Origin of the sequence: Xylella taiwanensis, from assembly GCF_013177435.1 — a bacterium.
Taxonomy (GTDB): domain Bacteria; phylum Pseudomonadota; class Gammaproteobacteria; order Xanthomonadales; family Xanthomonadaceae; genus Xylella; species Xylella taiwanensis.
Genome location: NZ_CP053627.1, coordinates 482,966 through 598,308, shown reverse-complemented (window position 1 = coordinate 598,308; position 115,343 = coordinate 482,966). Strand labels below are relative to the sequence as shown.

Below are 115,343 nucleotides of genomic sequence, written 5' to 3'. Positions count from 1 at the left end.
GTCGCCATTTTTAAACTCGACATTCCCTTGCCTGGGATGCAACACAAAGATGAGCTTATTTATCACCGGAAGATGGCACTCGATGGAGCGCCGCTGCACTCAATACATGCGTGGCAAGGATTCAGCGTTTCCCTGTTTCTCGCTCTTAGTGGTCTCGATTCAGCAGTGCCATCCCACAACCTGCTAAAGACTTCCTGCAACTGAGACAAACACCCTGCATCCACCAATGGCCAGCAGCAGCCCACCCACACTCACTCTCTTGCTCAGTCATGAATACACCGAAAAACAAGCCCATATCGTCTACCCGTGATCGAATGCGAGTCATACACAATAGATCAGACAGATCAACCCCGCATTTCATCCCGAACGCACGCGCATAGACCACGGTACTCATCACAGGATTTGCAACAACACAAATACCAGTCGCCGCCTGCCCATCACTCAAAACGTCCTTCCTCCTGCTTGTTCAAACGGTCGCGCTCGGCCCGGGTCATCGTGCAAGCCCCATGTACCGCCGAAGCTGGCACTAACCACCAAGCACGGCGGTTTGATGAACCGACAAACACACTGATGCTACGGTCGATACAACTGAACATGGCAGCCTCCTCCACAAGCAACCAGCGCTTCTTCGGCCACTGCGCCTGCCAAGCAATACCACGGTCCAATTGCTGGTCACAAGGCACTACAAAACCAAAGGTCGCCACTGGACGGTCAGCCATCAACAGGTGCTGCTCCTTCCAAGCCACCAAACCAAGTTCGGCCTCCGGACCGATGCGCTTGCCCGCAGCCATCATCACTCCACGCGCGGAACTGGAATTATTTACGACCGGCATCAGCACCAGTCCGAAGACCAGCCACATGACCGTGAGCACTGAAGACACTGCAACAGACGGATGGCGTCGGCCGAACGCAAATAAGCTAAACACTCCCCATGACGCGACCGCTAAAATCGCCCACGCGCTTACTCGCACATCGTCCAAGGTCAACGTGGTCCCACTCATCACCCGGGCCTGCCAATCCGGCCGCATCAGTACTCCCGTCCCCAGCACTGCCAGTACCAATACCAGTACCACGCCAAACGCCAGCAGCAGCCGACGACACGCACGCTTACGCAGCAACCCGGGCAGCAACGGGGCCAGCGCCAAACACAACATTGGCAACGCAGGCAGGATATAGACATCCCGCTTGCCGCTGGAAATCGAAAAGAACACCAGTAGCAACAGCCACCAGACCAGAGGTAACAGGTAACGGGGATCACGTCGGCGTAATCTACGCCACCAGGCCGGCAACGCCCACGGCAACGCCAAAAGCGTCGGAATCCACATCGTGGGCATCACTTGAAGGAAGTACCACGGAGGCTGTGGGTGGTCCCAGGACTTTGTATAGCGTCCGACCGTCTGCCGTAAGAGAATATCGTTCAGATAAGCACGGTATTCAGGCTGCTGAGCGGACAACGCCACGATTACCATCGGCCCCAACCATAGAGAGACTGCAACCAAGAAACCCAGCGGTCCTAACCAAAAGCGCACATCACGCGCATGCACCTTGACACGAGGCCATCTTGCTAATGAAGCCACCGCCGCCGGCAACACGATCAACAGCGCAAGTGCACCCACACCCTTGGTGATCGTACCCAGACCAGCCGCAAACCAACCCAGCGTCCACCAACGCCAGTGACCACCAAACAACAGATGACGTAACAGACCGTAGTTGGCAAAGGTGATGAAAAACATCACTAACGCATCGATCTGGGCGCGCTTGGCTTGATAGGTGAAATGAAACGTAAAAAGCAATACATACGCCGCATACAATCCGATACGATGCGTCCACAATCTGCGTCCAAGATCATAGACACACGCCAGCGTACCCAGCGCCGCTAACAACGAAGGCAGCAGAAAGGCCACTTTCAAGTTGCCGAACACAGTATAGAAAGCAGCCTGCAACCACATCAGCATTGGCGGCTTATCTGAATACAACTCATTGCCACGATGGGGGAACAACCACTCCCCACTGTCGACCATTTGCTTAGCCACCAGGGCGAAACGCGGCTCATCGGCCGGGTGCGGATCACGCAAGCCCAGACCAGTACCTAACACCAGCAACGCTACTAGAAGCAGCAGCCAACAGTCATGTGAAGTACGCTGGGTCGTCATGAACCTGCAATGGTCACCGGGGTATTTCACGCTCATGTGCACTTGATCAACTTGCCATAAAAGAAACCATCACCGCCTTGCTCGCCTGGCAGGCGCTGCCGCCCCGGGCCGGCGGGCTGGCCGTAGGCATCCCCAGGGTCCTCGGCGCACGCATCGGCCGTCCTGGCCAGAAACGTTTCCAACTGTGTTTGGTTCTCGGCGCGCAGCACCGAACAGGTCACGTACACGAGTACCCCTCCGGGGCGCAAGGTACGCCAGCAAGCATCTAGCAGTCGGGCCTGAATTTTCAATAAAGGCGGCAGATCGTCGGCACGCCGATGGAGCAGCACATCCGGTTGGCGGCGTACCACCCCGGTCGCTGAGCATGGCGCATCCAGCAGCACTGCATCAAACGATTCTCCATCCCACCACGCTGCAAGATCAGTGGCATCAGCCACGCACAGCGTTGCCTTCACATTGATGCGGTCACACGTGTCGGCAACCCGGTGCAACCGGTGCATATCTACATCCAACGCAGTCAAGCGCAGTGTGGGCATACGCTCTAAGAGATGCACGGTTTTGCCACCCGGCGCAGCGCAAGCGTCAAGGACACGCGCTTGCGGCGCTGGTGACAACAGCGCCGCAACTTGTTGCGCCGACAGGTCTTGAACCGAAACTTCACCGGCCTCGAACCCGGGCAACCGCGCCACCGGCACAGAACAGTCCAAAGCCAGCGCTTCGGGTGCCAACATACTGGGCACAGCCTCCAAGCCCACTGCATGCAAGCGCTGCAGATAAGTTTGACGGTCACCGTAGTGCGGGTTAACCCGCAACCACATCGGAGCCGGCATCAGACTGGCATCAAAAATGGCTTCTGCCTGCGCACCCCAATCAACACGGATGCGCTCTGCTAACCAACACGGCCAAGCAGTCTCAGCCAACACGACCGGCAAGTGTTCACGCTGAGCACGGCGCAACACCGCATTGACTAAACCGGCCCGGTGGGGCCAACCCAGCGCGCGACAGGCATCAACCGTCGCTGACAAGGCAGCATACGGCGGCATCTTTAAGACATCGAGTTGCGCAAAACCAGCCATGAGCAAGCCGCGCAACTCCGCATCACCACGCCCCAAGGGACGCGCCAACCACTGCGTGAGCGCCGCTTCGTAAGCCGGCCGCCGTCGCAACACTGCAAAACACATTGCCTCGACCAGGGCACGGTCGCGCAGGTCCTCCAACATTGGTAACGCTGCGGTCAGCTCAGCCTTGAGGGAACGCCCCTGATCCAGCACAAGAGCCAGCACCCGCGCCGCAACCACGCGCGGTGCAACACCGTTGCTCACGCACGGACCTGCAAATCTCGGCGGGCATTGAGGTAATCAGCCGCAGAGATCATCTTCCCACCTTCCCTCTGTAAGGTGCACAGACGCAGCGCGCCCTGCGCACAGGCGACATCAATCCCTTCTTTACTCGCGGCCAGCACTGTGCCCGGCGGCTGCCTGTGATCCAGATTCAGGGCCAACGCATCATGGATGCGCACCCGCTCATCAATCAACACTGCCTCGGCCACCGGCCATGGCAAAAACGCCCGTACACGACACGCGAGTAATTCGGCTGGTTGCTCCCAATCAAGCCGTGCTTCAGCCTTGTCAAGTTTGTGCGCATACGTCACGCCAGCGGCTAACTGCGGTTGTGGCACAGGGCGTATCCCGGCGCGCAACAAGCCCAAGCCATCAGAGAGTATCTGTGCGCCCATCTCAGCGAGGCGGTCGTGTAACTGCCCACTGGTCTCATGCGCGACAATCGAGGTCTTCAGCGACATCAACACAGGCCCGGTGTCAAGACCAGCTTCCATCTGCATCAGACAAACGCCGGTCTCGGTATCGCCAGCCTCAATCGCGCGCTGAATTGGTGCAGCGCCACGCCAGCGCGGCAGCAGCGAGGCATGTACGTTCCAGCAACCGTAGCCCGGAATCGCTAACACCACCTTGGGGAGGATCACCCCGTAGGCAACCACAACGATCAGGTCTGGCCGCAGTGTACGTAGCTGCTCCAGGACCTCAGGCGAACGCAAGGCCTGGGGTTGGTACACCGGCAGACCACGCATGACCGCCTCCACCTTGACTGGCGAAGGAGTCAGTTCACGACCACGACCAGCCGGGCGATCTGGTTGCGTGTAGACAGCAACGACATCGGCACGCTGGGCCACCAAACGCAGTGATGGCACCGCAAAATCCGGGGTGCCGGCGAAAACAATTCTCATAAATGACAGGGATCCTGATGAGGAATATTAGGGCCTCTGGATTAGACGGAACCTAAAGCGTGACCGGCACAGTGCTCCAATACAGAATCCATCCGACCCTGGGCGTCAGGAAATACGCCGACGTTGCTTCTCAAGCTTTCTGCGCACCATTTCACGCTTGAGAGGTGAGAGATAATCAATGAACAGCTTGCCATCCAAATGGTCCATCTCATGCTGGATGCAGACCGCCAACAGCCCGTCAGCGGTGAGCTCTTGTTCGTCACCGTGGCGGTCGAGAAAGCGCACCGCAATGGTAAGAGCACGGGTCACGTCGACACGGACTCCAGGCACCGATAAACAGCCCTCCTGAAAAACTTGCTCGCCCTCCTTGGTGACAATTTCTGGATTGATAAAGACCATCGGCACCTTTTTTTCCTCGCCGACATCAATGACCATGAAGCGTTTATGCACATCCACTTGGGTCGCCGCCAAGCCAATACCGGGTGCGGCATACATGGTCTCGAACATGTCATCAAGCAGGCTCTGGAACGGCAGCGAAACCACCTCGGCAGCGCTCACACGCACTGCCTTAGTCCGCAAGCGAGGATCAGGGAATTCAAGAATCGGCAAAAAGGCCATAGCGGTATCTCGATTACTCTCCGTAGAGGCCAGAATATCCGGAAAACTCTTGGCAATTCTAGCGTAATACTTGCGCAGCTCATGAGAATCTGCACTATAGTGCGCCCACCTGTTTTGGGGAATCAGGAAGATATCGCCATGTTCAACCTCTTCCGTACAGCAGCTGTCGCTGCGCTACTGACCGTTACGACCTATGCCGTCGCCCTTGAAACGGGTGATAAACATTCGGATACCTATACCGTTCAAAAAGGCGACACACTTTGGAGCCTTGCTCAGCGTTTTCTCAAGAAGCCGTGGCTGTGGCCTGAAATCTGGCAGGCTAACCCACAGATCAGTAACCCGCACCTGATCTACCCCGGCGACATCATCAGCTTGGCGTACATGAATCACGCAGCCAACGGTGTGGCCCAGGCGGATCTACGCCAGGCAATACAGCCGGGTCCACGTCAGGACGCACCAATCAATGCAATCCCATTGGCACAGATTGAACCGTTTCTCAAAGATCTACACGTCATCGACAGTTTCGAACAACTGCCCTACGTGGTCGGCCTTGAAGAGGGACGCCTGCGTGGCACCTATGGTCAAGCCGCCTACGCTGTCGGCTTGATCGACGCACAACCAGGTCAACGTTATGCGGTGCTGCGCCCAACTGTAAGCTACTCCCTACCCAAGCCAACAGAAGATCTGATGATGGACAACCAACCCACCATCAACAGTGGCCTGCTCTGGAAAGAGTACGTAGCTCCAAGTAAACACCGAGAATTTTTAGGCTACGAACTGGCCCAAATCAATGTTGCTACCGTCACTCAAGTCGGTCATGCCCCCCAGGCAACTACTCTATCTCTGCAAAAGGGTGGGCGTGAGGTACGTGCTGGAGATCGCCTGGTCCCAGTGCAGGCACAGTCTTACGACCTTCAGTTTTTCCCCCACCCACCGGACGACGCCCTGCTGAAAGATGCAGATCTGCGTGTGCTGGCCGTGGCCGATGCCTTCATAGCTAGCGGTCAGCGCGATGTGATCACTATCTCTGGGGGCACCCGCAACGGCATAAACAATGGCACCGTATTCTCGATCTGGCGCCAGGGTCGCTACATTAACGACCGGATCGGACATCGTGCTGCGACATCACGTTTTGACGATAGCTTCAAGGGCGCTCAAGGCACCGTGCTCCAGCCCGACGAGTACGCTGCGCACGCGATGGTGTTCCGTACCTTTAATAATGTCAGCTATGCACTCGTAATGGACGCCGTTAAACCAGTCAAAGTGGGCTATACACTGAGGCACCCAGACGCCCAATAGGCCAGAGCATCTCTTAGCAAGGCTGGTTTCCGACAATGGTACGCGGTGATATCTGAAGACACCGCCATCCATGTTTGGCTCATCCTACAAACGCATGGCATCCTCACCCCTATCAGACTCCCAGGACGCACTGCTGCGACTGCTACTCGCCGGAGGCGGGAGCGCACCGCGGCGCCGGCTACTGGACTACCACGGCACACCAGACACAGCCCTGGCTGCAGGTCCAAGCGCTTGGCGCGCAAGCGGCTGTAACACAATGCAGTGTACACGCCTACTCGCTCCCGACCTCAAGGCAATCGCACGCATACAAGACTGGTTAGCAACACCAAGCCATCACCTGCTCGGCTGGCATGATCCGGACTACCCACCATTACTGCGCCATATACCTTCGCCACCATTGGCATTGTTCGTCGCAGGGGATCCAATATTGCTATGGCACGCCAGTATCGCCATCGTCGGCAGCCGCCAGCCCAGTGCCGGCGGCCTTAATCATTCATATGGCTTCGCACAGGCACTAGCCGCACGCGGCCTAGGCGTGGTCAGCGGAATGGCGGAAGGAATCGACGCTACTGCACACGAAGCCGCATTGGCCACAACGGGTGGGCGCACCATCGCGGTCCTTGGCACTGGCCCGGATGTAGCATACCCAGCAAAACACAAAAAACTGCATACGCGTATCACCACACACGGCGCGGTGATCAGCGAATATCCACCAGGAACCAAACCACGCGCGTGCCACTTTCCACAACGCAACAGGATTATTGCTGGCTTGGCGCTGGGCACACTGGTGATCGAAGCCGCAGAACGTTCCGGTGCACTGATCACAGCTCGATTGGCAGCCGAAGCCGGGCGTGCAGTGTTCGCAGTGCCAGGATCCCTACACAACCCTATGTCACGCGGCTGCCACCAACTGATCCGTCAAGGCGCGACCCTGGTTCAAGACGTAGAACAGGTATTGGAGGACGTCGCTCCACTAGCCGCACCGCTGGCACACTCTTTGCGTGACCGCCTCAATGCCCCCAGCTGGCCTGTGACGCCCTCTTTAAGCACGCCAAACAGCAACGATCCCAAGGATCACACACTGTGGGATGCCCTAGCATATGACCCAATGTCTATGGATTCATTAATTGACCGTACTGGATTGACGGCTGCTACTCTCTCCTCCATGCTTCTAGCCTTGGAGCTGGAAGGAAAGATTGTGGTAGAACACGGCCGTTATGCGCGTACCATGTAGTCTCCTCACCTCCACAGCGTCATACCGACGTAGACCCAAGAGGCAATGAAAGAAAGCATTCTGGCTGTCTTGCTTTACCTGTTCGAATATTACTTCAGCGAGAACGCGGACTTGATCCGTGACCGTGACTCGCTCCAGAATGGTTTGATTCAAGTGGGTTTCAGCCCATCCGAAATCAGCAAAGCATTCGAATGGCTTGATGCGTTAGCTGCCAATCGCCCGACTTTAGCGCATCCACGGGTAGATGGTCCTGTGCGTGTCTTTCACGGTCCCGAACTAGACAAATTGGACATGGAGAGCCGCGGCTTTCTCCTGTTTCTGGAGCAACAAGGCATACTTGATACCGATCAGCGTGAACTGGTCCTTGACCGAGCAATGGCGCTGGACCAAGAGGAACTGGACCTAGACGACCTAAAGTGGGTAGTACTCATGGTGCTATTCAACCAACCTGGGGCGGAAGCTGCGTACGCATGGATGGAGACTCAGATGTTCGGCAACGAACCAGAACCGCTGCATTGAAGCGCTCAACATATACAGGCCTACCTGCTGTATGCATTCCATTAAAAGTTAGTACGACACCAGCAACAATGTCCAACAACATGATGCACAGATCATCATCCTATACAGCGCCGAGCAGTACCCCTCCATTTCACAGCCTGATGTAATGCTTGGTCCAAATAGGAAATTAGGAAATTCTGTTTGAACGCGCCTCTGCACCAATCAACACGCAACTTAAACCTGCATGAGCACAGCACTCACCATAATCACTAGGGCAATGAGAAGCTTGAGCTTATCGAGTGACGTCATCGCCACAACGAGCAGGTTCAACTCCTGCACCTGAAGCACTAAGCAATCGCCCAAACGGCCGCATCCCACTCCATGGACGACAACTGCCAAAGCAATGGTCAAGAACCACTGCAGCAAGGAAGTAAAAGAGAAATGATCCCGATGGGGACATCACCTATTCCAAGGTCAGTCGGCAAATACAGCCTGTGCATCCCAGAGATGATTAAACCAAGCATCCACTGGTCTCTAAAACCCTGCTGTTTGGCATGTACCGACAAATACTTGTCGGCACATGTCCTGAAGGCATCACCACCACACCACACAAAATCCGCAACCGAATGACGCAATGATCCTAGTGAACACACGGCACGATCGACATAAACACGCCACGTCAGTACCACTAGTGTCCCCTGGCATGATGACACTAAACAATTTCGCCGTATGCCGTTCCAGTCAATTCAGCACCACTTGACGCTAGGCTGACCTTGATCCATGACAACAAAGCAGCCTACGCCAGATTCTATCGACGCGTGGCTACCTAGGGCTACTGGACATGGTCATCACCTTCTACGACTACAGGATGCTCCATGCATCCTCCACCCCAAGCACCTTAGGAAAGCTGGCAGTCTGCATCAAGATCGTGCAGAGCAACCGCAAGTACATCGCTCTGGCACAGACAGTAAACTGCTACTTCCCCTTCCTACTCAGCCACATTCCCTTAATCATCGGGCGACTGATCACGGCCTTTATACAAAACCAACCCACCCTGCACGATGTGATAAGCAATACCCCGGCGGTGGAAGATGGGATTTCACGGGTCAACTGCACACTCTCCGCAAGATCAGTTGGACAAGATGTGTAAAGTGCCCCGATGACATGTGTGATACTTTCGTCACTCCGTGATTTCCCTAGGCCTATTTGCCAGCATTTCTCGTATGTTCACTTAAAACTGAATGCGGTATTCCAGCTTAGCAATCCAACCACCGCCATGATTACTCTATAGAAATAACCCGGGAAACACCCAATGGGAGAGATTTTCCATCACCTCTACGCCTACAACACACGCGTTCTGCTTCCCTCTACAGGCTAATTAAGCCACGCTACCCGCCCCTAGGTCAGTCACTCCAACACGTTCAGCACCATGCCCAAACACCTTCTTATCGTCGAATCGCCCGCCAAGGCCAAGACGATCAACAAATACCTCGGCAAAGATTTCACCGTCTTAGCCTCTTACGGGCATGTACGCGACTTGGTACCTAAGGAAGGCGCAGTCGATCCAGAAAACGACTTTGCGATGCGCTACGACCTGATAGACAAGAACGAAAAGCACATCGAAGCAATCACCAAAGCGGCCAAAACAGCCGACGGCATCTATCTGGCAACCGACCCGGATCGTGAGGGCGAAGCGATCAGTTGGCACATCGCCGAGATCCTTAAAGAACGTGGATTATTGAAGGACAAACCGATGCAGCGCATCGTGTTCACCGAGATCACCCCACGCGCGATCAAGGAAGCAATTCAAAAGCCGCGTACGATTGCCAGCGATCTGGTAGACGCCCAGCAAGCACGTCGTGCATTGGACTACCTGGTTGGCTTCAATCTCTCACCAGTGCTGTGGCGCAAAGTACAACGCGGTTTATCAGCAGGCCGTGTGCAATCGCCAGCACTGCGCATGATTGTCGAGCGCGAAGAGGAAATCGAAGCCTTCATCACACGCGAATATTGGAGCATCCATGCCGAATGTGCGCATCCTACCCAACACTTCAGTGCCAAACTCATCAAATTGGATGGGCAAAAGTTCGAACAATTCACCATTACCAACGGCGACACTGCCGCAGCCGCACAACTAAGGATCCAACAAGCCGCACAAGGACGCCTGCACATCACCGACGTTGCCAGCAAAGAACGGAAACGACGCCCTGCGCCGCCCTTCATCACATCCACATTACAGCAGGAAGCCTCACGCAAACTCGGTTTCACCACACGTAAAACGATGCAGATTGCACAGAAACTTTACGAGGGCATCGCACTGGGTGAGGAGGGCAGCGTCGGTCTGATTACCTACATGCGCACCGACTCAGTTAACCTGTCGCAGGATGCTCTATCGGAAATTCGCGACATCATCGCACGCGATTACGGTACCAACACACTCCCAGACAAACCTAACGTCTACACCACCAAGTCCAAGAACGCGCAGGAAGCGCACGAAGCGGTACGCCCGACCTCAGCATTGCGCACGCCGACACAGGTTGCACCGTATCTTTCCAACGACGAACACCGGCTATACGAACTGGTGTGGAAACGCGCAGTGTCCTCCCAGATGATCCCGGCGACACTCAACACCATCAGCGTCGACCTGGCCGCTGGCAACGAACACGTATTTCGTGCCACCGGAACCACCGTAGTGGTACAAGGTTTCTTAGCCGTGTACGAAGAAGGCAAGGACAACAAGAACGCTGAAGACGATGACGAAGGCCGCAAACTCCCCACAATGAAAACCGGGGAAACTGTGCCGCTGGAACGTATCTTGACCGAACAGCACTTTACACAGGCACCACCACGTTACACCGAAGCCGCGTTGGTCAAAGCACTCGAGGAATACGGCATCGGTCGTCCATCGACTTACGCCTCGATCATCCAAACGCTGCTATTCCGCAAGTACGTAGACATGGAAGGCCGCAGTTTCCGCCCGACGGACATTGGCCGCGCCGTGTCCAAATTCCTCGCAAGCCACTTTACCCGGTACGTGGACTACGACTTCACCGCACGCCTGGAAGATGAATTAGATGCGATCTCGCGCGGCGAGGAAGAATGGGTCCCGCTGATGAAAAAATTTTGGACTCCATTCAAGGAACTGGTTGAAGATAAGAAAGATTCACTCGACAAAACCGACGCTGGCAGCGTACGCATGCTCGGCACCGACCCCGCCAGCGGAAAGGAAGTTAGCGCACGCATTGGCCGCTTCGGACCGATGGTGCAAATTGGCACCGTTGATGACGAAGAAAAGCCGAGGTTTGCTTCGTTACGCCCCAACCAAAGCATCTACTCCATCAGCCTCGAAGAGGCGATGGAACTATTCAAAATGCCGCGTGTGCTTGGGGAGGACAAAAGCCAGCAAGTCAGTGTCGGCATCGGCCGCTTCGGTCCGTTTGCCAAGCGCGGCAGCACTTATGTCTCGCTGAAGAATGAGGATGATCCTTACACCATCGACTTGGCACGCGCAATTATGCTCATCAACGAGAAGGAAGAAATCGCGCGCAATCGGATCATCAAAGACTTCGACAACAGCGAGATTCAGGTACTGAACGGGCGCTTCGGCCCCTACCTGAGCGATGGCAAACTCAACGGAAAAATCCCCAAGGATCGCGAACCAGCCTCACTGACTCTCGAAGAAGCACAGCAATTACTCACAGAAACCGGTAAACCGATACGAAAAAACTTCAGTACGAAGAAAACCACAACCAAGAACGAGACTCGCAAACAAGCAACCGGCAAGCACACCGCAACAGGAAAGGCAATCAAAAAAATGTCAGGCAAGACCGTAACGAAGCAAATGAAAAAACACCTTGCCTCCTAAGTTACAAAATAAAAGACATCCCAACACACCATGCGTACGCTGGCAAACTGAGCTCATACGATCCCTTCCACCATTCACCAGGGCACCCCGGCACCAACGAAAGATCATGTCGACTCAGTGCAGCTAAAAACACCATGGCAATAACACTCACCCTCACCGCAGCCGTCACCGCACTACAGCAAGGTGGCGTCATCGCCTATCCCACAGAGGCAGTCTGGGGACTGGGCTGCGATCCACGTCAGGAAGCGGCAGTGCATGCCCTGCTGCAAATCAAGCAACGTACATCCGAGAAGGGGTTGATCCTGGTCACTGCCGAACTGAATACACTGCAGGATTGGTTAGATCTGGACACACTACCACCAGAACGCCTGCGTGAGGTACAGACCAGTTGGCCTGGTCCACACACCTGGATCCTGCCAGCAAGCACACGTGCCCCCCATTGGATCACCGGACGCCACAACGGTCTCGCTGTTCGGGTCAGTGCGCACCCTTTGGTCACTGCACTCTGCCGTGTCTGGAACATGGCGCTAGTTTCCACCAGCGCCAACTTGGCCGGCCAGCCACCAGCACGTCGGCGCGAAGATTTGGATCCCGCACTGTTACCACACTTAGCGGGAATCGTAGATGGTCCGACCGGCGGCTTGGCTCAACCGACATCAATCCGTGACGCACGTAGTGGCCACGTACTGCGGCCATAACCAACCTGCATCGCTACACACATCGCCCTACCTTCCAACAGCAACAAGTCATCAAGACACTCAACACATATGCCAACTGAAACTGCGAACAACAGCGAAGTAATGCAATAGAGCATGTTCAAAATTTCAGTCACAGGAAACCGGGGACTCTTAATCCATATGTGCCGCAAACGAAGTGACCATTTAGCCACTGCATTCTTCAGCAATATCTCCAAGAACTCAGAAAGAACCATTAGATTGCGCACTATTTTTGCTTGCGCATTCCGGATCACCTGCCACCATCATTGATGGTTTACCTTGGTCACACCGTTCGCACATGCATTGCTGCTGTGGCTCCATCGGCACATTTAGGCAAAACGCCCTTCACGCCAAAGTGCTTGGCTTCAGCCTAAAGAACAGAAAGATTCGGTAGCCTACAATTGCAGCAACAACGCATCGACAATACTAAGCAGCCATAGTGCAATGATGACCAGGGAAGGCATTACCAACCCATCGATACCAACAGAGTCACCTTAAGCAATCAACCAAGTGAGCGTCACGCTGAGGTGATTAACGTCCGTCGCATCATCCCTTCCTCATACCGCTGTAAGTACAGCAGATTCATAGTGATACCAGACAAGCAGGTTCGCACTGCACCATTGGCAATATCAACATTCAACCGCGACTCATTCCGAAACCATGTCCGAGTCGAACGGATTGTAGGAAGTTGTGCCACGGGAAATATCGCAGATACTCATAACCATGTCGAACTCATCGTTTCGATTGCTGTCAACATCACGCTATAGAAAAATCAAAAACTAAACAAATAAAGGGGTTAGCGCCTTTTAACCCTACACAACTGCAAACAGACTCACCTGCTCAAGCGCTTCAGCAACTGGCACCCGATCTACAAGGACATTCTGGATCGAACCTTCAAGTCACACCAGCACACGCAGATCGTTCAAATCGAACTCCAAGCTATGTCGCTGGACAGTGCCCATGTGAAGATGTATCCGGACAACACTGACGCACCCCAAAAAACCGTCCACTGGCTATCGGCACATCACATGACGGGTAGAACACTAAGAATCACTTCCCCGTGGCACGCACGCTCATCACCTGTTCTCTATCGCCTAGATAAGCGCACGATACACCAGAAGATCGCGAGTGGGCTGTTGCTTAAACACGCAAGGATTACGGTTACACCCCGCTGAAAGGATGAGCCGAATGACTCAATACTCAACAGCCACCATAGCTAACTACTTCTTGCGCAGGGTCTCCTAGGAGGGGAGCGCACTCACGCCTATGCAGGTGCTTAAGCTGGTTTACATCGCTCATGGTTGGCACCTTGGATTTCGACAGGAACCTTTGCTCAATAAACGTGTAGAAGCATGGCGTCATGGCCCAGTCATTCGCTCGCTCTATGAGAAGGTTAAAAAGTATTGAAGCAGTGGCATGACCGAGTTACTCCCCATCAATCCATTTTATTCAGCCAACACCTCAAAGATCGATGGCAAGGTAGAAAAAGTTTTAGATGCCATCTAGGATGGTTACGGTTACTTTGGTGGGATCAAGTTGTCTGAGATGACTCAGATGCGGGGTTCGCCGTGGTGGCAAGTATGGAACACTTCAAGCCAAAGCAGCCCGACAACCTGACTATAGGCAACGGCGTTATCCAGGGATTCTATGAGCAGAAAAGAAGCCCGCATACGTCGCAGTACGAAAAAAGCACGGAAAGGTCATGACTCCGTGACCCCGCATCGTCTATTTCTCTGGTATGTTTTCTGGCTTCAAATGAGTGTAGCGTTTCAGTGTGGACCATGATTGGTGCAGCGTAAACTAAGCAACTTCATGGATGCTATCTCCGCATAACATTCCACGTCCATTGGTGAAGAAAGGGGGGTATGGGCAGGGGTATCAGAAACGGTTATTCGGCAACATCACACTCCTTTGATGCTATCGGTTGAAAGCATTGCTGACGATTGATCCACGGTAGATGTAACAACAGCAATAATGAATACACGCATCATGTTGGCCCGCATCATCTCCGTACTCGGCCATCCTGGTGTGCTGGTACCACTAGCAATCGCTACAGGGCTCAGCAATACACCAACCAGTGCGCACGTCAAAGCAATCGCAATCGGCACTACGCTGGTGCTGGCGGTGCTGGGATTGGCCTACAGTCTATGGCAAGTTCGGCGTGGACACTGGAGCCATGTTGATGCTCCCAATCCAGACGAACGCGCCCAACTCCTGCCAATACTGCTCCTGCTGCTTGGCATCGCCATACTCAGCCTATGGGCGCTGGACATGCCAGAACCAGTGATCGCCGGTCCAGTGGTTGGCATCGTCTTGGTATTGGCCGCACACAGTGTGCGGCACTGGATCAAACCATCGCTGCACGTCGGCTTCGGTATGCTGGCCGCTGGACTAAACAATAAGCTGCCAATGGTAGCTATCGGCCTACTCACAGCGACAGCACTGGTTGGTTGGTCCAGGCTAGCGCTGGGTCGCCATACCGGTCGCGAGGTCGCAGTCGGTGCAGTACTGGGGGCAGCTGCCGCGGCACTATTCCACATGATGACCGAGTAATCCAGCACAAGGCAGATCACACGCCTGCGTCGTATACACAGGATTTTTCAGGATTGGCATCATTAGGAAACAATGTAAAACAACTCAGCCACAGCAATAGCGTAACCAAGAAACATCATCGTCCATCAAGGAGTGAATGCAGTATCCCATCTGAAATCAGTTGAGCACCACATGGAACGCTGCATATCAACTTGGCCGCTATGCGTCTTCTCTGCTGAATGACAGCAGCAGCAAACTAGGGGGATCTGACTCACGTAAGGATGCTCACACAACTGGTTCCCACAGTAACTCCGATTCCGATTGTGCATATATTGCAGAACACCACCGCAAACACCGCTACGCAACATCACCGTGTGTTGGATCGCGGCCGCAAGACACCGGTTGCTCCCTGCACAACATTGTCTTTGGGTTGAGTCGGACACTCCAGGACACCTCAGCACAGTCAGTGGAGCCGTCAGCGGTGACGCAACAGCACTGATACTCAGCAGGAAGAATGAACATTAGCCAGAATGGCACTCATGATTCTCGGTCCTCATGGGTCGCCACTGTTCAAATCTGACCAAGCAACGCTCTGCTGCATAGACGCAAGTGACAACCTGCCACGTCATTCCAATTGGAAAGAACATCATGCTGATGTCGATCATCACGTACGCGTTACGCTGCTATCACATTAGATCAACCTTCTGCATCTCCGTTTCCACACATTCTTAGCCACACAGTAGATGAAACGTTGACAGAGCCTCTTTCAGATTCATATAGCATGGCGACAAGTCACTCCAACAGGCCCTTTGAGCACAACACCAGAAGCGCTGTACCAACAAAATGACAGCCATCCAAGGTAACTTGACCTGCGGATTGCTGCTCTCGCCCTGTCAAGGAAATATAAAGCATTCTCCATTGGACACGGCGCAGCACATATCAGCCGAGGCAAGATGGCTTAGAATGGTTATTCATCCTCAAAGCGCAAAAAACGAATGTCAATACAGTCTAAGATTTAAGAGTCGCTCCTTGGGTAGCGGCTTCACGCCAGCCTCCGCTTGCAAGCCAACGCCCGCTTGCCAATCCGGCCTTGCTCTGGAAGCAAAGCAACATCAACAGACTGACACAGCAACTCACCACTTGGAATCCGCTAGAAGCATTAATGAAGGTCCTCAGCAGACCAACACACCCCCTACACAAGAACTGCATCCTCACTCAATCTTGGCTGAGAAACGCAACAACACTGTCACCCACACACCGTGGCACAACAGCCGGGGCTCATACAACATCAAGCATCAGCCGATAATCCAAACACCTGACGCAAGTAACGCAGGTAACCTGGATCGTCACACATGCTCTTTCCCGGGGAATCACTGAGTTTAGCCACTGGCTGACCGTTGCAACGGACCATTTTGATCACGATCTGTAATGGTGTCGGCCCAAGATCATTGGTCAAACTCGTTCCCACACCAAACGCCAAGCGACAGCGACCCCGGAAGTGCTGGTACAACCGCATGACCTTATTCATATCAAGTCCATCGCTGAATACCAGCACCTTAGTACGTGGATCTATACGATGTGACTCCAGATGCATAATGATGCGCTCCCCCCATTGGAACGGGTCTCCGGAGTCATGGCGCATTCCGTCGAACAACTTGCAAAAGTACAAGTCAAAGTCACCCAAAAACGCATCCAACCCAACGACGTCCGACAACGCAATTCCTAAATCACCGCGGTACTCACGGGCCCAAGCTTCCAGCCCAGCCACCTGCGAGTCACGCAGGCGGGGTCCCAATGCCTGAAATGCCTGCAGGTATTCATGTGCCATCGTACCTAATGGGGTATAGCCATACCGCTTGGCGAAGTAAACGTTGCTGGTACCAACGAAATTAGAACCTAACCCTTCCGCCAACAGCGGCAGCAACTCGGCATGCCACTGCCGCGAGTAACGGCGGCGGGTGCCATAGTCAGCAATACTGCACTGTTCATAACCACTCTGGTCTTTAAGCAAACGTACCTTAGCGTGTAACCGCGCGCGGCCCACGTCGAAGTCCGGCACGCTTGTATTGCGGAACCAAACTTCATTGATAATCGCCAATAACGGCACCTCAAACAGAATCGTATGCAACCATGGGCCACAGATATCCAATTCGATCTCGCCCGGCACCTGGGTCGAAGCACGCAACTGCAGGTACTTGCGGTCCAGATGAAACAGTCCAAGAAAATCAACGAAGTCAGGCTTCAAGAAACGCAATCCGCGCAGGTAGTCCAGCTCCTCTTTACAAAAGCGCAGGGCACATAGTGCATCGATCTCATTGGAGATTTCGTTGATGACACGCGCCAAATCCACCCCAGGTGTACGGCATTTGAACCGGTATTCCACCTGCGCCCCCGGGTATTGATGCAACACCGCCTGCATCATCGTGAATTTATACAGGTCGGTGTCGAGCAATGACTTAATAATAATTTCCAGATGATTCATCCCAACATTCACTAACGTCAGCGTCTCCAGGCAAAGGTCGCAACATACTCCACACCGCGACATTACTTTCACTCCAACCGATGACACGTTGACGCTGTCCCCTGATTGAAAGCATAAAAAAAGCAATAATTTCTTATATGGCTAGCACGTTCAAGATTCAGAAAATGCACCTTCAGCGTTACCACTAAACCAACGAAACGCTTTCCAAAACACGAAAAAATCAACAAAATTTATTCAAACACACTCAGTAGAGGGTGTGATGCATTTTTATAAGGAGAATTACTGGGTTCATGAGCATCAGCAAAACCATTATTGCCGATACAGGTTAAGACACCGATGCCTTTGTACGGATGTTTCTGCTTGGATCCAGCACTGTCAAGGGGAGCATTACACCACACTCGAACATCAAGTCGGAACGCCGCAATCGTCAGGGGAATACCACCCACACAATGGGGTTGAACACTTGTTTAAGTTTAACCGTATCGAACATTTTCACCGAGTCTCCACGCATCACGACACATGCGCCAGCAGCTATCTTGTATTCGTCTCACTTGCCTTTGGACGATGTGTGAACATTCGGTCTCGCAAGGCTGCGACGACGGTAACAACACAAATACGGGGATATCGCTGGAGCATTAAAACAACCGGCCACCACGGAAGTAATCCACAGAAAGCACCTGACACTGATCCTCAAAGCAGCAGCATCCCGCTCATGTTTCCCGTTCTGCACCTGTTGCATCAACCTTACACCCGTCAGAGCGACTCAATGTACATACGTCGCTACAGGCTCAATACTCTCCACTATCCAACAAAGGCCCCCACATGACTGACATTCTGGTGCTCTACTACAGCCATGGCGGCTCAGTTGCACGACTTGCAAGACAAATCGCACGCGGCATCGGGGAAGTACCGGGGATGGCCGCGCGACTGCGTACAGTACCACCAGTCACTACAGTCACCCAGGGACTTGTGCCAACAGTACCGGAACATGGAGCCCCCTATGTCATACCCACAGACTTAGCCGAGTGCGCCGGTCTATTGCTCGGCAGCCCAACCCGCTTTGGCAACATGGCAGCACCCGTAAAGTATTTCCTTGACTCGCTGGGCACTGACTGGGCCAACGGCACACTGGTCGGTAAGCCGGCAGGTGTGTTCACCTCCACAGCATCCATGCATGGCGGTCAAGAAGCCACACTATTGTCAATGCACCTACCACTGCTGCACCACGGCTGCCTGATTGTCGGTCTCCCATTCACCGAACCAGCACTCAACCACACGCGCAGCGGCGGCACACCTTACGGTGCCAGCCACGTCGCAAACGCCGCAAACGACCCACAGCCAACCAACGAAGAAGCACAACTGGCACGCGCACTCGGTCGACGCGTTGCTGATCTCGCACAGCGACTGAGGCAACAACAATAGAGACAAACAATGCTTATCATTAACGCCTCTTTGACACATCACCGGGACACGCCGGCTCACAGAACCACAACATATGGAAGAACTCTTGATTGTCACCACAGGTGGCACGATCGACAAGATCTACTTCGACGAAAAATCAGACTATCAGGTTGGAGACCCACAAATTGCCCAGATCCTCGAAGAACTCGGCATCGCCTTTCGCTTCAATGTAATTCCAATCATGCGCAAGGACTCGCTGCACATGGTTGAAGCCGACCGCGAGTTAATCCACAGCACGATCGCCAAACAAGCCTGCCAGCACGTGCTGATTACCCACGGCACCGATTCAATGGTAGAAACCGGCAAGCGGCTGCAATCGATCCCAAACAAAACCATCGTGATCACAGGCGCGCTAAACCCAGCGCGTTTTCACGGCTCGGATGCCCAGTTCAACATCGGTTGCGCAATCGGTGCCTTACAGTCGCTATCGTCAGGCGTGTATATCGCGATGAACGGAAGAATCTGGCATCCGGATAAGGTCCGCAAGAACGTCGTCAAAAACTGTTTCGAAACACTCTGAGTGACGTCAGAAGTCACACGCAGCAAACACGTTCATGATCGTCTATCAACCACACTCCTACGAAATACGCCGCCGCAATACCAAAAGCAACGCTCTAAATGCAACATCCAAGACGGGGGAGGCAAGGGATAGCGCTCGTTCGACGTGAACACATCCTGATTCTGGCGAAGACCTAGCCTTCACCAAGCACGTCGAAACCTCCTGTGTAGCGGGAATCAATCAAGATGGCGTGATGCACCGCTTGTATCCGGTGCCATTCCGGATGATTGAACAGGATCAGCAGTTCAAGAAATGGCAGTGGATTGAGGTCGGCGTCGAAAAGGCAGCAGTGGATCACCGCCCCGAAAGCCACAAGGTGGACATCGGCATGCTAGAGGTAAAAGAGACAGTCACGACCTCGAACGCCGGGAGTGGATAGACAAGATACCCACCTTCAGCAGCTACGACGAAATGGATCTGACCCGCAAGGATAAAGGAGTGTCAATTGCCTCGTTACGTCCGAAGAAAGTCCTTGGCATTGAGATCTGAGATCAAGGACGCGCGTAACAAGGATTGGACGGACGAAGAGAAAGAAAAGCTGATGCGCGCCCAGATGCAGGGCAACTTATTTTCCGAAGTGCAGGCCAAGCAGCAGGTGACGGAACTACGCAAGGTACCGTTCGACTTCTACTACTCCTACGTGTGCGACATGCCGGACCTCCAGAAGGAGCACAAGCATAAGATCGTCGATTGGGAGGCGGGCGTCCTGTTCTGGAATATGTACCGTAAGCACTGCACAACAGGTTGGAAAGACAAGTTCCGCGCCAAGCTGGAAAGTGACCTCATTAACAAGGATTTGATGTTTCTGATGGGCAATCAACACCGGTTTCAAGACAAGTGGCTGATCATCAGTTTGTTCTACCCGCCTAAGAGAAAGCGAGCTGAAGACCGGCAAATGTCGTTGCTTTGACCGGGATGTGCTCGACTGCCACACCACACTGCTTACGGACGGCATCAGCCACCATTGAGCGGTGGCAGAAATTGAAATCGGCCGCATAGCACAGCAACGCACAGGTTGAGGACTGCACCAAATTGACCAGATCGACGATAGCGTCTTTCTGCGTTTTCAGATACCTGAGAAAACTCGTCGTGTACCGCTTCCAATCGCCATCGGCACGATAGTCGTCACGCAGCGACCTCGGGCAGCCCAGTTCGACTATGTGGACGTACTCAATGCCGGAGAGGTTGAGCACATTGGCCAACGCTTTCTTCGAGAAGCCAAGCTTGCGGGACAGGGGCATCTGGCAGATGTCCACGACGGTTTCGATGCCGTGCTCAGAAAGCAGTGACATGAAATCACATGTCCAGTCCTTCCTAGCAGATGGTGAAAACCGTCATTAGTTGTCTGCCCCTATTTTCAAAGAATCAATTTTACTGGAAGCATCCCTGGAAGGCTGCCTTCCCGACCTAAAATCGTTCAGGCACAAAAAATCAGGACGGACTGATGGATGCCAATGCAATCATCAGAGGCTGTCATGCTCCTTACAGCCGATTTATGTACAGATGGATTAAAGTAGTTGCACACAGTGTGCAGAATGATTCTTTAAATATGCAAAATAGCTGTCTAAAAAATAAAACTCACATCAATAATAGTGCGGGCTTCCAAACATATATCACACTTATTTTTAGACGGAATCCATAAATTTTATTAAATTCAATAAAATGGTTGATCCATTAAAGGTACTGATGCAAAACCACTTCAAACCGATCGAATGAAGTCGCCCGAACCCATGTATGGAACATCGAAATTCATGAGATCCCTATCCAGCTATTAAATACTGCGGAACACTGGGATACAGCCCGCCATGCAATCTGTAGCAGCGATAGTGGAGCAAATCACTCGGCACCTCACAAGATGGGCACCAACCCAGCGCCGAATGCGGTCAACATCCGCACCAACAGCCACTTTGGGCCAACATTGACCTCGGGGAAGTCACCGACGGGTTCATAACACTGCATGAAATATGGGTCCCGCCGTGGTAATGGAATTGGGCAATCCGGCCCGGGTTTGAATTCATAGTTGGTCGCGTAGCGCCAAGGCCACAGGTCCAACACAGGCAACGCCTCAGATAGCTTGCCCACCGAATAGTTAAATCTATAGACCCAAGGCAACTTCTTCCGCGGTGCCACTGCCCACGAATTACCTGGAGCGATGTCGCGCTCAATGCTAGAAGCCAACATGCGAGCGAAAGCCGGATCCTCAATCACCACAACAGCTTCGGTATTGTAAATCTCGCTGCGCGGATCGAAGTTGTGGGTACCAATCACCCCGACCTTCAGATCAACGACCAATGACTTTGCATGCAGCCCCATGCGTGCGCCCAGACGGGTCACCGGCAACGGCTTGTTGACCTTATAGGGCCGACGCGTTTCTGTCCGCAACAGACGCTGATCCACTTGACCACCATTCTCAAGTGGGAGTGACTGACGATCATTCACTACATCACCGGATACTTTGACAGCAGAGGCAGGGTCCTGGTCATCGTGCGTCTGAGGATACTCAAGGCTCGATACCTCGGTCGGAACAACATCCGTCGGATCGATTGGTGGATCTTCCGGAAACGGCTTGTACTCGTAGATGTCAAATCCCAACTCACGCAGGTTGCGCCGTTTGTACTTGTAAGACATGGCATAGACGATGGGATTGTCGGTGGAAGCCAAACTGTTGGTCGCCACTACCACACGCGGTTTGTCCTGGGTACGATTAAGGCGGCGGAAGATATTACGTGCTGGTCTGGACAACACCAGATATGGAGTCTGCAAGATGACTTCATGACGTGCGTCAGAAATCAAACTATCCAGCCGTGGTGCGATGGAAACCACATTTGCGCTCTGCTCATAGCGATGCTTCTGCGGCAGGTCAGCAACATACTGGACTTTGTTCACAGGCAACGCAGCATCGACAAAGGTGCGCTTGATATAGTCCGGATCGTTGGCTTCGGCATTAATGCGCTGGACCCGCTGCTCCCGGCGGAACACGGTTGACGGCAGCGTCGGCACCCCCTCCCGCAGTAACAGGCGTCCAACATCGCTGAGGCGCTCTACCGGTACGCTGCGCTCAGCCGCCCAGAACGCATCAAAGTTAACCGCCATTTGCAGCACCGCCGGTCCGGCCACAAGCACATCACGGTCGCGAAAGTTGTATTCAAGGTCCCAATCGTAATAGTCATCCTGGTAGTTGCGCCCACCGACCACGCCGATCATCTCATCGATAACCAACAATTTGTTATGCATGCGCTGATTGAAGCGACGGAAGCAACACAGCACGCTAGCAACATAGTCGCCATAGTTCAGTTTGGCTTTACCAAAAGCCGGGTTGTAGATGCGCAGTTGGAAATTAGCGTGTGCACCAGCCAAAGCACCCAGAATATTCAGATCGGAAATCGCCGAAAGTTGGTCGATCAGTAAACGTACTCGCACACCACGCCTGGATGCAGCCAATAGCTCATCCATGATCAATCGCGCACTATCGTCCTTGTCGAAGATGTAAGTCTGCACGTCAATGCTGCGGGTAGCACTGCGGATCAAATTCACTCGTGCGATCAACGCATCCTCCCCTTTATCGAGAATGGTCACATAGTGAAGCGGTACAGCAGGCGTAGATTCACTCAGCGCTTGACGACCGAGTGCATACAGCGGTGAATTCAACGCACAATGATCGGGCCTGCGGCAATCCAGCGTGGCCGGGCGCGCAGCCACGGCAACCAAGGCAGCATGATCCAACTGGGCATGCGACAGGCTGACACAACCAATATTCAACAAAATACCTGCAAGCAACAACAGACGTATCAGCATGCTCAAGGACTTGGTGACCCCTCGATCACACGACCACGCCAACGGAAGGTCACTCGATTACTAAGTACTAACCGCCAACTCTCCATGCCATAGCGCCCGCGCAGCACAACACCAGTGCTCACTACGTCGCAATCGTAACCAGGCCGGGCGCAGGTGGCTGGCTGGATCTGCAACGTTTCCTCCCGGTTGATACCACGAATTGTCAAATTTCCATTGATCTTGCCTCCTTGCAGCATCACTCGAGGAGAATAGTACTGAGATTCAAACTCGATTGTTGGATAATGTTGCGCATCAAAAAAATTCTCTCCACGTATCCATTCGGTGTAACGAGGTCTGCCAGGAATGACCGCATCGGCTGTATACAGGCGCAATCTCACTTTCTCGCGCTCCTCAGACAGACTCACAACTTCACCTTCGAACCGTGGGAACACACCCTTGATGCTCCGTCCCAAACAAGTACGGACTTCGAACTCAAAGTAAGAATGCACTGGATCCAGCTTCAATCGCTGCTGCGCTGTAGCCCAGGATACAGGTAACACCGAAAACAAAATAAAGATCCATAAGATCGCAGACACGGCGTCACGGCCACCAGAACGCAGTCAGATAGGTGATGCCCAGTTCAATGCTCGCATTCAACGGCAAAGCCAGCAATGCGATTGATCCCGTAGGCATCCCAGGGTACTCACTGGTCTCCCTGCTGCGTATCAGCGAGACCAACTGCTCCATACCGGGATTATGCCCGACCAGTAGCAACCGGTCGATCTCCCGGTACTCATCGGCAAGTGCCATCAGGGTACCCACAGTCGCCTCGTAGAGGCGCTCCTCCAGACATTGCTCGACATAACCGATTACCGCCAATATTGTCTCCAATGTCTCACGCGCACGTCGCGCCGGAGAACACAACACTCGATCAGGAGTCAAGCGCTGCTTACGCAGCCAATATCCAGCAGCTTCCGCCTCTATCATGCCGTGTTGCGAGAGCGGGCGATCAAAATCAGTCTGCCCGATACTAGCCGGCTCAGCATGGGCATGACGCAACAAGATCAGTTCACGCATCACGACATCCTGCATCTATCTAAAGCTTATTGAGCCAGTGCAACAGCGGCTTCCAGTCTTGCTGATGATCACGCGCCTGAGCAGAACGGTAATCAAATACGCTACGTCCCTGGCCAGCCAGCACCACGTAAAACTGGCTATCACGCAATTGCGCGACCAGCAGATACGGCCAATCACCAAGCATTTGCATCGCTTGTTGCGTGGTCTGAGTCCGAGATTTAGCACGGTTAAGCACCAAACCAACCGGTAGCTTGCGTTGATGCACTCGTGGCACCTGAGCCATGGTGTTCAAGAAACCCACCACTGCCTCAATGTCCAGTGCCGAAGCCATCACTGGCACAATCACCGCATCAGCCTGTTCAAGAAAATTCTCCAGATGCTCAGCGAACATCCCAGCAGGGGCATCAATGATGACCAAGTCTGTATTGCCGGGCAGGTGCTTGCGCCAGCTGCGGGACCCGTTGGCATCGATTGACAGCACCCCATTGTCCAGGTTGGCACGGCGCTCAATCCAACGTGTGGACGATTTCTGCGGATCCGCATCCACCAGTACTGTACGCCCCCCCCGCAATGCCGCCTGCGCCGCCAAGTTGGTCGCAATCGTCGTCTTGCCTACTCCCCCCTTGGAGCCGGCCACCAGAAATGTTTTCATGTATGCCTCGCTTCCAGAAACACAATCAGCGTACACCGATAAGCAGAGATAGTCTTAACACCGACGCCTCACGCCTTATCCCTGTTGACCAAAATAACAACCGTCAATTCGACCAGCCAACCGCATCAGAAGACTAACGTTGGAACAGCAGGGGAAACAGCAACAGTAAGACGCCGGCACTCTGCATCGCTGCAACGAAGCATGGGCCTAATCTCTATTAAACCACCAACACGGCAACGTTCACCTCTCAATCAGCGCACTGTCGATACCAGGACGTTGGCACAAAACATCCACTTTAAAAATTCAAACGTTCAAGAAAGCCATAGCCGTCAGTACTAACACCAATGATCGTTTAAGTCATCGCGCCACCAGCCAGCGAACGCAACTCTTCTAATGGTAGCTACATATGTGGAAACAAGCAGATCCAAAATACCGCTAATGGCCGTCACGTCCGATACACTTTCGATTCAAGCGTGGTGCGTGGATCGCCACTCCCCCACAGGGGCATGGCCTGAACGAATGCGATGCTTGCTTCATCGTATGTCGGCATGTGCCATCCCTGCTCCAAGTCTCGGAGAGGTCAACGGCTATCCAGGGACATACAGACACAGCCGGTAGGACATTGAACTAGACAGGAGTGGCGCAAACGGAAGCCGAGTTGTCTTGGTGAGGAATTGAGATCGCGCTGTACACGTTGCAACGAGATTAGCCAAGTGGTCATCGTGGGGTGAGGTCACAAGGCACGCAAAAGCGATATAGCCACCATCGTCAAACTTTGTACCATCGGCGTTGGCATAGGAACAGGTATTGCACAATCAGATCAGGCCCCTGTGTCATTGTCCGCTGAGACTATTGGTTCAACATACGGACCATGCTGCTGAACGAGCAGTCCTGCTGCCAAAGGTATTCGGAGAGAGTCTCTCCATGTAGTGGTGGGCATCAGTCACGATGGAGCGATGTCGACGCTGCTCCAGAACGATCCCCAGCTAGGCAAAGCATCTTTAGCGTTGTGCTGGAAGGAGTGATCATCAGCTAACCCGTCAATCGGCAATAACCTGAACAACCGAAAGTACAGCAACTGCCTTTGCTTGCAATTGATGCGTTACCGGCCCCTGTTGCACTCTCAATTTGATGGTAAACGCAACAGGCTGTGTGCGTGAAATGGGTCAAGATCAGACGACGCAACAACAGACAACCTGCCACGATGCGATCGGACACATGCATGTTCATTTCACATGATCGATGCCCAATGCAGAGAACCTCAATGTTTTGAAGAACAATCGCGATCACGGCGCGGATATAGACATGACATTTGTAGGGCATTCAGCAGGAAACAAGCTGGTCAAGCCGGTCAAACAACCCAATCCAGAACGCGACAGGCAACTCGACTCGCAATGGCACACTGAAGAACCAATCGTCAGCAAAGGCACGGCATTTGACCGCATCCTTCTCAGTCATCAACACAGGGAGACGGCTACCGAAGGCAAAGTCCTCTGTCCGGTAGAAGTGATGATCCGGGAATGCATGCGGAACCACACCAATACCACGCTGACGCAGCATCTCAAAGAAACGTTCCGGATGTGCGATGCCAGCCACAGCATGCACACGTTGTCCGGAGAAGGCATCCAGCGACCGCAGTCGAAACCCTTGCAACGGCTGCACATGGTCAATGTGCAAGCGCATCTGCCACTCGTGAGGACCAGCCCCGGAGGCTGGTCGATCACTGTCCTGGCCTAAATTGAGCACACGAAAATCGCAAATGCAACCGCGCTCCACCGGCTCACGCAGCGGACCAGCTGGCAGCAGACGCCCGTTGCCGTAGCGACGCTGACCGTCGATCACCTCGATCTCAATATCACGCCTCAACCGATAGTGCTGCAAGCCATCGTCGCAAACTACGATGTTGCAGCCTTCCGCAACCAAAGCATGCGCTGCTGCACTCCGGTCAACATCGACCCGCACTCGCATCCCAGTCTTCCAAGCGATCATCACCGGCTCATCGCCAGCCAATTCGGTTGGTGTGTCCGCCTGGATCCAACGTGGGATCTTAGGATCACAGCGACCGTAACCGCGGCTGGCTATCCCCGGAATCCAGCCGGCTTCACGCAAACGTGCAACCATTTCGATCGTCAACGGGGTTTTACCGGTACCACCAGCAATCAAGTTACCGATCACCACTACGGGTACCGGCACTTCACTCCGACGTCGCCAGCCACGGCGATAGGCCAAACGACGCAAATTGGTCACACCAGCATAGATGGTCTCCAAGAACCGCATCAATGGCGGTACCGGAACCTGCCCATACCAATACTCCGGAATCCTGGGAGCACGTCTACTACTCATGTTGGACGTTCGCGGAATTGCAGGCTGTACAAATAAGCGTACAGCCCGTTGCGTGCCAACAGATCGACATGGGTACCGCACTCGATGATGCGCCCCTGGTCCATCACCAGCACCTGATCCGCATGCTCGATCGTTGAAAGCCGGTGTGCAATCACAAGTGTGGTGCGCTCCGGCATCAAGCGCCGCAACGCATCCTGCACTAAGCGCTCGGATTCGTTATCAAGTGCAGCAGTGGCCTCGTCCAGGATGAGGATCGGTGCATCCTTAAGCATGGCGCGCGCAATCGCCAAACGTTGGCGTTGCCCCCCAGAAAGACGCCCGCCCTTTGACCCAACCTGAAACTGCAATCTCTCTGGAAGCTGATTGACAAAATCCTGAGCATTGGCAGCAACCACTACACGTTCAATCTCCTCAGAGATGACCCGAGACATCTCGCCATAAGCAATATTTTCGGCGATGCTGCCATCAAACAACAGTACCTGCTGCCCTACCAACGCAATCTGACGGCGCAGATCACCTAAAAAATAATCCTGTAGTGGATAGCCATCAAGCAGTATCTGACCAGACTCCGGCTCATAAAAACGCGGGATCAACTTGACCAAACTTGACTTGCCGCTACCTGAACGACCAACGATCGCAGTAACCGTACCCGGTGCAGCAACAAAACTGACAGCCTCCAGCACTGGGGCAGCCCGATCAGGATAGCGGGCGACGATCTCACGGAACTCGATCAGACCCTTAGCCCGCCCCAACGACCGTATACCAGTATCAAGTTCATCAGGGCTGTCCAGCACCGAAAACAGACGTTGCGCAGAAGCGACGCCGCTTTGCAACATGTTCTGTACGTTAGTCAACTGTTTCAATGCTGGGATAACCACCATCATTGAAGTCATCAGCGAGACAAAGTCACCTGCGCTGAGCCGACCAGCAAAGGCTTCGTGGCCAGCGATCAGCAGCAACATTGCCAACCCAACCGCACCAAGGAACTGCACCGCCGCAGAAGAGATACTACGAGTCGACTCAACCTTCATCGCCAAACTCAAATTAATATTGGCGAGCTGAGCATAGCGCGCCAGCTCGCTCTCTTGCGCAGCGTAAACTTTAACGTCCTGGTAGTTGCTTAAAGCTTGATCGGCAGCTTGCATGAGCTGCGCGTTACTTTCCTGGATATGGTGGCTAATACGACGGTAACGCTTAGCAACCCGGTCCATGACCCAAGCCAGCGGAGGAGCTACCAAAAGGATTGCGACCGTTACTGTCCAGCTGTACCACAACATCACCATCAACGCACCAATCACCTGCAGAGTCTGCTGCACCATGACCTTCATCGCGTCGACCGCGGCATGTGCCACTTGCTCGCTGTCTGAACCGAGCCGTACCAACATCGAAGCCACTGGCTCAGCATCAAAACGACTACCAGGCAAACGGAGATATTTGGTCAGGACAAGTACGCGAAAATCGCGAGCGATGCTACGCGCAGCCCGCCCCATCGACATATCGGTGATATAGCCAGCAATACCACGTAACACAAACAAACCGATAACGACCAGAGGCAGCCACAGGGCCACCTCACGGTTTCGTTCGATAAAGGTTTCGTTGGTGATCGGCTTCATCAACGCCAGGAAGGTAGAGCCAGCGATCGCCTCGAGCAACGCGCCACACGCGGCAATGACAAGTAACCAGCGATACTCCCGCGCATACGACAGCAAGCGACGGTACGTCCGCCAGGGCGAGGCGTGGCGCATAGCCCCTGCTAAGACGTTCACCGAGCCGTTCCACCTTTAGTGACATCTGGCGCAGTGGCGATGGCGATGTGCCGGAAACCAAGTTGGCCCAATGCATCCTGCAAAGTCACCACAGCCTGATACGGAGTACGCGCATCAGCACGTAGCAGCACCGTCTGTTCACGGTCATCACCAGAAATGTCAGCAATGGTCCGCTTCAACGACTCGACATCGGTGCGCAATACCTCATGATCATTGATGAAGTAGTGCCCATCCGCATTGACCAGTACGCTTAACGCCTTCGATGGCACCGACTTATGCTGGTCACTGGCAGTGGGTAACTGAAGTTGTAACGTGGAACGGGCATCGAACGTTGTAGTAACCACGAAAAAAATGATCAAGACCAAAATCACATCGATCAACGGGACCAAATCGATGTGTGGGTCGTCTTCGAGACGGTGGCTGCCGATACGCATCTAGTCAATCCTTGGTGCCAGCATGGGGGTGCACCACTTCAGTGGCGTTTCTCCCTTGAATGGCAATTGGACGGCCATCGATAGTATCCAGGAGAAGCATCGCCTCTTGCTCCATCTCAATCACGTAGCCAGTAATTCGGCCCTTGAAATAGCGATGAAAAATCAGGGAAGGGATGGCAATAATCATACCTGTGGCGGTGCAGACTAATGCCTTGCCAATACCTCCGGCGAGCTGGTTCACATCACCTACGCCATAATTGAGGATGCCCAGGAACATCTGAATCATGCCGACCACCGTACCAAGCAGGCCAAGTAGCGGACCTGTAGAAGCAATCGTACCGAGCGCATTCAGAAAACGCTCCATGCGATGCACCAGATGGCGCCCTGTGTCCTCAATACGTTCACGCGTCATTTCACGTACGCCACCTTTCACATCCAAAACCGCCGCCAATAGCGCACCAAGCGGAGAATTGCGGCGCAGAGACTCAAGATGGCTTGGGTCCAATTTGCCACGCACAGCCCATTCACGGACCTCACGGCCTAATCCCGACGGCAACACCTCATTACGACGGAGCGTCCACAGCCGTTCAAGCACAATCGCCAATGCAACAACACCCAATGTCAACAGCGGCAACATCGGCCAGCCGCCAGCTTTTACCAGTTCCAGCATGTCTCGTTTCTCCGACGCTCTTTGGATACATCTTCAGTAGCGGATAGGATAACAGCGGATCGGTGGCGTTCGACCGCATCCCAGAATCGACGACGCCAGACACGACGTTCGCGTAACTGCAGGCCCTGCTGCCCAATCCAAATCCGCAATGCACCGCTGCGAGCAGTGAGCAGCACCTCTGCTGTTTCACGCCAGCGCTCCACCACCGAACAACGCGGATGGCCGAAACGGTTACCATGTCCGCTAGACACCAAAGCTAAACGCGCATTAACCGCACGGACAAACCTAACCGAGGAAGAACCCGCGCTACCATGATGCGGTACGACCACTACATCAGCACGTAAATTCTCGGGACCCTGATCCAATAAACCACGCTCGACCACTTTGCCGATGTCACCCGTCAATAAAGCACTGCCCCAACGTGTGTCGATACGCAGCACACAACTGGATTCGTTGCCCAAATACGTAGAGTGCGATGCAGGATGCAAGAAACGAAACTGCACTCCATCCCACATCCAACTGTCCCCAGCACTGCAACGGCGATCAACGTTAAGTGGCGCGCCCGGCGGAGCGTAGCTGACACCTACCGGGTAAGCCGTCAGAACCGCGGCCAAACCACCGACGTGATCACTATCAGCATGACTGGCTACCAACGCATCCAAGCGACGGATGTCACTTGCACGTAACACCGGTACCACAACGCGCTCACCCGCATCGAAGCCCTCCTTCACTGCTGGACCTGCATCGTACAACAACGTATGACCTGAAGTACGGACCACAATTGACAGTCCTTGCCCCACGTCCAGGACCTGCATCTCAAACTCCCCAGGACGTGGTCTCTCACGATCCGGCCACAATAAAGGCAACCACAGCAAGAGTGCCAGCCATTTGCCAGGAGTGCAGCGTGGTAACAACAACCAAAACGCTCCCAGTAAGGCCAAACCCAATGCAAAACCGTCAGATTCAGGCAACCACCACAATGCGAAAGAAGTCTGTGCCAAGTGTTCGAATAGCTGCCAACTCCACTCGAAACAAGTTCCACCCAAATGCCAAATTGCAGTGCCCCACCCCGGCACTAATGCCTCCAGCGCGGTACCTAACAAGGCCAGCGGTACTACTACAAAGGTCCACAACGGAATCGCAATCAAGTTAGCGAAAGGTCCAACCAACGAAACCTGACCAAATAAACCCGCGGTGAATGGCAGTAACCCAAGCGTTGCAACACCTTGTGCCAATAAGAAGCCACGCCAAGGTGCCATATTGCCGTCTTGCATACACCACAGTAACCAAGCAACACCGGCAAAACTGAGCCAGAAGCCAGCACTAAGAATGGCTAATGGATCCCCAATCAATATGACGAACAAGGCAAGCCCAAGAACATGCATCGGCATGACATGACGCCGAGTCAGGCGCGCCAGTGCGACGATGCCGATCATCAGTGCGGTTCGTACTGTCGGTAGCGAGGCTCCGGCCAGGACGGTGTAGCCAGCTGCGGCCGGCACCGTAACCAATGCCATAGCGAGTGGCCGCGGCCAACACCGCCCCAGACTTGGCAAAATCCGCCACAGCCACGACACAACCAACGCACAAGCACCAGCGACCATACCGACATGGAATCCCGAGATAGCAATCAAATGCGTTAACCCTGTACCGCGCAATACCTCCCAGTCCTGTTGGGACAAACCCCGGGTATCGCCCAACGCCAACGCACGTAGATACACCGATGCTTCCGAAAGCACCGCCTCAGCAATACGAGCAGACATACGTTCCCGCCAAGCATCGACACCCGTGGGTGCTACCACCTCACGTGCCATAGCCGGTACACGTACGTAACCGGTGGCAACAATCCTCTGGGCCAGAGCGTAACGTTCACTGTCAAAACCTCCGGGATTAACCAGACTGCGCGGTGCACGCAAACGCACATGCAGTTGCCATACAGATCCAGCATGCAACGCACTGCGTGGTCCGGGTACCACCGTCTTACCCTCGTCATACCAGGATAACTGCAATAGTCGACCACGCAAGGCAGGTTCCTGATCCTGATCGGTATCCACCCGCAACAAGAAGCGCGTGCGTCTAGTCTCCGGAATCGGCAAATCAACAATCCGACCACGCAAAACAAGATCGCGCCCTTCAAACGCAAGTGGCAATTGATGCTGCAAACCAGACTGACCATGCAAGCAACAACTAGCGAAACCAAACAACAACACACCACTCCAACTAGCACGGCGCAGGGCAACAGCGAGCATCACTCCAACAAAGAGGAAGATCCACAGAACCCATACGGGCGGTAATCGCGGCAAGGTCAGTGCAGTGAGACAACCAAGCAGCAGCGCAACGGCACTCGGCAACAACGGCGGCAACGTGAAGTAACGCAACAACATTGCCCCCCGAGCGACGCTTAACACGTAAACTCGCCATCGCCGCAACACGTGCCTGTCATCGGCTTTCATATCGTCACCGGCCTCGACAGCAGCCGATTGCCCTCGCATACCTCGCCAGCCCACGCACCGCTGCTCCGTTGTTTTGGGAAAGATCACGGATCACTTTCTTGAGATCCGGGCAGCCGTCATGCACTGGCGATGCGACCGTCGAAGGCAGCCTAGTTCACGTAGACCAAGTAACGTAGTGGATAACAGTACATACGACTGTAGGAATTTGCGTCACATCATGATCGATCCGTTCTCACGGACCCATATCATCATTCATCATGGTTGGCATATCGTGGTGGATATGGGGAACAGCACCCCACTCATCAGGAATGGAAGGAAAACAAAATACGCTTTTTCTTTCCCAAGAAACGACGCTTAATCGGCAGGACACAACAGACACTGACACACCGCATCGCAAAACACTTCATATATCCACCGATACTTTTGTCACTGGCGCATCACCGCTGTACAACGGTAACAATAATTAAAGAGAAGAACCAACGCATGCAGATATGCACACGAGGGCCCCACGCTCAGACTTCTGCCGGGGCCAATGCACGCAAGCGGCCTTGATACAACTCCAATACCCGATCCAAACGCCTTGCCAAGCCACGATCATGAGTCACCAACACCAAACTTGTCTGCTGCGCACGATTGAGTTCGAGCATCAATTCAAATACCGTGCTGGCGGTACGATTGTCGAGATTTCCAGTCGGTTCGTCGCCAAGCACACAATCAGGATGATTGGCCAGAGCCCGCGCAACCGCGGCACGCTGCCGTTCACCTCCCGATAGCTCACTTGGCTTGTGATTCAGACGGTGCCCCAATTCGACCGCTTCCAACAACGCCTGCGCACGCATCTGTGCGCCACGTACACTATGGCCAGACAACAGCACCGGCATCATCACGTTCTCCAACGCAGTGAATTCGGGCAGCAAGTGATGAAACTGGTAGACGAACCCCAATGTCTGGTTACGCAAGCGACCACGATCACCATCAGACAACGCCGACATACGTTGCCCAGCGACGTAAACTTCACCAACAGTCGGAACGTCAAGTCCACCCAGTAAATGCAGTAGCGTGCTTTTACCGACACCAGACGCGCCAACAATCGCCACCGTCTCGCCACGCATGACCTGCAAGTCAAGCCCATCGAACACTGGGGTACGCAACTTGCCCTCAGAATAGGTTTTGCCAAGGCGTTCGGCTCGAATCACAGGTCCTGTCAAAGCAAGCGTTGTGCCATGCTCATTCATAGCGCAGCGCCTCTGCTGGCTGAATCCTGGCCGCACGCCACGCCGGGTACAAGGTCGCCATGAAACTCATGGCCAGCGCGACCAGAGTAATCACCACCACATCGGGGAACTGCATGTCGGTCGGCAGACCAGTGATGTAATAAACATCTTCCGGCAGCAGAGTGATGTTAAAAGTGGATTCAATCAACTTCAGAATTCGCTCCAGATTCCAAGTAAGTACCACACCACCGATCACACCAGAGAACGTACCGATGACGCCGATCAACGAACCCTGCACCATAAACACCCGCATCACTCCAACTGGCGACAAACCCAAGGTACGCAGGATGGCGATATCGGCTTGCTTATCAGTCACCAGCATTACCTGCGAGGAAACCAAGTTGAAGGCACCCATCGCGATGATCAGCGACAACAAGATACCCATCACCGTTTTTTCCATCTTCAATGAACTGTAGAGATTGGCATTCTCGCGAGTCCAGTCGCTCACCAAATATGGTCCATCTAGGTGGACCGCCAAGTCGCGTGCTACGTTCCAAGCATGATCCATGTCGTGCAATTTCAGACGCACACCGGTTACACCGTCCATCCGCATGACCTTCTGCATATCCTCCATGTTGACCACAGCTAAGCCACGGTCGATTTCGTTGTAGCCAACTTCAAACAGGCCACTGACGGTAAAGCGCTTCATCCGCGGCATCGTCCCAACTGGAGTGGTCTGAGTTTGACTGAGGAGCACTATCACGCTGTCACCAACATCTACCCCTAACCACAACGCTAACTCCTTACCAAGGAGAATGTTGTACTCCCCTGGCTTGAGACTATCGATCGAACCAACCTTCAATTTTTGCGCCAACACCGAAACCTTAACCTCCTGGTCGGGCACGATGCCACGCACCGCCGCCGGCTGCTGACGCTGCCCCTGGAGCAACGCTTCACTCTCGATGTACGGCGCAGCACCAGCCACGCGCGGATCAGCCATCGCCACCGTGACCGCATGCTGCCAATCATGCATCGGCGCTCCCTGCGCACTGACCGTTGCATGCGCAGCCATTTGGAGCAGTCGGTCGCGAATTTCCTTTTGGAAGCCGCTCATCACTGCCAAGGTAGTAATCAGGACAGTGACACCCAGGGCAATACCCAGGATCGAAGCCATCGAGATAAACGAGATGAAACCATTGCGCCGCTTGGCACGCAAATAACGGAGACCGATCGCAACGGAAAGTGGGTTGAACATTGGAACCCAAGTGATAAAAAACGGCTATGGTGCCATCGACGGTATCTGGGACGGAAGTTGACGAGCACGCATGACCAACCGCAACTCACGCCGCATCGCCGCCGGCAATATATCCGGCCAGAACAAGAGGCGCATACGGCGGCTGTCCGGGACACACCAGGATACAGTCACCAAAGGGCCGTACCAGGAGACGCGCAAATCTACAACCAACATCCCGTCTACCAGGGCTGGTACATTACCATCAGGGATCAGCAAGGCACAGCAAGGTTGACAAGCAACACAACGCAATTCCCAAGCACCACCGCATGCAACTAAGAAGATACCGATCCAACGCAACGTAGTACCTACGTCACACCGTACCAACGCAATGCAAGCCAGCAGCGTCAAAGCAAACAGCGCAACCAACAGCCAGCGAGACGGCGACCACTCAAGCAGGCAAGGCCCGCATGGTAATGATGAGAGCGGCAAACGACGCATCCAGACAAACCTCGTACCCCATAAACCAGCGCCACAATTTATCGTCCTCACAATCTAAAAACCGTAGGAAAACACCACGCTCAGTCTCAGGGGCTTGTGGCCAGCGATGTGCAAGATAGCGGCCGAACATGTGATCCAATTCACGCATACCACGCCGGCTACGCCAGCGCAGTTTGTTCAATTCAGCCACTTCATCCATCTCCGGTTCCTCCGCAGTGGCGTACCGACACCCGCAATAGCGAAACCGCCAGAGGCTTCAACCCAAGGCCAACAACACTCCCGTTTCGCGGCCACTACATCCTATTCGCATTCCTTCGATTCAGGCGCGACGGACCATCATCAGTTTTTTGATCTCGGCAATCGCCTGCGCAGGATTTAATCCCTTCGGACAGGTTCGCGTACAATTCATGATGGTATGGCAGCGATACAGCTTGAACGGATCTTCGAGATCATCCAAACGCGTGCCAGTATCCTCATCACGTGAATCGATGATCCAGCGGTAAGCTTGCAACAAAATCGCCGGGCCCAAATAGCGCTCACCGTTCCACCAGTAGCTCGGACAACTCGTCGAGCAGCAGGCGCATAAAATACACTCATACAGACCATTAAGCTTTTTACGATCCTTCGGCGACTGCAACCGCTCACGATCAGGCGGTGGCGGGGTCTGAGTACGGATCCAGGGCTTAATTGAAGCGTACTGCGCATAAAAGTGAGTCAAGTCCGGGATCAAATCCTTGATCACGTTCATGTGAGGCAACGGATAGATTGGAATCTCAGATTTGGTGCATGCGCCGATAGCCTTTGTGCAAGCTAACGTGTTGGTCCCATCAATGTTCATCGCACATGAGCCGCAGATACCTTCACGGCAAGAACGACGGAACGTCAGGGTTGGGTCGATCTCATTTTTGATCTTGATCAAAGCGTCCAAAACCATCGGGCCGCATGTATCCAGATCGATCTCGTAGGTATCGGTACGCGGATTCACACCATCATCCGGATTCCAGCGATAGATCCTAAAGTTGCGGACATTTTTGGTACCGGTTTTGGCCGGGAAATGCATACCCTTGCCGATCTTTGAATTCTTAGGGAGAGTGAACTCTGCCATGGCATTGGTATCCGGCTAGATCAGTAGACGCGAGGCTTGGGCGGCACCACATCCACGTCTTTGCTGAGCGTGTACATGTGCACCGGACGGTAGTCGAAACTGCATGCACCCTTTTCGTCAACACTGACCAGCGTGTGTTTCTGCCAGTTCTCATCATCACGATCTGGATAATCTTCGTGAGCATGAGCACCACGGCTTTCCTTGCGCTGTTCAGCGGAGTTAATCGTCGCCACTGCGTTTAACAACAGATTGTGCAGCTCGTAGGTCTCGATCAGATCAGAATTCCAAACGAGGGAACGATCGGAAACCTTGACGTCCTCGAACAAGGCAAAGATCTCATTCATACTCTCGCACCCCTCTTTCAACGTCTTGCTCGTGCGAAACACAGCCGCATCAGACTGCATGGTACGTTGCATCCTGTCACGAATCACCGCTGTCGGCGTGGAACCGTCAGCATGACGAAGTTTATCAAGCAACCCTAGTGCCTTGTCGCACACATCGGACGGCAATACCTTATGGGGCTGACTCGGTTTGATTGTCTCGGCACAGCGGTTGGCCACCGCACGACCAAACACCACAAGGTCGAGCAGCGAATTCGAGCCCAAACGGTTAGCACCGTGCACCGACACACAAGCAGCTTCGCCAACCGCGTATAGGCCCGGCACCACTGCATCTGGATCAGTTCCAACCTTACGCACCACTTCGCCATGGTAATTGGTTGGAATACCACCCATGTTGTAGTGGACGGTTGGCAGCACCGGAATCGGCTGATTGGTCACATCCACGTCAGCAAAGATACGTGCACTCTCAGCAATGCCAGGCAATTTCTCGTGAATCACGTCCGGACCCAAATGAGTCAGATCAAGCAGGATATGGTCTTTGCGCTCGCCAACGCCGCGACCCTCTCGGATCTCGATGGTCATCGAGCGACTCACCACATCGCGAGAAGCCAGATCCTTGTAATGTGGTGCATAGCGCTCCATGAAGCGCTCCCCATTGGAGTTACGCAAGATACCACCCTCGCCACGTACTCCTTCAGTGATTAGGCAGCCAGCCCCATAGATTCCTGTGGGATGGAACTGCACAAACTCCATATCCTGCATCGGTAAACCAGCGCGCATCACCAAGCCACCACCGTCACCAGTACAGGTATGAGCGGAGGTCGCGCTGAAGTACGTGCGGCCGTAGCCTCCGGTGGCCAGTACCACTCCCTGGGCACGAAACAAGTGCAAGGAACCCTCAGCTATGTCCAATGCCAACACACCGCAACACACACCCTCGTTGTCAAAGATCAGATCAAGTGCGAAATACTCAATCATGAAGCGCGCATCGTGCGCCAACGCTTGCTGGTACAAGGTATGTAACATGGCATGGCCAGTTCGGTCAGCTGCAGCGCAGGTACGCTGTGCCGGCGGTCCCTCACCGTAACGTGTGGTCATACCACCAAATGGCCGCTGGTAAATCTTGCCATCTTCAGTACGCGAGAACGGGACACCATAGTGTTCCAGTTCGATAATCGCCGGGATCGCCTCACGGCACATGTACTCAATCGCATCCTGATCACCCAGCCAGTCTGAGCCCTTGATAGTGTCATAAAAATGGTAACGCCAGTCATCTTCTCCCATGTTGCCAAGCGCAGCGGAGATACCACCTTGCGCAGCGACGGTATGCGAACGAGTCGGGAATACTTTTGTCAGGCAGACAGTCTGTAAGCCTTTCTGAGCCAAACCGAACGTGGCACGTAGGCCGGCGCCGCCAGCACCAACGACAACCATGTCATATTTGTGTTCGGTGATTTTGTAATAGGACATCAAATTATCAGTTCCCGAGCGCGATACGAACTACTGCAAAAACGCTGACGACAGTACCAAGCAAAGCGATGAACTTCACCATCGTCTGGAGTACCAAAGCCAGAAACGAATTGTGGATGTAGTCCTCAAGTACCACCTGCACACCGAGCTGCGCATGCCAAAATGCAGCAATCATGAAGCCAATGAGCAATACTGCATTCCAAGGTTTGGCCACGGCTGCCGTAGCTGTCAGATAGTCGACGCCGAGCAAACTGAGCAAAAACGATAAAAACCATACTGCCAGCAATACCAATGCAGTCGCAGTGAGACGCTGCAACACAAAATGCCCCGTCCCTGCCTTAGCAGCACCTAGACCACGCACATTTTTGAGTGGTGTACGGTAACGACTCATACAACACCCCGACTAGAAATCACATAGGCCCAGACTCCAGCGGTTATTACTATGCTACCGAGTACCGAAGCCCAACTTGAACGAACAAAGTTGCTGACGCTAAAACCGTAGCCAAAGTCCTGAACAATATGCCGAATACCATTGCACAAGTGGTAACTGAAGCACCAAGTCCACAACAACAGGAAAAATTGGCCGTACCAAAGATCGAGGCAACTGCGGAAGCAATCCCAGGCTCCCGAGCCAAACATCAGCGCCAACAAACCTGCAGCGATGACGAGAACTCCCAGGGAAAGGAAGACACCGGTAGCACGATGCAGAATCGACGTTACCATTTGCACCTGCCAGCGGTAAATCTGCAGATGAGGTGAAAGAGGACGTTCTCGGGTGACCATGGTAGAACTCATTATCCCGGCTGGGCAGCACATTGGCCGCGTTGACTGAAACTGCAATCAGAAATCAATACAGCGCCCGTTTTTTTCCCAATCCCCATAACGAACAGGATCCAATCCGCCACGCCCACCAATCTCTTCTAAATCATATGTTTGCTGCATATCGACAACCTCACTTAGCCCTGAGTCCAAGGGAACGTGATACACAGAGGACACACATTTCTTGTCAATAAGGTTTTGCAACTCGGAATACCTACCTGACATCAAAAAATCACACAGCCACACAACACACTGAAGCTTTTTGTATTCTGAATCCTGCTAACGCATCAATTCAGAATCAACTCGTCCTGGTTAATGCCATTGAAAACGTCGATTATAGCTCGTTGTCTTGGATATAAACGGGATGTATATAAATTATATTAACGAATTACATGGTAAGTGACTAATGAACCCACAAGGTTGTTTGGTCTATACCTATAATGGTCTGGAAACCACGTGTAATTTTATTCCTCTCCTCCAGTGACTGGCAACCTTCAAAGCAACGGACAGGTACTCCTTCCCCTCTCCTCGTATGAAATTCTGCGCATTTCAGGCTCCGATACACTGAGTTTCGCCCACGCCCAATTCAGCAGCGATGTACGAGGCCTAGTGATCGGCAAGTGGCACTGGAGTGCCTGGCTGACTCCGAAGGGACGTGTCACTGCGCTGTTCGCCCTATATCGCCCTACTGAGGACAAAGTACTGTTGATCCTACCCGACGGGGAAGCGGCGATGATGGCCACACAACTGCAGCGCTATATCCTGCGTCGTAAGGTACAGATCGCTGTGGAGCGGGATCTCATTGCAACCGGCACTTACGACACACCGGTACAAGCCACAGGCACACAAGCAGCACAACTCAACGAAATAACAGAGCTGGATGTTAGCGGAATCACACTACCAAGACGACTGCTACTGGTACCAGCTGCCGCCGTGTCGCGACCGGCACCTGCGTTCGAGGCGCAGTGGCGCACGACAGATTTACAACTGGGGCTGCCCCGCCTGGACGCAAACCAGCGCGCGCAATGGACACCACAACAGATCGGTCTAGACCGACTGAACGCCTACAGTGTACGCAAAGGTTGCTATCCCGGGCAGGAGATCGTTGCGCGTACTCACTTCCTAGGCAAGGCGAAACGCCGGGCTCAGCTACTTAGCATCACTACTCCTGTGCAGCCAGGCGAGACGGTCAAAAGCGCAGGGGTCGATATCGGCCAGGTGGCCAGCGTTGCCGAAGGCTTAGCGCTCGCAGTACTTCCAATAGACGCAGAATACGACGAACTCAAACTGGCCGGAACAGTGGCACAACGCGTCCCTTTCATCAATGGGCTTGCACGCTGAGACGGGTAAGCCCATTGATAGCACGTCTGTCCAGGAGTTCGCAGCAAACTGCATTTACCCTTGCCACGAATGTAACAATGGGGGATTTAAAGAACACATGCACAAAAACAGTAACACGGCGCATAACGTCACCTCTCAGATCCTTGATGTTCAGTGACCGGTCAAGCATTCACCCGAAATTGCGTTAAACACATGTAACCGATCCGGCTGCACCGCCAACGGCAACGACTCACCAATGCCCGGCAATTCTTGTGGTGGCACGCGCAAGGTGAGTGTCAACGCGGCATAGCGCAGATGCAAAAAAACCTCATTGCCGACTGGCTCCAACGCTTCAATCGTGGCTTCCAATGCCACTGGTTCACCAAGCCGCGCCGGCTGTATGTGCTCTGGACGCACACCCAGTACCACATCGTGCCCGAACCAAGCCAACTTCGGAGTCGCACCAGCAAGCATGACACGCTCACCGGATACCAAATGCAGTTCCACGCCACCTCCAGTTGCCTCCAGTCGGCCGGGCAGCATGTTCATTGCTGGATTGCCAAGAAAACCAGCAACAAAAAGGTTGGCTGGGTAGTCGTAAAGCGCCATCGGGGTATCGATTTGCTGGATCAATCCATCTTTGAGCAGCACGATGCGCTGACCGAGGGTCATCGCCTCAACTTGATCGTGAGTAACATAGATCATAGTCGTGCCAAGCTTGCGATGCAGACGTGCGATATCGGAACGTACGCTGTTGCGCAATTTTGCGTCTAAATTAGATAACGGTTCATCAAGTAAGAACACTGCCGGTTCACGCACCATCGCCCGACCCAACGCAACACGCTGGCGCTGACCACCAGACATCGCCTTAGGCAAGGTGTCCAGCAGCGAATTCAAACCGAGCATGTCGGCCACATTCTTGATCCGCTCAGCGATCACCTGATTGGAATAACCACGCAGCTTCAGCCCGAACGCCAAGTTCTCAGCAGCCGTCATATGGGGATACAAGGCGTAGCTCTGAAACACCATTGCAACATTGCGATCCTTGGGTGGCATGTTATTGACCACCCGCTCGCCAATACGCAACGTGCCACTGCTGATATCTTCCAGCCCGGCGATCATGCGCAACAAAGTCGACTTACCACATCCTGACGGCCCAACCAACACCATCAGTTCGCCGTCGGCAACTTCAAAACTGACTCCAGGCACCACCACCTGGCCGTTGTCGTACACCTTGCGAATTGCTTCCAACTGCACTTTGGCCATGCATCAGTCCCAACGGAATAAACATCGCTGCCCCGGCCCCCCCGAAAGCAATCGGATCCGCACGGCCCTAGCCGTATCTGAAGATTCTGACATGACATTGACATCATTTTCACATAACAACACAGAGTCACTTGCGCACACCACCTGCACCATCCGGAACCAAAGCAAGTTCCGTGATGTCACCTCAATCCCATCCTAGCTTTAACTGCAACAATCCAGCGATAACACATACACCACGAAGCGCAATGGTTTCACAACACATCACCACATGCTCCCCATGCGAACAAAGACAACCGCACACCACAGTTAAAATTCAATTAAATAATATTGACAACAATATCATCAGAATCTGAAACTCGGCCCATGCACAACACCCTCTTATTGTTCGGTGCCACTGGTGACCTCGCGCAGCGCTATCTCTTCCCCTCCTTGCTGCACCTGTTCATCGACGGCTTGTTGCCAAAAGACTTCCGCATTCGTGCCCTTGCCTTGTCACCCCATAACACCGAACAATTCCACGAGATCATGCGCCGGCGCCTGGAGCAGGCACTGCCAATCGCCAACGCCAAACAGATCCAGGCCCTACTACAGCGTGTCGACTACCTTTCTGTCGACTTAAACGACCCCATGTCGGTCGCCGAAGCAGTCCGGAATTTGACGGTACACCCTTGCATTAGCTACTTGGCAATACCCCCAAGCCTGTACATCAGCACCGCCCTGGGGTTAGCCCAGGGTGGTGCACTGAAGACACCCCACCGATTGATGCTGGAAAAACCGATCGGCCGCGACTCAGCAAACGCACGCGAAATCCTCAACACCATCGGCACCCTGATCGACGAAGATCGCATCTTCCGCGTAGATCACTATCTAGGCAAAGCAGCCGTACAGAACCTAGTCGCACTGCGCTTCGGAAACACCCTGCTGGAAGCGGTATGGAACCGAAACCACATCGAGTCGGTACAGATTCTCGTCGCCGAAACCGAAGGCGTAGATGGCCGCAATGCTTACTACGCACGTGCTGGCGCACTACGTGACATGATGCAAAGCCACATCTTGCAACTGCTGTGCCTAGTCGCCATGGAACCCCCGGCATCTCTGGAAGCTGACCGCATCCGCGACGAAAAAGTCAAAGTGCTGCGCGCACTACGCCCGATGAACGCACAAAATGCCTTGATGGACAGTGTGCGCGGACGCTACAGCGCGGGTGCCATCAACGGCCAGCCGGTACCCGCCTATCAACCACAGGAAGACAGCAATGTGGAGACCTTTGTCGGCGTCACTGCATACATCGATAACTGGCGCTGGGCGGGTGTGCCATTCCACCTGTGCACCGGTAAACGCTTGGCCGAGCGCTCAACCCAGATCGTCGTCACTCTCAAACCCGTCACGCACTGGCTGTTCGAACGTCCAAACCGTACCAATGCAGTGCCGAACCGGCTGTGCTTCAAACTACAGCCACAAGAGAATATCGAGCTGAATCTGATGAGCAGCTTAGCCGGCTCCGAATGGGGAACACTGGAACTGCAACCGCTGGAGCTGGAGCTATCCGTGCCAACCGGACAACATCGCCGCATTGCCTATGAGCGTCTGTTCCTCGACGCATTCAACGGCAACCCGGCGCTGTTTGTACGCAACGACGAAGTCGAAGCCGCCTGGGCTTGGATCGACAGCATCAGCAATGCCTGGGAGCTGTCAGGCTTGGCACTGCAACCCTACCCCGCCGGTAGCTGGGGCCCATCCCAAGCTCGCCAATTTCTGCCGCCATTGGAGATCAATGGCCATGGAAACAACGCATGAACGTGCCGACGGCTCCCATGCTGGTAGCCGACATCGGAGGCACCAACGCCCGCTTTGCACTGGCTAACCCCACTCTTATTTCAGCACCACTGCTGGAAGACACCTTGCGCGAGTTTGCCGTCATCAAATTCCCCTCACTGGGCGAAGCTGCGCAGTACTATCTAAATCAAATCGGCATACATACCACCAAGGGCGTATTCGCTATCGCCGGACGTGTAGACGGCGATGAAGCACGTATTACCAATCATCCCTGGGTCATCACGCGCACGCGCACTGCAGCGATGCTCGGCTTCGACACCTTGCACCTGATCAACGATTTTGTCGCCCAAGCGATGGCAACCAGCTTGTTACGCCCTCAAGATGTCATCCAGATCGGCAGTGCAAAATGGGAACAGGTCCCGCTATCAGCGGCACCGCGCAACTATGGCGTCATCGGCCCCGGCACCGGACTGGGCGTAGGCGGGCTCGTGATTCGCAGTGGCCGCTGTTATCCGCTGGAAACCGAAGGCGGTCATGTCAGCTTCCCGCCAGGCACCCCAGAAGAAATCCGGATCCTGGAGATCCTGTCACAGCAATTCGGGCGCGTCTCCAACGAACGCCTGATCTCTGGCCCAGGACTGGTCAACATTCACCGCGCACTCAGTGAAATCGCCGGAACCGACCCAGGCCCCCTACGTCCTCAAGACATCACCATGCGCGCTGCTAACGGCGACATGCGCGCCACACGCACCATCGACCTGTTCTGCAGTATCTTCGGCGCGATCGCTGGTGACATGGTGCTCATGCAAGGTGCTTGGGATGGTGTATTTCTGACAGGCGGCCTAGTTCCCAAACTACTGAACTCAATACAGCATTCCGGTTTCCGCCAGAGATTTGAAAATAAGGGTCGATTTTCGGCCATCATGGCCCGTATCCCCGCGTTGGCAGTGATCCACCCACGCGCTGGCTTGCTCGGCGCAGCCGCCTACGCACTGAACACCGAGTGCACCCAGCAGGAAATCAAGGCATGACCCCTCCAAACGACGAACGCATCACCCTGATGAGCTACGACGATCCGCTGGAGTGGACTCAGGCTGTCACCAGAGAATTGGAGAGCATCCTCCTGCAGGAGACCGCCCAGCGTGGCCGCGCCTGCCTGCTGCTCTCTGGTGGCACCACACCGGCACCGGTCTACGAGGCACTCGCCACACGGTCCTTGAACTGGTCCAAGATCGACATCGGCCTAGTAGACGAGCGCTGGCTATCACCGCAAGACAAAGACAGTAACGCTTGGCTAGTACGACACACTCTTTTAGAACACGCTGAACACGCCACATTCCTGCCACTGATACGACCAGGCAAAACATTGAACCAATGCGTGCATGACGCCAACCTTCAGATCACCAATGCACCCCCACCCTGCGCTGCATTGCTAGGCATGGGCAACGACGGTCACACCGCCTCACTGTTTCCAGGTTCGCGGGATCTCCCCAAAGCCATCAACACATCCCAACCCTATGCAGCGCTTGATGCAACCGGCTGCCCCGGTGCGAACGCCTGGCCGCTGCGTATCACCCTCACTCCAGCCGGACTCGGCAAAATTCCACACCGTTTCCTACTGCTGCGCGGCAAACAAAAACTTAAGGTTCTGGAGACAGCACTCTCCTGCAAAGATCCACTGGACTATCCAATAAGAGCCGTGATCGATCTTCCGGATGTGCATCTACGCGTGCACTGGTGTGCTTAACCAAGCTGTCACAAGACGCGATACGTCCATTGCAAACAATCCAATCCCTTACAACGGACTGCACCTCCAGTGCCTCTCAATAACTGGGATGCAACCAAGCGCGAAGTCAGCTGATCCACCGCCGCTCCATTGATAGCCCATCGCCAATGCACCTACATCCGAACATTCAAGCCGTCACCGACCATATCCGTCAGCGCAGTGCCACCTCTCGCGCCAGTTACCTCACCGGGATCGATACAGCGCTGCGTAACGGACCATCCCGCAGCCGCCTGAGCTGCGGTAACCTCGCCCACGGCTTCGCCGCCTGCGGCACAACCGACAAAGAACGCCTGCGCGAGGTAATCACCCCGAATTTGGGCATCATTACCGCTTACAACGACATGCTTTCAGCACACCAGCCGTTCGAACATTACCCACACATCATCCGTAACACCGCACGTGCACTCGGTGCAACTGCACAGGTCGCCGGAAGTGTCCCAGCCATGTGCGATGGCGTCACCCAAGGCCGTGCAGGCATGGAACTGTCGCTATTCTCACGCGACAACATTGCTCAAGGCACCGCCATCGGGCTGAGCCACGACATGTTCGACGCAGTCATGTATCTGGGGGTATGCGACAAAATCGTACCCGGTCTGCTGATCGGTGCATTGGCATTTGGCCACCTGCCCGCCGTGTTCGTACCCGCCGGCCCCATGCCATCCGGCATCCCAAACAAACAAAAAGCAGAAATACGCGAACGCTACGCGGCTGGTCAGGCAACACGTGCTGAACTGCTCGCAGCCGAGGCAGCCTCCTACCACGCCCCAGGAACCTGCACCTTCTATGGCACCGCCAATTCCAACCAAGTATTGCTGGAAGCGATGGGTGTGCAATTGCCCGGCGCCTCGTTCATCTCTCCAGGCACACCGCTGCGCGAAGCATTGACCCACGCCGCCACCGAATGTGCACTGCACATCACCGCACTGGGGCAGGATTTCCGCCCAATTGGCCGTTTGATTGATGAACGCGCCATCGTCAATGCCATCGTCGCCCTCATGGCCACAGGAGGTTCGACCAACCACACCATTCACTGGATCGCCGTGGCACGTGCAGCCGGCATCTTGCTGACCTGGGACGATATGGATCTAATCTCCCAGACCGTACCATTGCTGGCACGCATCTATCCCAACGGTGAGGCCGACGTGAATCGCTTCCATGCAGCCGGGGGCACTGCCTTCGTGTTCCGTGAACTGATGGACGCTGGACTGATGTACGACACCCTCCCGACCATCATCGAAGGTGGCATGCGTGCCTACACCCAAGAACCTCACTTGCACAACGGTACACTCGGCTACAGTCCGTCGCCAACCGCTAGCACTGACGAGTCCGTAGTACGCCCAGTAACCCATCCATTCGAGGCCCAAGGAGGCCTGCGTCTACTGCATGGCAATCTAGGCCGCGCGCTGATCAAACTATCAGCAGTTAAGCCGGAATACCGGACAATCGAAGCACCAGCCGTGGTGATCGACACACCGCAAACACTGAATAAGCTGCACGCTGCAGCCGCACTCCCAAAGGATTTCATCGTGGTGGTGCGCTATCAGGGACCACGCGCCAACGGAATGCCAGAACTTCACTCACTGGCACCACTGCTAGGCTTGCTGCAAAACCAGGGCCGGCGGGTGGCGCTGGTCACCGACGGACGTCTATCCGGTGCTTCGGGTAAGTTCCCGGCAGCGATCCACTTGACCCCAGAAGCAGCGCGCGGTGGCCCGATTGGACGCATCCGCGAAGGCGATCTCCTGCGCCTGGATGGTGAAGCCGGCACCCTGGAAGTCCTGGTGCCAGCCACCGAGTGGATGACACGCACACACGCGCCAAACACCGCGGCGACCAGCAACGATCTAGGACGCAACCTATTCGCAATCAACCGCCAAGTGGTCGGTCCCGCCGACCAGGGTGCACTCTCAATCTCCTGTGGTCCGCTACCTCTGAACGATCACTTGTGGAGCGACGATGCCAAATACGCACCGGACGATCATGCAACCGTGGCCACCCTGACAGACGAATCCAAGGACGCCTGAAACATTAAAAGCAATACACGCCCTGAATAGCACACACACCACTTGCCGGACGCACTCGTTGTCCCATCGACACTGACCTATAAAGACGTGAATGAGCATCATTGAAACCCAAAACAAGGCCGAATCTCTGCTATACAGCGCCGGTATCCTGCCAGTCGTCACCGTGGACACACTAGATCAGGCTCGCCGTGTCGTCACCGCACTGCTGGAAGGCGGCCTCACCACGATCGAGTTGACCTTACGGACCCCGGTGGCCATCGAGGCATTAGCGACACTCAAGCGCGAACAACCAGACATCATGATCGGAGCGGGAACCGTACTCAACGAACTACAGTTACGCCAATCCATAGATGCCGGAGCCGACTTTCTTATCACACCAGGAACACCTACGGCGTTGGCACAGATGCTGGCCAATGCACCAATCCCGGCAGTACCAGGTGCGGCCACACCAACGGAATTGCTCACACTGATGATGTTGGGCTTCCGCGTCTGCAAATTGTTTCCGGCCAATGTGGCCGGCGGCCTGCACATGCTCACCAGCTTGGCCGGACCGCTGGCCGACCTAAAGTTATGCCCCACTGGCGGTATCAACGAAACCAATGCCAGAGAGTATCTAGCACAACCGAACGTGGTCTGTATCGGCGGCTCGTGGATGGTGCCCAAAGAGTGGCTCACCCAAGGTCATTGGGACAACGTCAAAAACGCATCGTCAAAAGCCACGGCAATCATCCGTCAAGTACGCGCCAAATAAATGGGTGCATCTGCGTTTCTTCACGGAAAGGCCTATCACATCGACACCCAAACGACTGACTGGACACCAGATCGAGTAACACCCATACCCCACATTGGAAACGCCCTATTTACCACAGCATTCGGTCCAACCCTCCCTGACATCAGGTGAACTAAGCAATCCAGTCACGTTCAGTAACGCTAAGCGTCAGCCGTGTACTGAAGCCACGCCGTGCCTGTGGACAGACCATCGGCAAAAAAGAAACCGAACACTCAGCCACTGACAATCAGACAGACGCACCATTCAGAGAGTTAAGAAAAATCATTGCTCATCAACATTAGATAGGTCGGCAAAATCACGACTATCACCATATGCACATACAGCCATTCTCTGTCGGTCTCATCATGGTGATCGCCCTCATCGCAGATCGCATCCAGTCAACACCTCACCAACAACCGTAGCCATACCTACAGTTATCCAAGCAACAATCTCATGGCTGATCTACGCCTGTCAGAACTACAACATCATCATCGGCAAGAAGAACGCTTATCCAAGATCCACGCGGCGCGCATCGGCACTAACCGACACCGTACCTGACCGGAATCTTGATCAAATACATCGAACAAAAACACAACCATGTAATCACGAATACAGTGCTTCTCAGATAAGGAAATCACTGACATCACCCCTTTGCCTATCCAATTTGAAACGAGGCCATAGCCATCGATCACCACGCATCCCATTATTTGTCCAGCGCCATCGCATCGAATGGAACGTGCCAATCGATCCTGCCTATCCGAAACCCAGTGGTTAATTAACACGATCGCTCTCGTCCCACACGCAGTGACAACTTACCGGAAAAGCGATCATCAGCATCCGTGAATGAGCCTCGATTTGGCCAGGGAGAGTGATCAGAAGATCACTGATCGTCCATGTATTTTTTCGGGTCGTTGACACGATAACGCACTGCACGGCCTGTACGGCATCAAACAACGATCACTGTAAGAAAGTGCTTGCGCAGTATTTATCGCCCAGATATGATCGCAACCTCGATTTCGAGGGGCCATAGCTCAGTTGGTAGAGCACTTGCATGGCATGCAAGAGGTCGTCGGTTCGACCCCGGCTGGCTCCACCAACGCCCGCTCACCAAGAAAATAGGAAGCGGTAGCAATATGTTGTTCATCGTGTGTCCCCATCGTCTAGAGGCCTAGGACATCACCCTTTCACGGTGGCGACCGGGGTTCGAATCCCCGTGGGGACGCCATACCTTCGATACTCCCCAATGTCGAAGGTTTCTGTGTTTAACACCCTCGTCTCAGCCGTGCTACTTACGACATCATCGTTTTCTCCACACGGGCCTGGATCCTTCGCTATAATCCCCACTCCACGCCGAAGTGGCGGAATCGGTAGACGCAGCGGACTCAAAATCCGCCACCCTTAAAAGTGTGTGGGTTCGAGTCCCACCTTCGGCACCATCACCGGAATCTGGAAGACCACGCTGTTAAACCAGGTTCACTATGAAACGCCCGGCTTGTGAAGGTTCCGGGCATTTTCATTTTTAGTCGACACTACGTTTCTCCCGGATCCGCCCGCCCTGACTCCCCAGACATTCCCTATCCCATGCTCCTCGTGGCGAGCATCCATGAATGCGGGAACAAGGCACGCCGTCTGATCTATGTAGCTGGCGTGCGGGACTCAACGACAAGAACAAGACATCATCAAGCCACACAATGAACACCGGAGTGCAGAATCTGGATATACGACACCACATTGCCGGACTGCGTCCTGCACAATGCGCTGCCACACATCGCACATGGCATCTCCAGCCATCGTACCCAAGCCACGTGGAACGAGTACGACCCAAGAAATTCAAAATAGAACTACTGGCCAAGTACTCATTGCGGCCCTTCAACTCTTACGATTTTGCAGACTGGCACAACAAGCACCTCCCACATAGTGCCCGCCTTGGTGACTGTGAAAGTAAACCTACCGCGCCCGGCGTTCGAAGTGGCACGCTGGGACTGACCCTGATTCTGTGAAATCCGATGCAAGCAGTGTGACAGTCCCTCTAAGGACCTTGCCTACCGCATCACGCCGGAAGAAGAACACGCTCTGACAGTCGTGTTCGGCATGCACAAAAAGCGGCCAGCAGACGAACATGAGATGCGTGTCACCTTGCACAGAACATGACCACACACGCGGCCGGCGTGCGTTCGGGGAATCCCTCGCACCCATACTTCGGAGCATGGATCATGCGGCAGGACGGCTCACGCCGCCACTGCCAAAGGGTTCGACATCAGTACGATGCGATGGGATATCACCGCTGTTTCATGGTGCCAACATTCACTTTTCACCGTGGTACTGAATCAATAGGCAACTGACACAACAGGATTTTCAGCTACGGTCATCTCCAATCCGTTTCTGCCGCCACTGACGCAAGATCACTTCGAAATGATCACCAAAACCCAGCGTATCCGGATAGCGGTGCACGCGCGCGATACAGCCAAACAGCGTCTGCATGTCATGCACGATGATCGGATCAACACCCCACAAGTCCGTTAAATCAAAGCCGCCACAGGTACCAGAATCCCACCAGGCCAGCAGGAAAGCCGCAACGCGGCGTGCTTGACCGGTGTTTGTCTGTGCAATGGCAATCAACCGATCAAACGCAGCCACTTCATTGGCATTCATGGGTGCCTCCGGCAGTATCACCTGAAACGGCTGGCGGGTCATCCCACCGGTAGATGTTTTGGGCAATGTCATCAGGGCATCCTCCACACATAAGCAACGCGATAGCAGGCTTTAAAAACATTCGCCGCCTTGATACCAAACCACTGCACGATAGCTGCTGCCGTCACGTAGGAATACGTGAACATCTGCCCCCAGGGAGCGCACAAACGCCTGACGTCCAAAGATCTCTTGTCCAGTTTGACAACGTGCTGCAAGTTGTCAGTCTTGCAGATGACTAAGGCAGGGCGTGGTTTACCACTGTTCTGAAGACCACAGACAACTGACTCAGCCATGGGACACCTCCCGCCGTACCGCCATGGCACGCCGGCGACGCCGGTTCACCGGGATCTGACCAACGGCTAGTCCCGTATGGGTGATACATGGAGGACGCGTATTCCACAGCCGGTACAGCAACGCCCCACCGGCAGCAGGACCAATCAACAGGATGAGCAACTCAATCATGGCGCACTTCCTTAGCGGCTTCGATCAGAAGAGCAGCGCTATCGATCCTGAACGGCTTGGGCAACATGTCGGCGACGCAGTCTGGCAGCTCCAGGCTATCCAGGTATTGGGCCGGTTCGCCATCCATACGGCCATCAACGGCGATGCCCCTCGGGTCGCGAGTGCGCCAAGCGACGCACGGGATCAATGACCGAGTGCGGCTAATCGTCCGCAACCCACCCAAGTCAAGCGCAACAACGACGGCAATACGATTGCCGTGGATAGGCAGCGTGACCAGCACACAACATTCTCGAACTAACGTGCCGAAACTGCCGTCATCGATCACGTTCAATGCGAACGTCGGCATGGTAGCCTCTGTGCTGGACTCGATGGCGGATACTTGCGGCGTGTGAATAGTACTGTGGGTTCCCTCGGTATCGTTTTGCATGAAAAATCTCCTGGACTACGTGGGTAGAGGCCCCAGGGCGCCGCGGCAACGGCGCCCGTCGGGCCCATTGATTGCCGCTCCATCTAAAACACCCATCACTTGACCGAGCGGCACGTCAAGGCGGAATTCACAGTTTTCAGTGGCAAACAACTGCAAGCAGCACTAGCTCTCTCAGCGCTGTCATCTGGCCAGGTATGCCGATACCCGCAGGGCAGCAGGCCATCGACACATCGTTCCATCCGGTTGCGGTGCAGGCCGATTACGACGCTGTTACCAAACACTTGCCATCCAAAAACCGACATTGCTGCCAGAACAATTGGATATGCAGGTCGTCGGCATTGATTGATTGCTGACGTTGCTTGGCCCACTCAATCACCACCTCGTGAACAATCTGGGACTGCGCATCACCAAGGTTAAGCAGCGGTTGCAACGCATCCACTGACACCATGACCTGACCAAGACGTTCAGCAAGGCGCACACGCTCGAGCTCTGGAAACACCAATAACTGGTTTTCATACTGGCTGTGCTTGTTAGCCTGAGTGTCCAGCACCTGGGCATCACGTTTGGTCGTGGCGAGAATAAAATCAAACATCTGCTCAATCAGCATCCACTCGATCTGTTCGGCCAATGCTTTGGTGACCACAGTGTGGCCACTCCTGTCGAAATGCAGGTGTACGATGCGTTGCAAGATCGCATCGCTGGCGCTGATAGGGGTGTTCTGCCCAATTACGATAGTGACGCAACATAGCAAGTCACAGCTCTCATGGCCGCTGTCCTTTGTGCCGCGTGGGCGCACAGGATAAACGCGCGTTTCATTCCAGTGGCACCAGAACGCCCTCTTGTCAAAACCGCAATGAACCTCGCGTCGCTTACGCTTTTTATACATCAGAGGCATTTTTGCGCTAATGAACTCGGCAATCAGCAACATCCCTTGGTACAAGTATTCCGCTCTATCTGCTTGATCCAGGGGGTCATGCCGCATAGCTTTGCGGCTGATCTTGCCCCTCCCCTGCGCAGCAAAATACTCCCAACCATCGCTGCGCACGCACACCACCCATGTGCAGGTGTACTTGCAGCTAGAGACATCACCATCCAGCATCCATACAAAAGCCATCCGATCACGTTTGGTCTTATGACAGACATCGACCAATAAAGCGTTGTTGGATGAGAGCAACGTCGGCAACCCCAAGCGATGTAATTCCGGTGGGATGCTGTCGAAAATACCTTCGGTCAGCCATAACCATCCAGTATCGGCGGAACTGTCCGGCCACTGATTCCAATCGGCTACCTGGCTTTTCCCGGGGGGGAAGCGCGGTTTCATCTTGCCGAAGCGCTCTGGTCGATCGAACACCCGCTCCGACCAGTTGCCATAAGCCATTGGACACCGCATCGCCGCGATACCGATCTTGTTTTGCACATCACGGTAATAGTTCTGGCCGAACACCCGACGCAGGCACTTGAAATCGAAGCCGCCGTCATACTGCAGGTACGCCTCGACGGTCACGTGTAAAGCAGCTTGCACGGTGACCTGGCAGCACCCAGACCAGTGTTCCAACAGGACTAGGTACAGATCCTTGTCATAGCCTTCAGGATTGCATGTGTTACTACGGCCACCGCAGCTCAAACAAGATCTGACCTGATTGGCAAATCGTTCCTTCTCCCTGCACTGCGGACACCGCTCTTGCTGCATCCACTGATACCCCATCTTAAAGCCATCATCGGCCACCAAGCAGCGGGAGTTCTCCATGTGCAGGCCAGCATCCATCTCAGCAACATCCTGTCAAGCTGGTATGCGACAGCAAAGAGCGCGAGCACGCCATCAGCGTATGCACATCATCGGCTTGGAAATCAGCCAACGCGGCAAGATGATCGAGGATGATCAAGCTGTCTGGACGGCCATGCAAATAGCCGATCTGCTTCCGCGTGATGCACAGAAGCCACCACCGCCGAAATTCATCTTCGGGAAGATGGTCATCGGAATCCACCGGCACATCGGCATCATGCGTCATGGAGGCATCTGTGTTCGAGTCAATGCCCCGTACAGCTGTGTTCTTACGCACAGACTGCGTGGGATCTGGGAAGATAAAAACCTTAGAACAGTCAAGTGAACTTCTTTCCCCTTGCAAGGTTTTAAATTCATGGCCTTCCCAGCACAGAAACCAGGAACAAAAAATCCGCGATGCCTGATGAGGACAGATGCTGCTGCTTTTGCAGTGTTTACACTCCTTGCCAGGGGCAGCGTCTTGCATTGCGGAGGATGTCAAGCGCATGATTTCACTCATGTTTAGACGTTGAAGGGCATCATGGCGGGCACGCCATCTGTGCTGTCCATGAGCAAGCCGAGGTGACGCAGATCTTCGTGTAGCAACGTGATCATGAAACACCACTATCGGCCCCACTCACCTTAAGCGGGGTCAACAGCCCCAGCAGCGGCAGCGAATCAGGGACGTCGCTTTGGATGTCGTGGATAGTCGCCAAGCGAAAGATGCTGTGATCCAGATCGATAGCGACATGACGTCCGGGATTGTCGTGTTCGGTCAACTTCTGTGTCGCCATCATCACCGTGCTGTTGTGTAGTAGCGCATCCTGATCCACAAGATGCGCGGCACGACGCTGGATCAAGTATTGCTGGCCAGCAATCAGATGTTGGTCCTGGTGCAGGACGATGTATCGGTGGGGCGTCTGGACCACGTAATGATGCAGATGCATGAGGAATCTCCTGGAGGGCGACTGATAATGCGTAACATCGAACAGGTGATGAGATGAGGCACATACATATCCGGGTTGAGAGCATTGCGCCAGGTGATAGAACCGTATTCCAGGGAATCGACGACAAACGCATGGACACATCTGAGGCTGTTGCAGCTTTAGGCTTGCGCACTGCGGATCGATATCAACCGGTGTAATTAACGAGCCAACCATGGACCATCATGAAGATACACAATGCTCGTACCATGGGTGGGCTTCATGGCAGCATGTTTCCGATGACCCCTTCTTTCAGGCCAAGCAGGACAGCGGCACGATGCGATTCACCACGCTTGCCTTTCCTCAAACCACGCAACACCTGGCAGGTGATCCAGTAATTCAGGCCATGCTGACGTGCAAATTCAGCAATCGACATGCCTCGTCTATCCAAATCGCGGCGTGCTTCTTCAAGAGTACGTACAGTAGGTTCTTTCACGCGTCTCACTCCTAAGTAAACTTTTAGTAACTATATAACTCAGCCTTAAATTAAATCCAAATGGATTCATCATTAAAAATAATTACTCAATCGAGTGAAATTGGAGCACGTCTGCAACGTGAACGCAAGCGCTTGGGAATGAATCAAAACCAGCTGGCCGAAGTGGCCAGTGTCAAACGCAATGCACAAAGTCATTACGAAAAGGGTGAGCGCTTCCCCGATGCCAATTACCTAGCTGCCGTGGCACAGGCAGGGGTCGACGTGGGCTATGTGCTGACCGGCATCCCATCGTCGGTATCTGAATTCACACCTCAGGAATTGTTGATTGCCCGGTCATTCCGCGAAGCATCTGAAGAAATAAAGACAGCCATGTTGGGAATGCTCGGATTTTTGAGACATTCTTCACATAACAATGAGGTAACATTCAGTGGTACCAATCACGGACAGATTGTGCATGGCAACCAGAACGCCAAGACGATTTACATTGGTGGCAGCCCTGTTATTAAAAAACGGCAGAAATAATCGCCGCGGTCAAACAATACTGCAGGTGATAGGTCTGCTTGCCTGCGAGAGAATAGAAATCCACTCCTAATGCCCTACGTGAGTTAGCTCCAAGCCCCCACAGTTCCGCTGCGGTAGTAAAGCCTCTGGAACAGCTGAAAGTATGCGTAGTCTTGGCAATAAGCCAACACACTTGGTCGATGCCGGGTTTACCGAATCCGAATTCGGTTCCGAATCAGTGGGTCAGCCTCACCAAGGGCAAGCGTGCAATTAAGGGAAGCTATTCCGGGTCGAGCCAGTCTCACGCGGCCTTGGCCTGTTCGCGGGCTGCTTTTTTGCTGCTAGAGCTGTCATGCAAACACGTAAGCATTGCCACTTTCACCGACCAACACTGATTGATGATCGGTACCACTCTTGTCAGTTCCATCCATGCACACCCCACTGTAGCGGTCACCAGCCGTGACTTTGTAACGATACTGGTCGTCATCGGCGCAAATGATCCTCACAGATGACAGCACCACAGCGTTGCTGGTTGTGCCTGATCCGAAATGCTCGATAGCCACGCGGGCCAAGAGAGACACCATCCTGACATCCAGGCCGTGCTCGCCAGTTAATATCCACAATACTGTGCTGCGTGTGAGCTGGTTCCATCTGCACTGGCATCAGATGCGCATCGAATGGGGCAGATCGGCACTGCGTGCACGGCGATCACATTCAGTACGCCCCTGGTATACCAAGTAGTCACGGTTTGGCCAACACCCGATGCGTTGGAGTCAAAGGCAACCCACGTTCTGGCTGCATCTTTGGCAAAACATAGTACCTCCGTATGGGATATTGGCTTAGCTGGCAACCGCCGCTCATTGGGAGATTGCAGTGAAGGCTATCGGCAAGCACAAGGTCAGATCCTGGATATCCCATCCCATCTGCGTAAAGGCGTACTAGGTGTCGGAATCTACCACCTTGCGCGCATCAACCATCACTGATTCAAACTGTATGGTTACCGGAACGAGATTGCCCGTCACACATTCCCCACTACCCGCTATACAACATGCCGACACGCGGGGACTTATCGTGCTCCCTGCACCTTGGATCTGTTTGGCTCGGCTTGCACATCGCATCAATGGCACCAAGGTAGGCTTGTTATTCCTTCATCCCAGCTGTAGGCACAGCGATATCGGCTTGCCAGCGACACTGGGCATTCCCTAAGTGATGGACAGCAATGCCAGCCGTGGTGAAAGACTGTTAGCAATCGCACAGGATGCACACAATGATCAAGGTGAGATGGTTTAAATTTGGCTGCAACAACGTTCAGCTTGGTGCAACGCTGCACTGACACATCGATCGAGATGCACCATCCCGACCTTCAGCATCTACACACGCTGTTGTGCGGTACACATGGACAGAGTAGCTACCATCTACGCAGGATGCTGAAAGCACACAATCCCTGCAACCGTTCTTGTTGTGCCTTAAGTTCCTTCAGCGTGACATTGCTTTGTAGACAAGATCGCTTCGGCTCCTCTCCAAATTCGGTCACACTCACGCCATTACATCGGTTCCGTGAAGCTTCACTCAACCATGAGCGTGGGCGGCCGGTGGAACACACCTCCACATCGGTGATGGCATCGCCTGCACAGATAAGTGAAACTAGATGATGACTCCGCCCTGTTCAACGAGATTAGCACCTCCCAACCTCCTCAAGATGTGTCGTTCTGACCTCCCCAAAGCAAGAACTGTTTTCGAGAAAAAACCGGCCATATCAACACTGCACAGACCTCCTTGCACAGACCTCCTTCTCAACAAGGCATCTTACACATCTTGGTTTGAAATAAGCGTTGACGCTTTATGCGTCAAAAATAAGCAACTTAACGTACTTTTTTATAGATGCTCTTTATCGAATTCATCTTAAACATACCGATGGCAGAGCCATTGCCGGCTCGAGCCGCATGGTCCTTAAGCAGTGCGGCACTGCCAGGAAAGCACATATATGACCAGTTGGGGGGGGGGGGGGATTAACCTTAAACAGCGCTCAAGTGTTGTTTTGAATTATCTCGCCGGGGACACAGATGTACCAACTGGGCGCATGTCATGTTTCAGTCAAGAAACTAAGGAATGCTTGAATCCTTAACTCAACCGTTTGATAAATCATCCATATGACATCACCAAGCTTTTCAAGAAGATCAGTAAAAATGAATCACACTATTGTTACCAAGCAACAACAAGTGTATCGGCACAAAAATCACATAATAATCACCTAATCATCCAAACGATACTGTATTGCTCAAGGGTGCTTCCCTAGTATTTGGAAGCACCTGCCATGTCTTATCAAAACACATCGTGATTTCTCGAAGTGCAACATATCCACAAGCGCAACCTTAAATAGTCAGGACACCGTTATGTGATCGAACACTTCCTGTGAAAATTCAAGCAGCACGACACCACAATCACGTGTTATAACAAGGGCGCTTACCATTTCTTTAACGCTTACTTAGCTGACGGTATGCGGCAATCAGGTCGTTTGCATTGGCATCGCCACGCCTTGCAAACTTCCAAAGAAAACACTGTACCAAGTCAAGCACAATAACTGCATAACTGCATATAGGTGCTTGTGCCTCATTTGATGACACATCTCCACCAAACTTGCTTTGTTGTTCCTTTGCCCGCCGCACAACATGTGAGCCTCCGTTAAAATTAGATTGTTTAATTACCCCTCAATAATCGAGATATCCCATGTCCAAACTCGCCTATCGCCGCGTTCTTCTCAAACTTTCAGGAGAGGCGTTGATGGGGAATGCAGACTACGGCATTGATCCGAATGTCATTAACCGATTGGCGCGCGAAGTCATTGAGGCGCAAAATGCTGGTGCCGAGTTAGCTTTGGTCCTCGGTGGTGGTAACATCTTCCGTGGCGCAGGTCTGGCTGCCAAAGGGATGGACCGCGTGACCGGTGACCACATGGGTATGCTAGCTACGATAATGAACGCATTGGCAATGCAAGACGCACTGGAAAAACTCGGCGCCAAAGTGCGAGTGATGAGCGCGATCAGAATCAACAACGTATGCGAAGACTTCATACGCCGCCGTGCAATCCGCCACTTGGAGAAGAGCCGTATCACAATTTTCGCAGCTGGCATTGGCAATCCGTTTTTCACCACCGATTCGGGTGCAGCGCTACGCGCAATTGAAATCGGCGCAGACTTGCTGTTAAAGGCCACCAAGGTTGATGGCATCTACAACAAAGATCCAGAAAAGCACGACGACGCAGTCAAGTACAGCATGCTGACTTACGACGAAGTCATCTCTAAGAACCTGGAAGTGATGGACACCGCCGCCTTCGCACTAGCACGTGACAGCAACCTACCATTACGCATCTTCGACATCGAGCAACCAGGCGTGCTATTACGCATCCTGCACGGCGAGGAGATTGGCACCTTGGTCAAGGGCCGCAACTCAGGGGGCTAAAAAACGATGGTATACCCATGTAAAGGCGCTTGCTTGGCTTTGTTGTCATCGACATGCCCTGTTCTACCCCTGGACCAGGGATAGTCCAGGGGTGACATAGGCTGAAGCCAACATCGTATTCATCACAGACCACACCGCGGCATCCCAAAACGATCTCAATGGGTTCCACCGACAGTACGTCACTCGACAGCCCTTCGAAATACGCAGCCGTCACCTCAACAGAGGCTGTTCACCAAGAGGTGCGCTATTCAATAATCATCGCTGTTCATGTCCAGTGCTGTACCACATCAGCACATGTACAGGACTATCAGTCCCACGCTACTGAGCATCGCGTACAACACATATGGGGAGGCACACACTCCCTACATAACCAGCACGATCAACTCCAACACGACGAGAACTGCTGTCCGCTCGAATACTCACTACCACTGGGGCGAACAGAACATCTCGTCGCACCACTGCAACACAGCACTTCATTTCAGTTTCAACTGTCTTCAGCAACGCCGCAGCAGAGTGATGCGACATCCCTTCAACGACTACCTGCCAGATCTTTCCTGCCCCAGATTTCTGGGAAGCACACTGTCCATGAAAATAGATATCTGAAAAAGTGGAGGAGACGAATTAATTAGTTTTAATAGTGATCTCAAACCCATTACTGCGGCAAATAAGCGATGAAGACCGGTGCGACATCGTTACAAGTCCAACTCTTAAGCGTGTGAATTATGAAATCTTTGTCTTCGTCGCACCCAAGGAATGCATAAACACGCATCTACTTGGCACCAATGGCCTGACATGGTTCGAGCCGCTAGCTATGATGCAAACTATCAGAGCAATATGCGCTAGCATCCGAAATAAGGGAACACTGTGGATCTGTTGCAAGCCGCCTGGGCCTGCTTGCGGGCCGCCGCCCCGGAGGCGAAGGTCGCATTAACCCATCACTACGCTGCCGCGTTTCGCCTGGGACAGCTTAAACTACCAACTGAAGCACCGCCTCCGGTGCCGATCGCCATGCCAGGGCGCCCGGCACGACCGCATCTAGTGCATCCGCGCGCACTACCACAGCGTGGCCTGGGCAGCAACGCAGGGCGTGCCGCATTTGTGCATGCAATCGTACACATTGAACTGAATGCGATCGACTTGGCTTGGGACGCGGTTTACCGCTTTCGCGGCTTGCCGCAAGCATTTTATGCCGACTGGGTGAATGTGGCCGATGACGAATCGCGTCATTTCACACTGCTACGTGGGCGATTACATGCCCTCGGTTACGACTACGGCGACTTCGATGCACACAATGGCCTGTGGGAAATGTGCGAGAAAACTGCACATGACGGTCTAGCACGCATGGCATTGGTACCAAGGGTGTTGGAAGCACGCAGCCTGGATGTGACTCCAGGGATGATCGCTAAGCTACGCGCGTTGGGCGATGACGCCACCGCCGACATCTTAGAAATTATCCTGCGTGAAGAGGTGGCTCACGTCGCAGCTGGCTCACGCTGGTATCGCTGGTACTGCACACACATTGGTGTGGAGCCATATACGCATTTCAAAGTACTTTTGCGCGAGTATGCTAGAGGATACTTGCATCAACCATTCAATCTGGAAGCACGGTTACTCGCTGGTTTCGACAAGGAGGAACTCGTCAATTTAGTGAATCAGGCTGATTGAATTGGTGTCCGATCTACTTGGGTGATTTTGTCTGATGGCTTTGAAAGTGATAGCAAATCTTCAAAACTGATACGGGGAAACATGGAATTGACCAACATATCAATGTTTTTATTGATCACCACTGTCAGACACAGCCAGCCTCCCCTGGTCACGAAGTAGATAATACCCAGCATTAAGTTGGAGCAGCTGATCCAAAGCGATGTGAAAATCTACAAATATTCAGATACCAGCCGTCTATGCGGGCGATAAAAAATTCCGTGGCGCACGACACAAACTTTAACTTTACCGATCACGCTTTGAGGCCAACTGGACATTTGCAGCCGAAGATGTGAGTACAACGTTGCAGTTCTCTGATCAGATACAGACCGTCATCGGGTCTGATCGCTGCATGGCATTGATTTAATCAGCGAACAAAACTTGGGAAGTTAACCGCACACATTATTAATGGGGAAACGGTGAAGCCGGCCTATAAGCCGGGTTCTGTCATGGACAGCCATTCATCTAGGCACAGTGTCACCACGGTGCTCAAGCAACCTACCCGGATCCAGCGCGGGCCACACCATCGGATCCCTATTTGGTCTTGCTCCAGGTGGGGTTTGCCGTGCCGGTCCGTCACCGGACTCGCGGTGCGCTCTTACCGCACCATTTCACCCTTACCAAATCCTGTAAAGGAACATTGGCGGTATCTTTCTGTTGCACTTTCCGTCGACTCACGCCGCCCAGGTATTACCTGGCACCTTGCCCTATGGAGCCCGGACTTTCCTCGGCATCCTCTCGGATGACGCGGCTGCCCAGCCGACTTCACCGTTGGTCATTATCACACATTGCCTAACACTGTGTCTGCCCAGAAGAGGACGCAGATTCGGTATCGGAAAATACACAATATTTCTCTCCTGTATCGGTCCACCTGATTCAAAAGTGGGCATTCCGTACTAATCCACATGTATTCAAAAACATCCTGAAAAGCAATTCTCACAGTTCATTGATATAGATAAGGGGAAATACATAGCTCCCGCTACCCACCATGTCTTACGACGTTGATCCTTAAGTAAGACGGTTTGAGTGCCGGTCCATACAGTTGCATAACCCAGGTTGATCATGGCACTACATATTCAAACAAATGAACACCGTTCGATTGCTATGAGCGGGTGCGCGTGAATATATTGAGTGATACATTGCTCTGTATGATATGGGCGGCGCTATAAGCTACCGCAATACGAGTTCAACTCTGATCGTTTTCTCGCCCTTGTTGCAGATCCAGATGAAATGTAAGGGAGCCGTGGAAATCAATGGATTTATCAGTCAGTGAAACAAACATCATAGAGATATCTCATCTATGGCAGTACTGCACGTGTGATATCGAGCAGAAAAACACACAAAACATGTGATGAGAACACCCATGTTCGATCTGTATTGGGTATCTCTCAATCCTCACCTGCACGCAATACAATCACTCTGACCACCAATGGCATTTGAATGATAAAAACTATATCGATAGTTTACGAAAGAAAAAGTATTGCGTGCCCTAACCACATCAGCGACAACATAATCATTGACATCAGCGTGGTTTGAATGGTGCCAGAAAAGGGGTCACAACCTTCTCACCAGTATCCGCATCACGAATAACAGACTGGCCTTTCTTATCCACTTCTTCGACACGCACGATGCTCTGCATTGGCAGATGCAAAGTTTTAGTGTTGGCAAACTCATAGCGCAACTGTTCCTCAATGGGATCGACCACAAGCCCGCCATGCATATCAAACACCAACTCGCTGATCTCGTTGAAACCCCATAGATGACTGCTGATCACGCGTCGCGCATACAACTCATAAAGCTTGCCATGATTGACGAAAGTAATTTTGTACAGCGTTTTTGACATGCGATGCATTATACGGCCATCTGTTGTCCCTTCTTCTTCGGTTGGCTATACATTTCATGTAGTGCTACGCATATTGCCACCACGGTGGGCACACGTTCAGAACCCGTGTCGCTGACGCAGCCGCCGCACAATTGCCGCGCGTACACAGCCCCCGTAGACAACACCAGATACAAACCCTGCCAGGTGCGCCGACCAAGCTACCATACCCAAAGCCGGGCCAGTGTAGGCAAATACTACCTGCAGCAGCGCCCAAACTCCGATGAGAAGAGGCGCTGGAACCCGGATAAACTCTAGAAATAGACCCAACGGCAATACCACTCCTAACTTAGCTCCTGGAAACAACGCCAAGTAACTACCGATGAGCGCCGAAACTGCACCAGAAGCGCCGATAATCACGTGATTCGGGCTACCGATGGTCAATACTGCAGCCAAGTTAGCCAATGCGCCGCCAAGCAGAAACAGCAACAGTAACCGCCACGACCCGAGGATGCGTTCGGCTGGCAACCCAAAGATCAGCAGGAACACGAGGTTACCTAACAAATGAGCCCAGTCGGCGTGGAGAAACAGGGCGGTAAACAGACGCATCAAACTGCCGCCTTGCAAGGTTGCCCACAAGTCACGTGGACGAGAGAAGCCACCCGACAGTGCCCCCCAATCCAGCCACAGCGTACTGCGTGCTTGTCCTGGCCTACAGATCGACCACAGGAAAGTGATCGATACAGCGACAAAAAGCAATGGGACCGCCCAACGCCAAATCGGTCGATTGCGTGAAGGAATAGATACAAACATAGGTTGGCACAATACCAACTTGGGAACGATCACCAATTCCGTATACCTACAATCGCCTACTATATTGTAGTTAGCATCTCACGTGTACTTGCAGTACAGCATCAATAAGTCCATCGAAAGGGACTCAGGCATCTACTGACTAGTTTTAGCCAGATAGCAAAACAGGCACCTAAGACACACCCAAGCAGAGGTCTTTCAACAGGAGAACACCGCATGATTAGAAGCGTTTTTACTGTAATTCGCCTTACTTCAATCGCTAGCGTGCTTTACGTGAGTCAAGCTCACGCCGCTGCCTTCCAATTAAAGGAAAACAGTGCCAAGGCTCTGGGCCGTTCGTTCGCAGGCGCGGCAAGTGCCTCGGGCGACGCAGCCATCATCGTCAACAACCCGGCTGGCATGCGCCAATTAGACGGCCGACAATTCCAAGCCGATCTGAGCACGGTCAGATTTTCCGCCAAGTATCGTGGGGCCCCAGGGGTTTACAGCAATGGTAGCTCAATCAGCGGCGACAATGGTGGTGATGCCGGCATGGTGGCGCTGCTGCCTGTGTCCTATTTCCATATACCTTTTGGAGATAACAACAACTTACATTTGGGGACATCGCTCAACGTACCGTTCGGTTTCAGTACCAAATATGGCCGCAACTGGACCGGACGCTATCAAGGCATCAATAGCAAGTTACAAGCAATTGACCTAGGCGTAGCCCTTTCCTATGACATCAACCCATACGTGTCGTTCGGCGGTGCAGTGTTTGCGGAGCGTCTCAGCGTGGATTTGAGTAATGCAATCGACTTCGGCAGCATTCTCGCTTCGCTTGGTGTACCAAGCTTTGCCCCGGGTAGTGCCGATGGCTACTCACATATCAAAGGCAACAATACCAGAGGAGGCTTCACGCTGGGTGGCTTGTTCAGCGTCGATGAGAACACCCATCTTGGCTTCAGCTACCGCTCTCAGGTTGAACACAAAATCGACAACGGCAACGTCAACTTTACTGTGCCTAGCAACGCTGCTGCAGTGCTGGCGGTCGCTGCACCGGGGACATTCATCAATACAAAAGGCAAGGCCACGATCCGCCTGCCTGCCAGCGCAACAGCGAGCTTCACTCATACCATTAACGACCGATGGTCAGTGATGGCTGAGATGACTCGCACTGCCTGGAGCAAGTTCGACAAAGTGACCATTGACTTTGGATCAAATCAGCCCGACAACGTGCTGAACTTCTCCTATCGGGACAGCACTTTTGTTGGGCTAGGAACCGACTATCGGTGCAGCGAAATGTTGACTCTGCGCGGCGGCTTGGGTTATGACCAGACACCAACCACCGCCAAGTACCGCGGCGTACGCGTGCCGGACAACAGTCGCACTTGGTTCTCGCTCGGCCTGACTTGGAAACCATCGAAGCAAACAGATTTTAACATCGGCTATGCGCACCTGTTTATCAGCAATCCGACTGTAGCGCAAATTAGCTCAACAGGTAGCACCTTGGCCGGTGATTATAACGTAAATGCCGACTTACTTTCGGCTTCAATCAACTACAAGTTCTGATCAATGCGCACACTGCCAAGTCATCCGTCTAAACTTAGGGGAGCCCTCTCAAGGTTGCACCACAGTCAGTATCCGATAGCGACCAAGTAACCATACACTGCGCCCTCACTGGCCTATCAAATACCGCCAATAGCAACACATCGTACATATTAGTGCTACGCGCGGACCGTCAGCAAAAACGCGTCCGCCACTAATGGAGCCCCCCCCCCCCATTTATGGTGAATCACTAACACCAGAGAAATGCTTTTCCATACTATATGCATGATGCATGGCAACGAACAGGGGTGGAGGTGCAATCCCTTCCGGACTGCTGGACAGTTCGTCTAGCACAACGTGGGAAGGGACGATTGACTAACATGCACAATCAACAACGCAGCACACGTCATGAGCTGATAGCTAAACACAAGGGGCGTGTCACAACAACATCACACATACCAGCATCAACGCGCCGCTGACATGCAAGCATATTTTGTGATTTCACAGTGCAGTGAGGTACCACCACGTATCGTAGAAAAAACACTCCATAATACCTTACGCTCCACGTACGGACCGAAGTAGTTATTATCTGCTCTGATAATATCCGAGTGTGTGCCCAACCAATCGAGCTACCGCAACTCTTAACTTGGCAGGTTTATCGATGCGTCGCCCCTGCCAAGCACATGAGTGCGTATAAGCCACACGTAATTCGGCTGGATAATAAAGACAATTTTTAAAAGTCGTTTGGATTGAAGATTACAGTGCACTGACCCATTGCAATGAACAAGCGAAACTCCTACAGCATACTGAACAACCGCAAACTCCATTAACACGATTGAATTCAATCATAGAAAAAGATGTAAGAGTGGACGTAACTTCGGAATAACAGTCATAAATGTAGTTGGGTGAACAATGAATATGCAGCAGGCAAACCATCCAACTACCCACTCGATCTGAATAACGATTCTTGATTAACACGCATCCATGTATAGTGATGAAACTCGGACAGAAGTCGGATAAACAAAAATAAGTTTTGTTAAAATTCACCTGATCTCCCTCACGCTTACGCCCATATTCTGTTCTTTAGGCATTACCGACAAGAAAAAGTTTCTCTCAGCGCAACCATCGCATACCGAAAGAGTGGTTCATCACTCGCTTGGCCGGATCGAGTAGTTTGGCATGCTTGGATGTGATTAGCAGATTAAAAACAAACACCTGCACTGTACTCATCGCATACTGGTGCAGACGTTTCGCTTGCTCCATATAGGAGGAACCAGCGAACGGATGTCAAGTCCTCCGGATAGCAGAGACTAATCTTCGAGCAATACAAGCATACGTGCGAATGGATCAACCTCGACGCAACAATCTAAGCGATCATTTTGAAATCGATCCAGAATCCGTTGTAGCGGATCATAGGGCAGTCAAGCAATAAAAAATCGAGGATATTCTGTATATCAACTGGGTTTCTGGCTAGCAGTAGCGTACTGAGCCATCCCTGTAGCATTGCTGTACTTGAATATTTCACTACTACGATCCACACCCAGGGGTGTGGCACATCACATCATGTACATACTCTGCACGGACACCTCCAGAAACAGGTGATCATGCTGTGTGTCCCAGACCATGATCACAGCCCAATCATCGTTGAGTCCTTGTACAAATCTCACTCGAATTATGTCCAAGTGCCTGTGCTTGCACGACAGTTCCAAATCGAAATTAACCCATGGGCTACCACGATAGTCACTGATGAAGCCAACGATATTCAGACCAGCAACGATATCGCCGCAAATACTGTATCAACGAAAAGTGCTTAAGTGCATGCACATCAATCAAGCAGACGCACCACTGAATAAACATGTATTTGTAATCAATTACATGGTTGTAGCCAGGATCAATGAAGTTAAACGCCTAAACATCAGCGATGAAAGACGACATCAATTCAGCCGCACTGGCCATCATCCATTCTGGCAAATGACAGAATCGAAATCCTTGTATTCCAAGACAGCTATTGAATTATACCAATGCTTTAAGCGCATTTTGCCAAACTCGGCAAAGCACAACCTGTACATCACTGGAAATGACTGCACTGCGACGTATGTCATCTCACCCAAATACTGTGGCACAAAATACTGTCGTCGCTCATGGGTCACAACAAAATCTTTGATTACCTGCTTGGTGAATTGCCGCTGATAGCGGAAATGTGGGATTGGGTGATACTCCGCAGTCCACATCCTGGGCCTGGCATCGTGTCTGCATGTAACCGGCTATTGAGGCGGCGCCTCCGGATTAGCAGCAGATACCGCCATCATTGCCGCATTACCGCAGATCGTTCTGCAACAGTGTCAACATCGCTGCAGCGTCACTGATGCCCACCACTACATGGAGATGCCCTGTCCGAATGCTTATGGCAGTACGCTGATTCCTCCAGCAGCAAGCCCGGTACTTATATGCAAATTATATGCAAACAAAAAACTAATAGTCCCAACCGATTAATGGCAAAGAACCTGATCTGGCTGTGCAATCCATGTTCTACCCCTGGACCAGGGATAGTCCAGGGGTGACATAGGCTGAAGCCAACATCGTATTCATCACAGACCACACCGCGGCATCCCAAAACGATCTCAATGGGTTCCACCGACAGTACGTCACTCGACAGCCCTTCGAAATACGCAGCCGTCACCTCAACAGAGGCTGTTCACCAAGAGGTGCGCTATTCAATAATCATCGCTGTTCATGTCCAGTGCTGTACCACATCAGCACATGTACAGGACTATCAGTCCCACGCTACTGAGCATCGCGTACAACACATATGGGGAGGCACACACTCCCTACATAACCAGCACGATCAACTCCAACACGACGAGAACTGCTGTCCGCTCGAATACTCACTACCACTGGGGCGAACAGAACATCTCGTCGCACCACTGCAACACAGCACTTCATTTCAGTTTCAACTGTCTTCAGCAACGCCGCAGCAGAGTGATGAAGTTTTGAAGGCAAGCAGTAAGGGAGGGGGGCATGTCCGGCAGTCAAGTTCGATCAGAGCAGCTGGCGTCGAGAGTGGCACCTACAACGCCATCGTTTCATCTACTTTCAGAACGCTTTGAGATTCACCAGAAAAACAGCTCGGTTCAACCCTAAGCACCAGTCCCAGCTATAATCGCTCAACTACGGTTTATCATTAACGTTTAGGCGATGCTCAACCAAATCAAACACGACGCTCAGGATCGCATGACAAAGAGCATCGACACTCTGCGCAACTCCCTGGCATCTCTCCGTACTGGCCGGGCTTCACCGTCACTGTTAGATGGCATCAAAATCAAGGCCTACGGCACCGATACACCACTGAATCAGATCGCCAGCATCAGTGTCTCAGAAGGGCGCTCATTGGTCATCACGCTGTTCGACAAGAACATGTCGAAGGAAGTCGAGAAAGCCATTTATGCTTCCGACCTCGGCCTGACGCCAACCGTCGTCGGCACATTAATCCGCCTCAACCTGCCACCACTCACCGAGGAACGCCGCAAAGAACTCACAAAAGTCGTACACAACGATGGAGAGGACACCAAAGTCGCAATCCGCAACATCCGCCGCGACGCCAACCAGCAAATTAAGGATATGCTGAAGAACAAGCAAATCACTGAGGACGAGGTACGCCACAGTGAAGAGGACATCCAGAAGCTGACCGATAAAGCAATCAAAAATGTGGATGAAGTAGTCAAGTCCAAAGAACAGGAATTGATGACAGTCTGAACATGCAGATCAACACCATGCCTATGAATCCCAAACTTCCCCGCCACATAGCCATCATCATGGATGGTAATGGCCGCTGGGCAGAACGCCGGTCCCGGCCACGCACAATCGGCCATCGCGCTGGTGTACGGGCAGCCCTGCGCACCGTCGATTTCTGCCTGGACAAAGGGATCGGGATGTTGACATTGTTCGCATTCTCCAGCGAAAACTGGAACCGTCCACCCGAGGAAGTCAACTTTTTGATGGAAATGTCCATCAAATTATTTGACCGCGGGATCGAAGAACTGCACCGACGCGGTGTACAAGTACGCTTTATAGGCGAGCGCACGCGCTTCGACATAGCGATCGTCGAACATATGACCAAGGCTGAACACCTGACAGCTGGCAACCAACGCTTGATACTGTCACTCGCTGCCAGCTACGGTGGCCGGCAGGACATTGCTATGGCTGCACGCGCACTTGCCCAGGACGTGGCTGCCGGACAGTTGAAACCAGAGCAAATCGACGAGGATGTGCTTGGACAACGCATGGCACTGGCTGATCTGCCACCGCCCGACCTGTTCATCCGCACCAGTGGGGTGATTCGCATCAGTAACTTCTTGCTGTGGCAGCTCGCCTACACCGAGCTGTGGTTCACCGACGTGATGTGGCCAGAATTCGACTCCACAGTGTTGCAACAAGCTCTGGACGACTACGCCAGTCGCGAACGTCGCTTCGGTCTAACGAATGCACAAATTGCCAAGCGGGTACAAGAGACAACGTCCGCATGAACCGAATCCGTGCCATTGCCGCACTGATCATGGCATCTGTCGCAATCTGCTCGATCCTACTTTTACCGACTGCTTGGCTGGCATCATTAGCAGCAATCGTGTTCCTGTGGGGCCTATGGGAATGGATGAAATTGTCCTGGGTAGAGGATACCTTGGTACGCACCGCACTGCTGGCACTGAACCTGCTCTTAATGGTGCTATTGGTCTGGTCTTCAGCTAACTCACTGGTACTGTTCCAAATCGCCACGCTGGCTGGTGTCGGCTGGTGGATGCTGGCTTTGTTATGGCTGCGATTCTTCGGATTCTGCACTGATCCTGACCAACCCGGCTCAAAAATGCTGAAGCTCACTGCGGGCACGTTAGCGGTCATTCCAGCTTGGTCTGCTTTGGTCCTACTGCACTCAGGCAATAAACCTGGCTCAGCATTTCCAGAAAGCATGCATGCCCACTTGTGGCTGCTGACTGCTCAGGCAATGGTATGGGCCACCGATTCAGGTGCCTATTTTGCTGGACGACTCTTCGGTAAGCACAAACTGGCACCAAGGATCAGTCCCAACAAAACCGTGGAAGGCCTCCTTGGCGGCATATTCACCGGCTTGGTAACAGCGGTTGGTTTTGGCCTATTGAATGGCGTAACCTTCGTCCAACTCCCGGCATTATTGCTAGTTGCATTCGTGGCGATCCTGGCTTCGGTCATCGGGGATTTGTTCGAAAGCCTGCTTAAGCGCCACGCCAGCGTCAAAGACTCTGGGAGCATGATCCCAGGCCACGGCGGTGTTCTAGACCGGATCGACAGCACGCTCGCCGCACTTCCGGTGTTCGCACTGGGGAAGGACATCTTCGGTTTCTGAGCATGACTAAAGCAATCCACAACGTCGCCGTGCTCGGCGCCACGGGCTCGATTGGGGGCGCAGCACTAGATGTGATCACACGCCACCCCAGGCGGTTGCACGCAAGCCTGCTGGCTGCTGGCCGCCGCGTCGATACACTGTTGACACTGTGCCGCACACATCGTCCGGACCACGCGGTGATTGGGGATTTAACGCTCTACCCCACTCTGCGCGAGGGTCTGAATACCGCCGGTTTAACCACCAAAGCGCACGCTGGGGAAGCAGCATTAGCAGAACTGGTCTCCAGCGCCGCTTGCGATACCGTGGTTGCAGGAATCGTTGGAGCAGCTGGTCTTTCTTCAACGCTGGCTGCAGCACGCGCCGGCAAACGCCTGTTGCTAGCCAACAAAGAATCGCTGGTCCTGGCCGGAATGCTGCTGATGCGTGAGGCCAGCATCAGTGGTGCGGAGATCATACCGATCGACAGCGAACACAACGCAATTTTTCAATGCCTGCGTTCACGTACTACAGATGGTGTGCGTCGTGTGTCCTTGACCGCTTCTGGTGGTCCATTCCGCGGCCACAACCGCACTATGCTGGCCAATATCACTCCCACCCAAGCAATGGCACACCCAAAGTGGTCGATGGGACCAAAGATATCGGTAGACTCAGCTACACTGATGAACAAAGGCTTGGAAGTGATCGAAGCTCACCATCTGTTCGGGCTACCTATCGAACATATCGAAGTGCTAGTGCATCCACAGAGTTTAGTGCACTCTCTGGTGGAGTTTGTCGATGGTTCAACGCTTGCTCAGTTAAGCCTGCCAGACATGCGTACCACTCTCGCCGTCGGCCTCTCCTGGCCAGAGCGAATCGATTCCGGAGTGCCGGGTTTGGACTTGCTGACCCACAACAGGTTGGACTTTGAGCCCCCGGACACAGAAACATTTCCATGCCTGCGTCTGGCACGGGACGCCATGCGCACTGGTGGCACAGCCCCAGCGGTGCTAAACGCTGCTAATGAAGTCGCTGTTTCAGCATTTCTTCAGGGGCGCATCGGTTTCCTAACGATTCCAGTACTGATCGAACATGCGCTGGCCACACTTCCTCGTCACGATGCCGACACCTTGGAGACCCTGCTGACCGTAGACACAGAAACCCGTCGTATTACACACGCAGCACTCGCCCAGCACCCCCTCCCCGTCTAACTCTATACGCAAGTATCAATATAAAATCTTATGGGTGATTTTTTAGGATCTGTCTGGTGGATGATTGTCAGTCTCGGTGTACTGGTAACGTTCCACGAATTCGGTCATTACTGGGTGGCACGCCGCTGTGGTGTAAAAGTTCTGCGCTTTTCAGTTGGCTTCGGCACACCACTTTGGTCACGCCGCAATAGCGCGGGTACCGAATTCGTGATTGGTGCAATCCCACTGGGTGGATACGTGAAGATGCTGGATGAACGCGAGGCTGATGTCACAGTGGCTGAGCGTAACCAAGCATTCAACCGCAAATCGGTGTGGCAGCGCATCGCGATCGTCGCCGCCGGACCGCTCGCCAACCTATTGCTATGCATGCTGCTGCTATGGGCACTGTTCGTGATCGGTAAGGAAGACTATTCGGCAACCGTGGGCCGCGTCGAGCATCTTGCTGCACAAGCCGGGCTCCACCCCGGAGATCGCATCACCGCAGTCGATGGTCGTCAGGTCACCAGCTGGACCGAAGCAAGCATGTTACTGACCACCGCAGCGCTGGACAAGCAAGACACGGTTTTGCGCGTTATCGACCTGTACGGCAAGCACAGTGAGCACGTCCTGGAATTATCAAAGCTGAAGCAGCATTTCGATGAGCGGCGCGTGACGACACTGGCTGGCCTAAACTGGCAATTCATGTTGCAGCCACCAATCATCGCAAAGGTCGAGCCGGGTTCGATCGCCGAAGGAACCCTGAAACCCGGGGATACCGTACTGGCAGTGGATGGACAACAGACTCTTTCTACCGAAGACCTATACAACCAAATTCAAAAACTCGGCCACGACGGGCACTCGGGAATGATAGAGATCCAGCGTGGTGAAGAACGCTTGGCGCTAGAGCTAAGGCCACGTAAATCAGCGCAAGGCATCTGGTTACTCGGTGTCAAGATTAGTCCAGGACCGGTACCAGCTTTCGACAGTCAACAACGCTACGGCGTACTTGCGGCTGTGCCACTGGCAATCCGCGAGACCGTTCAGATGACAACTGATTCATTCGGAATGATGAAGCGGATCATCACTGGACAAGCCTCTGCGAAAAATATCTCTGGTCCAATCAGCATCGCCAGAATCGCCAACGCCTCGGCCAAACGGGGAGTGGGTTGGTTTATTTATTTTCTGTCGTTGCTATCACTCAGCTTGGCGATCATCAATCTGTTTCCAATCCCAATATTGGATGGGGGGCATCTGCTGTATTACGCTATCGAATTGCTCAAAGGCAGCCCACTCAGTACACGTGCAATGGCCGCAGGCCAATACATCGGTTTAGCGCTACTAACAGGATTGATGGGGCTGGCCTTCTACAACGATCTGCTCGGCTGAGGAACCGCAATGTGAGGCTGTGCTTAACCGAAACTGTCGTCGTCATGCGCCGGCACCCTGTAACCCAAGTTATCGACACCAAATCGGATGTGACATGACACGATTTCCCGCTCGCCATTTGCTTACCCTTACCATTGCTGCCAATTTCAGCTTACCTGTATTGGCACAAGCCACTGAATCCTTTGTTGCCAACGACATCCGCGTGGACGGTCTGCAGCGTATCGCATCGGGTACCGTCTTCACCTACCTGCCGGTTAACCGTGGCGACACCGTGGATGATGCCAAGGTTGCCGAGGCAATCCGCGCACTGTATCGCACCGGTTTTTTCGAAAATGTTCGGATAGACCGCCAAGGTAATATTCTGGTGGTTAAAGTCAAAGAACGCCCAGCAATCAACAAGCTGACCATCACGGGAAATAAGGACATCAAATCCGAAGAATTGCTCAAAGGCCTGTCCGAAATCGGGCTGAGCGAAGGAGGCACCTTCGACCGGCTCAGCTTGGACCGTGTCACCCAAGAGCTGAAACGCCAGTACAACAACCGCGGCAAATACAACGTTCAGATGACAGCAACCACCACCCCGTTGGATCGTAACCGTGTCGATGTCACGATCGCAATTAAAGAAGGCAAGGCTGCCAAGATTCGCCACATCAATCTGATCGGCACTGAAAAATTCAATAACAAAGATGTCATGAAGACCTGGGAATCCAAGGAACACAACTGGGCTTCGTGGTACCGTCGCGACGATCAGTACTCTAAAGAAAAGCTGTCTGGAGACCTTGAGAAGCTGAACTCCTGGTACTTGGACCGTGGCTACGTCGATTTCAGTATTGACTCCACGCAAGTGTCGATCAGCCCCGAAAAGCACGACATGTTCATTACTGCTGGTGTAACAGAAGGCGACCAATACAAGATCTCCTCCATTAAAGTTACTGGCGACACCATATTACCTCAGGAAAAAATCGAAAAGCTGGTCATTCCCAAACCAGGTGATGTTTTTTCGCGTGTGCTTCTGGAATACAGCTCGGCAGCAATCATTAACACCCTGAGCAATATCGGCTACGCATTTTCCAGGGTCAACCCAATTCCAACACCCAACCGCGCTGACCGTACCGTTGCAGTCAACTTGCACGTTATCCCCGGACCTCGCGTGACTGTGCGTCAGATCCTGTTCAAAGGTAACACCCGTACCTCCGATGAAGTGCTGCGCCGCGAGATGCGCCAGTTCGAAAACAGTTGGTACTCGCAAGCGGCGATCGACCGCTCCAAGATTCGCCTACAACGCCTGGGCTACTTCGAGGCCGTGGACGTGGAGAACACACCAGTTCCAGGAAGCAACGACCAAGTCGACGTAGTCTATACCGTCAAAGAAACCACCTCGGGCAGCTTTCAGGTCGGCCTGGGCTACTCGAAAACGTACGGTGTAACCACTTCATTACAGTTGTCGCAAAACAATTTCCTCGGTAGCGGCAACCGTGTGTCCATGGATGCTTCACGCAGCAGGTATCAAGATCGCTATTCGTTCTCCTATACCAATCCGTTTTTCACCGACAATGGTGTCTCACTGGGCTATAACTTGGCCTACCAAAAATTGGACTACTCAGACTTCAACGCTGCGCAATACAACAGCAAGCGCATGTCAGGGCAAACCATCTTCGGTATTCCCATCACCGAAAACGACACTGTCTCTTGGGTATTAGGCGCAGACAGCAACCAAATCACCACCTTCCCAGGTTCCACACCACAAGCGATTATTGACTACATAAACGCGGTCGGGCAGCGTACCTTCCGTGCTTGGCGCACCGAGCTTGGCTGGGCACGCGACACTCGCAACGACTATTTCATGCCGAACCTCGGTATGTATCAGCGTATCGGTGCAGAAGTGACGCTACCCGGCTCAACTGTTAAGTACTACAAAATCAATTACCAGATCTCTAAATACTGGCCACTTATCCCAGCATTGGTACTCAACACACGCTTTGACGTAGGCTACGGAGACGCCTACGGAAAGGCTCACACTCGTACCCTACCCAACGGGAATCTGGTCACTGCTTCTGGCTTACCTTTCTTCGAAAACTTCTACGCCGGCGGCACCAACTCGGTACGGGGGTTCAGAGATAACACACTAGGACCACGTTCAGAGGTCACCGCACTGTACACTCAAGGCCAGCCACTGGGCGGTGCCTTCAAGACCGTTGGATCGACTGAAATGTACTTCCCAAAGCTGTTCGACAGCCCATCGGCACGCATCTCAGCTTTCCTTGACGTCGGCAATGTCTTCAATGGCGTGAATACTTTTAAGGCAAACGAATTGCGTGCCTCCAGCGGCGTAGCACTACTATGGCGCGCGCCGATTGGCCCTATCTCAATCAGCTATGCATTCCCGATAAAGAAGGAAAACAACGACGAAATCGAGCGGCTGCAGTTCACCTTCGGCGGTCAATTCTAACTGTCGAAGGAGCCGGGGACCTCCTTGTAACTCTTAATACCTCCGGCAGAGTATACATCCGCTTTAAAACACAGGATTTGGCGCCCCAAGCACTACCGTGACCCAAACCGTGTGGGTGGCCAGCGTTCCGTCTGATTCACTGTCCCATGAATGATTTTCTTCGGACAGGCACCAGAGATTAAACTTTTCAGCGTGAATATGCCAATCCTTACCGCTCAAGAGCTCGCCGAACGCTTTGATCTGCAACTGTTCGGTGACGGGAACATCCATATCCACGGAGTCGCCACACTCGCACAAGCGAGTCCAAAGCAACTCAGCTTCCTTGCTAATCCGCGCTACCGCACACAGCTCATCGATAGTCGTGCGGGCGTCATTGTACTTCATGCCGACGATGTCAAAGCAGCGTCCGGTACAGTACTGATCGCTAAAGACCCCTACGTCACTTTCGCCAAGATCGCCGCACTATTCGACATAACACCAGCACGTGAAGCGGGTATCCATCCTCTGGCAACAGTCGATCCAAGCGCACGTGTCGCACCTACAGCGCATGTCGGCGCATTTGTCAGCATCGGTGCACGCAGCGTCATCGGTGAGGGTTGCATCATCGGTACCGGGAGTATCATCGGCGATGATTGCACCATCGATGACGGCAGCGAGCTGGTTGCACGTGTCACCTTGGTCATCCGAGTGCGCCTGGGCAAACGGGTACGCGTCCACCCTGGCGTGGTGCTGGGTGGCGACGGCTTTGGTCTGGCAATGGAAACCGGACACTGGATCAAAATACCGCAGTTAGGTGGCGTTGTGATCGGCGATGATTGCGAGATCGGTGCCAACAGCTGCATCGACCGTGGTGCGCTTGGCGACACTGTATTGGAAGAGGATGTGCATATCGACAATTTGGTGCAAATCGCACACAACTGCTGGATCGGAGCACATACCGCGATCGCCGGCTGTACAGGCATCGCTGGTAGCGCCAAAATTGGGCGCTACTGTCTGCTTGGTGGCCACGTTGGCGTAGTCGGTCACCTCGAGATCTGTGACAAAGTCGTGATCACCGGCAAGTCGGTTGTACGCAACTCAATTCACACACCAGGTGAGTACTCATCGGGTACTCCATTAACCGACAATAGTACTTGGCGCAAAAACGCTGTACGGTTTAAACAGCTGGATATGCTGGTGCGTCGCATGATGACCGTCCGTAAGGAGAAAGCATGAGCGATTCACCCACTGCCGCTCACACTTGTCTGGAATTACCAATCGATATCATTAAAATCCAAGCGCTGCTACCACACCGCTACCCGTTTCTATTGGTTGACCGAATATTGGAACTAGACCAGAAACGAGAGCACATCGTTGCTCAGAAAAATGTGTCCATCAACGAACCATTCTTCCAGGGCCATTTTCCTGAACATCCAGTAATGCCTGGTGTTTTGATCATTGAAGCACTTGCGCAAGCCGGCGGCGTGATGACGCAACTTAAGCTTAGCCATAACGCCCATTCCAGTCTGTTGTTTTATATGGTGAAAGTCGACAATGCTCGCTTCAACAAACAAGTGGTGCCCGGCGACATACTGATCCTGGATATGACGATGAAACGCCGGATCCGTAACATGGGCTGCTACTATGGTGAGGCGCGGGTCAACGGCGGAGTCGTGGCATGTGCTGATATCATGTGTGCCGGCGTCAAGTCTTAAGCGCCCGGTACAGAAGCAGTGATGAGCCAGCATGCGCCCTTGATACACCCAACCGCAGTGATCTCCCCATCGGCCGCGTTAGCCGCCGACGTACAAATCGGTGCCTTTACCTTGATCGGCAACGACGTGCAAATCGACACAGGCACTGTGGTCGGATCACACTGCAGTATCCACGGTCCAACCAAAATCGGCCGTAATAACCGTTTCATCGGTCAAGCCGCAATCGGCGGCGAGCCACAGGACAAAAAGTTCGCCGGTGAGCACACAGAGCTGGTGATTGGCGATAACAACACGATCCGCGAATTTGTCACCATCAACCGTGGCACTGGCGGTGGTGGTGGCGTGACGTCAATTGGCAACGACAACTGGATACTGGCCTACACCCATATCGCTCACGACTGCCATGTCGGTCACCACTGTGTATTTTCCAACAACGCTACACTGGCTGGGCACGTCACAGTCGGTGACTGGGTGATCTTCAGTGGCTTCAGTGGTGTACACCAATTTTGCCGAATTGGAACACACGCCTTCGTCGGTATGGGAGCGCTGATTAACGGCGACGTACCACCATTCACCATGGTTGGTAGCGATGCACTCGGTCGTCCACGGGGCATCAACAGCGAAGGATTGAAACGACGCAGCTTCACTCCCGAACGCATCACCGCAATCAAGCACGCCTATCGCACCTTGTATGTGGCAGGCCTACCGCTGGCTGAAGCAAAACAGCAACTGGCTGAACAAGCGAAAGACAACGACGACATACAGGAATTACTCCAATTCATCGAGACAGCGGAAAGGCCGCTACTACGATGAATCCAACTTCAAGGGAAGCGATACCCACCAACAGCGCGGTACCACACACCGGACTTACTCACCACGGCATCTTGACATGACCCAAGCGCCTCGCATCGCCCTGATTGCGGGTGAAGCATCAGGCGACCTACTTGGTGCTGGGTTGATTCAGCAACTGCGCATGCACTTTCCTGCTGCAGAATTCGTCGGCATCGGCGGGAATCTGATGCGCTCAGCGGGCTGTCAGACCTGGTTCGACACGAGCGAACTAGCGGTCATGGGCCTGACCGAGGTACTGCGGCATCTGCCACATCTATTAAAGGTACGTCACGAATTCTGCAAGCGTGCACTCATCTGGCATCCCGACGTATTGATCGGTATTGACGCACCAGACTTTAACCTAACGGTAGAACGCTGGTTCAAGCAACGTAACATTCGCACCGTTCACTACGTCAGCCCATCGGTATGGGCTTGGCGCGAGAAACGTGCCCGGAAAATCGGTGCTAGCGCCGACCGCGTACTGTGTCTATTCCCAATGGAACCACCTATTTACGCACGCTACGGCATTGATGCACGCTTCGTCGGTCATCCCATGGCCGACGAGATTCCCTATCGAACCAACCGTGCCGCAGCGCGAGCTACGCTTGGCCTGCCCATTCTCAACCCAGTGCTGGCGGTCCTTCCAGGCAGCCGCCATAGCGAGATTAGCCAACTCGGCACAACCTTCTTAGAAGCCGCCGGGCAGTTGTCCGAACACCTACCCGGGCTGCATGTCGTCATTCCGGCCGCAAATGCACAATGCAAATCACTACTGGCCGAACAACTCTCGCACTCAACGTTACCCGTCATGCACTCACACTTGCTCGATAGTTGCGCTCGCACTGCAATGTTGGCTGCAGACGTGGTACTGGTGGCCTCTGGCACGGCCACCCTCGAAGCAATGTTGGCCAAACGGCCAATGGTCGTGGCTTACAAAGTCGCACCACTCACTTATCGCATTGTCAAAGCATTGAAGCTACTGAAGATCGATCGCTTCGCCCTACCCAACATCCTCGCAGGAGAAGACCTTGCGCCCGAGCTTATACAGAATGATTGCACCGCACCGGCGCTATGCGCTGCGCTGTTGGACTGGTTCAGGCATCCTCAGAAGGTGACCGCACTACAAAGCAGTTATCTGGCATTACACGCACAACTGCGCCGTAACGCCTCGGCACGTGCAGCGGAAGCAGTCGCCGAGCTATTACCTAGAGGCACGCTGCAAAACTCAGGGACACTGAGTCACGAATTAGCAGCACACACAGCCAGTAACCATGGTCTCCCTATTTGATACACAACATCTCCTCAGTACCAACACGGTACTTGTCGCTGGAGTCGACGAAGCCGGACGCGGTCCGCTCGCCGGACCAGTCGTAGTCGCAGCAGTGGTATTCGATCCATCGCGAGCACGCATCAATGGCCTGAATGATTCCAAACAATTGTCCCCTACATGCCGTGAACGTCTCTACGCTCACATCGTCGAGCGCGCACTGGCCTATCAAGTGGTCATGATCGACAGCACACAGATCGACGCACTTAATATTTACCAAGCCACTATGCTCGGCATGCGCTTAGCGGTGGAAGGCGTAGCGCATGTGGCCAGCTTCGCAAAGATTGATGGCAACCGTGTACCTAAAGATCTCCCCTGCCCCGCTGAAGCTCTGGTCGGCGGCGATGCACGTGATCGCACCATCATGGCAGCTTCGATTCTGGCCAAGGTCACCCGTGACCGCTATATGACTGAGCTGCATCTACAGTATCCACACTACGGCTTCGACAAACACAAAGGATACGGAACACCAGCACACCTTGCCGCTTTAACACGGCATGGTCCATGTCTACAGCACCGCCGCAGCTTCGCTCCAGTGCGCAGGATGCTTGCCCCTGAAGCCATGCACGCAAAACAGTCAGAACAGCAGCACAATGAGACCCAATGTCTTAAAGCACTTTAACATGCTATTAGGAACTCAATGATTGCAAGCAAAATGGATTAACAAGTTGAATATTAAGCGACTTTTCCGAAGCCACTGAAGGCCCAACCGGACGCTGTGCGCCGACACAACGCACTTCCCTCATTTATTCAACTTAGTAACAAAGACCAAGAAACACAAACACAAATGACGTGTTTCAGAGCCTTTGCATCACCATAGGACGCAACAGAGAATCATGCAATTTACAAACTGGGAATGACATGGGGACTTCACAACTAAACACCGCTGCTGCTGATTTATAAAGCCACATGATCCCCAGAACATCCCTCTCGACAACACACTATGGCAACACGCCCATGTTGGTTACCTTAGACCCAGTCACTGGCAAAATACCGACACAGCACAAGTAGTGAGCCAACTGCCACCGTGAATTCCAGGCACTTCTTTCACCTCCTGGACGAAGACCTATATTTGCATCCGATGCTGGATTACCAGATATCAACACCACGCCAAGATGGCTATCAGCAAACAAGATATCTCATCAATTGATTCAAATAAGCAATACGAATAGATCAATAACATCCAACAACGTTGCAAGCAATTTTATTCACCAGCGCAGTGTTGCTTATAAAGCAGATACAGAAGTATTCGAACATATAACGTGCCTTGTAAAAGCCACAATCCAATCTCTTCCACTCCTTGCACTTTAGGCTGGAGAAAGGCAATCACCGCTCACCTGTCCACATTGCAGACCCAATTGGCAAGCGCCCCTTAATTCCAAAAAGGCATCAACACCTTCCAGACCATAGGCACATGTTCAAGCGTGAGGTGAAACCAGGTATAGCGGCCCAATGCATTAACCTTAACGTGATTCTTGATGCTCCGCACCTTACCCATCAAACCGTAACGTCAAGGATGCGGTCCAACACCATCAAGCAGTGTGTGAAACACGATTCCCTCCACACACACACTCCTTCATCCGGACAACACCACCTCATTCATCCTCGATAAGATCGAACGTGCATGATTGAGGAACAACACCAACGTGCATCATAAAGATCACTATCAGATCTGAGCTTCCCTCCTACGGCTTCGATTCGCAAAGAACTTGACACAAATCCATAACCATCTTTAATCAACACACATCAGCCAACAACGCTAGTAACGCCTCACGTGGCAGTTTGCCAGTCTCATTACGTGGCAAGGCATCGACCTTGCGTAGACGACGCGGCAGAAAGAGCGGATCCATCTTCGTACGCAACATCTTCTGGATATGCACCTCTTGCAGTGTCGGCGCGACCACCACCGCGGCAATGCGACCCACCGCCTGGTCAGCTTCAAGCGGCATCTGCACCAACGCACCATCAATCACACCAGGAATGGCCAGCAGACACCGATTCAACTCACTCAACGAAGCACGCTTGCCGGCAATCTCCAACAGATCGGCCTGACGCCCAAGCACCTCAAAACGACCGTCGTCGTACACGTCCACAAGATCAGCGATGGACACCGGCGCAGCCAGATGACGGGCACGCACCCAAGTCACATCAGCATCAACCTCGATGCTCACACCATCCAAAAGTCTCCATGCTTGTTCATACGCTGTGCGGCGCACCGCAAACCCGCAGGTTTCAGTAGAACCAAACATCTCACGTAACTCACAACCAAAGCAGGCTTCAGCTGCAATCGCCAAATCGCGTGCGAGCGGTGCAGTCGCCGAAACAATACCGACAATTTCAGGAAAGCGCAGACCCGATTGAACCAACACACGAAGATGCACCGGTGTGGTGACCAACAAGCGAGGTGCCGGTACCTCAGCTAAGGTTCGCGCAACGTCTTCAGGGAAAAACGGTCGACCAGCATGCACTGCCACTGGTGCCATCAACGGCAACAACACCGAAAATCCCATACCGTATATGTGCTGCGGTGGCACTGTGGCTACCACCGTCGGAACCTGCAAACCACACAAACTACACAATGCAGACCAGTCCTGCTGAGTACCGGTCATGAGACTGCCCCAAGTCTTGGGATTGGATTGAGGCACCCCGGTACTGCCGGAAGTGAAACAAATCGCAACCAAAGTATCTTCGGACAGACTCGGCATCGCACCATCCACTTCCGGCAAGATCTCGGGCAAACGCCAATAGCACAGCGATTCCAGTGATAACGTCTGGTCACCCAAACAGTAACTGTCCGGATAACTGCCATAAATCTCAGCGACCATTTCCGGTGCACGTGAAGGCGGCAGAAGGGAAATCTGGCCACGCAATACACAAGCACAAAACACCAACAAAAAGTGATAACGATCCTCGCACAAATTCACTGCATAACTTCCCTCAGGAAGTTGTGCAGCCAAACCACGGACCTGAGCCAGGAAGCGACGCAGAGTAATAGGCTGCCCATGCACCCATATCAGTGGCCGATCGAGTGAACCGACCGCAAGTGGAAGAGACAAAACACCGGAAGAAGGAAAGGCAATACGTGACATGGCGTAAAGGCGGCAGTAAAGGAATCCCCCCACGCGGCCATGCAAACTAGATCCGGCAAGGCGGCACAAGGATGAGGGCAGCAACTCTACGGTAACAATGCACAATAAATTCTGAGCACCGTTGCGATACATGCGGGACACAAACACTTTGCGCCACCAAAAATCAAAAGAACTGATGCGCTGAAGCCTGAAAGCATACGATGTACTCTGCATCACCTGATCGATCTTCATGGTTCTGCGTTTCAATCACGCGTCATACAACGTTCCCAAAGCGTTGAATCAAAGAAGACTCTAAATAAAATTCAACAGGGAGTGTATCGATCATCCCAGAAAATAACGCAGCGCTTCATCATGAATCGTATCTACGAAAGAAATGATACGCAGCTGTTGGTACTTGATATTGTTTTTAATCGTACGCTGGATTCAACTACAACGTTTGAAATACAACTGGATAATGTACTGAGAGTAAACATCGCTACAGAATGCTATTTCATCTCTATGAGCCACTTCAAAAAATTCAACATCCAAACATACAGTGCAAATACCGCATCGATCCGCCACATCGGCCACAGCAGATTCGATGCAGGATATGTCATTAGCTGAGTGAAGCATGCCGTTTCAAGTGTTCAATAACTATCCAAATTCTGTATGCTCCAGCTCTCTATGAAACAAAACCATTTACGCAAACAGATCAGCAAACGTTGAAAAGGGAGATAACCATGCCGCATTCATGAAAGATAGAAAATGAATCTATAAAATAAGACGCATCAATATTCATCATAGCGTCATATTCACCGTGCAGAGCACAACCGCCATCATGCTATTCAATAAGCTGCTTTAACAGATGTTTTGTAAACCCTTGGCGTCCGATCAATACAAATCTCTCGTGCACACAGCAACGCTGCGTTCCCAGCATTACAAGACCTCAGCCTTCTGAAGCAGTTCCAGTGTAAAGACACTCACCGAATCGATATAGAGGTGACCCAACTGGATTGGGAACGCAAAACATAAATCATGCCGCAACAGTGGAGACACTCTGGTTTGCTTTGAGATTCAGACTACTTTCTTGATTTTTCAGGTAAGTCATTCGCCAATCAACATATCACATTGGAACACGCCGTCATCCAGAGACAAATCAGAAACGACAAAGCAACAATGCTGTTACAACATATATTCATCGGTGGACACATAGAATATTAGGCAAACTGAGTCATGAATGTCTTTGGTAAAAAGTAAGAAACAAAGATCATCCGTTGGATAACGCTTCTCGAAGCACCATAAGAGAATGCATAGGATGTGCTCACATCCATCCTCCAGCTTTACCAAACTAAGAGGAAGAAGCGAACCGACTTTATCTTCCCCTGAGTTCAATGACAGCTTCTGAACAGTCCTTAAGCACAGCAAGGATACCAATCATGTTGGGCTTGCATATTCGGCTCAATTTCTGTTGTAGCCGTACAGGTACGCAAAGCCAATCTTGGACAATAAAAATTGAGAAAATGAAACACAACAACATCACGACTACTGACAGCATAAACATATTTTCCTCCATGACGAACCTTGCAATACTTTCATAGAGAAACCGAAAACACAGAGTAAGTATCAATCAAAACATTCACCATGACCGACACCATGCGACTGATCTTGATGCGATTCTGAATTTTCATTGATATAAACAAGAAAAATGCAACAAAAATGCGGATAAAAACGAAGTATCTATAAGTAGTACGGTTTCGACACACTTCTGCAGGTTTTTGCAATGATGAGATGCACGGTAGTTTTCTTATTCGAAGACAATTAGAGCATCTCCTAAGATAAGAAGCTTCCTCGCCACTTTGGTATGGAAACTGCTGGAGATGTCCACCTCATCCTGGAGGAGAAATTAATCTGAACGTACTCCGCCTCTCCTCTTACGCTCCTTCCACTGCGAATGGTGGATCATTACCAGGAGACAGTCACACCACGAAGTGAACGATATAATGTCGGCTCCCCGTTGAGGGGTGCTGCGACCGGTTTCCCGCCTTGCCGCCTGCCAAGCTCGATCGGAATCTTGACCGTTCAACGGCGCCCAGAAACCGCAGACCTTCCGCCCATCTGCCCATTACCGACATCCCGCCATGAACGCGCTTCTCAAGCCATCACCGAATACCCACTACAAGATAGCTGACATTTCCTTGGCCGACTGGGGTCGCAAAGAAATCGACATCGCCGAACACGAGATGCCGGGCCTCATGTCCATTCGCCGTAAATACACCGCCAAAGAGCCACTCAAGGGCGTACGGGTGACGGGCTCCCTCCATATGACCATCCAGACGGCAGTATTGATTGAAACACTGCAAGACATCGGTGCCGATGTACGCTGGGCCTCATGCAACATCTTTTCCACTCAAGATCATGCTGCTGCTGCGATCGCCGCCACAGGCACGCCTGTGTTCGCCTGGAAGGGAGAGACATTGGAGGAATACTGGGATTGCACGCTGGAGGCATTAACCTTTACGTTGGCCGATGGCACTCTGGCCGGTCCGGAACTGGTTGTGGATGACGGCGGCGACGCCACCCTGCTGATCCACAAAGGTTATGAATCGGAGAACGGCTCAACGTGGGTCGATGAACCCGCCTGCTCACATGAGGAACAGGTGATTAAACGCCTACTCAAACGCATCGCAATCGAGCGTCCTGGCTACTGGACTCGGGTCGTCAACGACTGGAAGGGTGTTTCTGAGGAAACCACTACTGGTGTACACCGCCTGTACCAAATCGCTACCGCCGGCAAGCTGCTTGTGCCGGCAATCAACGTCAATGATTCGGTGACCAAAAGTAAATTCGACAATCTGTATGGTTGCCGCGAGTCCCTGGCCGATGGCTTAAAACGTGCAATGGATGTGATGTTGGCCGGTAAGCTAGCCGTGGTATGCGGCTACGGCGACGTTGGCAAGGGTTCCGCGCACAGTTTGCGCGCCTACGGTGCCCGTGTGATCGTGACCGAGATCGATCCTATCTGCGCACTGCAAGCCGCCATGGAGGGTTTCGAGGTCACTACGGTCGAGGACACTCTCGGCCAAGCCGACATCTACGTCACCACCACTGGTAACAAAGATGTCATCCGGATCGAACACCTGACCACGATGAAAGATCAGGCCATCGTCTGCAACATCGGCCACTTCGACAACGAAATTCAGGTCGATGCACTGCACGCCCTCACCGGGGTACAAAAGATCAATATCAAACCGCAGGTGGATAAATTCGTATTACCCAACGGCAATACACTCTTTCTTCTTGCAGAAGGCCGCCTCGTCAACTTGGGCTGCGCGACTGGTCATCCAAGCTTCGTCATGTCTAACAGCTTCGCCAATCAAACACTGGCGCAGATTGATCTGTGGGAAAACAAGGACGTTTACGAAAAGAACGTGTACCGCTTGCCAAAAAAATTGGACGAAGAAGTCGCACGTCTGCATCTGGAAAAGATCGGCGTGAAACTCACCACACTCACTGCCAACCAGGCCGCCTATCTCGGTGTATCAGTAGAAGGACCATTCAAACCTGAGCACTATCGGTATTGAGAACGCCCCGAAAACCTCAGGAGCATTTCGAAATGCACATAACAATGACATTTAGCCACGAGCAGCAGCAGAGGCAAACATTATCTTGATAACGGGATAGCAGGATTCTAAATGGCTTTGATGAGTCGCCATGAATTAAATCATTAAACGCTCAGCCCCGAAGTTTCGCTAACACCTCCGTGTCTGCCAATGGCTTTAGATTCGACCACGATGAATCATCGTTACGCAGACTAAATTGCTTCAAGCACATTCCAGAACAATCCATCCAGTCGGCTGTCGCCACCAACAATAACGTGAGGTGGGAAAACACTGTTTGTGCTGCGCCCCTATCATGGTGTAATCATCAGGCGCTGATAGCGACAACACCCCAGCAAAGCCATAGAAAACATGCCCGTCGACTGACGCAACCGGACGACGGGCATTATGGTGCTTCAGAACTTCATTCCAAGCTCGAACGTCACTGTGCGTGGGACATAGTTGATATCACCGATCCGATTGATTGCGATATCCGGTTGCAATCGTCCATCACTACCGAAACTGTTATAGACATAGGATGCGTAATTCTTGAAATTAAACGCATTGAGCAGATTCACACGTGCCGACAGCTTGAAATCACCAAACAGCGTGAACACTTTACTCGCCTGGAAATCCACCGTGCGATAACCCCAGATCTTACCCCCGACCAAGAACTTTCCGTTGCCTGGTGGAGTGACTCCAATCTGCTGGCACTGCGCGCCATCCGGATCGGTATAGCCATAGCAAGCAATCGTATTGATTGGAGTGGGCGTGGCCAGCACCATCTTGGCACCAAAGGTCATCCCCCACAGACCATCCATCGAACCAGAAACAACAAAACGGTGCGAGGCAACCGCATCGGACTTGACGAACGGATACTCATGAATCGTCGCCTTGTCGAATGCGAAGGGCTCGTCGATGCTGCGATTATGACGCGCACTGCTGTGCGTGTAGGCCACATTGACTCCCCAACCGGATTCCTTGGTATAAGGCTTCTCTGCAGACAACAACACTTGGCTACTACGCTGCTTCAGGCCATTCATGCCGAGAATCGTGTTCTTGTAACCAGGTACCGGCTCATCCCATGGCGCGCTGCCGGTGGCATCAAAGTACGTGCCATCCGGATAGCGGTTGACGAGCGACATCGCGAAACCATCATTACTCAATACACGCTGGAAAGTGACATCGGTCAGCCAACCTCCTATCTTGTTGCTGATGCCAATGCTGTATTGATCGCTGTAAGGGGTCTTAAGTCTATTGTTGAAGATAAACAGTTCACCACTGCCACTGACCCCAGCAATTGCATTCAATTGATCAATACCATTGAGATATTTCGGATCCCAAGGCACACAAACACGATCGGAGTGATAACACATGTTAGTGGCTGGATTCTGGAAATACACAGCAACCGGAGACAACGCCGCCTTACTAGTCTCATAGGCCATTTGTTCGAATAAATTACGATCATACGAGCGCCCAGCGCCGCCATGAATGACCGCCGCCTCGTCACCAAAAATGTCATAAGAGAAGCCAAAACGCGGCGCCCACCCGTGCTTGAAGTTATTACGGTTGTGACCATTGCTAATGTAATCGGCAACGTTGATGCCGCTAGACAGTAATCGATTGGCCCACGGGTGACCAGGATTCTCAGGATCGTCCGCATAAAGTGTTTCAACGAACGACCGTGAAGTCACAAAATCGGTATAGGCCGGATTGTCCTCGTAATCCCAGCGCACCCCCAAATTCAGGGTCAGTTTCTCATTGACATTCCAATCATCCTGAAGATAGATGCCGTACTGCTTGGCCCTGGTTTCCACCAAGGCCTTCTGTCCAGGTGTCGCATAGGGTGAATAGAAATCAACGCGGTATGGCGTCGGGGCCACCCCAGTGGGGTCAACCGCATAACTAAATTGCGGGTTCAACGAAGCTGCATCTTGCGCTTGCAGATTAATTTTCTTATAGCTGCCCCCCATTTTAATGGTGTGGTCACCATGCCACTTAAAGCTGGTAAACGTCAGATCGTTCTGCAACGACCAACCATTTTGACCACGGCGCTGCATGCTTGCGCCACCGTCAGGACCTACTGAAAGGAAGGTGTACTCACCGATATTAGGATCCGTTGCGTCCAGATACACGTAATTAAAACCATTGCCGATACTCATCGGATTAGGATTGTTCTTCGCATTTTCCCGGCTGAAGATCAGTTCATTAAACCAAGCATCATTACTGTGCTGCCAACGCAGGCTGCTGCGTTTGTCTTTATTGATTTTGTTTAGACCATGATCGGCGGCATTCTGACCACCAATATTATCGATTTGGGTTTCGTCACGGTACTGAACGCTCAATTCCAGGCGGTCATCCTCGGTTGGCTCAAAATCAATCTTGCCGAAATATAGATCTTCGTTGAACGGCAGATTTACAGGACCGTACTGCTGAGACAGATTAATCGGCAGAAAACCAATATAGGGTGCCGCACGCGGGTCAGCCTGGACGCTACGTGGTACAACATTGTCCTTGCCCTCGTAAGCAAAGAAAAAATGCATACGGTCTCGAATGATCGGTCCACCCAGTGAGAAACCATATTCCTTGGTCTGTGAATCAACCTTAGTATCGACCTCATCCGGCCGCCGGTCACGCAGATTTTGATTGGTATAACGGTAGAACGTCTCACCGTGGAATTCATTGGTACCGGATTTTGTCGCCGCCGTGATCGCTGCGCCGCTGATCTGACCATATTCCGCTTTGTAGTTGGAAGTGATGACCTTGTATTCGCTAATCGCCAGCTGTGGAAACGGATTACCCTGGGTGTCGTTCTGTCCGGAAATCCCTCCCTTGGCAACATAGCTCTTCTGTCCAATACCGTCTATATACAAATTACTGGCGCTGCTATTAGAAGCGCCACCGCGCAGCGTGGTGTGCCCTTGAGGATCAATGTTGAACGCCATACCTGGCACGGTGTCGGCAAACTCCAAGAAATTACGCGTGGCCTGTGGTAGTTGCTGGATCTGACGTAACGCGATTGTATTGCCAACCTCGGACGTTTTGACTTCACGGATGGTCTGTCCGGTCACTTGGACCGCATCCAAAGTCTTAGCATCACCACCGGCCAGTACACCGCCATCCAAATTGACAGTGACGCTCGAGGCCACACTCAACGTGACTCTGCGGGAAACGCCACCAACACTGATCGTGTATTCGCCAGGCGGAAGACCGACAATAGTGTAAGTACCGTCGGACAAAAGCGTGGTTCGGCGCACCAAACCGGTGGCTGTGTTAGTCGCTACAACCATGGTCCCAGCCTGCACTCGGCTCACTTGGCCATGCAGCGTGGCATTACTGCTCTGCGCGAATGTATCCGGCAGTGTCAAGTACAGACAAACGGCTAATGCGTAACAAAGCAAACTGCGTATCTGCAGCAACAGACTGGAGCAGGACTTTCTCATCTTGACTCTCTCCAAGGGTAACGAGTATTGCAAGCAAGGAACGGATCGGTTGGGGTTCGGAAGCAACGTTTCCATCAACAGAATATCTGCACGCGAGGCGTGAAGCACGGATGACGAGTTCCAAGATAATTGGTAGGAACATAAGCAGAGTGGAAATCGAGACAGACGTATCTGACAGTTGTTCCAGGTAAACACGAATCACACGCACCTCAAGGCCCAAACAAGCGCACACACATCGTAGTTAGCACCACTTTGACATCATTTGTGATCAGCACTTATTCAAGGCTACCCGGACGATGTCGCCTGATCCCTGAGAAACACCGTGACCGAACATGCTTAGCCACCTAAGAAGACCGCACCTTATTACATCGAACACGGCATCCAAGCACCATCGTATCCTGCCCAGTTACTGTCCAACATGGCCACCGCAATCCTATCGAACCTCCTTACCGCAGCCAAACGTTCTTGCGGAGGGCAGCACTCAACCAATGCATCAACGCAACAGCACATGGATTTACCCAATGTTATCCACAATAATCGGCCGATAAAAATGATGCTGCAATCACAACTGTTGAAAAAATATCAAGTCATCATTCACGCACCATAGTCGGTATTGATATCTAACACAGGATAGTGACTCAGATAATAGTGAAATAGCATGACCAGATTAGGCCAATAAACCAGGATGACCTTACCCACCAGCTAAGCCAAGTCCAGCAAGCTCAGCCGTTAAGCACCAACATAACCGGGCACCCCATCAAGCCGAATGTACTGCACATCAAGATATGCACTGGAAGATACAGGTCGTCGCTGTGCTCCACATTGTCAATTTCACGGCCCAAATCAAACAAAAAACCTGTCATACATATCAGACAACAGAGCACCGATCGTTTCAAAACTTGGGATAGTCACACTGCACTTGATAATGGGGATACAGAATAATTCAGCATATACATAACAGCGACCTGTCCCCTTCACGTATCCCCTTAATCCTATGGCAGCAACGATCTATCGTAGTGCGAGGCAATAACAACCGAAAGGTTGGCCATGCACGCCACTTTACCGATCATCGTCATACCACCCGTATCGCTCAGACTCATTCTCCTGACTCCAGAATGCCCAAAGATACAAACATCGGGTAACACGCTGTTAGAGCTGTGGATATCTACCATGATGAACCCATCGCGATATAACCGAACTCCGACACTGCGCAGGGCAAATCAACGAGTATCACGACACTTACTTAATCCTCGCGCTGATCAGAACCAGAATGCATCAATGAGATTAGCCCAAGCAAGATATTCAAGGATTTACATAACGCCTAGCGATAATGGAGATAACAGATAAGGGTTTAGAGCAACCATGCCGAAATCGACTTCTGCTATTAGAAGATAATACGGGACAACATTAGAGAACCACATGCACAATCTGTGTACCCCAGTCACATCTTCTTGTCGCAGTAGCACATTGCTGGGTTCTATTGACATTTCCTGGCATTGGCATACTGTTTTTTTACGTGAAAGCATCAGAATGTGGCGTTACGCTGCTGAGTAATAGAAGTGAAGTATAAAAGCAGCGCAAAGGCTATATTAAATTACTTGAGACGGTAAGCGGCTAAGATCCAACAGTAACCAACTAGGGCTGCACTCTCTAAAGCCTTAGCGATCATGCCACGCACAGACCGCGCTTTGTACCGCTTGCTGATAGGGTCGGGGCACTGGAATACGTTGTACATGCATTGTATTTCTCAACAATGGCAGCTAAACGGTGGTGACGAAGATAATGCAAGTCCCATGCATCCAAATCGATTCGACGATCACGGGTGCTCACCAGCATACGAGCAGGGACCCCCAAACAGCCACTCGGGGAGCTAGACATTCCCAAAGTGACTTGAATACCACACTGCATCTTGGGGTGAATGCTTCAAGCAAACCGTTGCAGTTGATCGTTACCTCAGGATCATTTCAATATATCTAGTGTGCAAGAGAAACTGTTCGGCCACCTCTATCCCAAAACCACTATATGTCAACATCAGATTAGGAGCTCGACACCTGTGTACGGACGATTTAATCCAACGCCCCCAGGGTGTCGTGCAGCGATTTTGTGTTCACCTCACTTGCCTATGCATTTGAAGCATGAATGAAAATGTACACAAGCTCCAGCAAGATATCCTCCTCAACTGGGAAATCGGCAACACTCTTATCCGCTACATGCTATGGTTTCGTCCCCCTGTGTGGGCACTAGCAACGATGTTTCAACATGAGCGCTGCATCGCAACAGCCGCTGATACTGCGATTGCTGAAGGATGTGCAGCAGCCTGACTCAGATACCCACCACACATAGTGAATGGCGGTGGCCGCATCTATCACCATGAAAAGACCCGCCTATACCGGCTAAGGGATAATATCGAGGATGCCCAAAAAGAACTCACCGCCCCTCTCGAAAGGAACCACACCTAGTCAGTCCAGCGTCGGCAAGCCAGGCTCATCCGAACTGCCATGGCCAGCGTCTGAGCGCCTGATGCGCCGCCCACTGTGGGCGCGCCTGCTTGGCCATATGCTTGATCCTTGGCTGGGTCTATCTATCGAGCCAGAACAGCCTAGTCAATATAACGATGGATGCCCGGTCGTATACGTACTGGAAGACTATAGCCTGTGCAATACACTGATCCTGGACAAAGCCTGTCGCGCAACCAAGTTACCATCGCCGCTGATACCACTGCCAGGCAATCCACTGCAGCGCAAGCGTGCTTACCTAGCACTGTCGCGACGAAGTTCCAACAACTCGCTGATCCCAAACCAGCGTGGTGGCAAGACACACTCCGACTCGCTAGCCAACCTACTACAAGCACACCGTGTACGTGACGACCTAGATATGCATCTGGTGCCAGTATCGATCTTCGTTGGACGTGCACCAGATCGACAGAGTGGCTGGTTCGCAGTGCTGTTCTCGGAAAATTGGGCCCTTGTTGGCCGCTTCCGCCGCCTGCTAGCCGTGTTGCTCAATGGACGCACCACCATTGTGCGCTTCGCTTCGCCAATCTCAGTACGTCAAACACTGAACGAAGGTTTGCCGCCTGAACGTACTCTGCGCAAGCTGCAGCGTGTGCTGCGCACCCACTTCCGCCGTATTCGGGAAGCGGTGATCGGTCCAGATCTGTCAACCCGTCGCTTACTGGTGGACAAGGTCCTGGCAACTGAAGCAGTGCGTGAAGCAATCGCCGCCCAAGCCAAGCGTGACGGGACCAGTCCGTCGGAAACCTGGCGTAAGGCCCAGGCTTATGCCTGGGAAATCGCCGCCGATTACTCCAGCCCTGTAATACGTTCGGCCGATTTTCTGTTCAGCCATGTCTGGAACCGCATCTATGCCGGTGTGCTGATGCACCACGTGGATAACTTCAAAGAGACCGCACTAGGACACGAAGTTGTGTATGTACCCAGTCACCGTAGCCATATGGACTACCTACTCCTGTCGTACTGTTTATACAAATGCGGCATCGGGTTGCCACACATCGTGGCAGGCATCAACCTCAACCTGCCTATCGTTGGCACACTGCTGCGCAAGGGCGGCGCATTCTTCATCCGTCGCTCAATCAAGGGGAACATGCTGTATTCAGTGGTGCTCAGCGAATACGTAGCGCGGCTAGTGGCCGGTGGCTATTCGCTCGAATATTTTATCGAAGGTGGTCGCTCACGTACTGGCCGCCTGCTGCAACCCAAAAGCGGCATGATCATGATGACACTGCAAGCTTTCTTGCGCCAGCCACGCAAGCCAGTACTGTTCCAACCGATCTATATCGGCTATGAGAAACTGATGGAAGGCACCAGCTACCTGGATGAATTGTCCGGCGAAGCCAAAAAAAAGGAATCAATCTGGGGGGTATTGTGGAATATTCCCAAGGTACTCAAACAGAACTATGGCCAAGTGGTGGTGAATTTCGGCGAGCCCATCGCACTCAACGACGTATTAGCCAAACTAGCCCCAACATGGGAAGGTCAACCACTTGGTGAAGACGAAAAGCCAGCTTGGTTGTCGAGCACCGTAGACCACTTGGCTCAGCAAATCCAGACTCGGATTAACAGCGCCGCTGACGTAAACCCAATCAACTTATTGGCACTTGCACTGTTATCCACACCTAAACATGCAATGGGCGAAGCCGACCTGATCGCGCAAATTGATCTGTGCAAAAAGCTACTCCTTGAATTGCCCTATTCAAACCGAGTGACCGTTACCCCACACACTCCTGAACGTATCATTGCCCACGCCGAGCAAATCAATATACTCACCCGCATCCCACACCCGCTTGGTGATGTATTAAGAGTCGAGGGAGATAATGCCGTCCTGCTGAGTTACTTCCGCAACAACGTGTTGCATCTGTTTACTGCCTCCGCGTGGGTGGCGTGTTGTTTTCAAAACAACCGACGCATGAGCCGCATTGCTCTGATCCGTCTAGGGCTAGGCATGTATCCATTCCTGCAAGCCGAACTGTTCCTGCCATGGAGCGAGGATCAGTTTGCCAAACACATCCAGCAGGTGATTGAATTATTTGTGCGCGAAGGCCTTCTGCTGTCCGCCGGCGACGAAGAGGAAGACATGCTCACACGCAACACCAGTCAGACGGATGAGGTGTTCCGCCTGCGTGCGATCAGCCATTCATTGCAACAAGCATTCGAACGTTACTACATCACCATTTCCATATTGGTGAAAAACGGCCCTGGCACACTCAGCGCATCCGAATTGGAGAGCCTATGCCAACTCGCTGCACAACGCTTAAGCCTGCTGTATGCATCGACCGCACCGGAGTTCTTTGACAAAGGACTGTTTCGCGGCTTTATCCAGAAACTTCGCGAATTGAAGTTAGTATGGCCAGACACATATAGCAAACTGGTATTCGACGAACGCCTAGACACCTCGGCTAAGGACGCTCAGCTTATCCTTGGCCGCGAACTACGACACACAATCGAGCGCATCAGTCCGGAAGCAACGAAACCTGCAAGCCAATAACGATTACAGCAACGGCACAACACAAACTGCCATTGTCGATGATGATGGTCTACATCTTTGCTGGCACGACGCGAACCTAACACACTAGATCGTGTTTTTATTTTCATGCTTCCTCCAAACGGACAAGCTAGCAAGGCGAAGATGAAACCACTGCTGGCACGCGTGTCGTCACGTATGGAAACCCGACGAAAATTACTCGATAAGGTTCAACACACACTTAACCACGTTTTCCTTTGCACACGAGATGTCCCGGCTTGCCCTGCATGAGGCTCAACCCTAATGGTTTTCCTGAAGCGCCTACCATCAAATCAGCTTGAGACTGAAACCAGGTTGGAAAGGCTTGAGTGTTTGCAGCCGACCGTTTTTGAAATCCCAGTGGAATACTGTTTACCATCCACGGTATACATGCCTCTCTCACGATATCAAGGAAACGGTGTCTGGCCGTTGCTCGGGCATGTCATAGCAGAACAGATGAAAGTCCAACATACCTCGATCGACCCGACGATTGTGCGCCATCAACGCAATTCCTTCGGTAAATGCAGCCACATCCCAAGTGTGCGAACCATCCATCACACGACTTGGAGGAGAGCCCGTGGTGGTCGACGGCCGTTAGTGACAAATCATATGCCTTGCACTGTGTGCGCTCTGCAACGTACTTCCATACTTGATCATTCAGCAGCATAACGCCCATCACTGACAAGTTCCCACAACAAGAACGCTGTCAACACATGGGAATGTCAACAGAAGCGCGTGCCACGCCCAGACCTATGATCGAAGAATCCATCTGCTTTCTAAGCACATGATGCAACCCGCGTTTAATCTGCAACTCACACTCGCAGTGTGAGCACATCACCCGAATCTGCCCATCAAGCATACGGTGCTTACTACACAATCCGATGAAACGCAGAACATGGCATCCTCTGGCAAAAAACTCTCCAAGACTGCGAGCGCACAGACCAAGCAACATCACCATCCACATATCCTCGTTTGGCACTGTATGCCTGCGTCAATACACCGGCTCCCAGATATCAACCCATCATCCACCAGCAACGGTGACCCAACTTCCTGCATACGGACACTCAACGGTGGATGATCGCCACGCTGACGATATGCAACACCGAGGTCTCTGCACAACTGCCTGCCACAACGCCGTTTCTAATCGTGGTGCATGCACCGCACGCTGCCGTGATTCGCAGAGATGAGAAACCGAGCACCACACACCAAGCGTATCTCGGTGGCACCATCGAACATGACCAGACTATGGCGTTGGCCCATACGTACCGGAACGGTGTACTCATCCAATGTGGTCGCACTCCAACAATACTTCTTCAGCACACCCGGCACCCCACCACACCCGGGTAACATCTCACCCACAGCACCACATGGGTCGGTATCGCCTCGACTTTACTTTGCACCTGCCACAGGGCTTTACACCATAATGATGTTCAAGTGCGTGTCGCAGCATGCTTCATTGGTATTGTGGACATGCTCGTTGGATGCTCTCTATATGGTTGGTAGACGACACATACCTCCAGCTCAGTCAACGGGCGTTCCAAGTAGCCAGGTTCACACTTTATATAAGCAAGGGACATGTTTAAATAGGCACTGTATTGGGACAGTCCGGGGGCGTGCCGCAGCAAGGATATATGCACACCGCAAGTCGATGTTGAGCCGGCATCCCACCTCAACCACCGCACCCCAAGATGCAATCACCCCTTGCTCAGTCACTCTCAAGACACAGCCGTCATCGGAAGTGCGATGCTGCTCAGCAACAATCCAAACCAGCTCAACAGCAAATGGTCAAAACATGATTTTGTCAACGTCTACCGGGTACAACGCTATTGATGGTACAGGGCATCGGCATACCTCACTCCCTCCAACCAATCTTCCGCACCTATGTAGGCTTGGCTGCAATTGATGAATCGGGTCACATCATTGATCTCGAAACACTGTTGTTTCTCAGCACCGAATACACCGAACACGCTTGGCACAACAACCAAATAAGAAGATGGCAAGCACAGCAGTCATCGTCAGTACGCAAAGCTGCTATAGAGCTAGATTGCTCCAGTGCAGCACCTTAATGCATTTTTTTATCAATTAAGCATCCAAGCAACCACATATGATGCGTAGCAATTCGGTTTTCTTGTCTGAATGCGGCAGTTAGACTCCAATGGCACCCCCAGCATGCGGAGCAGTGAAAGTACAACAAATACATATTTTGACTGCATCGATCCGAGATTTTTGCTGTCTTTGAAACCAGTCGTGGATACATCACCAAAACCGCTGTGATCTTCTACCGTACTATCGAGACTCATGTGTATTCTTTTGACCCGATCTTCTCTATATCTCCTGAACAGCAGAAACAATCAAATTCCCAATTTATTTCACAGAATCTAATAACGATACGAATACCTCTTGAACCGATTCCCACCAAGCCGGATAAACCACTTCCCAATCCTTGAAGTATCAATGCTGTAGCATCCATCGACTACGTTTAATGTACGTATTACATTTCAATATCCATCACCGGCTCAGGAATATTTATGCGCCGTTTCGCCGCCGCTCTCGCCTCCATCCTGTCGATTAACGCGATCGCCCAAACTCCGCCAATGACACCTGACATCACCGGTAGGCGATTCATCGTGCCAACCGAGATGAACAATTACATCAAGCGTGAGGCGATGATCCCGATGCGTGACGGAATTAAGCTACACACGGTCATCGTTGTTCCCAAGAAAGCACAGCATGCACCTATATTGCTCACGCGAACCCCATACAACGCCAACGACCGTATCGAACGTCTGCTGTCACCACACATGAAAGACCTCCTGCCGCAGGGGGACGACGTGTTCGCAACCGGCGACTATATCCGCGTGTTCCAAGACGTGCGCGGTAAGTACGGCTCGGAAGGCGACTACATCATGACCCGACCATTGCGTGGTTTACTCAACATCACCGATGTCGATCATGCGACCGATGCATGGGACACGATAGATTGGTTGGTGAAGCACATTAAGGAGTCCAATGGCAAAGTCGGCATGATCGGTTCGTCGTATGAAGGGTTCACTGTGGTGATGGCCCTGATCGATCCACACCCGGCGCTGAAGGTGGCTGCACCGGAAAGCCCGATGATCGATGGCTGGATGGGCGATGATTGGTTCAACTACGGTGCCTTCCGCCAAGTCAACTTTGACTATTTTTTCAGTCAGTTGACCAATCGCGGCAAGGGCTTATCAATCGCACGCCAAGGTTACGACGACTACAGCAACTTTCTGCAGGCAGGCTCGGCGGGCAACTACGGTAAGGCCGCAGGTCTGGAACAGTTACCCTGGTGGCACAAGCTCGTCGAGCATCCAACGTATGACACCTTCTGGCAAGAACAAGCGCTGGATAAGATCATGGCACGTACCCCGCTGAAGGTCCCGACGATGTGGTTGCAGGGCCTGTGGGATCAAGAAGACATGTGGGGTGCAATCCATAGTTATGCAGCGATGGAGCCGCGTGACGTACGCAACGACAAGAACTACTTAGTCATGGGTCCATGGCGCCATAGCCAGGTCAACTATGACGGCAGTAACTTGGGCACTCTCAAGTTCGACGGTAACACCGCATTGCAATTCCGTCGCGATGTACTCAAGCCATTCTTCGATCAGTATTTGATTGATAGTGCGTCCAAGGCCGACACACCGCCTGTGTTTATCTACAACACTGGGGAGAACCATTGGGACCGTCTGCAACGTTGGCCACGCAGCTGTGAGCAGGGCTGTGAGAACACATCAAAGCCGCTATACCTCAACGCTGGCGGCATGCTGTCATTCCAAGCACCACAGAAAAAGCAGAATGATTATGAGGAATACGTATCTGATCCAGCCAACCCGGTACCATTCATGCCACGTCCGATCAACTTCAAAGACCGTGCGATGTGGACCACTTGGCTGGTGCAGGACCAACGCTTCGTTGACAACCGCCCGGACGTGTTGACTTACCTCAGTGAACCACTGACTGCACCGTTGCACATCGCAGGCGTACCGCTAGTCAACCTGCATGCCTCTACGAGTGGCACAGATAGCGATTGGGTAGTGAAGCTGATCGATGTCTATCCAGATGAAATGGCATCTGATCCAAAGATGGGAGGTAACGAACTGGCGGTGTCACTAGGTATCTTCCGTGGCCGCTACCGCAAAAGCTTCCAGTATCCAACTCCAATTACAGCGAATCAGCCGCTGTTGTACCGTTTCGGATTACCCAACGCGAACCATACCTTTCTGCCAGGACACCGGATCATGGTGCAGGTGCAATCCACCCTGTTTCCATTGTACGACCGCAACCCGCAGCGCTACGTGCCGAATATCTTCTTCACCAAACCCGGTGATTACGTCAAAGCAACCCAGCGCATCTGGCACACACCGCAACAACCAAGCTTCATCGAACTTCCGGTAGTGGATCCTGCGCTATTAACGCACAGTACTCATGGAACGATTAGCACCTCTCACAAAAAATCGTGACCGAAGCCATCAACGTCTGCGTGGTGTGCATCACAAGTGTATTGTGCGGTGTGATCTTCAAATTCGACTCGCTGATGGTGGTTGAGATCATCCAACATCATGCCGTCGTCAGTGAAACACTGCGTTTTAGGCATTATCAGATCATCGTTCAATTCCTTGCCACAATAACGAATACAGCAAGCGGCTGTTTCGCTCTTTTTTGAATTTCTCCGGGAATACGTAAGTTAATGAGTGTACGTGTTACTCCTGTATCTCACCGCAGCACAGTACGTTCTTTAAAGCAGCGATTGCGTCTGCGTCAGACTCATCGGACTTGAATCACGCTATATCACCAACCAACCCATACTCAAAGCAGCGTCTACCCCTGTGGAGATGTCACTGCATACGGCACACATAGCGGCGGATAGCTTTGAAAAAAGACCACACTTGAGAAGCTGAAGCACATGTGATGAAGCTGTGCTTCAAGTTGACATCCAAATTGGCTTTACTGGAGAAAAATCCTGATCTTTCTCCGGAAGGATGGAACATGCGTCATGTGCACATTGAGGGATTCAAACCAAGTATTGACTGACTTGGAGTTATCCATACATGAGCACAAGAAAGAGATGACACTTGCGGGAACCCATCCAGATCAATCACATCTGTCGTCCATGCTCCCTACCGATGTCTGATCGATTGACACATCACTGCACCTTGGTATGTACCCAATGCACAAGCTGCTTGCATTGCGGCAGTACACTTAGACATCCCAACATCGCCATTCAATAGATTTTCCAGCCGCTTTTAGCTCTTCTAACAAGAACACAGCACTTGTCATGTGACAATGGCCAATCCAAGTCGTGTATGACTCGCCCACTCAGATCAGCGAAATTAGCTTACCGTTGTCGTAACGTTTGAACAGATCATTCAGATGCTTCCGGGATTATCTTGTCAAAAGCTCTTGAACAACTTGGTGAATATGCCAACCCGACTGGGTCATGACTTTTGCATTCAACACAGCCGTTGGCATAGATCGCACATGGCATGCTGATTGTGGTCAAAGATGCTCAATCGCAGCGCCTGCCAGTGCCATGCTAGTTGTCCATCTGCATTGTTAGAGTCTGTCAATCACTGGAAAACTTGCCAAATAGAAAATGGCGGGACACCGCACACGCTTGTCACTGGATCAGATTGGGCCATCGCTGTTCTCATTAATCTTTCAAGTCACCAGTTACATTCATTGATGAAAATGACGATTGATCAACGCAGCAAAAAGCAACAAAGCAACGTCCACAAGTAGCTGGTCGAATCTCGCTGCAACCCGATGATGGGCATATCAATTTCTTTGAACGCATAGAGATACAGTCAATTTTTTCAACGTTGAGAAAATTTCTGGGATGGTGGCAAAAGAATCGAACAGCCAAATATGCAAGCTGAAAACCACACTGTCCTCGGATCGATACTGTACACAGAACCCACCATAACCAGCACGGCAGCGCCCTCGATATACAAATCAATGCGCTACGCAAAGATTTCGATGCCCGGTAGTAAGCCATTGAAGATCGGACTAGAACAGAGGATCACATCGCCAAGCATTAACAAGGCGCAATACTCAGAAACGCATCTCATAGAAGAAATATTGGTAGTGCAAGCAGATGAGAAAATCAAACGCTGCTTCCATCAACGTATCCACTGTTCCAGATTATCAACGCTCTATGAAGCTTAAGAACCACAATTGAAAACACCAGACGGCCTGATGCCGGTACCTCAATAACATGATGATCCTTTCCACACAACAGCATTAAGCCCTTGTACAGCACAATTCGTATTCCTACTACTAGATTAATTTCGAGGAACGTTAAGTGTTCCGAATGTTCCGCGTGACGCCTCATAAGCGGCACATCACCTGGACAGTTGACAGATCGATAAGCTTGAACGCTGCATTGCTTACCGACAGATCCTGCGCTTTACAACTCACTGTCATCTCAGATCGGGCTGTTTCCCGATTTATCGGACGATCCAGACACACAGCACGCCTGCCAGCAGGTAAAAAGCATGCGAAGAGGAAAGCGTACAAAGGAGATGGCCCCACCGGTTAATCTCGGCACCCGCATCAATCAATACCGTTGCTGCCTTCCGGCCCTGGCGGGGTTTTCGATCTAGCGTCGCGAGGGACCGGCAGGGCCACCATAACACTCAAAGCAACTTGGAGGACCTTAAACGCCGTTTTAGAGGCAATGGACCTTAACGAACCCTTCAAAAGGTAGGCTTACGCCACCTAACTCCACCGCTGCTCATCTGGGGATTGTAGCGCTTCATGCAGGCGAGTCGCCAGCTTATGCTACATGATGATGCTGCGATCACTTCCGTACACCGGATCATGGTAGATAGGCGCAATCAAACGCCTAAAAGTGAATGCTATCAAACGTCGCTAACCATAGAGTACACATCACCTGCTCATCATTCTGTGCGTCAGCCGATGTTGTTGCCATCGTGAATCTGTACACATTCATCAACACTCAAACATCGGAATGAAACGTCACCGTTCACTCAATAGACGTCGAAATAAAATGCCCTCCAAATAGATCCATGGAAGAACACATCGTTTGGATCCTGCGGAGATATTAAAAACCGATAGCCACATTGGACACCGACGGGAGGCATATATGACTGCTGCCAGAAAATAAAATCATCCCCAAGGGCATTCACGGGGACAACACATGCAACAACCGACGTGACAAACCCTCCGAAAGCACCCCTGCAGAACGTTGCTTCATGCAACGGCCTTGACATCCGCCTCTGGTGCAAAACAAATCATCTGCAGCAGTAATGGCAACATGTGCGGCTGGCTTACTATTTCAGCAACACCCCAAGCGCGACACGTACTATCGCCCGATCCTGCATCGCCCCGATCAGGAACATCAGGCAAGCAAGGTATCGAAAATGTGGATATCAGGGTACTGCGTTCCCCGTTTTTTGAGTGCTTCTCAGAGCTTGGATCTGCACACCGCACTTTCAATCCAGTGACGCCAGGTCAGCGACCCATGCCCACGCCGGACCTCACGCTTGCTGTGTCAGCATGTGTGCGCTATCAATACGCCACTGGGTGAAAGCGCCCCCATCCGGGACACCACCGACGCACGGGATCACCGTGCGTCAGCCTCCATACCCAAGACTAAAAACCCAGCTGGTAACGCAGGCCAAGGCTATCGTCGCGACCACGTGCACCAAAGTGGTGCTCCACACCCATGTTCCACTGTCCTGCGATCCCCCCTACCGGCCAGACCATTGATAATCCAAGGACACCGCCCGAACGACCGGGCCACGGTGCAGCCACCAAGGGCGTCCACGACGCTGTCGCCGTGAAGCTGGCGTGGGGATTCAACCCGTTCTGACGCAAGGTCTGCTGCCACTCACCATAGCCCCGCAGCATCACACCACGCCAGCCCCACTGCGTACGCACACCGGCCAGTAGCTGACTGCGCGTGGCTTGAGCGGCCTGCACCTGTAAGCCAAAGCCCGCACCCCCCTGCTCCTGAAATCCATCTGTCCGCAGCTGGGTTTGATCCAGGCCAAGATACGGAGTCAAGGCCCATGCACCCTGGCGCCAGTGATAGCCAGCCTCCACACTGCCGCTGAAAAATTGCCCGCGGTAGCGGCTGGATGTCCAATCGCTCCAGTCACCCAGTTGCAGATGCCGGTCCAGGCGCCGCTGGAAACTGCCAAAACCAAGCTGGCCCAAGACATACAACGGACCCTGGGTGCGCTGCACATACACGTGTCCTTGCACTTGTCTGTCCAGCCCACGCAACCCTGCCACGCTCCCGGATGGACTGGCATTGATCTGACCAAAAGCAAAACCAACAATGTCGCCGGAGGCCAGTTGTGTATCGTGTCCAAGTAACCATCCAGACAGGGCGAATGTGCCGCCGGCGGCCCCATCTTGGCCGGGACCACCCAAGGCCTGACGCCACGTCACAACACGCTCACCAGGCGTACGCTCATCCAGACGCGTGGCAAGGCTGCGCCGTCCCACATCAATGGCATCAAAGCTGGCCGCCGCCGCCGCAACATGCCCTTGCCCGGACAAACTTTGCAATGAAGCCGCCGCCACCTGCGGGCTAGACGATTGTTGCAAGGCCGCCGCCGCCGCAATAAAAGTGCTGGGCAACCGGCCACGGCCTTGGGCCTGCTGTACGTCAAGCTCACGGAACGCATGCTCGACACGATTGGCAGAAGCCTGCGCAACATCATCGACAATCCCCAATGCACGGGCCGCCGCACTGACGTCCAGGCGTTGGAGCGTCACGTTAGCATTGTTGCCATCGTAGTTAAGCTGACCTTGTCCAAGCAGCACCGCCGGACCCCAGGTCAACCCCGAGAACGTGCCGGTCAAGCCACCATCGGCATGCAACACGCTGTAGAAGGTATTCAAGCTCACATAATCACGCTTGCCCAGCACCTGCAGTTCGCCCCCTTTGAGGATGGCACTGCCTGCTACGCTCAGTTGATCGCCCACATGCAACGCAAGGCGCCCTGTCTCTGATTGGATGTAATCGCCCTGGAGCTTGAGTCCATCGGTCCCAATCTCCAGGGTCCCGGCATTGCTCACCCCGCCGCCGAAGTGACCGCTACCAATCAACGTCGCACTATTACCCACGCTCACCGCGGACGCACCCAAGCTGGACACCTGGAGGGTCCCTCCTAGCACCTGGGTCGCCCCAGTGTATTGGTTGTTGCTGCCAGCCAGCACCAGCGTTCCGTTACCCCCCTTGATCAAGCCGCCGCTGCCGCTGATGTCATTGGCCCAGGTTGAACGCCTGTCATCGAAGTTGACCTGAACATCGCCCCAGTCAAACTTGGCCGGACCCAACACCGCTTTACCCACATTCAGGGCGCCATAGCCGAATACTTCGTCCACACCCGGTGCGCCGAGATCGGTGGCCGTCCCAAGCAGGGTCTGACGTACCAGGTCGTTGCTGAAGTATGGAAATGCCTCCCACACCAACGCCGCTGCACCTGAGACCAACGGCGCTGCAAATGAGGTGCCTTGGATTGCCTCATAGCCCTTATGACTGTAAACATCGCTGGTAGTCATGGTGTAATCAATAGCCACGACATCACCCGGCGCAGCCAGGCAATAGTGCATTGCGATGCCGCAGTGATTCGAGTAAGAAGCCAACTGGTCCGGGTGATCAAAACTGTCTAATGCAGCGACCACTAACCACCCTCTTTCCAGGTCGGCTGCCGATGGCGCGCCTTCCATAGTGGGCAAGCTTGGCAGCCTGGCAGCTTGGCCTGGTTGTGGTTGGCTTTCGTTACCACTGGCGAATACCACCAACCCATTGTTGCCGAGTACAAAGTCACGGTAGGCGTTCACGAAAAAACCAGTGATCCTTCGACTCGTCCATACTGGTTCATCGCCCGTGTCCTCGTCCTCATAGCCCCATGAGTTGTTCTGGATACGCACTCCTGCAGCGCTCATGTCGGTATTCATGCGCTGTATGTGTGATGCTTCTCTTTCAAAAAAACTTCCGATGACTTGGCCGCTATTATTTTGTCCTGCTTTAGCTTCAGCTTCAGACGAGAAAACACGCGCTGAGAAGATGGACGCACCGGGTGCGATGCCACCAGGCCAGTATTCAACTGGCTTACCAGCAGCCAGCTGTGCCACTTGGGTGCCATGGCCACCAACATCATCTGGAGTCGAAGGGTCTGAATGATCCACATAGACATTATTGCGGATCACCTTCCCCTGCAACGCGATGTGGTTACGATTCACGCCGGAATCAACCACACCAATAATGTAGCCATTACCAGTCAAACCAAGCGCATGCGCGGCTTTGGTATTAGTCAAATCAAGGTGCGCGTTGAACTCGGAAACTATCGATGGTTCCAGTGGGGGCAATGATGGTGTGGTGGTCGATGGTGGTGTGGTGGTCGATGGTGGTGTGGTGGTCGATGGTGGTGTGGTGGTCGATGGTGGTGTGGTGGTCGATGGTGGTGTGGTGGTCGATGGTGGTGTGGTGGTCGATGGTGGTGTGGTGGTCGATGGTGGTGTGGTGGTCGATGGTGGTGTGGTGGTCGATGGTGGTGTGGTGGTCGATGGCGGTGTGGTGGTCGATGGTGGTCTCTCTGGAAGGACTAATCCGCCGCCGCCGCCGCAGGCACTCAAGACCGTCGCCAACGTTGATGCCAGAATCGTTCTGGCAACAAATATCTTTTGCATCGTTTTCATTTGTCCTTTAATAGGCATGACCGAAACACACTTCATGTTCTTATGTAATTTATGTGATGAATGCCCATTATTATCACGCAAGTAATTGATTTAATACAAGGCAAATAGACGTTAGATTCCCTGTCTCAGAAGATATTTAAGAGTCACCAAGCACATCACCAGCGTTGTTTCCTGCGTTCGACTCAACCACATACTCTCTATCAACCATCACCATTGCTGCTATCGCCACCAGGTTTACCAATAGCGTCGCCATGCCGGCGAGCTCTCCAAAGTGATCATGGGCTGCCTTGCCCCTACCTTAGAAAGCAGCTTCGAAGTCATCACCAGCACTCGCTGTCGCACTTGATGGATCCGCCATTCCCCCAAGCGCCTACTTATAAAACGTAGGTCACGGCATTGGAGGCAACAAAGCTCACATGGCTTACCCCACGGGATCACGCATGTGTATACGGAAGACACGTATTCAGGTCATGCCGTATTCGCTCAGAATCAACTTACGCAAGGTCATCCAGCAGCACTGGGGAAATACTCTTGCTTCGTTTGTCGCCAAGCTGATAGGCGTCAATCAATCACCGGACATCGACATACTTGTTGTTCAGCCGAGTTAAGTCGATGCATATCGTCTTTGATTCATTGCTCTTTGAGCAACGAATGCGGCATCAAAAGTTCAGGGTGTTTAGAAGCTAAATTCTAAAGGGGTTCGCAATCGAATCGAATGTTCTTGGATATTTCCAACGACATGACAATGATGATAGTCATCAAATCACTAAAGCCTGATTATGAATTGCGACTATCGGCCTATAAATTGAAGCATTATGGATGTCCACATATCACAATAAAGAGGTATCAGACCATTTAAAATCAATGATTTATAAAGATTATATGAGAAACTCCAGCGATTTCTGTACACCGAAAAATTTCTGTACGATGGTTCCTGACTGTTGACCTCGCCATCAACCCTTCATGAGCGTGTTTACCATGATGTACCTCATCTCGCGCTTTGCGCAGGTACGCTGGAAAGCGCAGCTTCACCCTCTACCGCTTTGGTGACAGCGAAGCAATGGCGTTCGCTATCGAATTGATTTAATTTAAATTAACCGCGAATTCCAAAAACTGAATGCGCATATGCTTGACACTCGAATCTTGGTCGTCATCATGTTGGGCGCGCGCATCTGCGCGTTGCCTAACTAACGACGAGGATTGAACGAATGAGTATCAACAAGCTTCTGATCGCACTGGCGATGGGTGTAACCCTTGCTGCGTGCGGCCCAAAGACACCAGAGCCAACAAGCCAGGATTCCAATCCTGCTAATAATCCTGCAGCTAGCGAGGCCCAAGCCGCCGCCGACCAAGCTGCTGCCAATCCACCTGCTGAGACAACCCCAGGTGCCGCCGATACTGCAGCTGCAGCTAACACCGCAGCTGACGCTGCCGCAACCACAACTCCCCCAGCAGATGCTTCCAAGCCTGCAGGAAGTCCCGCCAACAAGCCCAAAGACACTGCAGAACCAAAGAAGTAATCCTTCTTCAGTACTTCACGTGTTCAGGAAAGCCGCTGGTTTGCCAGCGGCTTTCTCCTGGGCTTTTAACTGACCGTATACAACCGTGTATATTTTCCTACTGTCCGATTTCAAGGAAACTCGCCGTTAAGGCGGAGTTGGATGTACTGTGCATCACGTAGCGCCCCTTGTGTGATGCCCCGTTGCTAAACGATTGGCGTAGTTTCAATAAGAGACTAGACAGCTTAAGACGGCATCGCCGCTGCATCATCATCTTCAGTAGTGCCCAGTACAGCTCGCCCTGCCGGTAAAGGCACATCACAAAATTCACATAATTAAACTTCAGCACACCGCCCTCGATAGCGTTTTGCTACGCGCAATGCTTAACACATTAAATACCTGCTTCACCCTATGACTCATGCAACAAACCGGTGCCATACTTAGTGCTGAACGCTAACCCGGTATCGGTGATTGGCAGAAATAGCTCATCCCACAGTTGCGGCCACTTTTAGAATGACATGATCATTTACCAAGCAAAGCAGCCCCACTGAATATAGAGGGTCTGCACCGGAGTGGTTAAGCTGTCTCCACGCAAGTTCAGAGCCGACGCAGTGCTCCTTCCTGAGACACATTGCATCAACGCATCCGAACTCCAAAGTGCATCCACGGATAAGGAGCAGCAATCAGAAAATCTGGACACCCGATTTTTAAGGATCTTTAAACTGAGAAATCGTAGGTAAAAATGCAAACGTGAAGATTTCATCTTCAGTGACGTGCAGCGGTGTTTTTTTAAGGAATCCGCTATTGAAAATAAACTACAGTGATCTGAATGAAACAATGAACATACATCCCCCCTGACACGAATGCTGATTATATGTAGTGTTTTGAATGCAACAATCTTCAAATCTGTTATCCAATCCTCTTTTATGTATCAAACTAACCTTAAATTTGCGATTCACGGCATGAGTACGGATTCCACCGTGTTTTATTTCAGTCAGTGGCAGATCACAGCCTCGGTGACTAACAATATGGAATACTCAAAAATCTCCATGCAAATATGAAAATAAGTCAGTTCGAAGTGCGGCCTGCATCCGGTGACACATGATCCCTGGAGAATCTATCTGGAATGTTCGAAGGCATCCCCCTGCGCATTCACAAGAGTTAAAACGCGGTTGGGTAAGGTGAGCGCAAACAGGCACACCCTCCTCCCGTTAGCAACGCATCGTTCTTCTTGATCTTGGAGACACTTTCCAAAGTGGACAAAACACCCCAACTCCATCTGATAGTGGATTTTGTCTGACCCAGAACACGGCTCCCATGCTGGTTATCTTGGCTGCCTTCCCTCCAGGTGGCGCAACCATCAAGACCCTCGATACCCCACCACTCCAAGTGAAGCATCTGGCTGAGTCTGCTGCGCCCAAGATCCAAGATTCAGCAATCAGCGCACTGCAAGTGGAATCACTCCTGCCACTGCCTGCTGACTCTCTTACCTTGATCCGTAGTTGAGTCGCACGCATGGTGACGCAGAATCATCCCCACTCAATCACGGCTACGTCCTGCGGCATGACATACACACGTGATCTGAGCATCCACGCTATCCAATGCAGCGCCAGTAACGCCTGGGACACAATCACGACTATAGATCTCCGTAACTCCACAGGCCCAGCACCAGCCTTCAAACCTAATGCCCATATCGCCAAAACCAAATAAACCTGCCGCTCAAAACCGCAAACACTCTCCCTAATACCGACTTTCAGCCATTCCAAGACACCGCAGACATCAAAAAGACACCGCTCGGAAGGATGAAGGTATTTCACTGGGGCTCGATGGAATGGCCATGCAAAGGTTGAGAACGCATCTGACAGAACCCGCTGCAAAACAGGTTCGACACACCCAAGCACTGTGACACGGACATCCAATAGATATTCCTGCCGGATTAATCATGGCGTCCAAAAAGCAAAAAATAAAACCTTATCGATCACCCTCTCTCATCTATCCCTGACGAAACACAAATATTCCATGACACACTTTAAAAGAGCCCATCATGAATAAATCTACCGAAATTCTAAAATGCAGCAGAGAGTAAGTAACGCTACACCACTATGATTTTTCCGAATAAATCCCCCCGTTATAATGCATTTCACATCACAACATTCAGGCTACATTCTTGCCAACGAATCCCACCTCCACCGCCTTCCCTGAATTTATCCACATGCTTTCACTGGAAAGGCTTGAAGATAATCTGTTCCGTGGTCAAAACCACGACATTGGCACCAAATATGTGTTCGGCGGGCAAATACTTGCGCAAGCCCTGGCGGCAGCGCAAAACACTATCGAAAGCAGTCGCATTGCACACTCACTGCATGCCTACTTTTTACGTGCTGGTAACATCCAACAACCAATCATCTACAACGTAGAGCGCACCCGGGACGGCAAAAGTTTCTCCTTACGCCGCGTCACCGCGATCCAGCACGGTCAGGTGATCTTCTTCTGCACAGCATCATTCCAGGAATGCGAAGACGGTGCTGAACACCAAGCCAAGATGCCGGCAGTGCGGCCGCCAGAAGACATCGCACCCATTCAGTCGCTGCCCCCACTACCAACCCAAATGCACTCCTGGCTCAACCTTAGCGAACAATTTGAGTTCCGCCGCGCGCGCCCCTCCAACGAACTAGATTCGCAGCAGCATCCTCCATCCCAACACTTGTGGCTGCGCCTGAACGCTCCACTTGGTGACAGCATTGCACTGCATCAAGTGCTGCTGACCTACGCCTCAGACTTCCAGCTACTCGATACAGCCGCCTTCCCACACGGCATCAACTACCACACCCCACAGGTACAGATGGCTTCACTCGATCATGCGCTGTGGTTCCACCGCCCATTTCGCATCGATGACTGGTTGTTATATGCGCTTGAGAGCCCAAGCGCACAGGGCGCGCGCGGATTGGCACAAGGGCAATTTTTCACCCAAAATGGCGTATTGGTCGCCAACACCGCCCAAGAAGGGCTGATGCGCACGATCAACCATGCAGCACCGCCCAAGGATTAATCGATGCGTGCCATCTTTAACAGCCAGCGCCTGGAAACAGTGGAAGGTGTGGCCGCACTACTCAACGAAGCCGGCATTCAAGTAAGGATCACCAATCACCATGCTTACCACAGCAAACGCAGCGGTCAGTTCAGCTACCTGGACAGAAATAACCCAAAGCAGCATCCGACAGTATGGATCGTCCATGCCAATGACCAACCACGGGCACGTGAGATCCTAAGAAAAGTGGGGTTACTGGACACCACCCGGCGCAACCTGTCCGATGCCAAAGACGCACTTACCTCACCCATTAACACCATTGCGCCACGGCTGGTTCAGTGGACATGGCGGATCCGCCTCACGCTGTTGCTGGTGATCGGTGCAATCGCACTGACGATCACCTTGCACCACACTTCCACTCCAATGGCAACCCCACCGACATCGATCCCAACACAGCAACCGGCCAAACCGCAGCACGAGGAACCAGTGCGCGTGCGAATCCAACCGGTGCCTTAAGCGCAATCCATCAGCCGCCCATATCCGCACCGACCTCGCATCATCAAAGACGCCTGACACAAGCCAGATCCAAAGAAGCGTCCAGACAACCTCCATGTGACGCCAGCATGCGACATAGAAGCCACTCATGCCAACGGCACGATACAGAACGCATCTCATCATGACCTGTCAGACCATCGTGATCGGACCGGACCGATGGTCACCGACAACATCAGCAAAAACATTCCTACACAACGGGCAACACCTCACAGAGCAGCGCAACCGGCTCAGCTGAAGCTCCATCCAGACACACAACACTCTGTGAAACACCAATACGATGCACGTCGCTTTTGCAACCTTGGCCGTTTGTACTGCGTATAAGCTCCATGATGACGTCTCCTGAAACTACACTGGCGCATCACCACATCAAAGCCGACCATCCCTCTGCTTCACATCCTCATCACGTCAAAAGCAACAATACCCCTTGGATATCTTTCATTGAATGCATGGACACACCGCCGCGACTACCGTTGACCCTGACGCCAACATTCACGACATAGAAAAATCACAAACCATGCACCCCCACCCGCTATGCTGCAACCATGGCGCTGCACTCCGAACCACACGACGACCTACAGCTATTCAAGACCAGCCATCACGCATGTAGTTACTGGCCGGACCGATGGGCCTGCAATTTAGTCATAGACCCGAGCGATCCCCGCCTGAGTGCCATCTACCCACAGGCACTGGCTTGGGGCTTCCGCCGCTCCGGCAACCTGTTATACAGACCCCACTGCAAACACTGCGGTGCCTGCATCCCGGTGCGTATCAATGTGAATGCTTTCGTTCCAAATCGCAGCCAGCGTCGTTGCCTAGCTCGTAACGCCACACTTGTCACGCGTACCGTCCCAGCCGAACGTAGCGCAGAACACCTCTCACTCTACCGCCGCTACCTGCACCAACGTCATCCCGATGGCGGCATGGAGGGTCACGGTGCCAACGAATTCGATCAATTCCTGATCGGGCACTGGGCATACGGGCGCTTCATGGAGATCCGCGAACCCACCACCAACGGCACACTCGGCCGGCTGCTCGCCGTAGCAGTCACTGACCTCACCGAGCAAGCATTATCAGCGGTGTACACCTTCTACGAACCAGACACAGCTGCCCGCAGCCTCGGCACACTGGCCATCCTGCACCAGATCCAATGGGCACAGCGCGAACAGCGTCCGTACCTATACCTGGGTTATTGGATCAAAGACCACTTCAAAATGGATTACAAACGCCGTTTCCAAGCACTCGAAATGTATGACGGCAACCACTGGCGCTGCTTCACCTCAACCTATGGAGCGACGCTCGCACTGCAACCTGAACAACCGGCATCGCATCCAACAACGACCGGATGATCCCCTTCTCCTGACCGCATGATTTCGATGCCGTAATACAACAGACAGGTCCGTGCCGACGCACTCGCTACGCATCCCCATCGACAATCCCTCGCAGTACATAGATAAAAACAAGCATTTACATCGAACATGGGAACGAGACAACACAACCGACACACTGTTTCAGCCCCTCCCACAAAGTGACACCACCGGATCACAGAACGTCGCTACACAATCCGCACAACTCCCCCTAACACCAATAGCACCATGCCGAACACACTGAATCCGCGATGACAACGCCTGCATCAACGACACACCCCATCACTACAGCACCCGCACATCAAACAAACATGTACATCTAGCCGCTACAACCTCTTGCTATCGCACTATCCGACCGATACAGCAACGGCACACCGTCTCCTTGCGATGACATGGAAGGTATAACGCGGTGCATTGCAACACCCCTATCAACCTCACTGAGACATGCCGATGCATCCTCCCCGGTGCATGGAGCATCTACGGATCTTGCACCTGACCTCCCCAACCTTCGACAGACCATGGAAACACAACATGGCGCACCACCTCGACCGGCGATGACAACGATGCACATATCCGCACCACACTGCCCCACAGAACAAAGACAATCATCGGTCTGATTTCGCACTGCGCCCGCTCGTATCCCATCGACATCAAGCAAACCACGCACTCCTGCATAAGCATGCACATATCACCGCACTACGCTGCCGACCAAATCACCAAAGATCACCAGCAGGCGCCTTCAAATCAGCCACATGACCGCTGGGTTCCATCTCATCCTCTGTGCACTGCATCGCATCGATCACCACATCTTCTGGTGGACGAACGTGAACGTGGCAACACGTCACGCTCATCGACAACAGCAATCACGCTTAGCCTGCATCATCAATGCCTGTTGCGAGTGTGCTGATGCGATCCAACACCATTTAAGACTCCTCTACACACCAACACTCAAACCACTTGGGGTTGCTAAAAACGACCATAGAGATATCTCCTAGCGCTGACACACAACGCTTCAAAGAGCCCCCCCCCTCCCCAATCAACTGATACACCGTTGCAGAAGCTGGCCGATGCTCATCGCACCTGATACACACACCGCACCACCCTGCTTGATAAAACGATCTCAAACACACTTTGGTCCATACCGTAGTGCAAGCCGCCGTGTGCAGGCTCCCATCTCAATCTCTTCCAAACAGATCAGAAAACACCCTTGCATATCACCAACGTGATATAGATCGTGGCACAGCACTGCACATATCAGAGAGAGGCAATGCCCAACACATTGCCGACACATCCTTGCAGCGCATGCCACCGCCATCAATACCATTAGCAAGGATCACCGTAATCACAGACACGAATGAGAAACAAACCAGCAGGTACCACTGCCACACGCTGCTTAAGCACTTGATGTACCGGCTCAAGACACTCAAGGAGCATTCGCTATGAGCACGCAAAGTCGCCTCTCAAGCAACCGAAATCGCCATCCCCACAAGCGTGCTTAATCACATGGCTGTGCTTGCCCACTCACACCTCCTCCAGGCAGCCTGAATTCCAACTCACCTCTATCGCTACGCCATCACATTCGATGGATATAACGACGCCGCATCGGTTATCTATACGCGGATTTTGTCTCGCACTCCCCAAACTGGTGTTCTATCAACAGCCCCTGGTGACACGGGAAACCGATGCATGAACACGAGCACTATGATCATTACTGCGACGCATTTGCCGGATCAATCGCGCGTACCAGCATAGGCGGCAACAACGATGACACTCGACACCACCGACGACCGAACAGATATTAAGGCTTCAAGATCAATAGCTCCCGAATGACCTCGTGGTGGGTGTTCTTCATCATCACCGGCACAATGCGGAACCCATGACGCGCTGCCATTGCGCGTACTTCTGGCGCATCGTTATACGTCAACATGACAGCACCACGCACCGCGGCCATGAGCGCGAACAACCCTTCATGGTCGATTTCGTTGTGGGTATAGAGCCGCGCTCCAGCCTTCTTACCGCCTGCCGTGTAAGGAGGATCGACGAAGAAGAACGCATTGGCCTCATTCGCGTAGCGCTGCACAACGTCAAAAGCATCGGCCTGCTCGAAAGTGATGCGAGCACGCATCGCCTGTAAGGCTCCGATACGACGCACCAGCGTGTCCGGATACCAGCGGGAATTGAGACCGCGTCCAGCTTCTCCAGTCTTAACGAGACCAGCACCTGCCGCCATGATGCCGCCGCGTTGCATCCGGTTTTTGACGATGCTACGGAACGCCCGGCCACGAACACTCTTTGGAGAGCCGGCAAGGATGCTCCGGACGTTCTCAAGATTCACATCAAAGTCGACAATTTGCTTGCAGAGCCACTTCACGTCAGCGGGCTTACCGTGAAAGATCGTTTGCCAGACAGCGCTCACCTCATCGTCAAGCTCGCTAAGAAAGACGTGTTCCGCCAAGCCCGCAGCGGCGACCGACAAGCCAGCCATCGCACCACCTGCGAAGGGCTCCACAAACACCGCAGAAGAAACCTTGGAAGCCATCAGCCATGTGCGCACCTCGGGCACCAACCATGTCTTGCCGCCCGGATAACGGAACGGACTCAGCTGACGCACCTGCGCAACATTGGTGGGAGCCTTCTTATCGTGGAGCTGCGCAACCAATGAAGCCAGGGCGGCCGCTTTTTCTGGATTAACGAAGTGATGCCGCAACCCTTCGAGGGCTGGCTTGCAGGCACCGTGAATCAGTAAGGTGGTGCGTGTGACGCCTTGCTCTTTCAGACGTTCGATGCGGCGGTGCTGCCGTTGCAGTGCCGTCGTGTCGCTCATGATCGTCCTTTATTCCCCGTGAATGTTCACGGGGCTGTTAATCAAGTCACCTGTGATTGGTGTGTAGCATCACGGCCACGACCGTTCACGACGGGCAATTCATCATCGACCAGCTCAGTAATGCAGGCAGACTAGATGATCTTGTCAACAATGCGCGTCTCAAACACCGGCAAGGAAACTGGCCTACCCCCCCGTTAACCCCTCGACCGAACGCTCAAGCGTGGTGTACCTGACCTCATCACGCACCATGCGCGTCCGCTTCTGGCCTTGGAGCTCTTCAAGACGAACGATAAACCACGCAATATCCGCATTGGATAGATCGCTCACCTTGTCCATCTCACCGATGGAATCAAAGAAGGCACGATCAACAACGACGGCCATCTTCTTACCCCAGCGTCGCAACGTCGGGACTTTGATTTGAAGTTGCGGCATCAAACGCTTGGGACCACTGCTGCGATAGTCAGGACGACGACGACCCGCCGGGAACATGACCCAATCCACGACCGCATCGTTGAATGCTGCAAACTCGCTCTTCATCGCATTGCCGCTGAAATAGACGGCCTGAATCTCAAGAGCAACCCAATGCATCGAGCCTTGCTTGGGAGTCTTGGAGCTGACTAGCACCATGTCGATACGACCCACAGCATCGCCACCTTCACTGTCAGTCGACACTCCTGCTTCAAGGAAACCGACTTCACTGACCAACAGCGGATCAGTGTCACCGAGGATGGTTTCACCGACCCACTTGAACACGTCAAGATCATCGTGGAAGCGATACGGGCAGGTGATCCGGAAGTCGCCTTGCTTGCCCTCGACAGGGACACCGCGCACCCGTCCGTTATCTGAATGTACGCCGCAGGAGTAGAGGCGTCATGAACACACCCCACCCTCTTTGGAGCAAACCGCACCTGGTTTAAGTGCCTGGAAGGGGCAGGGGTGTGGAGTGCGTGCTTTCTTCGGTTTGAGTACTTCGGCAGCAAGTTGACGG

General features: G+C 52.7%; 90 protein-coding genes, 3 tRNA genes and 2 other RNA genes. 49 read left to right on the top strand and 46 right to left on the bottom strand.

Annotated elements, in window-relative coordinates:
- Window positions 1–437: 437 nt before the first annotated feature.
- From PLS229_RS02420 to def, 4 genes are all read right to left on the bottom strand, one after another.
- A complete protein-coding gene (locus tag PLS229_RS02420) occupies window positions 438–2,153 on the bottom strand; it encodes an ArnT family glycosyltransferase (RefSeq protein WP_038272070.1) in 1,716 nt (571 codons plus the stop codon).
- 32 nt (window positions 2,154–2,185) lie between these two features.
- Complete coding sequence (gene rsmB, locus PLS229_RS02415; protein ID WP_038272068.1) at window positions 2,186–3,475, bottom strand: 16S rRNA (cytosine(967)-C(5))-methyltransferase RsmB; 1,290 nt, start codon at window positions 3,473–3,475, stop codon at window positions 2,186–2,188.
- Window positions 3,472–4,395 (bottom strand): methionyl-tRNA formyltransferase, encoded by a 924-nt coding sequence (gene fmt, locus PLS229_RS02410; RefSeq protein WP_038272066.1) that lies wholly within the window; start codon window positions 4,393–4,395, stop codon window positions 3,472–3,474. Before fmt ends, rsmB begins: the two co-directional genes overlap by 4 nt.
- A 105-nt stretch (window positions 4,396–4,500) precedes the next feature.
- Window positions 4,501–5,013, bottom strand: coding sequence for a peptide deformylase (def, locus tag PLS229_RS02405; protein ID WP_038272064.1), 513 nt, complete (start codon window positions 5,011–5,013; stop codon window positions 4,501–4,503).
- Between the two features lie 138 nt (window positions 5,014–5,151).
- Here def and PLS229_RS02400 point away from each other — a divergent pair, with 138 nt between their 5' ends.
- The 8 genes from PLS229_RS02400 (at window position 5,152) to PLS229_RS02365 (ending at window position 15,178) form a co-directional block, all read left to right on the top strand.
- A complete protein-coding gene (locus PLS229_RS02400; protein WP_038272062.1) occupies window positions 5,152–6,312 on the top strand; it encodes a LysM peptidoglycan-binding domain-containing protein in 1,161 nt (386 codons plus the stop codon).
- Window positions 6,313–6,406: 94 nt separating this feature from the next.
- Window positions 6,407–7,546, top strand: coding sequence for a DNA-processing protein DprA (gene dprA / locus PLS229_RS02395; RefSeq protein ID WP_038272084.1), 1,140 nt, complete (start codon window positions 6,407–6,409; stop codon window positions 7,544–7,546).
- A 45-nt stretch (window positions 7,547–7,591) separates the two neighbouring features.
- A complete protein-coding gene (locus PLS229_RS02390; protein ID WP_038272059.1) occupies window positions 7,592–8,065 on the top strand; it encodes a DUF494 family protein in 474 nt (157 codons plus the stop codon).
- Window positions 8,066–8,885: 820 nt separating this feature from the next.
- Entirely contained in the window at window positions 8,886–9,194 is a 309-nt protein-coding gene (locus PLS229_RS02385; RefSeq protein ID WP_038272058.1) for an RDD family protein, read from the top strand.
- A gap of 279 nt (window positions 9,195–9,473) precedes the next feature.
- The gene (locus PLS229_RS02380) at window positions 9,474–11,909 is read left to right on the top strand and encodes a DNA topoisomerase I (RefSeq protein ID WP_038272057.1); all 2,436 of its coding nucleotides are present in this window, start codon (window positions 9,474–9,476) and stop codon (window positions 11,907–11,909) included.
- A gap of 134 nt (window positions 11,910–12,043) precedes the next feature.
- Window positions 12,044–12,607 carry an L-threonylcarbamoyladenylate synthase type 1 TsaC gene (tsaC, locus tag PLS229_RS02375; protein WP_038272055.1) on the top strand — a complete coding sequence of 188 codons (564 nt, stop codon included), beginning with the start codon at window positions 12,044–12,046 and terminating at the stop codon, window positions 12,605–12,607.
- Between the two features lie 1,284 nt (window positions 12,608–13,891).
- Window positions 13,892–14,032 carry a Panacea domain-containing protein gene (locus PLS229_RS12115; protein ID WP_230428163.1) on the top strand — a complete coding sequence of 47 codons (141 nt, stop codon included), beginning with the start codon at window positions 13,892–13,894 and terminating at the stop codon, window positions 14,030–14,032.
- A gap of 567 nt (window positions 14,033–14,599) precedes the next feature.
- Window positions 14,600–15,178: a phosphoesterase gene (locus PLS229_RS02365; RefSeq protein WP_038272053.1), complete on the top strand. Its 579-nt coding sequence runs from the start codon at window positions 14,600–14,602 to the stop codon at window positions 15,176–15,178.
- A gap of 1,267 nt (window positions 15,179–16,445) precedes the next feature.
- Here PLS229_RS02365 and pncB read toward each other — a convergent pair.
- Entirely contained in the window at window positions 16,446–17,624 is a 1,179-nt protein-coding gene (pncB, locus tag PLS229_RS02360; protein ID WP_038272082.1) for a nicotinate phosphoribosyltransferase, read from the bottom strand.
- A gap of 837 nt (window positions 17,625–18,461) precedes the next feature.
- On the opposite strand from pncB, the gene wrbA reads away from it, so the two are divergent.
- From wrbA to PLS229_RS11880, 4 genes are all read left to right on the top strand, one after another.
- On the top strand, window positions 18,462–19,061 hold the full coding sequence (gene wrbA, locus PLS229_RS02355; protein ID WP_038272050.1) for an NAD(P)H:quinone oxidoreductase: 600 nt from the start codon (window positions 18,462–18,464) through the stop codon (window positions 19,059–19,061).
- Window positions 19,062–19,134: 73 nt separating this feature from the next.
- Window positions 19,135–19,620: an asparaginase domain-containing protein gene (locus PLS229_RS02350; RefSeq protein WP_038272048.1), complete on the top strand. Its 486-nt coding sequence runs from the start codon at window positions 19,135–19,137 to the stop codon at window positions 19,618–19,620.
- A 262-nt stretch (window positions 19,621–19,882) separates the two neighbouring features.
- The gene (locus PLS229_RS11885; protein ID WP_200866207.1) at window positions 19,883–20,038 is read left to right on the top strand and encodes a hypothetical protein; all 156 of its coding nucleotides are present in this window, start codon (window positions 19,883–19,885) and stop codon (window positions 20,036–20,038) included.
- A 93-nt stretch (window positions 20,039–20,131) separates the two neighbouring features.
- Window positions 20,132–20,569 carry a hypothetical protein gene (locus tag PLS229_RS11880; protein WP_201745823.1) on the top strand — a complete coding sequence of 146 codons (438 nt, stop codon included), beginning with the start codon at window positions 20,132–20,134 and terminating at the stop codon, window positions 20,567–20,569.
- Here the strand turns inward: PLS229_RS11880 and PLS229_RS02340 are convergent.
- The 19 genes from PLS229_RS02340 to PLS229_RS12535 form a co-directional block, all read right to left on the bottom strand.
- Window positions 20,526–20,951 carry a DUF488 domain-containing protein gene (locus tag PLS229_RS02340; RefSeq protein ID WP_200866205.1) on the bottom strand — a complete coding sequence of 142 codons (426 nt, stop codon included), beginning with the start codon at window positions 20,949–20,951 and terminating at the stop codon, window positions 20,526–20,528. The two genes, PLS229_RS11880 and PLS229_RS02340, sit on opposite strands and share 44 nt — an antisense overlap.
- A 556-nt stretch (window positions 20,952–21,507) precedes the next feature.
- The gene (locus tag PLS229_RS02335; protein ID WP_425511074.1) at window positions 21,508–23,454 is read right to left on the bottom strand and encodes a phospholipase D family protein; all 1,947 of its coding nucleotides are present in this window, start codon (window positions 23,452–23,454) and stop codon (window positions 21,508–21,510) included.
- A 2-nt stretch (window positions 23,455–23,456) separates the two neighbouring features.
- On the bottom strand, window positions 23,457–24,029 hold the full coding sequence (locus PLS229_RS02330) for a YceI family protein (protein ID WP_051482358.1): 573 nt from the start codon (window positions 24,027–24,029) through the stop codon (window positions 23,457–23,459).
- A 4-nt stretch (window positions 24,030–24,033) separates the two neighbouring features.
- A complete protein-coding gene (locus PLS229_RS02325) occupies window positions 24,034–24,510 on the bottom strand; it encodes a SixA phosphatase family protein (protein WP_038272079.1) in 477 nt (158 codons plus the stop codon).
- Window positions 24,511–24,529: 19 nt separating this feature from the next.
- Window positions 24,530–25,162: a ParA family protein gene (locus PLS229_RS02320; RefSeq protein WP_038272043.1), complete on the bottom strand. Its 633-nt coding sequence runs from the start codon at window positions 25,160–25,162 to the stop codon at window positions 24,530–24,532.
- 1,323 nt (window positions 25,163–26,485) lie between these two features.
- On the bottom strand, window positions 26,486–27,505 hold the full coding sequence (gene lpxK, locus PLS229_RS02315) for a tetraacyldisaccharide 4'-kinase (protein WP_038272041.1): 1,020 nt from the start codon (window positions 27,503–27,505) through the stop codon (window positions 26,486–26,488).
- The gene (gene msbA, locus PLS229_RS02310) at window positions 27,502–29,250 is read right to left on the bottom strand and encodes a lipid A export permease/ATP-binding protein MsbA (RefSeq protein WP_038272039.1); all 1,749 of its coding nucleotides are present in this window, start codon (window positions 29,248–29,250) and stop codon (window positions 27,502–27,504) included. The genes lpxK and msbA overlap by 4 nt, the downstream gene beginning before the upstream one ends.
- 17 nt (window positions 29,251–29,267) lie before the next feature.
- Window positions 29,268–29,705: an ExbD/TolR family protein gene (locus PLS229_RS02305; RefSeq protein ID WP_038272037.1), complete on the bottom strand. Its 438-nt coding sequence runs from the start codon at window positions 29,703–29,705 to the stop codon at window positions 29,268–29,270.
- A 4-nt stretch (window positions 29,706–29,709) separates the two neighbouring features.
- Window positions 29,710–30,375 carry a MotA/TolQ/ExbB proton channel family protein gene (locus PLS229_RS02300; RefSeq protein WP_038272035.1) on the bottom strand — a complete coding sequence of 222 codons (666 nt, stop codon included), beginning with the start codon at window positions 30,373–30,375 and terminating at the stop codon, window positions 29,710–29,712.
- Entirely contained in the window at window positions 30,360–32,867 is a 2,508-nt protein-coding gene (locus PLS229_RS02295) for a DNA internalization-related competence protein ComEC/Rec2 (RefSeq protein ID WP_038272032.1), read from the bottom strand. Before PLS229_RS02295 ends, PLS229_RS02300 begins: the two co-directional genes overlap by 16 nt.
- A 473-nt stretch (window positions 32,868–33,340) precedes the next feature.
- Complete coding sequence (lolD, locus tag PLS229_RS02290; RefSeq protein WP_038272030.1) at window positions 33,341–34,063, bottom strand: lipoprotein-releasing ABC transporter ATP-binding protein LolD; 723 nt, start codon at window positions 34,061–34,063, stop codon at window positions 33,341–33,343.
- Window positions 34,056–35,297, bottom strand: a complete 1,242-nt coding sequence (locus PLS229_RS02285) for a lipoprotein-releasing ABC transporter permease subunit (RefSeq protein WP_038272028.1) — start codon at window positions 35,295–35,297, stop codon at window positions 34,056–34,058. The genes lolD and PLS229_RS02285 overlap by 8 nt, the downstream gene beginning before the upstream one ends.
- 24 nt (window positions 35,298–35,321) lie before the next feature.
- Window positions 35,322–35,774: a hypothetical protein gene (locus tag PLS229_RS02280; protein ID WP_230428497.1), complete on the bottom strand. Its 453-nt coding sequence runs from the start codon at window positions 35,772–35,774 to the stop codon at window positions 35,322–35,324.
- A complete protein-coding gene (locus PLS229_RS02275; protein ID WP_038272025.1) occupies window positions 35,725–35,973 on the bottom strand; it encodes an FAD assembly factor SdhE in 249 nt (82 codons plus the stop codon). Before PLS229_RS02275 ends, PLS229_RS02280 begins: the two co-directional genes overlap by 50 nt.
- A gap of 120 nt (window positions 35,974–36,093) precedes the next feature.
- The gene (locus PLS229_RS02270) at window positions 36,094–36,879 is read right to left on the bottom strand and encodes a succinate dehydrogenase iron-sulfur subunit (RefSeq protein WP_038272024.1); all 786 of its coding nucleotides are present in this window, start codon (window positions 36,877–36,879) and stop codon (window positions 36,094–36,096) included.
- Between the two features lie 20 nt (window positions 36,880–36,899).
- Window positions 36,900–38,690 (bottom strand): succinate dehydrogenase flavoprotein subunit, encoded by a 1,791-nt coding sequence (gene sdhA / locus PLS229_RS02265; RefSeq protein ID WP_038272023.1) that lies wholly within the window; start codon window positions 38,688–38,690, stop codon window positions 36,900–36,902.
- A 7-nt stretch (window positions 38,691–38,697) separates the two neighbouring features.
- Window positions 38,698–39,081 carry a succinate dehydrogenase, hydrophobic membrane anchor protein gene (gene sdhD / locus PLS229_RS02260; RefSeq protein ID WP_038272022.1) on the bottom strand — a complete coding sequence of 128 codons (384 nt, stop codon included), beginning with the start codon at window positions 39,079–39,081 and terminating at the stop codon, window positions 38,698–38,700.
- The gene (sdhC, locus tag PLS229_RS02255) at window positions 39,078–39,473 is read right to left on the bottom strand and encodes a succinate dehydrogenase, cytochrome b556 subunit (protein WP_081755467.1); all 396 of its coding nucleotides are present in this window, start codon (window positions 39,471–39,473) and stop codon (window positions 39,078–39,080) included. The genes sdhD and sdhC overlap by 4 nt, the downstream gene beginning before the upstream one ends.
- Window positions 39,474–39,530: 57 nt before the next feature.
- Window positions 39,531–39,737 carry a DUF1674 domain-containing protein gene (locus PLS229_RS12535; RefSeq protein WP_114867206.1) on the bottom strand — a complete coding sequence of 69 codons (207 nt, stop codon included), beginning with the start codon at window positions 39,735–39,737 and terminating at the stop codon, window positions 39,531–39,533.
- A 309-nt stretch (window positions 39,738–40,046) separates the two neighbouring features.
- On the opposite strand from PLS229_RS12535, the gene ygfZ reads away from it, so the two are divergent.
- Window positions 40,047–40,850, top strand: coding sequence for a CAF17-like 4Fe-4S cluster assembly/insertion protein YgfZ (ygfZ, locus tag PLS229_RS02245; RefSeq protein WP_038272077.1), 804 nt, complete (start codon window positions 40,047–40,049; stop codon window positions 40,848–40,850).
- A gap of 150 nt (window positions 40,851–41,000) precedes the next feature.
- Here ygfZ and PLS229_RS02240 read toward each other — a convergent pair whose 3' ends face one another.
- A complete protein-coding gene (locus tag PLS229_RS02240) occupies window positions 41,001–42,095 on the bottom strand; it encodes an ABC transporter ATP-binding protein (protein ID WP_038272021.1) in 1,095 nt (364 codons plus the stop codon).
- A 363-nt stretch (window positions 42,096–42,458) separates the two neighbouring features.
- Between PLS229_RS02240 and zwf the strand changes: the two genes are divergently transcribed.
- The 8 genes from zwf (at window position 42,459) to PLS229_RS02200 (ending at window position 49,886) form a co-directional block, all read left to right on the top strand.
- On the top strand, window positions 42,459–43,892 hold the full coding sequence (gene zwf, locus PLS229_RS02235) for a glucose-6-phosphate dehydrogenase (RefSeq protein ID WP_038272020.1): 1,434 nt from the start codon (window positions 42,459–42,461) through the stop codon (window positions 43,890–43,892).
- Window positions 43,889–44,902, top strand: coding sequence for a glucokinase (gene glk, locus PLS229_RS02230; RefSeq protein WP_038272019.1), 1,014 nt, complete (start codon window positions 43,889–43,891; stop codon window positions 44,900–44,902). The genes zwf and glk overlap by 4 nt, the downstream gene beginning before the upstream one ends.
- A complete protein-coding gene (gene pgl / locus PLS229_RS02225) occupies window positions 44,899–45,618 on the top strand; it encodes a 6-phosphogluconolactonase (protein WP_038272018.1) in 720 nt (239 codons plus the stop codon). Before glk ends, pgl begins: the two co-directional genes overlap by 4 nt.
- 146 nt (window positions 45,619–45,764) lie before the next feature.
- Window positions 45,765–47,681: a phosphogluconate dehydratase gene (gene edd / locus PLS229_RS02220; RefSeq protein WP_038272017.1), complete on the top strand. Its 1,917-nt coding sequence runs from the start codon at window positions 45,765–45,767 to the stop codon at window positions 47,679–47,681.
- A gap of 91 nt (window positions 47,682–47,772) precedes the next feature.
- On the top strand, window positions 47,773–48,432 hold the full coding sequence (locus PLS229_RS02215; RefSeq protein WP_038272015.1) for a bifunctional 4-hydroxy-2-oxoglutarate aldolase/2-dehydro-3-deoxy-phosphogluconate aldolase: 660 nt from the start codon (window positions 47,773–47,775) through the stop codon (window positions 48,430–48,432).
- Between the two features lie 1,038 nt (window positions 48,433–49,470).
- A tRNA-Ala gene (locus PLS229_RS02210) sits at window positions 49,471–49,546 on the top strand.
- Window positions 49,547–49,599: 53 nt separating this feature from the next.
- Window positions 49,600–49,675, top strand: a tRNA-Glu gene (locus tag PLS229_RS02205).
- Between the two features lie 124 nt (window positions 49,676–49,799).
- Window positions 49,800–49,886, top strand: a tRNA-Leu gene (locus tag PLS229_RS02200).
- A 919-nt stretch (window positions 49,887–50,805) separates the two neighbouring features.
- Here PLS229_RS02200 and PLS229_RS02195 read toward each other — a convergent pair.
- The 8 genes from PLS229_RS02195 to PLS229_RS02160 form a co-directional block, all read right to left on the bottom strand.
- Window positions 50,806–51,174, bottom strand: coding sequence for a DUF7673 family protein (locus tag PLS229_RS02195; protein ID WP_230428159.1), 369 nt, complete (start codon window positions 51,172–51,174; stop codon window positions 50,806–50,808).
- Entirely contained in the window at window positions 51,174–51,434 is a 261-nt protein-coding gene (locus PLS229_RS02190; RefSeq protein WP_038272011.1) for a hypothetical protein, read from the bottom strand. The genes PLS229_RS02195 and PLS229_RS02190 overlap by 1 nt, the downstream gene beginning before the upstream one ends.
- Window positions 51,427–51,603, bottom strand: coding sequence for a hypothetical protein (locus PLS229_RS02185; RefSeq protein ID WP_171898044.1), 177 nt, complete (start codon window positions 51,601–51,603; stop codon window positions 51,427–51,429). The genes PLS229_RS02190 and PLS229_RS02185 overlap by 8 nt, the downstream gene beginning before the upstream one ends.
- The gene (locus PLS229_RS02180) at window positions 51,596–52,030 is read right to left on the bottom strand and encodes a hypothetical protein (protein ID WP_038272009.1); all 435 of its coding nucleotides are present in this window, start codon (window positions 52,028–52,030) and stop codon (window positions 51,596–51,598) included. The genes PLS229_RS02185 and PLS229_RS02180 overlap by 8 nt, the downstream gene beginning before the upstream one ends.
- Before the next feature lie 259 nt (window positions 52,031–52,289).
- Window positions 52,290–53,795 carry a hypothetical protein gene (locus PLS229_RS02175; protein ID WP_038272007.1) on the bottom strand — a complete coding sequence of 502 codons (1,506 nt, stop codon included), beginning with the start codon at window positions 53,793–53,795 and terminating at the stop codon, window positions 52,290–52,292.
- Window position 53,796: 1 nt separating this feature from the next.
- Window positions 53,797–54,312, bottom strand: a complete 516-nt coding sequence (locus PLS229_RS02170) for a hypothetical protein (RefSeq protein ID WP_038272005.1) — start codon at window positions 54,310–54,312, stop codon at window positions 53,797–53,799.
- Between the two features lie 91 nt (window positions 54,313–54,403).
- Window positions 54,404–54,739: a hypothetical protein gene (locus tag PLS229_RS02165; RefSeq protein ID WP_038272003.1), complete on the bottom strand. Its 336-nt coding sequence runs from the start codon at window positions 54,737–54,739 to the stop codon at window positions 54,404–54,406.
- 256 nt (window positions 54,740–54,995) lie between these two features.
- Window positions 54,996–55,211 (bottom strand): helix-turn-helix domain-containing protein, encoded by a 216-nt coding sequence (locus PLS229_RS02160; protein ID WP_038272001.1) that lies wholly within the window; start codon window positions 55,209–55,211, stop codon window positions 54,996–54,998.
- Window positions 55,212–55,271: 60 nt separating this feature from the next.
- Here PLS229_RS02160 and PLS229_RS02155 point away from each other — a divergent pair, with 60 nt between their 5' ends.
- On the top strand, window positions 55,272–55,733 hold the full coding sequence (locus PLS229_RS02155; protein ID WP_069636215.1) for a helix-turn-helix domain-containing protein: 462 nt from the start codon (window positions 55,272–55,274) through the stop codon (window positions 55,731–55,733).
- 329 nt (window positions 55,734–56,062) lie between these two features.
- On the opposite strand, the gene PLS229_RS02150 is transcribed toward PLS229_RS02155, so the two are convergent.
- A complete protein-coding gene (locus PLS229_RS02150) occupies window positions 56,063–56,296 on the bottom strand; it encodes a hypothetical protein (RefSeq protein WP_038271999.1) in 234 nt (77 codons plus the stop codon).
- 219 nt (window positions 56,297–56,515) lie between these two features.
- On the opposite strand from PLS229_RS02150, the gene PLS229_RS02145 reads away from it, so the two are divergent.
- The 3 genes from PLS229_RS02145 (at window position 56,516) to PLS229_RS02135 (ending at window position 60,836) form a co-directional block, all read left to right on the top strand.
- Window positions 56,516–56,695, top strand: a complete 180-nt coding sequence (locus PLS229_RS02145; RefSeq protein WP_160165204.1) for a hypothetical protein — start codon at window positions 56,516–56,518, stop codon at window positions 56,693–56,695.
- Window positions 56,696–58,439: 1,744 nt separating this feature from the next.
- On the top strand, window positions 58,440–59,171 hold the full coding sequence (pyrH, locus tag PLS229_RS02140) for a UMP kinase (RefSeq protein WP_038271995.1): 732 nt from the start codon (window positions 58,440–58,442) through the stop codon (window positions 59,169–59,171).
- An 864-nt stretch (window positions 59,172–60,035) separates the two neighbouring features.
- On the top strand, window positions 60,036–60,836 hold the full coding sequence (locus tag PLS229_RS02135; protein WP_038273060.1) for a ferritin-like domain-containing protein: 801 nt from the start codon (window positions 60,036–60,038) through the stop codon (window positions 60,834–60,836).
- A 453-nt stretch (window positions 60,837–61,289) separates the two neighbouring features.
- Here PLS229_RS02135 and rnpB read toward each other — a convergent pair.
- From rnpB to PLS229_RS02120, 3 genes are all read right to left on the bottom strand, one after another.
- Window positions 61,290–61,639, bottom strand: an RNA gene (gene rnpB / locus PLS229_RS02130) — RNase P RNA component class A.
- A gap of 755 nt (window positions 61,640–62,394) precedes the next feature.
- Window positions 62,395–62,715 carry a DUF1820 family protein gene (locus PLS229_RS02125; RefSeq protein ID WP_038273062.1) on the bottom strand — a complete coding sequence of 107 codons (321 nt, stop codon included), beginning with the start codon at window positions 62,713–62,715 and terminating at the stop codon, window positions 62,395–62,397.
- 96 nt (window positions 62,716–62,811) lie between these two features.
- Complete coding sequence (locus tag PLS229_RS02120) at window positions 62,812–63,504, bottom strand: rhomboid family intramembrane serine protease (RefSeq protein WP_038273064.1); 693 nt, start codon at window positions 63,502–63,504, stop codon at window positions 62,812–62,814.
- Between the two features lie 213 nt (window positions 63,505–63,717).
- On the opposite strand from PLS229_RS02120, the gene PLS229_RS02115 reads away from it, so the two are divergent.
- Entirely contained in the window at window positions 63,718–65,049 is a 1,332-nt protein-coding gene (locus PLS229_RS02115) for an outer membrane protein transport protein (RefSeq protein WP_051482394.1), read from the top strand.
- Window positions 65,050–66,138: 1,089 nt separating this feature from the next.
- On the opposite strand, the gene PLS229_RS02110 is transcribed toward PLS229_RS02115, so the two are convergent.
- Window positions 66,139–66,288, bottom strand: a complete 150-nt coding sequence (locus tag PLS229_RS02110) for a hypothetical protein (RefSeq protein WP_162814083.1) — start codon at window positions 66,286–66,288, stop codon at window positions 66,139–66,141.
- Between the two features lie 1,932 nt (window positions 66,289–68,220).
- Here PLS229_RS02110 and frr point away from each other — a divergent pair.
- The 11 genes from frr (at window position 68,221) to PLS229_RS02055 (ending at window position 79,874) form a co-directional block, all read left to right on the top strand.
- Complete coding sequence (gene frr / locus PLS229_RS02105) at window positions 68,221–68,778, top strand: ribosome recycling factor (RefSeq protein WP_038272416.1); 558 nt, start codon at window positions 68,221–68,223, stop codon at window positions 68,776–68,778.
- A 2-nt stretch (window positions 68,779–68,780) separates the two neighbouring features.
- Window positions 68,781–69,548 carry a polyprenyl diphosphate synthase gene (gene uppS / locus PLS229_RS02100; RefSeq protein ID WP_038272418.1) on the top strand — a complete coding sequence of 256 codons (768 nt, stop codon included), beginning with the start codon at window positions 68,781–68,783 and terminating at the stop codon, window positions 69,546–69,548.
- Entirely contained in the window at window positions 69,545–70,399 is an 855-nt protein-coding gene (locus PLS229_RS02095) for a phosphatidate cytidylyltransferase (RefSeq protein ID WP_038272419.1), read from the top strand. Before uppS ends, PLS229_RS02095 begins: the two co-directional genes overlap by 4 nt.
- Window positions 70,400–70,401: 2 nt before the next feature.
- Window positions 70,402–71,586, top strand: a complete 1,185-nt coding sequence (gene dxr / locus PLS229_RS02090; protein WP_038272421.1) for a 1-deoxy-D-xylulose-5-phosphate reductoisomerase — start codon at window positions 70,402–70,404, stop codon at window positions 71,584–71,586.
- Between the two features lie 30 nt (window positions 71,587–71,616).
- Entirely contained in the window at window positions 71,617–72,951 is a 1,335-nt protein-coding gene (gene rseP, locus PLS229_RS02085; protein WP_038272423.1) for an RIP metalloprotease RseP, read from the top strand.
- A 94-nt stretch (window positions 72,952–73,045) separates the two neighbouring features.
- Window positions 73,046–75,400, top strand: a complete 2,355-nt coding sequence (bamA, locus tag PLS229_RS02080; protein ID WP_038272425.1) for an outer membrane protein assembly factor BamA — start codon at window positions 73,046–73,048, stop codon at window positions 75,398–75,400.
- Between the two features lie 198 nt (window positions 75,401–75,598).
- A complete protein-coding gene (gene lpxD, locus PLS229_RS02075; protein ID WP_038272427.1) occupies window positions 75,599–76,615 on the top strand; it encodes a UDP-3-O-(3-hydroxymyristoyl)glucosamine N-acyltransferase in 1,017 nt (338 codons plus the stop codon).
- Entirely contained in the window at window positions 76,612–77,094 is a 483-nt protein-coding gene (gene fabZ, locus PLS229_RS02070; RefSeq protein ID WP_038272429.1) for a 3-hydroxyacyl-ACP dehydratase FabZ, read from the top strand. Before lpxD ends, fabZ begins: the two co-directional genes overlap by 4 nt.
- Window positions 77,095–77,115: 21 nt before the next feature.
- Window positions 77,116–77,907 (top strand): acyl-ACP--UDP-N-acetylglucosamine O-acyltransferase, encoded by a 792-nt coding sequence (gene lpxA / locus PLS229_RS02065; protein WP_038272431.1) that lies wholly within the window; start codon window positions 77,116–77,118, stop codon window positions 77,905–77,907.
- A gap of 76 nt (window positions 77,908–77,983) precedes the next feature.
- Complete coding sequence (gene lpxB, locus PLS229_RS02060; RefSeq protein ID WP_051482370.1) at window positions 77,984–79,213, top strand: lipid-A-disaccharide synthase; 1,230 nt, start codon at window positions 77,984–77,986, stop codon at window positions 79,211–79,213.
- A complete protein-coding gene (locus PLS229_RS02055; protein WP_038272433.1) occupies window positions 79,197–79,874 on the top strand; it encodes a ribonuclease HII in 678 nt (225 codons plus the stop codon). The genes lpxB and PLS229_RS02055 overlap by 17 nt, the downstream gene beginning before the upstream one ends.
- A gap of 1,114 nt (window positions 79,875–80,988) precedes the next feature.
- Here the strand turns inward: PLS229_RS02055 and PLS229_RS02050 are convergent.
- The gene (locus PLS229_RS02050; RefSeq protein WP_038272456.1) at window positions 80,989–82,341 is read right to left on the bottom strand and encodes an AMP-binding protein; all 1,353 of its coding nucleotides are present in this window, start codon (window positions 82,339–82,341) and stop codon (window positions 80,989–80,991) included.
- Window positions 82,342–82,692: 351 nt separating this feature from the next.
- Here PLS229_RS02050 and PLS229_RS02045 point away from each other — a divergent pair, with 351 nt between their 5' ends.
- On the top strand, window positions 82,693–82,944 hold the full coding sequence (locus tag PLS229_RS02045) for a hypothetical protein (RefSeq protein ID WP_114867066.1): 252 nt from the start codon (window positions 82,693–82,695) through the stop codon (window positions 82,942–82,944).
- 1,514 nt (window positions 82,945–84,458) lie between these two features.
- Window positions 84,459–85,901, top strand: coding sequence for an adenosylhomocysteinase (ahcY, locus tag PLS229_RS02040; RefSeq protein ID WP_038272437.1), 1,443 nt, complete (start codon window positions 84,459–84,461; stop codon window positions 85,899–85,901).
- 431 nt (window positions 85,902–86,332) lie between these two features.
- Here the strand turns inward: ahcY and PLS229_RS02035 are convergent, their stop codons facing one another.
- Window positions 86,333–89,359, bottom strand: a complete 3,027-nt coding sequence (locus PLS229_RS02035; protein WP_038272440.1) for a TonB-dependent receptor — start codon at window positions 89,357–89,359, stop codon at window positions 86,333–86,335.
- A 2,135-nt stretch (window positions 89,360–91,494) separates the two neighbouring features.
- Here PLS229_RS02035 and PLS229_RS02030 point away from each other — a divergent pair.
- Window positions 91,495–91,680, top strand: a complete 186-nt coding sequence (locus PLS229_RS02030; protein ID WP_038272442.1) for a hypothetical protein — start codon at window positions 91,495–91,497, stop codon at window positions 91,678–91,680.
- Between the two features lie 91 nt (window positions 91,681–91,771).
- Entirely contained in the window at window positions 91,772–94,363 is a 2,592-nt protein-coding gene (gene plsB / locus PLS229_RS02025; protein ID WP_038272444.1) for a glycerol-3-phosphate 1-O-acyltransferase PlsB, read from the top strand.
- 1,155 nt (window positions 94,364–95,518) lie between these two features.
- Here plsB and PLS229_RS02020 read toward each other — a convergent pair.
- Window positions 95,519–95,728: a hypothetical protein gene (locus PLS229_RS02020; protein WP_038272446.1), complete on the bottom strand. Its 210-nt coding sequence runs from the start codon at window positions 95,726–95,728 to the stop codon at window positions 95,519–95,521.
- Window positions 95,729–96,906: 1,178 nt separating this feature from the next.
- On the opposite strand from PLS229_RS02020, the gene PLS229_RS02010 reads away from it, so the two are divergent.
- Together PLS229_RS02010 and PLS229_RS02005 are read left to right on the top strand one after the other, a co-directional pair.
- Entirely contained in the window at window positions 96,907–98,868 is a 1,962-nt protein-coding gene (locus PLS229_RS02010) for a CocE/NonD family hydrolase (RefSeq protein ID WP_038272448.1), read from the top strand.
- Window positions 98,865–99,071 carry a hypothetical protein gene (locus PLS229_RS02005; RefSeq protein WP_038272450.1) on the top strand — a complete coding sequence of 69 codons (207 nt, stop codon included), beginning with the start codon at window positions 98,865–98,867 and terminating at the stop codon, window positions 99,069–99,071. Before PLS229_RS02010 ends, PLS229_RS02005 begins: the two co-directional genes overlap by 4 nt.
- Before the next feature lie 1,861 nt (window positions 99,072–100,932).
- Here the strand turns inward: PLS229_RS02005 and ffs are convergent.
- Both ffs and PLS229_RS01995 read right to left on the bottom strand, forming a co-directional pair.
- An RNA gene (gene ffs / locus PLS229_RS02000) (signal recognition particle sRNA small type) lies at window positions 100,933–101,029 on the bottom strand.
- Between the two features lie 993 nt (window positions 101,030–102,022).
- On the bottom strand, window positions 102,023–105,076 hold the full coding sequence (locus PLS229_RS01995; RefSeq protein ID WP_171898042.1) for a S8 family serine peptidase: 3,054 nt from the start codon (window positions 105,074–105,076) through the stop codon (window positions 102,023–102,025).
- A 449-nt stretch (window positions 105,077–105,525) separates the two neighbouring features.
- Between PLS229_RS01995 and PLS229_RS01990 the strand changes: the two genes are divergently transcribed.
- The 6 genes from PLS229_RS01990 (at window position 105,526) to PLS229_RS01965 (ending at window position 111,513) form a co-directional block, all read left to right on the top strand.
- On the top strand, window positions 105,526–105,693 hold the full coding sequence (locus tag PLS229_RS01990) for a hypothetical protein (protein ID WP_160199297.1): 168 nt from the start codon (window positions 105,526–105,528) through the stop codon (window positions 105,691–105,693).
- A 600-nt stretch (window positions 105,694–106,293) separates the two neighbouring features.
- Window positions 106,294–106,605: a hypothetical protein gene (locus PLS229_RS01985; protein ID WP_038272945.1), complete on the top strand. Its 312-nt coding sequence runs from the start codon at window positions 106,294–106,296 to the stop codon at window positions 106,603–106,605.
- Between the two features lie 1,296 nt (window positions 106,606–107,901).
- Window positions 107,902–108,090 (top strand): hypothetical protein, encoded by a 189-nt coding sequence (locus PLS229_RS01980; RefSeq protein ID WP_038272941.1) that lies wholly within the window; start codon window positions 107,902–107,904, stop codon window positions 108,088–108,090.
- A gap of 706 nt (window positions 108,091–108,796) precedes the next feature.
- Window positions 108,797–109,633 carry an acyl-CoA thioesterase II gene (gene tesB / locus PLS229_RS01975; protein WP_038272936.1) on the top strand — a complete coding sequence of 279 codons (837 nt, stop codon included), beginning with the start codon at window positions 108,797–108,799 and terminating at the stop codon, window positions 109,631–109,633.
- A 3-nt stretch (window positions 109,634–109,636) separates the two neighbouring features.
- Window positions 109,637–110,128 (top strand): putative signal transducing protein, encoded by a 492-nt coding sequence (locus PLS229_RS01970; protein WP_038272934.1) that lies wholly within the window; start codon window positions 109,637–109,639, stop codon window positions 110,126–110,128.
- Between the two features lie 581 nt (window positions 110,129–110,709).
- Window positions 110,710–111,513 (top strand): arginyltransferase, encoded by an 804-nt coding sequence (locus PLS229_RS01965; protein WP_051482390.1) that lies wholly within the window; start codon window positions 110,710–110,712, stop codon window positions 111,511–111,513.
- A 495-nt stretch (window positions 111,514–112,008) separates the two neighbouring features.
- Here the strand turns inward: PLS229_RS01965 and PLS229_RS12400 are convergent, their stop codons facing one another.
- From PLS229_RS12400 to PLS229_RS01955, 3 genes are all read right to left on the bottom strand, one after another.
- Window positions 112,009–112,140 carry a hypothetical protein gene (locus PLS229_RS12400; protein ID WP_267903170.1) on the bottom strand — a complete coding sequence of 44 codons (132 nt, stop codon included), beginning with the start codon at window positions 112,138–112,140 and terminating at the stop codon, window positions 112,009–112,011.
- 1,189 nt (window positions 112,141–113,329) lie between these two features.
- Window positions 113,330–114,355 carry a DNA adenine methylase gene (locus PLS229_RS01960; RefSeq protein ID WP_200866218.1) on the bottom strand — a complete coding sequence of 342 codons (1,026 nt, stop codon included), beginning with the start codon at window positions 114,353–114,355 and terminating at the stop codon, window positions 113,330–113,332.
- 183 nt (window positions 114,356–114,538) lie between these two features.
- A complete protein-coding gene (locus tag PLS229_RS01955; RefSeq protein WP_051482389.1) occupies window positions 114,539–115,186 on the bottom strand; it encodes a NotI family restriction endonuclease in 648 nt (215 codons plus the stop codon).
- Window positions 115,187–115,343 lie beyond the last annotated feature (157 nt).

Excerpts from the sequence above, each read along its gene's own strand:
- tesB (WP_038272936.1), top strand. The coding sequence starts at position 108,797 with ATGCTTTCACTGGAAAGGCTTGAAGATAATCTGTTCCGTGGTCAAAAC.
- PLS229_RS02095 (WP_038272419.1), top strand. The coding sequence starts at position 69,545 with ATGAACCGAATCCGTGCCATTGCCGCACTGATCATGGCATCTGTCGCA.
- PLS229_RS02020 (WP_038272446.1), bottom strand. The coding sequence starts at position 95,728 with ATGTTACCCGGGTGTGGTGGGGTGCCGGGTGTGCTGAAGAAGTATTGT.
- PLS229_RS01970 (WP_038272934.1), top strand. The coding sequence starts at position 109,637 with ATGCGTGCCATCTTTAACAGCCAGCGCCTGGAAACAGTGGAAGGTGTG.
- PLS229_RS02195 (WP_230428159.1), bottom strand. The coding sequence starts at position 51,174 with ATGACATTGCCCAAAACATCTACCGGTGGGATGACCCGCCAGCCGTTT.
- PLS229_RS02390 (WP_038272059.1), top strand. The coding sequence starts at position 7,592 with ATGAAAGAAAGCATTCTGGCTGTCTTGCTTTACCTGTTCGAATATTAC.
- pyrH (WP_038271995.1), top strand. The coding sequence starts at position 58,440 with ATGTCCAAACTCGCCTATCGCCGCGTTCTTCTCAAACTTTCAGGAGAG.
- PLS229_RS02030 (WP_038272442.1), top strand. The coding sequence starts at position 91,495 with ATGAATGAAAATGTACACAAGCTCCAGCAAGATATCCTCCTCAACTGG.
- lolD (WP_038272030.1), bottom strand. The coding sequence starts at position 34,063 with ATGAATGAGCATGGCACAACGCTTGCTTTGACAGGACCTGTGATTCGA.
- PLS229_RS11885 (WP_200866207.1), top strand. The coding sequence starts at position 19,883 with ATGATTGAACAGGATCAGCAGTTCAAGAAATGGCAGTGGATTGAGGTC.
- PLS229_RS02295 (WP_038272032.1), bottom strand. The coding sequence starts at position 32,867 with ATGCGAGGGCAATCGGCTGCTGTCGAGGCCGGTGACGATATGAAAGCC.
- PLS229_RS01960 (WP_200866218.1), bottom strand. The coding sequence starts at position 114,355 with ATGAGCGACACGACGGCACTGCAACGGCAGCACCGCCGCATCGAACGT.
- PLS229_RS02420 (WP_038272070.1), bottom strand. The coding sequence starts at position 2,153 with ATGACGACCCAGCGTACTTCACATGACTGTTGGCTGCTGCTTCTAGTA.
- PLS229_RS02285 (WP_038272028.1), bottom strand. The coding sequence starts at position 35,297 with ATGTTCAACCCACTTTCCGTTGCGATCGGTCTCCGTTATTTGCGTGCC.
- fabZ (WP_038272429.1), top strand. The coding sequence starts at position 76,612 with ATGAGCGATTCACCCACTGCCGCTCACACTTGTCTGGAATTACCAATC.
- PLS229_RS02110 (WP_162814083.1), bottom strand. The coding sequence starts at position 66,288 with ATGGAGCAAGCGAAACGTCTGCACCAGTATGCGATGAGTACAGTGCAG.
- ahcY (WP_038272437.1), top strand. The coding sequence starts at position 84,459 with ATGAACGCGCTTCTCAAGCCATCACCGAATACCCACTACAAGATAGCT.
- PLS229_RS02055 (WP_038272433.1), top strand. The coding sequence starts at position 79,197 with ATGGTCTCCCTATTTGATACACAACATCTCCTCAGTACCAACACGGTA.
- PLS229_RS02175 (WP_038272007.1), bottom strand. The coding sequence starts at position 53,795 with ATGGATGCTGGCCTGCACATGGAGAACTCCCGCTGCTTGGTGGCCGAT.
- PLS229_RS02335 (WP_425511074.1), bottom strand. The coding sequence starts at position 23,454 with ATGCTGATACGTCTGTTGTTGCTTGCAGGTATTTTGTTGAATATTGGT.
- PLS229_RS01990 (WP_160199297.1), top strand. The coding sequence starts at position 105,526 with ATGTGTATACGGAAGACACGTATTCAGGTCATGCCGTATTCGCTCAGA.
- bamA (WP_038272425.1), top strand. The coding sequence starts at position 73,046 with ATGACACGATTTCCCGCTCGCCATTTGCTTACCCTTACCATTGCTGCC.
- sdhC (WP_081755467.1), bottom strand. The coding sequence starts at position 39,473 with ATGGTCACCCGAGAACGTCCTCTTTCACCTCATCTGCAGATTTACCGC.
- pgl (WP_038272018.1), top strand. The coding sequence starts at position 44,899 with ATGACCCCTCCAAACGACGAACGCATCACCCTGATGAGCTACGACGAT.
- def (WP_038272064.1), bottom strand. The coding sequence starts at position 5,013 with ATGGCCTTTTTGCCGATTCTTGAATTCCCTGATCCTCGCTTGCGGACT.
- PLS229_RS02180 (WP_038272009.1), bottom strand. The coding sequence starts at position 52,030 with ATGCAAAACGATACCGAGGGAACCCACAGTACTATTCACACGCCGCAA.
- PLS229_RS02045 (WP_114867066.1), top strand. The coding sequence starts at position 82,693 with ATGAATCGTATCTACGAAAGAAATGATACGCAGCTGTTGGTACTTGAT.
- PLS229_RS02270 (WP_038272024.1), bottom strand. The coding sequence starts at position 36,879 with ATGGCAGAGTTCACTCTCCCTAAGAATTCAAAGATCGGCAAGGGTATG.
- PLS229_RS02050 (WP_038272456.1), bottom strand. The coding sequence starts at position 82,341 with ATGTCACGTATTGCCTTTCCTTCTTCCGGTGTTTTGTCTCTTCCACTT.
- PLS229_RS02280 (WP_230428497.1), bottom strand. The coding sequence starts at position 35,774 with ATGCGTCGTTTGCCGCTCTCATCATTACCATGCGGGCCTTGCCTGCTT.
- PLS229_RS02155 (WP_069636215.1), top strand. The coding sequence starts at position 55,272 with ATGGATTCATCATTAAAAATAATTACTCAATCGAGTGAAATTGGAGCA.
- wrbA (WP_038272050.1), top strand. The coding sequence starts at position 18,462 with ATGACTGACATTCTGGTGCTCTACTACAGCCATGGCGGCTCAGTTGCA.
- PLS229_RS02300 (WP_038272035.1), bottom strand. The coding sequence starts at position 30,375 with ATGCTGGAACTGGTAAAAGCTGGCGGCTGGCCGATGTTGCCGCTGTTG.
- PLS229_RS02150 (WP_038271999.1), bottom strand. The coding sequence starts at position 56,296 with ATGGTGTCTCTCTTGGCCCGCGTGGCTATCGAGCATTTCGGATCAGGC.
- PLS229_RS02340 (WP_200866205.1), bottom strand. The coding sequence starts at position 20,951 with ATGTCACTGCTTTCTGAGCACGGCATCGAAACCGTCGTGGACATCTGC.
- sdhD (WP_038272022.1), bottom strand. The coding sequence starts at position 39,081 with ATGAGTCGTTACCGTACACCACTCAAAAATGTGCGTGGTCTAGGTGCT.
- PLS229_RS02120 (WP_038273064.1), bottom strand. The coding sequence starts at position 63,504 with ATGTTTGTATCTATTCCTTCACGCAATCGACCGATTTGGCGTTGGGCG.
- zwf (WP_038272020.1), top strand. The coding sequence starts at position 42,459 with ATGCACAACACCCTCTTATTGTTCGGTGCCACTGGTGACCTCGCGCAG.
- PLS229_RS02320 (WP_038272043.1), bottom strand. The coding sequence starts at position 25,162 with ATGAAAACATTTCTGGTGGCCGGCTCCAAGGGGGGAGTAGGCAAGACG.
- PLS229_RS02190 (WP_038272011.1), bottom strand. The coding sequence starts at position 51,434 with ATGGCTGAGTCAGTTGTCTGTGGTCTTCAGAACAGTGGTAAACCACGC.
- glk (WP_038272019.1), top strand. The coding sequence starts at position 43,889 with ATGAACGTGCCGACGGCTCCCATGCTGGTAGCCGACATCGGAGGCACC.
- PLS229_RS02305 (WP_038272037.1), bottom strand. The coding sequence starts at position 29,705 with ATGCGTATCGGCAGCCACCGTCTCGAAGACGACCCACACATCGATTTG.
- PLS229_RS02400 (WP_038272062.1), top strand. The coding sequence starts at position 5,152 with ATGTTCAACCTCTTCCGTACAGCAGCTGTCGCTGCGCTACTGACCGTT.
- lpxB (WP_051482370.1), top strand. The coding sequence starts at position 77,984 with ATGACCCAAGCGCCTCGCATCGCCCTGATTGCGGGTGAAGCATCAGGC.
- PLS229_RS02380 (WP_038272057.1), top strand. The coding sequence starts at position 9,474 with ATGCCCAAACACCTTCTTATCGTCGAATCGCCCGCCAAGGCCAAGACG.
- dxr (WP_038272421.1), top strand. The coding sequence starts at position 70,402 with ATGACTAAAGCAATCCACAACGTCGCCGTGCTCGGCGCCACGGGCTCG.
- PLS229_RS02240 (WP_038272021.1), bottom strand. The coding sequence starts at position 42,095 with ATGGCCAAAGTGCAGTTGGAAGCAATTCGCAAGGTGTACGACAACGGC.
- PLS229_RS02215 (WP_038272015.1), top strand. The coding sequence starts at position 47,773 with ATGAGCATCATTGAAACCCAAAACAAGGCCGAATCTCTGCTATACAGC.
- dprA (WP_038272084.1), top strand. The coding sequence starts at position 6,407 with ATGGCATCCTCACCCCTATCAGACTCCCAGGACGCACTGCTGCGACTG.
- PLS229_RS02125 (WP_038273062.1), bottom strand. The coding sequence starts at position 62,715 with ATGTCAAAAACGCTGTACAAAATTACTTTCGTCAATCATGGCAAGCTT.
- frr (WP_038272416.1), top strand. The coding sequence starts at position 68,221 with ATGCTCAACCAAATCAAACACGACGCTCAGGATCGCATGACAAAGAGC.
- PLS229_RS12115 (WP_230428163.1), top strand. The coding sequence starts at position 13,892 with ATGCAGGTGCTTAAGCTGGTTTACATCGCTCATGGTTGGCACCTTGGA.
- PLS229_RS02035 (WP_038272440.1), bottom strand. The coding sequence starts at position 89,359 with ATGAGAAAGTCCTGCTCCAGTCTGTTGCTGCAGATACGCAGTTTGCTT.
- PLS229_RS02365 (WP_038272053.1), top strand. The coding sequence starts at position 14,600 with ATGAATACACGCATCATGTTGGCCCGCATCATCTCCGTACTCGGCCAT.
- PLS229_RS02185 (WP_171898044.1), bottom strand. The coding sequence starts at position 51,603 with ATGATTGAGTTGCTCATCCTGTTGATTGGTCCTGCTGCCGGTGGGGCG.
- PLS229_RS01985 (WP_038272945.1), top strand. The coding sequence starts at position 106,294 with ATGAGTATCAACAAGCTTCTGATCGCACTGGCGATGGGTGTAACCCTT.
- uppS (WP_038272418.1), top strand. The coding sequence starts at position 68,781 with ATGCAGATCAACACCATGCCTATGAATCCCAAACTTCCCCGCCACATA.
- lpxA (WP_038272431.1), top strand. The coding sequence starts at position 77,116 with ATGAGCCAGCATGCGCCCTTGATACACCCAACCGCAGTGATCTCCCCA.
- rseP (WP_038272423.1), top strand. The coding sequence starts at position 71,617 with ATGGGTGATTTTTTAGGATCTGTCTGGTGGATGATTGTCAGTCTCGGT.
- PLS229_RS01965 (WP_051482390.1), top strand. The coding sequence starts at position 110,710 with ATGGCGCTGCACTCCGAACCACACGACGACCTACAGCTATTCAAGACC.
- PLS229_RS02165 (WP_038272003.1), bottom strand. The coding sequence starts at position 54,739 with ATGCATCTGCATCATTACGTGGTCCAGACGCCCCACCGATACATCGTC.
- fmt (WP_038272066.1), bottom strand. The coding sequence starts at position 4,395 with ATGAGAATTGTTTTCGCCGGCACCCCGGATTTTGCGGTGCCATCACTG.
- PLS229_RS02350 (WP_038272048.1), top strand. The coding sequence starts at position 19,135 with ATGGAAGAACTCTTGATTGTCACCACAGGTGGCACGATCGACAAGATC.
- PLS229_RS02275 (WP_038272025.1), bottom strand. The coding sequence starts at position 35,973 with ATGGATGAAGTGGCTGAATTGAACAAACTGCGCTGGCGTAGCCGGCGT.
- plsB (WP_038272444.1), top strand. The coding sequence starts at position 91,772 with ATGCCCAAAAAGAACTCACCGCCCCTCTCGAAAGGAACCACACCTAGT.
- PLS229_RS12400 (WP_267903170.1), bottom strand. The coding sequence starts at position 112,140 with ATGATTGTCTTTGTTCTGTGGGGCAGTGTGGTGCGGATATGTGCATCG.
- lpxD (WP_038272427.1), top strand. The coding sequence starts at position 75,599 with ATGCCAATCCTTACCGCTCAAGAGCTCGCCGAACGCTTTGATCTGCAA.
- PLS229_RS02325 (WP_038272079.1), bottom strand. The coding sequence starts at position 24,510 with ATGCGTGAACTGATCTTGTTGCGTCATGCCCATGCTGAGCCGGCTAGT.
- PLS229_RS01995 (WP_171898042.1), bottom strand. The coding sequence starts at position 105,076 with ATGCAAAAGATATTTGTTGCCAGAACGATTCTGGCATCAACGTTGGCG.
- PLS229_RS02010 (WP_038272448.1), top strand. The coding sequence starts at position 96,907 with ATGCGCCGTTTCGCCGCCGCTCTCGCCTCCATCCTGTCGATTAACGCG.
- edd (WP_038272017.1), top strand. The coding sequence starts at position 45,765 with ATGCACCTACATCCGAACATTCAAGCCGTCACCGACCATATCCGTCAG.
- PLS229_RS02385 (WP_038272058.1), top strand. The coding sequence starts at position 8,886 with ATGGTCATCACCTTCTACGACTACAGGATGCTCCATGCATCCTCCACC.
- sdhA (WP_038272023.1), bottom strand. The coding sequence starts at position 38,690 with ATGTCCTATTACAAAATCACCGAACACAAATATGACATGGTTGTCGTT.
- msbA (WP_038272039.1), bottom strand. The coding sequence starts at position 29,250 with ATGCGCCACGCCTCGCCCTGGCGGACGTACCGTCGCTTGCTGTCGTAT.
- tsaC (WP_038272055.1), top strand. The coding sequence starts at position 12,044 with ATGGCAATAACACTCACCCTCACCGCAGCCGTCACCGCACTACAGCAA.
- PLS229_RS02170 (WP_038272005.1), bottom strand. The coding sequence starts at position 54,312 with ATGAGTGAAATCATGCGCTTGACATCCTCCGCAATGCAAGACGCTGCC.
- PLS229_RS01980 (WP_038272941.1), top strand. The coding sequence starts at position 107,902 with ATGCTGGTTATCTTGGCTGCCTTCCCTCCAGGTGGCGCAACCATCAAG.
- PLS229_RS02115 (WP_051482394.1), top strand. The coding sequence starts at position 63,718 with ATGATTAGAAGCGTTTTTACTGTAATTCGCCTTACTTCAATCGCTAGC.
- lpxK (WP_038272041.1), bottom strand. The coding sequence starts at position 27,505 with ATGAGTAGTAGACGTGCTCCCAGGATTCCGGAGTATTGGTATGGGCAG.